Origin of the sequence: Sphingomonas larreae, from assembly GCF_051400595.1 — a bacterium.
Taxonomy (GTDB): Bacteria; Pseudomonadota; Alphaproteobacteria; order Sphingomonadales; family Sphingomonadaceae; genus Sphingomonas.
On record NZ_JBLFFI010000002.1, the window covers coordinates 336,451 to 449,808 of the forward strand.

104 protein-coding genes, 1 tRNA gene and 1 pseudogene (2 of these 106 cut by a window edge) are annotated in these 113,358 nt (G+C 68.3%); 55 read left to right on the top strand and 51 right to left on the bottom strand.

Going from position 1 to position 113,358, the window contains the following annotated elements; all coding sequences use genetic code 11:
• The 3 genes from ACMGDM_RS09795 to recF all read right to left on the bottom strand — a co-directional run.
• A protein-coding gene (locus ACMGDM_RS09795; RefSeq protein WP_436803947.1) for an MFS transporter crosses the window boundary here: on the bottom strand, positions 1-280 show its beginning. The gene continues 923 nt to the left of window position 1, outside the view; the window shows 280 of its 1,203 coding nt (coding positions 1-280); it begins with the start codon at positions 278-280; the stop codon falls past the left edge of the window.
• A 216-nt stretch (positions 281-496) separates the two neighbouring features.
• Positions 497-1,792 (bottom strand): MFS transporter, encoded by a 1,296-nt coding sequence (locus ACMGDM_RS09800; RefSeq protein WP_436803948.1) that lies wholly within the window; start codon positions 1,790-1,792, stop codon positions 497-499.
• A 67-nt stretch (positions 1,793-1,859) separates the two neighbouring features.
• Complete coding sequence (recF, locus tag ACMGDM_RS09805; protein WP_436803949.1) at positions 1,860-2,897, bottom strand: DNA replication/repair protein RecF; 1,038 nt, start codon at positions 2,895-2,897, stop codon at positions 1,860-1,862.
• A gap of 170 nt (positions 2,898-3,067) precedes the next feature.
• On the opposite strand from recF, the gene rarD reads away from it, so the two are divergent.
• Positions 3,068-3,964, top strand: a complete 897-nt coding sequence (gene rarD / locus ACMGDM_RS09810) for an EamA family transporter RarD (protein ID WP_436803950.1) — start codon at positions 3,068-3,070, stop codon at positions 3,962-3,964.
• Between the two features lie 31 nt (positions 3,965-3,995).
• Here rarD and ACMGDM_RS09815 read toward each other — a convergent pair whose 3' ends face one another.
• Entirely contained in the window at positions 3,996-4,757 is a 762-nt protein-coding gene (locus ACMGDM_RS09815) for a Coq4 family protein (RefSeq protein WP_436804259.1), read from the bottom strand.
• A 74-nt stretch (positions 4,758-4,831) separates the two neighbouring features.
• Positions 4,832-6,085, bottom strand: a complete 1,254-nt coding sequence (locus tag ACMGDM_RS09820) for a dicarboxylate/amino acid:cation symporter (RefSeq protein ID WP_436803951.1) — start codon at positions 6,083-6,085, stop codon at positions 4,832-4,834.
• Positions 6,086-6,154: 69 nt separating this feature from the next.
• Here ACMGDM_RS09820 and glmM point away from each other — a divergent pair, with 69 nt between their 5' ends.
• The 7 genes from glmM (at position 6,155) to ACMGDM_RS09855 (ending at position 13,322) form a co-directional block, all read left to right on the top strand.
• The gene (glmM, locus tag ACMGDM_RS09825; protein ID WP_436803952.1) at positions 6,155-7,492 is read left to right on the top strand and encodes a phosphoglucosamine mutase; all 1,338 of its coding nucleotides are present in this window, start codon (positions 6,155-6,157) and stop codon (positions 7,490-7,492) included.
• Between the two features lie 234 nt (positions 7,493-7,726).
• Positions 7,727-7,951, top strand: coding sequence for a DUF1272 domain-containing protein (locus ACMGDM_RS09830; RefSeq protein ID WP_436803953.1), 225 nt, complete (start codon positions 7,727-7,729; stop codon positions 7,949-7,951).
• Complete coding sequence (gene thiD / locus ACMGDM_RS09835) at positions 7,948-9,117, top strand: bifunctional hydroxymethylpyrimidine kinase/phosphomethylpyrimidine kinase (RefSeq protein ID WP_436803954.1); 1,170 nt, start codon at positions 7,948-7,950, stop codon at positions 9,115-9,117. The genes ACMGDM_RS09830 and thiD overlap by 4 nt, the downstream gene beginning before the upstream one ends.
• A complete protein-coding gene (gene rnhB, locus ACMGDM_RS09840; RefSeq protein WP_436803955.1) occupies positions 9,117-9,725 on the top strand; it encodes a ribonuclease HII in 609 nt (202 codons plus the stop codon). Before thiD ends, rnhB begins: the two co-directional genes overlap by 1 nt.
• 179 nt (positions 9,726-9,904) lie before the next feature.
• A complete protein-coding gene (locus tag ACMGDM_RS09845; RefSeq protein WP_436803956.1) occupies positions 9,905-11,035 on the top strand; it encodes a site-specific DNA-methyltransferase in 1,131 nt (376 codons plus the stop codon).
• Between the two features lie 219 nt (positions 11,036-11,254).
• A complete protein-coding gene (folP, locus tag ACMGDM_RS09850; RefSeq protein ID WP_436803957.1) occupies positions 11,255-12,301 on the top strand; it encodes a dihydropteroate synthase in 1,047 nt (348 codons plus the stop codon).
• A gap of 136 nt (positions 12,302-12,437) precedes the next feature.
• Entirely contained in the window at positions 12,438-13,322 is an 885-nt protein-coding gene (locus ACMGDM_RS09855; protein ID WP_436803958.1) for a bestrophin family protein, read from the top strand.
• Positions 13,323-13,341: 19 nt separating this feature from the next.
• On the opposite strand, the gene msrB is transcribed toward ACMGDM_RS09855, so the two are convergent.
• The 3 genes from msrB to ACMGDM_RS09870 are packed head-to-tail and all read right to left on the bottom strand — an operon-like array spanning position 13,342 to position 15,406.
• Positions 13,342-13,791, bottom strand: coding sequence for a peptide-methionine (R)-S-oxide reductase MsrB (gene msrB / locus ACMGDM_RS09860; RefSeq protein WP_436803959.1), 450 nt, complete (start codon positions 13,789-13,791; stop codon positions 13,342-13,344).
• Complete coding sequence (locus ACMGDM_RS09865) at positions 13,788-14,327, bottom strand: metallophosphoesterase (RefSeq protein WP_436803960.1); 540 nt, start codon at positions 14,325-14,327, stop codon at positions 13,788-13,790. The genes msrB and ACMGDM_RS09865 overlap by 4 nt, the downstream gene beginning before the upstream one ends.
• Positions 14,324-15,406, bottom strand: a complete 1,083-nt coding sequence (locus ACMGDM_RS09870; RefSeq protein ID WP_436803961.1) for an SPL family radical SAM protein — start codon at positions 15,404-15,406, stop codon at positions 14,324-14,326. Before ACMGDM_RS09870 ends, ACMGDM_RS09865 begins: the two co-directional genes overlap by 4 nt.
• 301 nt (positions 15,407-15,707) lie before the next feature.
• On the opposite strand from ACMGDM_RS09870, the gene ACMGDM_RS09875 reads away from it, so the two are divergent.
• From ACMGDM_RS09875 to ACMGDM_RS09910, 8 genes are all read left to right on the top strand, one after another.
• Complete coding sequence (locus tag ACMGDM_RS09875; RefSeq protein ID WP_436803962.1) at positions 15,708-18,077, top strand: TonB-dependent receptor; 2,370 nt, start codon at positions 15,708-15,710, stop codon at positions 18,075-18,077.
• A gap of 96 nt (positions 18,078-18,173) precedes the next feature.
• The gene (locus tag ACMGDM_RS09880; RefSeq protein ID WP_436803963.1) at positions 18,174-20,216 is read left to right on the top strand and encodes a M13 family metallopeptidase; all 2,043 of its coding nucleotides are present in this window, start codon (positions 18,174-18,176) and stop codon (positions 20,214-20,216) included.
• Between the two features lie 199 nt (positions 20,217-20,415).
• Positions 20,416-22,014 (top strand): cryptochrome/photolyase family protein, encoded by a 1,599-nt coding sequence (locus tag ACMGDM_RS09885; RefSeq protein ID WP_436803964.1) that lies wholly within the window; start codon positions 20,416-20,418, stop codon positions 22,012-22,014.
• 115 nt (positions 22,015-22,129) lie between these two features.
• The gene (locus tag ACMGDM_RS09890) at positions 22,130-22,609 is read left to right on the top strand and encodes a gluconokinase (RefSeq protein WP_436804260.1); all 480 of its coding nucleotides are present in this window, start codon (positions 22,130-22,132) and stop codon (positions 22,607-22,609) included.
• A 122-nt stretch (positions 22,610-22,731) separates the two neighbouring features.
• The gene (locus ACMGDM_RS09895) at positions 22,732-25,743 is read left to right on the top strand and encodes a glycosyl hydrolase family 28-related protein (RefSeq protein WP_436803965.1); all 3,012 of its coding nucleotides are present in this window, start codon (positions 22,732-22,734) and stop codon (positions 25,741-25,743) included.
• 81 nt (positions 25,744-25,824) lie between these two features.
• Positions 25,825-26,925, top strand: coding sequence for a GAF domain-containing protein (locus ACMGDM_RS09900; protein WP_436803966.1), 1,101 nt, complete (start codon positions 25,825-25,827; stop codon positions 26,923-26,925).
• Positions 26,915-27,343 (top strand): response regulator, encoded by a 429-nt coding sequence (locus ACMGDM_RS09905; protein ID WP_436803967.1) that lies wholly within the window; start codon positions 26,915-26,917, stop codon positions 27,341-27,343. The genes ACMGDM_RS09900 and ACMGDM_RS09905 overlap by 11 nt, the downstream gene beginning before the upstream one ends.
• 87 nt (positions 27,344-27,430) lie before the next feature.
• Positions 27,431-28,951: a hypothetical protein gene (locus tag ACMGDM_RS09910; RefSeq protein ID WP_436803968.1), complete on the top strand. Its 1,521-nt coding sequence runs from the start codon at positions 27,431-27,433 to the stop codon at positions 28,949-28,951.
• Positions 28,952-29,085: 134 nt separating this feature from the next.
• On the opposite strand, the gene ACMGDM_RS09915 is transcribed toward ACMGDM_RS09910, so the two are convergent.
• A complete protein-coding gene (locus ACMGDM_RS09915) occupies positions 29,086-31,623 on the bottom strand; it encodes a glycoside hydrolase family 9 protein (protein WP_436803969.1) in 2,538 nt (845 codons plus the stop codon).
• Positions 31,624-31,811: 188 nt separating this feature from the next.
• On the opposite strand from ACMGDM_RS09915, the gene ACMGDM_RS09920 reads away from it, so the two are divergent.
• Both ACMGDM_RS09920 and ACMGDM_RS09925 read left to right on the top strand, forming a co-directional pair.
• The gene (locus tag ACMGDM_RS09920) at positions 31,812-32,876 is read left to right on the top strand and encodes an alpha/beta hydrolase (protein ID WP_436803970.1); all 1,065 of its coding nucleotides are present in this window, start codon (positions 31,812-31,814) and stop codon (positions 32,874-32,876) included.
• The gene (locus tag ACMGDM_RS09925; protein WP_436803971.1) at positions 32,873-34,432 is read left to right on the top strand and encodes a glycoside hydrolase family 43 protein; all 1,560 of its coding nucleotides are present in this window, start codon (positions 32,873-32,875) and stop codon (positions 34,430-34,432) included. The genes ACMGDM_RS09920 and ACMGDM_RS09925 overlap by 4 nt, the downstream gene beginning before the upstream one ends.
• Before the next feature lie 135 nt (positions 34,433-34,567).
• Here ACMGDM_RS09925 and ACMGDM_RS09930 read toward each other — a convergent pair whose 3' ends face one another.
• The 3 genes from ACMGDM_RS09930 to ACMGDM_RS09940 are packed head-to-tail and all read right to left on the bottom strand — an operon-like array spanning position 34,568 to position 36,913.
• Positions 34,568-35,563 (bottom strand): SMP-30/gluconolactonase/LRE family protein, encoded by a 996-nt coding sequence (locus tag ACMGDM_RS09930; RefSeq protein WP_436804261.1) that lies wholly within the window; start codon positions 35,561-35,563, stop codon positions 34,568-34,570.
• Between the two features lie 5 nt (positions 35,564-35,568).
• A complete protein-coding gene (locus ACMGDM_RS09935) occupies positions 35,569-35,985 on the bottom strand; it encodes a hypothetical protein (RefSeq protein WP_436803972.1) in 417 nt (138 codons plus the stop codon).
• A 19-nt stretch (positions 35,986-36,004) separates the two neighbouring features.
• Positions 36,005-36,913 carry a cupin domain-containing protein gene (locus ACMGDM_RS09940; protein WP_436803973.1) on the bottom strand — a complete coding sequence of 303 codons (909 nt, stop codon included), beginning with the start codon at positions 36,911-36,913 and terminating at the stop codon, positions 36,005-36,007.
• Between the two features lie 115 nt (positions 36,914-37,028).
• On the opposite strand from ACMGDM_RS09940, the gene ACMGDM_RS09945 reads away from it, so the two are divergent.
• Together ACMGDM_RS09945 and ACMGDM_RS09950 are read left to right on the top strand one after the other, a co-directional pair.
• A complete protein-coding gene (locus ACMGDM_RS09945) occupies positions 37,029-38,345 on the top strand; it encodes an MFS transporter (RefSeq protein ID WP_436803974.1) in 1,317 nt (438 codons plus the stop codon).
• Positions 38,346-38,371: 26 nt separating this feature from the next.
• Positions 38,372-39,331, top strand: a complete 960-nt coding sequence (locus tag ACMGDM_RS09950; RefSeq protein ID WP_436803975.1) for a cupin domain-containing protein — start codon at positions 38,372-38,374, stop codon at positions 39,329-39,331.
• 1 nt (position 39,332) lies between these two features.
• Here ACMGDM_RS09950 and ACMGDM_RS09955 read toward each other — a convergent pair whose 3' ends face one another.
• Together ACMGDM_RS09955 and ACMGDM_RS09960 are read right to left on the bottom strand one after the other, a co-directional pair.
• On the bottom strand, positions 39,333-40,223 hold the full coding sequence (locus tag ACMGDM_RS09955) for an alpha/beta hydrolase (RefSeq protein WP_436803976.1): 891 nt from the start codon (positions 40,221-40,223) through the stop codon (positions 39,333-39,335).
• Between the two features lie 179 nt (positions 40,224-40,402).
• Positions 40,403-41,407: a LacI family DNA-binding transcriptional regulator gene (locus ACMGDM_RS09960; protein WP_436803977.1), complete on the bottom strand. Its 1,005-nt coding sequence runs from the start codon at positions 41,405-41,407 to the stop codon at positions 40,403-40,405.
• Positions 41,408-41,613: 206 nt separating this feature from the next.
• Between ACMGDM_RS09960 and ACMGDM_RS09965 the strand changes: the two genes are divergently transcribed.
• The 5 genes from ACMGDM_RS09965 (at position 41,614) to ACMGDM_RS09985 (ending at position 47,717) form a co-directional block, all read left to right on the top strand.
• Positions 41,614-42,855: an MFS transporter gene (locus tag ACMGDM_RS09965; RefSeq protein WP_436803978.1), complete on the top strand. Its 1,242-nt coding sequence runs from the start codon at positions 41,614-41,616 to the stop codon at positions 42,853-42,855.
• On the top strand, positions 42,852-44,456 hold the full coding sequence (locus tag ACMGDM_RS09970; RefSeq protein WP_436803979.1) for a glycoside hydrolase family 43 protein: 1,605 nt from the start codon (positions 42,852-42,854) through the stop codon (positions 44,454-44,456). Before ACMGDM_RS09965 ends, ACMGDM_RS09970 begins: the two co-directional genes overlap by 4 nt.
• A gap of 88 nt (positions 44,457-44,544) precedes the next feature.
• Positions 44,545-46,518 carry an ATP-binding protein gene (locus ACMGDM_RS09975; protein ID WP_436803980.1) on the top strand — a complete coding sequence of 658 codons (1,974 nt, stop codon included), beginning with the start codon at positions 44,545-44,547 and terminating at the stop codon, positions 46,516-46,518.
• 41 nt (positions 46,519-46,559) lie between these two features.
• Positions 46,560-47,006 carry a cupin domain-containing protein gene (locus ACMGDM_RS09980; RefSeq protein WP_436803981.1) on the top strand — a complete coding sequence of 149 codons (447 nt, stop codon included), beginning with the start codon at positions 46,560-46,562 and terminating at the stop codon, positions 47,004-47,006.
• A gap of 117 nt (positions 47,007-47,123) precedes the next feature.
• Entirely contained in the window at positions 47,124-47,717 is a 594-nt protein-coding gene (locus ACMGDM_RS09985) for an FKBP-type peptidyl-prolyl cis-trans isomerase (RefSeq protein ID WP_436803982.1), read from the top strand.
• A gap of 42 nt (positions 47,718-47,759) precedes the next feature.
• Here the strand turns inward: ACMGDM_RS09985 and ACMGDM_RS09990 are convergent, their stop codons facing one another.
• Entirely contained in the window at positions 47,760-50,162 is a 2,403-nt protein-coding gene (locus ACMGDM_RS09990) for a zinc-dependent metalloprotease (RefSeq protein ID WP_436803983.1), read from the bottom strand.
• Between the two features lie 174 nt (positions 50,163-50,336).
• On the opposite strand from ACMGDM_RS09990, the gene ACMGDM_RS09995 reads away from it, so the two are divergent.
• The 3 genes from ACMGDM_RS09995 to ACMGDM_RS10005 all read left to right on the top strand — a co-directional run bounded on the left by ACMGDM_RS09995 (position 50,337) and on the right by ACMGDM_RS10005 (position 55,531).
• Positions 50,337-51,128 (top strand): DeoR/GlpR family DNA-binding transcription regulator, encoded by a 792-nt coding sequence (locus tag ACMGDM_RS09995; RefSeq protein WP_436803984.1) that lies wholly within the window; start codon positions 50,337-50,339, stop codon positions 51,126-51,128.
• Between the two features lie 17 nt (positions 51,129-51,145).
• Positions 51,146-52,303 carry an MFS transporter gene (locus tag ACMGDM_RS10000; protein WP_436803985.1) on the top strand — a complete coding sequence of 386 codons (1,158 nt, stop codon included), beginning with the start codon at positions 51,146-51,148 and terminating at the stop codon, positions 52,301-52,303.
• A gap of 216 nt (positions 52,304-52,519) precedes the next feature.
• Complete coding sequence (locus tag ACMGDM_RS10005; protein ID WP_436803986.1) at positions 52,520-55,531, top strand: TonB-dependent receptor plug domain-containing protein; 3,012 nt, start codon at positions 52,520-52,522, stop codon at positions 55,529-55,531.
• Between the two features lie 111 nt (positions 55,532-55,642).
• Here ACMGDM_RS10005 and ACMGDM_RS10010 read toward each other — a convergent pair whose 3' ends face one another.
• The 3 genes from ACMGDM_RS10010 to ACMGDM_RS10020 all read right to left on the bottom strand — a co-directional run bounded on the left by ACMGDM_RS10010 (position 55,643) and on the right by ACMGDM_RS10020 (position 59,671).
• Positions 55,643-57,025 (bottom strand): methyl-accepting chemotaxis protein, encoded by a 1,383-nt coding sequence (locus ACMGDM_RS10010; RefSeq protein ID WP_436803987.1) that lies wholly within the window; start codon positions 57,023-57,025, stop codon positions 55,643-55,645.
• A 209-nt stretch (positions 57,026-57,234) separates the two neighbouring features.
• Positions 57,235-59,016, bottom strand: coding sequence for a M14 family metallopeptidase (locus ACMGDM_RS10015; protein WP_436803988.1), 1,782 nt, complete (start codon positions 59,014-59,016; stop codon positions 57,235-57,237).
• A 184-nt stretch (positions 59,017-59,200) separates the two neighbouring features.
• Positions 59,201-59,671, bottom strand: a complete 471-nt coding sequence (locus tag ACMGDM_RS10020) for a Fur family transcriptional regulator (RefSeq protein ID WP_436803989.1) — start codon at positions 59,669-59,671, stop codon at positions 59,201-59,203.
• 134 nt (positions 59,672-59,805) lie between these two features.
• Between ACMGDM_RS10020 and ACMGDM_RS10025 the strand changes: the two genes are divergently transcribed.
• Positions 59,806-61,998, top strand: coding sequence for a TonB-dependent receptor (locus tag ACMGDM_RS10025; protein ID WP_436803990.1), 2,193 nt, complete (start codon positions 59,806-59,808; stop codon positions 61,996-61,998).
• 94 nt (positions 61,999-62,092) lie between these two features.
• On the opposite strand, the gene ACMGDM_RS10030 is transcribed toward ACMGDM_RS10025, so the two are convergent.
• The 4 genes from ACMGDM_RS10030 to ACMGDM_RS10045 all read right to left on the bottom strand — a co-directional run bounded on the left by ACMGDM_RS10030 (position 62,093) and on the right by ACMGDM_RS10045 (position 67,683).
• Complete coding sequence (locus tag ACMGDM_RS10030) at positions 62,093-63,409, bottom strand: DUF3526 domain-containing protein (RefSeq protein ID WP_436803991.1); 1,317 nt, start codon at positions 63,407-63,409, stop codon at positions 62,093-62,095.
• On the bottom strand, positions 63,406-64,845 hold the full coding sequence (locus ACMGDM_RS10035; protein ID WP_436803992.1) for an ABC transporter permease: 1,440 nt from the start codon (positions 64,843-64,845) through the stop codon (positions 63,406-63,408). The genes ACMGDM_RS10030 and ACMGDM_RS10035 overlap by 4 nt, the downstream gene beginning before the upstream one ends.
• On the bottom strand, positions 64,842-65,582 hold the full coding sequence (locus tag ACMGDM_RS10040) for an ABC transporter ATP-binding protein (protein WP_436803993.1): 741 nt from the start codon (positions 65,580-65,582) through the stop codon (positions 64,842-64,844). The genes ACMGDM_RS10035 and ACMGDM_RS10040 overlap by 4 nt, the downstream gene beginning before the upstream one ends.
• Positions 65,583-65,649: 67 nt before the next feature.
• The gene (locus ACMGDM_RS10045) at positions 65,650-67,683 is read right to left on the bottom strand and encodes a TonB-dependent siderophore receptor (protein ID WP_436803994.1); all 2,034 of its coding nucleotides are present in this window, start codon (positions 67,681-67,683) and stop codon (positions 65,650-65,652) included.
• Positions 67,684-68,011: 328 nt separating this feature from the next.
• Between ACMGDM_RS10045 and ACMGDM_RS10050 the strand changes: the two genes are divergently transcribed.
• Positions 68,012-68,722: a ZIP family metal transporter gene (locus ACMGDM_RS10050; protein WP_436803995.1), complete on the top strand. Its 711-nt coding sequence runs from the start codon at positions 68,012-68,014 to the stop codon at positions 68,720-68,722.
• A gap of 77 nt (positions 68,723-68,799) precedes the next feature.
• On the opposite strand, the gene ACMGDM_RS10055 is transcribed toward ACMGDM_RS10050, so the two are convergent.
• The 7 genes from ACMGDM_RS10055 to ACMGDM_RS10085 all read right to left on the bottom strand — a co-directional run bounded on the left by ACMGDM_RS10055 (position 68,800) and on the right by ACMGDM_RS10085 (position 76,090).
• A tRNA-Glu gene (locus tag ACMGDM_RS10055) sits at positions 68,800-68,875 on the bottom strand.
• Between the two features lie 113 nt (positions 68,876-68,988).
• Positions 68,989-70,359, bottom strand: a complete 1,371-nt coding sequence (locus tag ACMGDM_RS10060; protein WP_436803996.1) for a class II 3-deoxy-7-phosphoheptulonate synthase — start codon at positions 70,357-70,359, stop codon at positions 68,989-68,991.
• Positions 70,360-70,445: 86 nt separating this feature from the next.
• The gene (locus ACMGDM_RS10065; protein WP_436803997.1) at positions 70,446-71,228 is read right to left on the bottom strand and encodes an SDR family oxidoreductase; all 783 of its coding nucleotides are present in this window, start codon (positions 71,226-71,228) and stop codon (positions 70,446-70,448) included.
• 154 nt (positions 71,229-71,382) lie between these two features.
• Positions 71,383-72,813 (bottom strand): cysteine--tRNA ligase, encoded by a 1,431-nt coding sequence (gene cysS, locus ACMGDM_RS10070; protein ID WP_436803998.1) that lies wholly within the window; start codon positions 72,811-72,813, stop codon positions 71,383-71,385.
• Positions 72,814-72,864: 51 nt separating this feature from the next.
• Complete coding sequence (locus ACMGDM_RS10075; protein ID WP_436803999.1) at positions 72,865-73,761, bottom strand: dioxygenase family protein; 897 nt, start codon at positions 73,759-73,761, stop codon at positions 72,865-72,867.
• A 219-nt stretch (positions 73,762-73,980) separates the two neighbouring features.
• Positions 73,981-75,318 (bottom strand): sensor histidine kinase, encoded by a 1,338-nt coding sequence (locus ACMGDM_RS10080; RefSeq protein WP_436804000.1) that lies wholly within the window; start codon positions 75,316-75,318, stop codon positions 73,981-73,983.
• Between the two features lie 10 nt (positions 75,319-75,328).
• The gene (locus tag ACMGDM_RS10085) at positions 75,329-76,090 is read right to left on the bottom strand and encodes a response regulator (RefSeq protein ID WP_436804001.1); all 762 of its coding nucleotides are present in this window, start codon (positions 76,088-76,090) and stop codon (positions 75,329-75,331) included.
• 138 nt (positions 76,091-76,228) lie between these two features.
• Between ACMGDM_RS10085 and ACMGDM_RS10090 the strand changes: the two genes are divergently transcribed.
• The 3 genes from ACMGDM_RS10090 to ACMGDM_RS10100 all read left to right on the top strand — a co-directional run bounded on the left by ACMGDM_RS10090 (position 76,229) and on the right by ACMGDM_RS10100 (position 78,039).
• Positions 76,229-77,056, top strand: a complete 828-nt coding sequence (locus ACMGDM_RS10090) for a carbon-nitrogen hydrolase family protein (RefSeq protein WP_436804002.1) — start codon at positions 76,229-76,231, stop codon at positions 77,054-77,056.
• 114 nt (positions 77,057-77,170) lie between these two features.
• Complete coding sequence (rpsU, locus tag ACMGDM_RS10095) at positions 77,171-77,377, top strand: 30S ribosomal protein S21 (RefSeq protein ID WP_007404630.1); 207 nt, start codon at positions 77,171-77,173, stop codon at positions 77,375-77,377.
• Positions 77,378-77,487: 110 nt separating this feature from the next.
• Positions 77,488-78,039, top strand: coding sequence for an FKBP-type peptidyl-prolyl cis-trans isomerase (locus ACMGDM_RS10100; RefSeq protein WP_436804003.1), 552 nt, complete (start codon positions 77,488-77,490; stop codon positions 78,037-78,039).
• Between the two features lie 424 nt (positions 78,040-78,463).
• Here ACMGDM_RS10100 and ACMGDM_RS10105 read toward each other — a convergent pair whose 3' ends face one another.
• Positions 78,464-78,709 carry a hypothetical protein gene (locus ACMGDM_RS10105; RefSeq protein WP_436804004.1) on the bottom strand — a complete coding sequence of 82 codons (246 nt, stop codon included), beginning with the start codon at positions 78,707-78,709 and terminating at the stop codon, positions 78,464-78,466.
• Positions 78,710-78,817: 108 nt separating this feature from the next.
• The gene (locus ACMGDM_RS10110; RefSeq protein ID WP_436804005.1) at positions 78,818-79,576 is read right to left on the bottom strand and encodes a metallophosphoesterase family protein; all 759 of its coding nucleotides are present in this window, start codon (positions 79,574-79,576) and stop codon (positions 78,818-78,820) included.
• A gap of 201 nt (positions 79,577-79,777) precedes the next feature.
• On the opposite strand from ACMGDM_RS10110, the gene galU reads away from it, so the two are divergent.
• Positions 79,778-80,647 carry a UTP--glucose-1-phosphate uridylyltransferase GalU gene (gene galU, locus ACMGDM_RS10115; RefSeq protein ID WP_436804006.1) on the top strand — a complete coding sequence of 290 codons (870 nt, stop codon included), beginning with the start codon at positions 79,778-79,780 and terminating at the stop codon, positions 80,645-80,647.
• 99 nt (positions 80,648-80,746) lie between these two features.
• On the opposite strand, the gene ACMGDM_RS10120 is transcribed toward galU, so the two are convergent.
• The 7 genes from ACMGDM_RS10120 to ACMGDM_RS10150 all read right to left on the bottom strand — a co-directional run bounded on the left by ACMGDM_RS10120 (position 80,747) and on the right by ACMGDM_RS10150 (position 87,051).
• Positions 80,747-81,508, bottom strand: a complete 762-nt coding sequence (locus ACMGDM_RS10120) for a HesA/MoeB/ThiF family protein (RefSeq protein ID WP_436804007.1) — start codon at positions 81,506-81,508, stop codon at positions 80,747-80,749.
• Positions 81,505-81,867 carry a hypothetical protein gene (locus ACMGDM_RS10125; RefSeq protein WP_436804008.1) on the bottom strand — a complete coding sequence of 121 codons (363 nt, stop codon included), beginning with the start codon at positions 81,865-81,867 and terminating at the stop codon, positions 81,505-81,507. The genes ACMGDM_RS10120 and ACMGDM_RS10125 overlap by 4 nt, the downstream gene beginning before the upstream one ends.
• Complete coding sequence (gene dut, locus ACMGDM_RS10130; RefSeq protein WP_436804009.1) at positions 81,864-82,310, bottom strand: dUTP diphosphatase; 447 nt, start codon at positions 82,308-82,310, stop codon at positions 81,864-81,866. The genes ACMGDM_RS10125 and dut overlap by 4 nt, the downstream gene beginning before the upstream one ends.
• Positions 82,311-82,527: 217 nt before the next feature.
• Positions 82,528-83,715, bottom strand: coding sequence for a bifunctional phosphopantothenoylcysteine decarboxylase/phosphopantothenate--cysteine ligase CoaBC (gene coaBC / locus ACMGDM_RS10135; protein WP_436804010.1), 1,188 nt, complete (start codon positions 83,713-83,715; stop codon positions 82,528-82,530).
• Entirely contained in the window at positions 83,712-84,761 is a 1,050-nt protein-coding gene (locus ACMGDM_RS10140) for a hypothetical protein (protein ID WP_436804011.1), read from the bottom strand. The genes coaBC and ACMGDM_RS10140 overlap by 4 nt, the downstream gene beginning before the upstream one ends.
• On the bottom strand, positions 84,758-86,296 hold the full coding sequence (gene ubiB, locus ACMGDM_RS10145; RefSeq protein WP_436804012.1) for a 2-polyprenylphenol 6-hydroxylase: 1,539 nt from the start codon (positions 86,294-86,296) through the stop codon (positions 84,758-84,760). Before ubiB ends, ACMGDM_RS10140 begins: the two co-directional genes overlap by 4 nt.
• The gene (locus ACMGDM_RS10150; protein WP_436804013.1) at positions 86,293-87,051 is read right to left on the bottom strand and encodes a class I SAM-dependent methyltransferase; all 759 of its coding nucleotides are present in this window, start codon (positions 87,049-87,051) and stop codon (positions 86,293-86,295) included. The genes ubiB and ACMGDM_RS10150 overlap by 4 nt, the downstream gene beginning before the upstream one ends.
• A gap of 184 nt (positions 87,052-87,235) precedes the next feature.
• Between ACMGDM_RS10150 and ACMGDM_RS10155 the strand changes: the two genes are divergently transcribed.
• From ACMGDM_RS10155 to dnaA, 4 genes are all read left to right on the top strand, one after another.
• Positions 87,236-87,538, top strand: a complete 303-nt coding sequence (locus ACMGDM_RS10155; protein ID WP_436804014.1) for a hypothetical protein — start codon at positions 87,236-87,238, stop codon at positions 87,536-87,538.
• Positions 87,539-87,664: 126 nt separating this feature from the next.
• A complete protein-coding gene (mutM, locus tag ACMGDM_RS10160) occupies positions 87,665-88,480 on the top strand; it encodes a bifunctional DNA-formamidopyrimidine glycosylase/DNA-(apurinic or apyrimidinic site) lyase (RefSeq protein WP_436804015.1) in 816 nt (271 codons plus the stop codon).
• Between the two features lie 97 nt (positions 88,481-88,577).
• Positions 88,578-88,841, top strand: coding sequence for a 30S ribosomal protein S20 (gene rpsT / locus ACMGDM_RS10165; protein WP_132909366.1), 264 nt, complete (start codon positions 88,578-88,580; stop codon positions 88,839-88,841).
• Between the two features lie 426 nt (positions 88,842-89,267).
• Positions 89,268-90,659 carry a chromosomal replication initiator protein DnaA gene (gene dnaA, locus ACMGDM_RS10170; protein WP_436804262.1) on the top strand — a complete coding sequence of 464 codons (1,392 nt, stop codon included), beginning with the start codon at positions 89,268-89,270 and terminating at the stop codon, positions 90,657-90,659.
• Positions 90,660-90,666: 7 nt separating this feature from the next.
• On the opposite strand, the gene ACMGDM_RS10175 is transcribed toward dnaA, so the two are convergent.
• The 4 genes from ACMGDM_RS10175 to secB all read right to left on the bottom strand — a co-directional run bounded on the left by ACMGDM_RS10175 (position 90,667) and on the right by secB (position 94,367).
• Positions 90,667-90,957, bottom strand: a complete 291-nt coding sequence (locus ACMGDM_RS10175; RefSeq protein ID WP_436804016.1) for a PspC domain-containing protein — start codon at positions 90,955-90,957, stop codon at positions 90,667-90,669.
• 202 nt (positions 90,958-91,159) lie between these two features.
• Positions 91,160-92,167: a tryptophan--tRNA ligase gene (gene trpS, locus ACMGDM_RS10180; RefSeq protein WP_436804263.1), complete on the bottom strand. Its 1,008-nt coding sequence runs from the start codon at positions 92,165-92,167 to the stop codon at positions 91,160-91,162.
• A 5-nt stretch (positions 92,168-92,172) separates the two neighbouring features.
• Positions 92,173-93,762: a murein biosynthesis integral membrane protein MurJ gene (gene murJ / locus ACMGDM_RS10185; protein ID WP_436804017.1), complete on the bottom strand. Its 1,590-nt coding sequence runs from the start codon at positions 93,760-93,762 to the stop codon at positions 92,173-92,175.
• A 104-nt stretch (positions 93,763-93,866) separates the two neighbouring features.
• Entirely contained in the window at positions 93,867-94,367 is a 501-nt protein-coding gene (secB, locus tag ACMGDM_RS10190) for a protein-export chaperone SecB (protein WP_436804018.1), read from the bottom strand.
• Positions 94,368-94,560: 193 nt separating this feature from the next.
• Here secB and ACMGDM_RS10195 point away from each other — a divergent pair, with 193 nt between their 5' ends.
• From ACMGDM_RS10195 to ACMGDM_RS10205, 3 genes are read left to right on the top strand one after another with little or no spacing between them, the layout of a single operon-like run.
• Entirely contained in the window at positions 94,561-95,205 is a 645-nt protein-coding gene (locus ACMGDM_RS10195) for a Tim44/TimA family putative adaptor protein (RefSeq protein ID WP_436804019.1), read from the top strand.
• A 47-nt stretch (positions 95,206-95,252) separates the two neighbouring features.
• Positions 95,253-96,584, top strand: a complete 1,332-nt coding sequence (gene mltA / locus ACMGDM_RS10200; RefSeq protein ID WP_436804020.1) for a murein transglycosylase A — start codon at positions 95,253-95,255, stop codon at positions 96,582-96,584.
• Positions 96,559-97,095 (top strand): Smr/MutS family protein, encoded by a 537-nt coding sequence (locus ACMGDM_RS10205; protein ID WP_436804021.1) that lies wholly within the window; start codon positions 96,559-96,561, stop codon positions 97,093-97,095. The genes mltA and ACMGDM_RS10205 overlap by 26 nt, the downstream gene beginning before the upstream one ends.
• 10 nt (positions 97,096-97,105) lie before the next feature.
• On the opposite strand, the gene dapE is transcribed toward ACMGDM_RS10205, so the two are convergent.
• Complete coding sequence (gene dapE, locus ACMGDM_RS10210) at positions 97,106-98,227, bottom strand: succinyl-diaminopimelate desuccinylase (RefSeq protein WP_436804022.1); 1,122 nt, start codon at positions 98,225-98,227, stop codon at positions 97,106-97,108.
• Between the two features lie 14 nt (positions 98,228-98,241).
• Between dapE and ACMGDM_RS10215 the strand changes: the two genes are divergently transcribed.
• On the top strand, positions 98,242-98,700 hold the full coding sequence (locus tag ACMGDM_RS10215; protein WP_436804023.1) for a cupin domain-containing protein: 459 nt from the start codon (positions 98,242-98,244) through the stop codon (positions 98,698-98,700).
• On the opposite strand, the gene ACMGDM_RS10220 is transcribed toward ACMGDM_RS10215, so the two are convergent.
• Complete coding sequence (locus ACMGDM_RS10220; RefSeq protein ID WP_436804024.1) at positions 98,697-99,365, bottom strand: glutathione S-transferase family protein; 669 nt, start codon at positions 99,363-99,365, stop codon at positions 98,697-98,699. The genes ACMGDM_RS10215 and ACMGDM_RS10220 overlap by 4 nt on opposite strands.
• Positions 99,366-99,513: 148 nt before the next feature.
• Here ACMGDM_RS10220 and ACMGDM_RS10225 point away from each other — a divergent pair, with 148 nt between their 5' ends.
• Complete coding sequence (locus tag ACMGDM_RS10225) at positions 99,514-99,687, top strand: hypothetical protein (RefSeq protein ID WP_436804025.1); 174 nt, start codon at positions 99,514-99,516, stop codon at positions 99,685-99,687.
• Positions 99,688-99,707: 20 nt separating this feature from the next.
• Here ACMGDM_RS10225 and yihA read toward each other — a convergent pair whose 3' ends face one another.
• Genes yihA through rpmH form a run of 5 tightly spaced genes read right to left on the bottom strand, consistent with a single transcriptional unit; the run spans position 99,708 to position 102,782 of the window.
• Positions 99,708-100,358: a ribosome biogenesis GTP-binding protein YihA/YsxC gene (gene yihA, locus ACMGDM_RS10230; RefSeq protein WP_436804026.1), complete on the bottom strand. Its 651-nt coding sequence runs from the start codon at positions 100,356-100,358 to the stop codon at positions 99,708-99,710.
• A complete protein-coding gene (yidC, locus tag ACMGDM_RS10235) occupies positions 100,355-102,058 on the bottom strand; it encodes a membrane protein insertase YidC (protein WP_436804027.1) in 1,704 nt (567 codons plus the stop codon). Before yidC ends, yihA begins: the two co-directional genes overlap by 4 nt.
• 18 nt (positions 102,059-102,076) lie before the next feature.
• Entirely contained in the window at positions 102,077-102,289 is a 213-nt protein-coding gene (yidD, locus tag ACMGDM_RS10240) for a membrane protein insertion efficiency factor YidD (protein ID WP_436804028.1), read from the bottom strand.
• Complete coding sequence (rnpA, locus tag ACMGDM_RS10245) at positions 102,286-102,603, bottom strand: ribonuclease P protein component (RefSeq protein ID WP_436804029.1); 318 nt, start codon at positions 102,601-102,603, stop codon at positions 102,286-102,288. The genes yidD and rnpA overlap by 4 nt, the downstream gene beginning before the upstream one ends.
• Positions 102,604-102,647: 44 nt before the next feature.
• Complete coding sequence (gene rpmH, locus ACMGDM_RS10250) at positions 102,648-102,782, bottom strand: 50S ribosomal protein L34 (RefSeq protein WP_076743215.1); 135 nt, start codon at positions 102,780-102,782, stop codon at positions 102,648-102,650.
• Positions 102,783-102,966: 184 nt separating this feature from the next.
• Between rpmH and ACMGDM_RS10255 the strand changes: the two are divergent.
• The 3 genes and pseudogenes from ACMGDM_RS10255 to ACMGDM_RS10265 form a co-directional block, all read left to right on the top strand.
• Positions 102,967-103,602, top strand: a pseudogene (locus ACMGDM_RS10255) (magnesium chelatase domain-containing protein); the annotation flags it as partial.
• Positions 103,603-103,735: 133 nt separating this feature from the next.
• On the top strand, positions 103,736-104,077 hold the full coding sequence (locus ACMGDM_RS10260; protein ID WP_436804030.1) for a hypothetical protein: 342 nt from the start codon (positions 103,736-103,738) through the stop codon (positions 104,075-104,077).
• A gap of 58 nt (positions 104,078-104,135) precedes the next feature.
• Positions 104,136-104,771, top strand: a complete 636-nt coding sequence (locus ACMGDM_RS10265) for a hypothetical protein (protein ID WP_436804031.1) — start codon at positions 104,136-104,138, stop codon at positions 104,769-104,771.
• A 96-nt stretch (positions 104,772-104,867) separates the two neighbouring features.
• Here ACMGDM_RS10265 and ACMGDM_RS10270 read toward each other — a convergent pair whose 3' ends face one another.
• Both ACMGDM_RS10270 and ACMGDM_RS10275 read right to left on the bottom strand, forming a co-directional pair.
• A complete protein-coding gene (locus tag ACMGDM_RS10270; RefSeq protein ID WP_436804032.1) occupies positions 104,868-105,608 on the bottom strand; it encodes a ParB N-terminal domain-containing protein in 741 nt (246 codons plus the stop codon).
• Positions 105,605-106,306, bottom strand: coding sequence for a recombinase family protein (locus tag ACMGDM_RS10275; protein ID WP_436804033.1), 702 nt, complete (start codon positions 106,304-106,306; stop codon positions 105,605-105,607). Before ACMGDM_RS10275 ends, ACMGDM_RS10270 begins: the two co-directional genes overlap by 4 nt.
• Before the next feature lie 505 nt (positions 106,307-106,811).
• Here ACMGDM_RS10275 and ACMGDM_RS10280 point away from each other — a divergent pair.
• The 9 genes from ACMGDM_RS10280 to ACMGDM_RS10320 form a co-directional block, all read left to right on the top strand.
• Positions 106,812-107,954 (top strand): hypothetical protein, encoded by a 1,143-nt coding sequence (locus tag ACMGDM_RS10280; RefSeq protein ID WP_436804034.1) that lies wholly within the window; start codon positions 106,812-106,814, stop codon positions 107,952-107,954.
• Between the two features lie 86 nt (positions 107,955-108,040).
• Positions 108,041-108,535, top strand: coding sequence for a hypothetical protein (locus ACMGDM_RS10285; protein ID WP_436804035.1), 495 nt, complete (start codon positions 108,041-108,043; stop codon positions 108,533-108,535).
• Positions 108,536-108,579: 44 nt separating this feature from the next.
• Positions 108,580-108,906 (top strand): hypothetical protein, encoded by a 327-nt coding sequence (locus ACMGDM_RS10290; protein WP_436804036.1) that lies wholly within the window; start codon positions 108,580-108,582, stop codon positions 108,904-108,906.
• A 366-nt stretch (positions 108,907-109,272) separates the two neighbouring features.
• Complete coding sequence (locus ACMGDM_RS10295; protein ID WP_436804037.1) at positions 109,273-109,791, top strand: PEPxxWA-CTERM sorting domain-containing protein; 519 nt, start codon at positions 109,273-109,275, stop codon at positions 109,789-109,791.
• A 422-nt stretch (positions 109,792-110,213) separates the two neighbouring features.
• Entirely contained in the window at positions 110,214-110,411 is a 198-nt protein-coding gene (locus ACMGDM_RS10300; protein ID WP_436804038.1) for a hypothetical protein, read from the top strand.
• 5 nt (positions 110,412-110,416) lie between these two features.
• On the top strand, positions 110,417-110,593 hold the full coding sequence (locus ACMGDM_RS10305) for a hypothetical protein (protein WP_436804039.1): 177 nt from the start codon (positions 110,417-110,419) through the stop codon (positions 110,591-110,593).
• Positions 110,594-111,411: 818 nt separating this feature from the next.
• Positions 111,412-112,059: a hypothetical protein gene (locus tag ACMGDM_RS10310; RefSeq protein WP_436804040.1), complete on the top strand. Its 648-nt coding sequence runs from the start codon at positions 111,412-111,414 to the stop codon at positions 112,057-112,059.
• A gap of 218 nt (positions 112,060-112,277) precedes the next feature.
• Positions 112,278-112,928, top strand: a complete 651-nt coding sequence (locus ACMGDM_RS10315; protein WP_436804041.1) for a hypothetical protein — start codon at positions 112,278-112,280, stop codon at positions 112,926-112,928.
• Positions 112,925-113,358: the 5' portion of a hypothetical protein gene (locus ACMGDM_RS10320; protein WP_436804042.1), read on the top strand. Its footprint extends 199 nt past the window's final position; the window shows 434 of its 633 coding nt (coding positions 1-434); it begins with the start codon at positions 112,925-112,927; its stop codon lies off the right edge, out of view. Before ACMGDM_RS10315 ends, ACMGDM_RS10320 begins: the two co-directional genes overlap by 4 nt.

The following is a 113,358-nucleotide window of genomic DNA, read 5'->3' on the forward strand; positions in this document are numbered from 1 at the left end:
CAAGCAGCAGCAGCGAGAAGGTGATCACCGGACGCGCGCCGGTTCGATCGACGAGGCGCCCGAAGAACGGAATGACGACGCAGCCGAGCAGCCCGATGCCGGCGGCGGTGGCGATCTCGCCGCGCGTCCAGCCGAACTCGGCGATCAGCCCCGGCACGAAGAGGCTGGAGAGGTTCTGGAACAGACCCGGCCCCGCGCCCATGCCGACCAGCCCGCCCAGCACGAGCGGCCAGCCGGCACGCCACTCGGCCCGCGCCGGTGAGTGATTCGCGTCCCCCATCGCGAGACGCACTAGGATGGTTGGGGCGAGCGGAGCCAGCGCGCGCGAGAGAAACCGGTTCGACTTGGGTCGAAATGGTGGCGGGCCGGAGGGAGGTGCCGCCGATCCGGGTAACCGCCTGGTCCGCGAGCGCCAGGCGCGGAAGAGAGGGCGTCAGTCTGCGCCCGCTCGCCTCAGCGAAAAAGCGCGGCGGGTCGAGCGTGGCAGGCGCCGCGGCTATTTCTCCGCCTTCGTCTCGCTGGCGGACAGTGCGCGGTCGGGCAACAAAAGGAAGCAGGTGCAGGCCAGCACCAGCGCGCCGGCGCCGCACGCCAGCGCCGGAGTATAGGTGCCGAACGCGTCGTGGAGTCGACCAAAGCCGATGATCCCGATCGCGGTGCCCGACAGCGCCAGCGGCATGGCGGTACCGTAGATCTCGGCATAGGCGCGCAAGCCGAAAAGCCGCGCCGCGAAGAAAGGCAGCAGATCATTCTCGGCGCCGTTCATCAGCCCGGCGAGGAAGACGAGCAGCAGCAGCGTCGGCTGACCGCTGGGGGCGAACGCCAGCGCGCCGAACGCCCCCGCGGACACCAGCGCGAACCCGGCCGCGACCGGCTGAGGCCTGAACCGATCGATCAGCACTCCGACGAACAGCCGACCCGCGATCGCGCTCGCCGCGAAGCTGGTGAGGAGCAACGCCGCCTGCGCGGAGCTCTGCCCGAATTCGATGCCGATGGGCACCAGCTGCGTCACCAGGCCGGTGGTCGCGCCGTTGATCAGCAGCGCCGAGGTGACGAGGATCCAGAAGCGGCGGTCGCGCCTGGCGTCGCGCGCGGACACGCCGGTCGTCTCGCTCGGGGGCAGGCGCGGAGCGATGATGGCGCGCGGCGCGCCGCGGATCGCGAGCAGGATCAATGGTAGGGCCAGCACCGCGCTGCCTGCGGCCAGCGCGACGAAGCCGCTCCGCCAGCCATAGCGTCCGATCACCCAGCCGAGCGCGGGCGCGGCGACGATCGTCGCCAACGCCAGCCCGGAGGTGCCGAGCCCCAGCGCGAGGCCGCGTCGCCGCTCGAACGATGCGGCGATCAATTTGCCATAGGCGAGGCTGCTGGTGCCCGGGATGGTGAGGACCAGCAGCAGCACGCCCAGCTGGTAATGCCAGATCGCACCACCGATCGCGGCAAGCCAGAGATAGGCCGCGCCAAGCAGCAGCATGGAGGCGGTGATCACCGGGCGCACCCCGAAGCGGTCGGCGGTGCGCCCAATCAGCGGGGCGGCGATGGCGCCGATCAGCGCCAGCCCCGCGGCGGTGGCGATCTCGCCACGCGACCAGCCGAAGCTGCGCTCGAGCCCCGGCGTGAAGAGGCTGGACAGATTCTGGTAAAGTCCCGGACCGAGCCCGGCGCCCAGCATCGCCGCGGCCACCAACGGCCAACCCCGCTGCCACTCGTTCGCGCTCGCGGCAGGGACGCGGTCGACGGCGGTGGGGGGAAGGGCGTCGGTCAGAGGCGTGGTCCTGCGATAAGCGGGCATGGCGCCACGCGGTCGATGCGGCGTGCGCCGATTCGATCGGTGGCGCAACCGCGTCGCGTCGACCGGTTCACAACGTCACCCGCGTTGCATCGCCAGCCGCGGCGAACAACGCCGGCTCGGTACCCGTCATCCAGACCTGCCCGAGCGAGGCGAGCCGCTCGAACAAGGCGGCGCGCCGCGCCGGATCGAGGTGGGCGGCGACCTCGTCGAGCAGCAGGAGCGGCGCCCGCCCGGTCGCGCGCGCCACCAGCTCGGCATGCGCGAGGACGATGCCGAGCAGCAGCGCTTTCTGCTCACCGGTCGAGGCACTCGCGGCGGAGCGGTTCTTGTCGAGGTGCGTGACGATCAGGTCGGCACGGTGCGGCCCTGCCAGGGTGCGCCCCGCGGCGCCGTCGCGCGAGCGGCCGGCGCGCAGCTCGGCGGCGAGCGACGCGGCGTCGCCCGACCAGCCCTCCAGCGCGAGCGCGGCGCGCGGCACCGCGCCCGGCGGCTGCGCCGCCAGCGCCTCGTCCAGCGCGGCAACGGTGTGACGGCGCGCGGCGTCGAGCGCCGCGCCGTGCTGCGCCATCTGCGTTTCCAGCGCGGCGAGCCAGTCGCGATCGGGCGTCGGTTCGGCGAGCAGGCGGTTGCGGTCGCGCATTGCCGCCTCGTACCGCGTGCCGTGACGCGCATGCGCCGGATCGAGCGCGAGCGTCAGCCGGTCGAGAAAGCGGCGTCGCTCCCCCGCGGGATCGGTGAACAGCCGGTCCATCGCGGGCGTGAGCCACAGCACCGCGATGCGCTCGGCCAGCGCGCCTGCCCCCGCCGCGGCGCCGTTGACCCGCACCACGCGACGATCGGGCGCGGCGGCGAGCGCCCCGGTGGCGAGCTCGACCCCGTCGACGAGCGAGGCGGCGACGCCGAACCCGCCCGCACCATCGCTGCGCGCGATTGACGACAACGGCGCCCGGCGCAGCCCGCGGCCGGGCGCGAGCAGCGACACCGCTTCCAGCACGTTGGTCTTGCCCGCGCCGTTCGCGCCGGTGAGGATCACGAAACCGGGCGCGGGAGCGAGCGTCAGCGCGGCGTGGTTACGGACATCGGTAAGGACCAGGCGCACGAGCATTGTCCCGGCTCTAGGCTGCAGCTGCGTTCGCTTCAACGCGGGCGTATCGGGCAAGCGCTTGATCCACCGCCAGTCGCGCCGTCTGCCGCGGCGTCGAAGCGCGCCGGGACGGGTCGTCACTGTCGCGCAACGACTTGCACGCGCGTGCGGCGCGGGCGATGGCGCACGCTATGACCGACCCCGCCGCCCGCTCGCTCCGCACCGGCCTCCTGCTCGGCGTTGGCGCCTTTGTGTGCTGGGGCCTCCTGCCGTTCTACCTTCACCTTCTCGACTCGGTGCCGCCGTTGCAGGTGCTGGCCTGCCGCGTGATCTTCTCGTTGGTGCTGCTGATCGTGATCGTCGTCGTGCTCGGGCGGACGCGCGCAGTGCTCGCCGCGGCGCGCGGACGAACCCTGGCGCTGCTCTCCGTTACCGCGCTGCTGATCGCGATCAACTGGTTCGTCTACATATGGTCGGTCCACAATCAGCACGTGCTGGAGGCGAGCCTCGGCTATTTCATCAATCCGCTGCTCAACGTGCTGCTTGGCGTCGTGGTGCTGCGCGAGCGCATCACCCGGGTTCAGGCGGGTGCGGTGGCGATCGCCGGCCTGGGCGTGCTGCTGCTCGCGCTCGACGGCGTGGGTGCGCTGTGGATCTCGCTCGCGCTGGCGGTGAGCTTCGGGCTGTATGGCCTGATCCGGAAGGTGGTGGCGATCGACGCGCTGGGTGGCCTGCTGGTCGAAACCGCGCTGTTGCTGGTGCCCGCGGTGGCGATCCTGGGCTGGGCGCACGCGCATGGTGAGGGGGCGTTGGGACAGGATAGCCGCATCGACGGGCTGCTGGTGCTCGCCGGCGCGGTCACCGCGGCGCCGCTGCTGATGTTCGCGGCGGCGGCGCGACGCCTGCGCTACGCGACGCTGGGGCTGCTGCAATATATCGGCCCGACGCTCCAGTTCGCGGAGGCGGTGCTGGTCTTCGGCGAGCCGCTGCGGCCGATCCAGCTGGCGAGCTTCGCGCTGATCTGGGCCGCGTGCGCGCTCTACGCCTGGGCGGGCTGGCGCTCCGCGGCGAGGGCGGCGCGGACCTGATCGCACACCGGCTCTGCGGGCCGCATAGAAATCACGCCGCGGCGCGCTCGGTGCCGCCGAACGAGTCGATCATCGCGCCCAGTTCGCGCCGTGCGTGACGATAAGCGCGCGGTTCGCGGATGCCGAGGCGTGCGCGGGCGCGGTCGAGCGGCTCGTCGAGCAGCGCGACCGGATCCTCGCCGACCAGCCAGGCGGCGCTTCGGCCATGCCGATAGCCCTCCCACACCGCGCGCGCGAACAGGCCATTGCGCGCCACGACGAAGCTCTTTGCCGCCGCCGCGGCGGCGATCAGCGCCCAGCCAAGCCCGCCAACCTGCGCGAAGCTGAAGGCGACCAGCGCTGCCTCGCCGAGCGGGTCATCCGTCTCGTAGCCGGTGAGCACGTGCCACAGATCGTGCAGGTCGCGGATACGGCGCCCCATCCAGCCATAAGGGTGAAGCGCGCCCCAAGCGGACTCATGCTCGCTCTCGCTCACCGCGACGAGCCCGTCGGCGGTGTAGCCGGTGGTCGCCAGAAAGTCGCGGTAGGCCGCGCCGACCGTCCCGGGCGCGAAGCGCTCGACGGCGGCGCGATCGGACAGCAGTTCGGAAAGCTCCACCCGGTCATAGGCGAGTCGCCCGCCCTCTGCGGAAGCGATCAGCCGCGCATAATTGGCCGGCGCGTTGCCCACGTTGAGCGCGCGCATGATACGGAACACCTGGCGCGTGTCGTCGGCGTCGCGCATCAGCCGGCGCACCGCATCGAGAGCGGCGGGCCAGTCGCGGCGCCCGCTCGTGCCGGGGTAGGGAGGCATGCGGGTCACGGGAACGACTCCTTATTGACAGGGGTGTCAGTAAAGGATGCGGTCCGCTGACGTCAAGATCGGCGTCACTCGCGCGGGGGGCGGGGGCGGTCCGCCGTGCCGTCACCGTGACCGAGCAGCGCGGTGGTGGCGATGTCCATGGTGACGTTGCCGACGGTGCGGATGATGTCGGGGATCGTCTCCACCGCCACCAGCAGCCCGAGCGGGGCGATCGGGGCGCCAATCGTTCCCGCGATCGGCGCGATCGCGCTGACGTAGCTCACCGTACCGGGCAGGCTGACCGAGCCGAGCGAGGTCAGCGTCGCCACTACCACGCCGATCGCGAGCGTTGCGGGCGACAGCGACACGCCGAACCACGTCGCGACGTAGATCGCCACCGCGAGGTTCATCGCCGGCCCGGTGGCGCGGAAGATCGCGACCGCCAGCGGCAAGGTGACGCCCGCGATCCGCACCTCGACGCCGAGCTCGCGCGCACCTTCGATCATCGCGGGCATCGACGCGAGCGAACTCTGCGTGCTGATCGCCACCGCCTGCGCCGGAAAGGTGGCGCGGGTGAAGCGGCCCAGCGGCACGCGCGCGCCGAACCGCGCGATCGGGTAAGCGAGCAGCATCATCGCCACGCCCGAGGCGCTGACGATGAGGATATAGTGGATCAGCGCGCCGAATGCGCCGGTGCCCGCGCGCGCACCCACCACCAGCGCGAGCGCGAACACGCCCGCGGGCGCGATCCACAGCACCCAGTCGATCACCACCAGCATCGCGTCACGCAGCGCGGTGAACAGCCGCACCAGCAGGTCGCGCTGGTCGCGCTCGATCCGCGCGATCGCAAAAGCGAACACGAGCGTGAAGATGATCAGCGACAGGAAGGCGTCGCTTGCCGCCGCCTGGATCACGTTGGTGGGCACGATGCCGGCGAAGAACTCACCCAGCGGCGGCACGGCCGGCACCGCGGTGGCGTTCGACAGCGCATGGCGCAGCGCGGCGGCGGAGGCCGTCGGCAGCGGTACCAGCGCGAGCAACAGCGGCGTCAGCAGCGCCGCGATCGTCGCAGAGGTGGCGAGCAGTGCGACGTAGAGCGCGATCGCACGCGCCGCGAGCCGTCCCGCGCGTGCCGCCTCCGCGGTGGCGGCCACCCCCGTGACCAGCAGCGACACCACCAGCGGCACGATCGTCATCTGCAGCGCGTGGAGCCAGGCGGTGCCGAGCGGCTCGGCCACCGCGACGACGCCGGGCACCGCGCCGGGCGCCACGCGCCCCAGCACGATCCCGCCGGCGAGACCCGCGACCAGCGCGAGGAGAATACGGGTAGCCTGCGACATCAGCGCGCTCTTCGCCCTTCGTTCGTCATCGTTTATGGGAGCCGCCCAGCGGAGCGAACGGACGAGGCGATGGCAAGGAAATATTTCGGAACCGACGGTATACGCGGCCTCACCAATACCGGCGCAATGACCGCCGAGATGGCGATGAAGGTCGGCATGGCAGCGGGTCGTCACTTCCTGCGCGGCGATCACCGCCACCGTGTGGTGATCGGCAAGGACACACGGCTGTCCGGCTATATGCTCGAGAGCGCGCTTCAGGCGGGCTTCACCAGCGTCGGCATGGACGTGACGCTCGTCGGACCGATGCCAACCCCGGCGGTGGCGATGCTGACCAAATCGATGCGCGCCGACATGGGCGTGATGATCTCGGCCAGCCACAATCCCTTCGCGGACAACGGGATCAAATTGTTCGGTCCGGACGGCTACAAGCTGTCCGACGCCGACGAGGAGGCGATTGAGGCGGCGATCGACCGCGAGGTGACGCTGGCGCCGGCGGGCGAGATCGGGCGCGCCAAGCGAATCGACGACGCACGCGGGCGTTACATCCATTTCGCGAAGTCGACCTTCCCCTCCGACCTGCGGCTCGACTCGCTCAAGGTGGTGATCGATTGCGCCAACGGCGCGGCCTATCAGGTCGCACCCGAGGCGCTGTGGGAACTCGGCGCAGATCTCGTCCAGATCGGCGTCCAGCCCAACGGGCTCAACATCAACGACAGGATCGGGTCGACCCATCCCGAGGCGCTGTCCGCCGCGGTGGTGGCGCATGGCGCAGCGATCGGCATCGCGCTCGACGGCGACGCCGACCGGTTGATCGTGGTGGACGAGCGCGGTCGCGTGATCGACGGCGACCAGCTGATGGCGACGATCGCGGCGAGCTGGGCGCGCGCCGGACGGCTTGTCGGTGGCGGGCTGGTCGCGACCGTGATGTCCAATCTCGGGCTCGAGCGGCATCTGTCCGCGCAGGGGCTGGGACTGATCCGGACGAAGGTGGGGGACCGCTACGTGCTCGAGGCGATGCGGCGGCGCGGCTACAATGTCGGCGGCGAGCAGTCGGGGCATATCATCCTATCGGATTATGCCACCACGGGCGACGGACTCGTCGCCGCGCTGCAGGTGCTGGCGGAGGTGTGCCGCGCCGGCGCGCCCGCGAGCGAGGTGCTTCACCGCTTCGAGCCGCTGCCGCAGTTGCTCAAGAACGTCCGCTTCGCTGGCGGACGACCGCTCGAGCAGGAATCAGTACAGGCGGTGATCGCCGAGGCGGAAGCGGAGCTGGCGGGCAGCGGCCGCCTCGTGATCCGGCCCTCCGGCACCGAGCCGGTGATCCGCGTGATGGCCGAGGGCGACGACCCGCAGCAGGTGGAGCGGGTGGTCGACCGCATTTGCGACGCGGTGCGCGCCGCGGCGTGAGCGAGGGGGTGGCGCTTTTTCTCGCTATCGCGGCGCCATCCTGAACCCGTTTCAGGATCTACTCTCCCGCACACTTCGATGCCGAGGTGCGCGCGGGACGGTGGATCCTGAATCAAGTTCGGGATGCAGCGGGGCTTCACGATGACGCCGCGGAAGAGCCATTCTCTTTTCCACACGCCGCCCCCAACCACCATCGCCCGTGACCTTGCGTCGCACAGCCGCTACAGCGCGCGCATGCTGGAGATGCGACCCGATTGCGAGCGCTGCGGCGTCGACTTGCCCGCCGACGAGGGCGGCGCGTTCATCTGCTCGCTCGAATGTACCTATTGCGCCGATTGTGCCGACGCGCTCGACGAGCGCTGCCCCGGCTGCGGGGGCGAGCTGCTCGACCGCCCTGCGCGAGTCGGCGCGACGCTGCGTAAACATCCGGCCGCGACCGAGCGGCGCCACGGCGCATGACCCCGCGCGTGCTGATCGTCGCCGGCTCCGATTCGGGCGGTGGCGCGGGGGTCCAGGCCGACATCAAGACCGTCACGATGCTGGGCGGCCATGCAATGACCGCGATCACCGCGATCACCGCGCAGAACACCTTGGGCGTCCAGGCCGTCGCGGCGCTGTCGCCCGCGCTGGTGCGGCAGCAAATGGCGAGCGTGGTCGATGACCTCGGCGTCGACGCGGTCAAGATCGGAATGCTGGGCAGCGCCGCCATCGCCGCCGCGGTCGCCGACGAACTCGAAGACACGCGCTATGGCGGCGCAGTCGTGCTCGACCCGGTGATGGTGGCGAGCAGCGGGGCGGTGCTCGCCGACGCCGCCACGATTGCGGCGTTCGAGCGGCTCGCGCGGATGAGCGCGCTGGTCACCCCCAATCTGCCCGAACTCGCCGCGCTGTGCGGGCGTGACACGCTGCACGCCGACGAGGTGGAGGCGGCCGCGCGCGATTACGCCGCCGCGATCGGTACGCCGCTGCTGGTCAAGGGCGGGCATGCGGAGGGCGCAGTGGTGGTCGACCGCCTGATCGCCGCACATGGCGAGATCGTGCGCTGGGAAGCGGCGCGGATCGATACGCGTCACAGCCATGGTACCGGCTGCACGCTGGCGAGCGCGATCGCGGAGGGACTCGCGCGCGGACTGACGCCGGTCGATGCGATCCAGCGCGCGCGCGCGTTCGTCCGCGTCGCGCTCCACGAGGCGCCGGGACTGGGCGCGGGGCACGGACCGATGGGCCATGCACGCGTACGCTTCGACTCGGCGGAAGCGATGCCGATGCTCAACCATGTGACCCTTCCCGCCAACGACCCGATCGCTGCGCTCGCTTTCTACCGCGGGCTCGGGCTCACCCCGATCGTGGCAAGCGGCACGCGCTACGTTCGGTTCGAGACCGCGGGCGGCACGACGCTGTCGATCGAAGCAGCGCATGAGATCGCGGGGGCGCCATTGATCTTCCTCGAGGTGGCGGACGTCGACACCGTGGTGGCACAGGCGCGCGCCGCCGGCGTGTCTATCGAGGCGCCGGTTGATCGTGCCTGGGGCTGGCGCGAGGCGCGGCTGCGCGATCCCTCGGGCAATGCTCTGTGCCTCTACCAGGCGGGCGAGAACCGCCGCTTCCCGCCATGGCGGCTTTGATGCCGGGGCTGCTTCACGAGAAGCGCTGCCTCCCGCCGGTCGCGGGGGTGGACGAGGCCGGGCGGGGGCCGCTGGCAGGACCGGTGGTCGCTGCGGCCGTCGTGTTGCCGGCCAAAGGCGTGCCGCGGGGGATCGACGACTCGAAAAAGGTCCCGGCCGCCGAGCGCGCGCGGCTGTACGCGCGGCTGCGCGACTGTGCGATGGTCGGGGTCGGCATCGTCGAGCCCGCCGAGATCGACACGCTCAACATCTACTGGGCGACCATGAAGGCGATGACGCTCGCGGTGGACGAGCTCGCGCAGGCGCTGGGCTGTCCGCCCGGCCATGTCCTGGTCGACGGCAACCGGCTGCCGCGCTGGGGCTATGCCGCCACGGCAATCGTCGGCGGCGATGCCGCGAGCCGCTCGATCGCGGCGGCGTCGATCGTCGCCAAGCACACGCGCGACCAGATCATGATCGCTGCCGCCGAATCGCACCCGCATTACGGATGGCACTCGAACAAGGGCTATGGCTGCCCCGCGCATCTGCGCGCGCTGCGCGAACATGGGCCGTCGCCGCTCCATCGCCGCAGTTTCGCACCGGTCGCGCAGGCGGTTCTGCCATTCTGAGTCTTTTGCGTCACACTACCACATATCGAGTCTCCACCCGCTCAATCGACTCAACATGTGGGCGCGGACTCGTCCTGTTCCGCTGACGACTCGCGTCGAATCCGCGAGTCGTCAGCGAAAGTCCGCTTGACGGAGTCGTTGTTTGACGGCCTTTTGCGCGGGCAAAGGGGAGCTGATCGATGGGGGTGATGGAGAAGGTCGCGCGGTCGCGACGCGCGGCGGAACCGGCGACGCCGCCGCTGCCGCTCGACCAGATCGTGATGGGCGATTGCATCGCGGCGATGCGCGCGCTGCCGGCCCGATCGGTCGACATGATCTTCGCCGATCCGCCCTACAACCTGCAACTCGGCGGCGAGCTGTTCCGTCCCGACGGCAGCCATGTCGACGCGGTGACGGACGAGTGGGACAAGTTCGACACGTTCGCACATTATGACGCGTTCACCCGCGCCTGGCTTGCCGAGGCGCACCGGATCCTCAAGGACGACGGCACGATCTGGGTGATCGGCAGCTACCACAACATCTTCCGCGTGGGTGTCGCGGTACAGGACCTGGGCTATTGGATCCTCAACGACATCGTGTGGCGCAAGGCCAACCCGATGCCGAACTTCCGCGGCACGCGCTTCACCAATGCGCATGAAACGCTGATCTGGGCGTCCAAGGGCGAAAAGGCCAAATACACCTTCAACTACCGCAGCATGAAGACGCTCAACGACGAGCTGCAGATGCGCTCGGACTGGGAGTTCCCGATCTGCGGCGGGCAGGAGCGGCTCAAGAAAGGCGGGGTGAAGGTGCACCCGACGCAGAAGCCCGAGGCGCTGATCTACCGCATCCTGCTCGCCTGCACCAAGCCGGGCGACGTCGTGCTCGATCCGTTCTTCGGCACCGGCACGACCGGCGCGGTGGCGAAGCGGCTGGGGCGGCGCTGGATCGGGATCGAGCGCGAGCTATCGTATGTCGATGCCGCGGCCGAGCGGATCGCGGCGGCGCTGCCGCTCGACGAATCAGCGCTGGCGACGATGCAGAGTCCGCGCGCGCAGCCCAAGGTGGCGTTCGGCGTGCTTGTCGAGAACGGCTATCTGACGCCCGGCACGCTGCTGGTCGACGCCAAGCGGCGCTATGCCGCGTCGGTCCGCGCGGATGGGTCGCTGGCGAGCGCCTGCGGCACGACCGGCTCGATCCACAAGGTGGGCGCGGCGTTGCAGCAGGCGCCCGCGTGCAACGGCTGGACCTTCTGGCACCGCGAGGTGGACGGCGCCCTCGAGCCGATCGACCGCGTGCGGCAGACGTATCTGCTCGCAACCCAGCCCTGAGCGGGTGCGCGTCCTCCTGCTTCCCCTGCAAAGGGAGGGGCGGGCAGGATCGGGAGCGACTAACACGGTCGCCGGCGTGAGCCGTCCTCGCCGCATCACGAGGTCGCGACTTACCCCGCCTCCACCCTTGCAGGAAGGGGATGTCAGGCCGACTCCCTTCAGCAGCACGAACCGATCCCCCCCCTTTCCTCAGCCGCAGGCGAGACTAGAGAAACTCACATGCGCCTTCGCCCGATCCACTTCGTCGACGCGCCGTTCGCCTATCCGGAGGGTCATGTCGGGCGGCTCGCCGGCGGGATGCAATGGTTCGCCGCCTATGAGGTCAGCGCACAGGGCGGGCGTCGCATCATCCCCGTTGCCGATGTGGCGACGCTCGGTCCACGCGCCGCGCTGCTCCACGCCCGCATCACCGCGCCGCGCGCGCCGCTCACGCTCGGCGAGCGCACGTTGCGGCTCGATCAGCCGCAGGTCGCCGCGATCCTCAACGTCACGCCGGACAGCTTCTCCGACGGCGGCGCGCACGTCGACGATCCCGTTGCCGCTGCCGCCGCGGGCATGGCGATGGCAGCGGGCGGCGCCGCGCTGATCGACGTCGGCGGCGAGTCGACCCGTCCCGGCGCCGCGCTGGTGTGGGAGGAGGACGAGGCGCGCCGCGTCGCTCCCGTGGTCGAGCGGCTCGCGCGTGCCGGAGCGCTGGTGTCGGTCGACACGCGCAAGGCGCCGGTGATGGAGGCCGCACTCGCCGCGGGCGCCGCGATCGTCAACGACGTGTCCGCATTATTGTGGGACGCGCGCGCGCTTGAAGTGGTGGTGCGCAGCCGCGCGCCCGTGATCCTGATGCACTCGCCCGACCCCGCCGCGGGCGGGCACGGCCGGCGCGCCTATGCGGATGTGGTCGGCGAAGTGTTCGACTGGCTCGAGGCGCGTGTCGATACGGTGGTCGCGGCCGGAGTGGAGCGCGCGCGCGTGATCGTCGACCCGGGCATCGGCTTCGGCAAGTCGCTGGCGGACAATCTCGCGCTGCTCAATGGGTTGGCGACCTTCCACGGGCTCGGCTGCGCGATCATGCTGGGCGCCAGCCGCAAGCGGCTGATCGGCGCCTTGAGCAACGAAGCCGCGGTGGGCGAGCGGCTTGGCGGTTCGGTCGCGCTTGCATTGAAAGGGGCGGAGGCGGGCGTGCAATTGCTGCGCGTGCATGACGTTGCCGAGACGGTACAGGCGCTGCGCGTGTGGCGCGGGCTGCGCGACCGCGCGCTGGTGGGGTGAGGTGTGGCGGCGCGGTCGCGCGCTCCATCGCCACTTCAGTGAATGCAACTCCGAACCCCGACAAGCTCCGCATGTACGATGTGTGACGATTGGTGTCGCACGTGCAACGACCGGGTATAATGTGCGTTAGCCGAGCATGATCGTCACCGCCGTTCCCCGTCTGACCCAGATCGTCCGCGAAGTCTGGAAGCCGTTGCTGCTGCTCTTCATCTGGGACGTGGTCGTCACGGTCACTTACTATATTTTGCCGTTCAAGGCGCCCGAGCTGCCGCTGACGCTGTTCGGCTCTGCGCTCGCGCTCTTCCTCGGCTTCCGCAGCAACTCGGCGTATCAGCGCTGGTGGGAGGGGCGGTCACTGTGGGGGCTGATGATCAACGCCAGCCGCAATCTGGCACGCGCCGCGCGCAACTTCCTCCCCGATCCGGAGGCACGCGACATGAAGCGCACGATCGTGTTGCGCCAGATCGCCTATGTGAACGCGCTGCGCTGTCAGCTCCGCAAGCAGAAGGCAGACGACGAGGTGTTGCGCTTCCTCTCCAAAGGGGAGGCGGACTTCGCTTTGTCGCGCACGAACATCGCCAACGGGATCGTCGACGGCACCGGGCGGCGCGTGAATCTCGCACGCGAGAACGGCTGGATCGACACGATCCAGCAGACGTCGATCGAGCGCGTGCTCATCGATATCGCCAACGCGCAAGGCGGTATGGAGCGGCTCAAGAACACGCCGCTTCCCAATCAATATCGCTTTTTCCCGATGATCTTCACGCATCTGTTCTGCGTGCTGCTGCCGATCGGGCTGGTCGAGACACTGGGCTTCGCCACCCCGCTAGGCTCGACCGTGGCAGGGCTGATGTTCCTCGCGGTGCTGGCGATCGGTGACGATCTCGTCGATCCGTTCGCCAACACTGTCCACGATCTTCCGCTCACCGCGATGTGTCGGACGATCGAGATAGATCTGCTCCAGTCGATCGGCGAGGAAGCGCCCGACCCGATCGCGCCCGAGAACGGCGTGCTGTGGTGAGCACGCCGCGCGTGGTGATTTAGCCGACGTCCTCGACCTGCGGCAGATAGGCGCCATAGCCTTCGGCCACCATGTCGTCGCGATGGACGAAACGGAGCGAGGCGGAGTTGATGCAATAGCGTAGCCCGCCGCGATCGCGCGGGCCATCGTCGAAGACATGGCCGAGATGGCTGTCGCCATGTGTCGAGCGTACCTCGGTACGCGTCATGAAGTGCGAGCGGTCAACCAGCTCGCTGACGTTGGCGGGTTCGATCGGCTTGGTGAAGCTGGGCCAGCCGCAGCCCGACTCATATTTGTCCGCGCTGGCGAACAGTGGCTCGCCCGAGACCACATCGACGTAGATGCCGGGCTCCTTGTTGTTGAGCAGCGCGCCGGTTCCCGGCCGCTCGGTGCCGTTCTGCTGGGTGACGCGATATTGCTCCGGCGTGAGCCGCGCGATCGCCTCGTCGGTCTTGCGATAATCGGTCATGACACCTCCGTTGGCGCCGTAGATAAGGAGCGCGCCCGCGCTTTGCGAGGCGACGCCGCGAGCAGCTGCGCGAGCGTGACGGGCGCGAAGCCGCGCGCGTCGACGCCGACGTCGAACTGGCGTGGCAGCGGCGCCAGACGCCCGTGGCTGTGTCCGTGGAGGTTGATCGCGCCGCGGTGCTGCCCGTTCCAGCTGCGATAGGGATAATGGCCGAGCACCAGCCGCCGGCCTTCGTGCTCCAGCTCGACATAGTCGTCAACGCTTGCCCAGCCCGCGGCGGTGAGCGTCCCGTCGGGGTCGTTGTTGCCGCGCAGCAGATGCTTCGTCCCGTTTAGCTCGCGCAGCAGCGCCGCCACCGCCTCGCTGCGGCGCGCCACGTCACCGAGATGCCAGACCGTGTCGCCGGGCGCGACCACGGCATTCCACCCGGCGACCAGCGCTGCGTCCATCGTCGCCACGTCCGGGAAGGGACGGCGCCAAATGTTGATCGTACGGTGATCGCCGAAATGGGTGTCGGCGGTGAACCAGATCGTCATGTCCAGTAGAGGATCGTGGCGGCGGGCAGCGCTTGGCCGATCCGGCCCTCGAAGAAGCTGCGTAGTGCGCGCATCGTCGCGGCGTCATAGACCTGCTTTTCTCCGCCGAACTTGGTGCGCTTGGTGGCGCGGTCCTGCCCGCTCATGTCGAGCGACGAACCCGGATACCAGCTGTCGAGCACCGCGCGCGACGTGGCGGTGTAGCGATGGGTGATGAGCTCGACCGTGAGATCCAGCCGTGGCGCATCGGCGAGCGCCGCCGCGGCGTGATCGATCAGTCCGCCATAGGCGTCTTCCCAGCCCGGCGCGGCGATGATCGGCGCGATCGTCAGCCCGACCGGATAGCCCGCGTCCGCCATCCGTCGCAGTGCTGCGAGCCGCGCCGCGACGGGCGCCGTGCCGCCCTCGAATTGCGCGAACGCGCGCGGGTTGATCGAGGCGCGCATCCGCGTCCGTCCGCCGTGATCGAGCGCGAGCAGCGGGGTCACGTCGGCGAACTTTGTGGTGAAGCGCAGCTGTGCATCCGCCTGCCAGCGCCCGAACCATGCGATCGCGGCGGACAGCGACCCGGTCAGCGGCTCGATCGCGAGCGGGTCGGTGTAGCAAGACGCCTCAAAGGTGGTCCCCTCGCCGGCACGCGCACGCTGGCGCGAGGTGACGGTGCCGCGGCCGAGATGCTCCGGCAGCGCGGCAAGGATCTCGTCGAGATTGGCGTAGACGCGCGTGATCGGCGGTCCGGACAGTGAACCGGCGAGATAGCAATAGCTGCAGTGGGCTGGGCAACCCTCGGCTAGGTCGACACGCCAGTCCGCGCTCGGCGCGATCGGCTGGAGCCGGCGCTTCGACGGCGGCGCCACCGTGACCGCCAAGGTGGACTTGGCGGCGGCATAGGCACGGCGGGGATCGTCCGGCAGGTCGAGCGTCAGGCGGTCGCCCGCGAGATCGACCACGTCCACGCCCGCGGCGGCGGCGCGCTCGGCGATAGCGCGCCCGTGCGCGAAGCTGCGCGCCGCCCGGGTAATGAGGAGGCGACGCGGACGCCAGGCCGCACGCGGGGAGGGATCGTGCGCGGTGGTCACCTCGCTCGAACGATCGATTCACGCAGGGGTTCATGGGTTGACCTGCTGAAGATCCTGTCCCCACATCGGGTCAAGTGGTGATAAGCCTCTGTTTCGAGGAAGCAAAGTTCAAGCTAGCGTAAATTACTGAAAGCTAAAGTGTAAAAACGTTAACCTTTTGTGGAATAGCGGTGTGCCGGCACCAAGAACCATAAAAGGGAAAGTTGAAGTGTTTTCCTTGATCTTAGCAGCGGCGCTCTCGTCTACCGCCTTGGCTTCGGCTGCTGATCCCGTCTCCGATGATGCTGCTGCTGGGCAGGATATGTCACCCGACACCGTCACCACCGGCGTTGCGAAAGGGCGCGACCGGCTCGATAGTGCGACATCGACCAGCAATCTCAGGGAAGCCGACATCGAGAAGCTGGCGCCGCGCTCGACCGGTGACCTGCTGCGCGACATTCCCGGGCTGCGTTCGGAACCGTCGAACGGCGAGGGATTGGCCAACGTCTCGATCCGCGGTCTGCCGCTCGCCTCGTCCGGCGTGAAGTTCGTTCAGATGCAGGAGGACGGGCTGCCGGTGCTCGAGTTCGGCGACATCCAGGGCATGGGACCTGACAATCTGATCCGCGCCGACCTCAGCCTGGCGCAGGTCGAGGTGATCCGCGGCGGCTCGGCCTCTACCTTCGCGTCCAACTCGCCCGGCGGGCTGATCAATTTCATCTCGAAGACGGGCGAGAAGGAGGGCGGCGCGGCGGCGCTGACGGCGGGGCTCGACTATGCGCAATACCGTTTTGACGCCGATCTTGGCGGTGGGCTCAGCGACACGCTGCGCTATCATGTGGGTGGCTTCTTCCGCCAGGGCGAGGGGCCGCGTCGCACCGGTTACGACGCACAGCGTGGCGGACAAGTGAAGCTGAACCTCACCAAGACCTTCGAGCGTGGTTATGTGCGGCTGTACGGCAAGTACCTCGACGATCGCACGCCCTTCTATGATACCGTGCCGGTGCGCGCGACCGGCAACGACGCCCATCCCCGCGCGCGCAATGTCGCCGGGCTCGAAGCCAACCACGACGTGCTGCTCTCGCGGTACATCCGGGACGTGCTGTTGCTCGACCAGACCAACAATCCGGTCCACGACGATGTCGCGGACGGCCAGCGGACCAAGGCCGCGTCGATCGGGCTCGAAACGCAGATCGATCTCGCCGGCTGGACGATCATGGAGCGGTTCCGCCTCGCAGACATCTCGGGCGGGCTGACGACGCCTTTCACGACCACCTATGCTCCTGCCACCGCGGCGCTCACGAAGATCGGTGGCGCCGGCGCGCGGCTCTCCTACGCCAACGGCCCGCGCGCCGGCGCGGCGATCGCGGATCCGGCCGCGCTCAACGGCAACGGTCTGATCGCCGGGCTCAACATCCTCGACCTGCCGATCAATTCATACCGTAACGTCACCAACGACGTGCGCGCCAGCCGCGTGTGGAACCTCGGTACGGGTGAACTCACCACCACCGCGGGCTTCTACGCCGCGCGACAGGCGTTGGATCGCGCGGCTCTGTGGGCGACATTCCTCTCCGACGTGCGCGGCGACGGCAGCGCGGCGCTGCTCGACGTCGCCGCCGCGGATGGCCGCGCCCTGACCAAGAACGGCGTCTATTCCTACAATCTCGCGATCGCGCGCGGGACGCGGCGGCGCAGCGTCGACGTGGATTACGCCGTCAACGCGCCGTTCGCGTCGGTCAATTACCACATCGGCCGCGTCGCGATCGGCGGCAGCCTGCGCTACGACATCGGCTCCGCCAAGGGACGCATGTTCGGCTCGGACCTGGGCGGCGGCCGGATCGGCGTGGTGACGCGCGATATCGACGGCGATGGCGAGATTTCCGCACCCGAGACCCGGGTTGGCGTCACTCCGCTCGGCTCGCCGGCGCCGGTGGACTATGACTATCACTATCTGTCCTATTCGACCGGGATCAACTTCCGCGTCGCCGAGCCGCTGGCGGTGTTTGCGCGCTATAGCCGCGGCGCACGCGCCAATGCGGATCGCCTGCTCTTCAGCCCGATCGTCAATACTCTTGACGGCAGCCTCGCGCTGCCTCGCGCCGCTTTCGACCCTGTCAAGCAGGCCGAGGCGGGCGTGAAATATCGCAGCTCCGCGCTGACGCTCAATCTCACTGGTTTCTGGGCCAAGGCGCAGGATACCAACTTCGATCCGGTGTCGAGCCAGATCATCGAGCGCGACTATCGCGCCGCCGGACTCGAGTTCGAGGGGGGCGTGCATCGCGGTGTTTTCGCGCTGACAACGGGCGCGACGTACACCGATGCCGAGATCACGCGTGACGCGGTCAACTCGGCGGTGGTTGGCAACACGCCGCGGCATCAGGCCAAATGGGTGTTCCAGGCGACGCCGCAGCTCGCCACCGAGCGCTTCAGCCTGGGTGCTGTCTTCATCGGCACAACCGGGAGCTACTCGCAGGACGTCGATCTGCTCAGAACGCCGGGCTATGTCACCACCAACGCGTTCGTACAGGTGCGTCCTGCCGAGCGACTGCTGCTCAGCGTCAATGCCAACAACCTGTTCGACGCTCGTGCGATCGCCGCGTTCGACGAAGCCACCGTCCCCACGAACGGCATCCTCCGGCCGCGTCTTCTCAACGGCCGAACCATCTCGACCACGTTGCGCGTGGACTTCTGATCGGGGCCACGGCCGCCCGCGGCAGCGCGCGATTGCGCCCGTTGCCGCGGTGCCATAATCGAGCGATACAGTGAAGGTATGAGGATGCAGCACGCGATGACGTCGAAGATACTTCTGGGACTGTCGCTGGTGGCCTCGCTCGGGGCGGTGTCGGCGACGGCGCAGACCGCGCGCGCGGCGGCCGGCGCGCGCTATGGCGCGTTCGGCGTCGACCTCACCGCGCGCGATACCGCGGTGAAGCCCGGCGACGACTTCTGGACCTATGCCAACGGGCATTGGGACAAGACCACCGCGATCGCGGCGGATCGCCAGTCGGCGGGGCCGGCGGTCGTGCTGAGCGACGAGGCCGAGCTCCAGGTGCGCCGCATCCTGGAGGAAGCGACCAGCAACCCCGCCGCGATCGGCCCGGCGGCGGTGCAGATCGGTGCGCTCTACGCCAGCTTCATGGACCAGGCCGCGATCGAGCGCGCCGGCATCGCGCCGCTGAAGCCCTATTTCGCGCGGATCGATGCCGCGACCGACCGCGCCAAGCTGCAACAGCTGTTCGCCACCGTCGGCTATGCCACGCCGGTCGAACTCGGCCAGCTGCCCGATCCCTCAAACCCGTCGCGCTATGTCGCTGGCTGGGGCCAGGGCTCGCTCGGCATGGGCGGGCGCGACTATTATCTGCTGCCGGGCGCCAAATATGACGCCTATCGCGCGGCCTATCGCCGCTACGTCGAGCAGGTGCTGACGCTCGCCGGCGTCGGCGAGGCCGCGGCACGGGCCGATCGCATCGTCGCGCTCGAGACCGCGATGGCCAAGGTGCAATGGTCGCCGGTCGAGCAGCGCGATCTCGCCAAGATGCTCAAGCCGATGACGGTGGCGCAGCGCCGCACGCTCGCGCCCGAGTTCGACTTCATCGCGATGGAGAAGACCGCCGGCTATGGCGCGCAGCCGGTGCTGATCGTCAGCGACGACACTGCACTGACCGCGCTCGGCAAGATCTTCGCGGCGACCCCGGTCGGCACCTGGCAGGACTGGATGAAGTTCCGCTTCGCCTCGGCGCAGGCGGCGGTGCTGCCCAAGGCGTTCGACGACGCCAGCTTTGCCTTCTACGGCAAGACGCTGGCCGATCAGCCCGAGCAGCGCGCGCGGTGGAAGCGCGGCGTCGCGCTGGTGAACGGCGCGATGGGCGAGGCGGTCGGGCAAGTCTATGTCGCCCGCTTCTACCCGCCCGAGAGCGAGGCCAAGATGGCCGAGCTGATTCAGAACCTGCGCGCCGCCTATCGCGATCGGATCGAGCATAACGGCTGGATGGACGCGGCGACCAAGCAGGCGGCGCTCGCCAAGCTGGCCGCGTTCGAGCCGCGTACGGGCCATCCGGCACATTATGTCGATTATTCGACGCTCAAGGTGGTGCGCGGCGATCCGGTCGGGAATAACGTGCGGGCGGGCGAGTTCGAGCACCAGCTCGACCTCAGCCGCTTCCCCAAGCCGGTCGACCGCACCTTGTGGGAGATGACGCCGCAAACGGTGAACGCTTACTACGACCCGCTCGCCAACCAGATCACCTTCCCCGCGGCGATCCTCCAGCCGCCCTTCTTCGATCCTAAGGCCGACGTGGCGGTGAACTACGGGGCGATTGGCGCGGTGATCGGCCATGAGATGGGGCATGGCTTCGACGATCAGGGCAGCCAGTTCTCGGCCTCGGGCAAGTTCGAGAATTGGTGGACGCCCGCGACGCGCGCCGCTTTCGCGCAGCGCACCGGCGTGCTGGTCGGTCAGTACGACCAATATGAGCCGATACCCGGCACCAAGGTGAAGGGCGCGTTGACGCTGGGCGAGAACATCGGCGACCTCGGCGGGGTCGAGGCGGCCTATTCGGCATACCAGCATTATCAGGCCGAACATGGCAAGGCGCCGGTGATCGACGGGCTGACCGGCGATCAACGCTTCTTCCTTGCTTATGCGCAGGCCTGGCGGAGCAAGATACGCGAGGGGGCGCTGCGTGCGCGGCTGCTCACCGATCCGCACTCGCCCGCTTTCTATCGGGTCAACGGCATCGTTCGCAACGTCGACGCATGGTATGATGCATTCGGTGTAAAGCCGGGCGACAAACTGTACCTCGCGCCCAAGGATCGCGTGAAAATCTGGTAAGGCGGCGGCCTCGACTTCTGTTCGACGTCGGCCCGGTCCTTCCCTCCGTCATCCCGTAGCCAGTCCGGGATGACGGAGCGAGCGGCGCGCGAAAGTCCTGCGATCGCTCTCCGCGGGCAAGCCGGTCGACAACCGGTGGCAGCCTGCGGTCGCCGCGATAACCCACGTTGCTTTTGCGCTGCCCGCGCGTTGCGAAGGCATGACGCTGCTGATCCCGGTGCTGGGCGACCAGCTCTCCCACACCCTTGCCAGCCTGCGTGAGGTCGACCGTGCCGACGCCGTCGTCCTGATGATGGAGGTATGGGACGAGGCGACCTACGTCCGTCATCACAAGAAGAAGATCGCTCTGATCTTCTCGGCAATGCGCCACTTCGCGGCGGCGTTGCGCGACGACGGCTGGACCGTCGACTATGTCACGCTTGACGCGGAGGGGAGCACGCGGAGCTTCAGCGGCGAGGTCGCACGGGCCGCGACACGCCATTGCGCTGACGCGATCCGTACTGTCGCGGCCGGTGAATATCGCGTGCGCCAGCACCAGGACGAATGGGCCGGGCAGACCGGTCTGCCGGTCGAGATCCTAGAGGATGATCGCTTCGTCTGCCCGCTACCGGATTTCTATGCCTGGGCGCAGCGCGCCGGCGAGAAGCGGATGGAGTTCTTCTACCGCGAGATGCGCCGTCGCACCGGCTTGCTGATGACCGCCGACGGCAAGCCCGAGGGCGGCCAGTGGAACTTCGATCACGATAACCGCGCTGCGCCGACCAAGGGGCGCAACTATCCCGCGCCGCTGCGCTTCGCGCCCGATGAGACAACGCGCGCGGTGCTCGCGCTGGTGGCGGAACGGTTCGGCGGGCATTTCGGCGCGCTCGAGCCCTTCGCCTTGCCGGTCACGCGCGCGCAGGCGCTCGCCGCGCTCGACCAGTTTGTCGAGGAGGCGCTGCCCGACTTCGGTCGCTACCAGGACGCGATGGTAGCCGGGCAGGATTATCTGTTTCACAGCAGCCTTTCGCTCTGCCTCAACCTCGGGCTGCTCGATCCCGTCGAGGTCTGCACCGCGGCGGTGCGCGCCTATGAGCGGGGCAACGTGCCGATCAACTCGGCGGAGGGGTTCGTCCGCCAGATCATCGGCTGGCGCGAATATATGCGCGGCATGTATTGGTGGGACATGCCGCGCTTCGCCGAACGCAACGCGCTGGCGGCGACGCGGCCGCTGCCGGATTTCTACTGGACCGGCGCGACCGACATGCGCTGCCTCGCCGAGGCGGTCGATCAGACCCGGCGCGAAGCCTATGCGCATCATATCCAGCGACTGATGGTGCTGGGCAATTTCGCGCTGCTCGCCGGCGTCGACCCCGCCGCCGTCTCCGACTGGTTTCTCGTCGTCTATTTCGACGCCTATGAGTGGGTCGAGCTTCCGAACGTGATCGGTATGAGCCAGTTCGCCGATGGCGGGGTGATCGCATCCAAGCCCTATGTCGCGAGCGGCGCTTACATCGATCGCATGTCCGATTATTGCGGTCGCTGCCGCTATGACGTCAAGCGCAAGACCGGGGAGGGTGCGTGCCCGTTCAATGCGCTCTACTGGGATTTCGTCGCGCGCCATGAAGAGCGGTTCGCGCGCAACCAGCGGATGCGGAACGTCTATGCGACGTGGCGGCGGTTCGACGACGCGCGCCGTGGTGAGTATCGCGAGAGCGCGCGGCAATTCCTGGAGACGCTCACACCCGCACGGCCCGGCTGGGCACGCGCCGTGACGCCCGCTGTGGAGCCCGCTGGGCAGAACGGCTCAAAAGCATGATAATGCAGGCAGTCCGCCCTCGCCAGGGCACGAGCAAGGGGAGCCAGTAGTGACGGCGATCGAACAGCGAGGCAGCGAGGGGCGGGTGGTCGATGCGGCGGTGGCGATCGTGGTGATGGGAGTCAGCGGCACGGGCAAGACCACGCTGGCAACGGCGCTCGCCGCGGCGCTCGACTGCCCCATGCTGGAGGGGGACAGCTTTCACTCCCCCGCGAACGTCGCGAAGATGCACGCCGGTCACCCGCTCACCGATGCCGATCGCTGGCCGTGGCTCGATCACCTTGGTACCGCGCTGGGCGAGGCGGCGCGGACGCACGGCCGCGCGGTGGCCGCCTGTTCGGCGCTGCGGCGCGTCTATCGCGAGCGGCTCGCCACCGCCGCCGCGCTCGCGCCCGCCTTTGTGCTGCTCGACCTCGACCCCGCGGCGATCGCGCGGCGGATGACGACGCGCCCGCATCATTACATGCCCGTGACGCTGCTCGACAGCCAGTTGGCGACGCTCGAGCGGCCAGGGCCGGATGAGCGCGCGCTAACGCTCGACGCGACGCGACCGCCCGCGGACCTGGTCGCCGCGGTACGGACGTGGATCGGCTGACCCACACGGGAGTGGCGGGCCGCTCCGCGTGAGATGCCGATGCGGCCTCGGCGATGCGGGCTGGCGTCGGCCCGGCTTTGCTGTTTAAGCTGCTATAAGAAATGACAAAAGGGGCGGGACGGATGCGGGCGAGTTGGTGGCTGGGCACGGCGACGGCGGCACTCTTGGTGGCATCGGCGACGCCGGCGTCGGCGCGCTCGACCTCGGTCTATCTCACCCCGCCAGACGACCCGCGCGCGATCACGGTGCGCGGGGTGGGCGACGGTCGCGCCGACGACAGCGCCGCGATCCAGCAGGCAATCGACGCCGCGGCGGCGAGCGGTAACGGCGGGATCGTCTTCCTTCCATCGGGGCGCTATCGCGTCACGCGCACGATCCTGGTCCGTCCCGCGGTGCGGATCTTCGGCGTCGGCAAGACTAGGCCCGAGATCGTGCTCGCCGACTCCACCCCGGGTTTCGGCAGCGGCGTGGCGGCGATGCTCGCCTTCACCGGCGAGGACCAGTATCGCGTCGGCAAGGTGGCGGTGCCCCCGCCGACGACGGTGCCGTTCGACGCCAACGTGTACGACGCCACGTCGAGCACCTTCTATTCCGCGATCGCCAATATCGATTTTCGCATCGGCGAGGGCAATGCCGGCGCGGTGGCGGTCCGCTTCCGGGTCGCGCAGCACGGCTATATCCGCCATGCCGACTTTCATCTCGGCTCGGCGCTCGCCGGCGTGTACCAGGCGGGCAACGAGTTCGAGGATCTCCGCTTCTACGGCGGACGCTATGGTATTTTGAGCGAGAAGACCTCGCCGGCGTGGCAGTTCACGCTGATCGACTCCGCCTTCGAGGGCCAGCGCGACGCCGCGATCCGTGAGCATGAGGTCGACCTCACGCTGGTCAACGTCGCCATCCGCAACACGCCGGTCGGCATCGACATCGATCGCGGCTGGTCCGATTCGCTGTGGGGCAAGCAGGTCCGCTTCGAAAACGTCCGCGACGCTGCGGTGGTGATCTCGGAGGAGAACAGCGTTTTCACCCAGATCGGCTTCGATCAAGCGGTGGCGACCAACACGCCGGTGTTCGCGCGCTTCCGCGACAGCGGCCGAACGATCGCGGGCACCGGCGCGCGCTACCGGGTGGCCGACTTCTCGCACGGTCTCGCGCTCGCCGGCTTGGGCGCGATCGGCAAAACCGCGACGACCGCCGATATCGCGCCGCTCGCGCGCGCCCCGCGGCCGCTGGCGCCGGCGATCGCCGCGCTGCCGCCGGTCAGCCAATGGGTGAACGTGCGGACGCTCGGGGTGAAGGGCGACGACGCCACCGACGACACCGCGGCGCTGCAGCGTGCGATCGACACGCACCGGGTGTTGTACCTGCCGACGGGCCGCTACCGCGTCTCGAACACGCTCCGGATGCGTCCCGACAGCGTGTTGATCGCACTCCATCCCAATCTCACTCAGCTCTACCTGCCCGACGAGCTCCCCGCCTTCGCCGGCGTGGGCGGCGCGCGGGCGCTGCTGGAGAGCGCGCGTGGCGGGCGCGCGATCGTCCACGGGCTGGGATTGTGGACCGGCAGCGTCAACCCGCGCGCTACCGCCTTGCTGTGGCGCGCTGGCGCAGCGTCGATGGTCAACGACGTCAAGATCCAGGGCGGCGGTGGCACATTGCTCACCGCGGGCAGCGCGATCAAACCCAACGATCCGCGCGCGCGGCAGGACGGGCAATATCCCAGCATCTGGGTCACTGACGGCGGCGGCGGCACCTTCGCCGCGATCTGGTCACCGAACACGTTGGCATCGTCGGGCTTCCTCGTCTCGAACACCGACACGCCGGGGCACGTCTATGAGCTGTCGGCAGAGCATCATTATCGCGCCGAGATCGTGCTCGACCACGTGGCCAACTGGGAGTTCCTCGCGCCCCAGACCGAGCAGGAGGTGCGCGACGGCGTCAATGCGATCTCGACCGAGATCCACCATTCGCGCAACATTCTGTTCGCGAACTATCACGGCTATCGCGTCACCCGCACGATCAAGCCGATGGACGCCGCGGTGAAGCTGTATGACTCGGGTGACATCCGCTTCCGCAACGTCCACGTCAACGCCGAGAGCGGTTTCGCCAGCTGCGATGCCAAGGGTTGCGGCACCTATTTGCGCGCAAGCAAATTTCCGTTCGAGAACGCGATCAAGGACATGACGCGGCAGCAGGAGGTGCGCGAGCGCGAGTTCGCGCGGCTTGACGTGCCCGCCGCACCGGCGACCGCCGCGACCGCGTCGGCGGTGCCGGTGTCCGCCGGCGTGGAGAAATTGGCGGAAGGCTTCTACTCGATTGCCGGCGGCGCGGTGGACAAGGCGGGCAAGCTCTACTTCATCGACCGCTTCTTTCATCGTATCCATGGCTGGTCCCGGAACGAGGGCCTGTCGATCGTGGCGCAGGCGCCGCTCGATCCCGTCAACCTCGCCGTCGCTCGCTCGGGCGACCTGCTCGTCCAGTCGTCGGCCGGACGCGACGGCACCGTCTACAGCATCAATCCGGCCAAGCCCGACGACGTCCGCGTGATCGCGCCAACCGCGGCACGCGCGCATCCGGGCGCGGCGACGTTGCTGCCGGTCAACGTCTGGGCCAATGGCGAGTTCGCGGATCGTATCGATCCGACCACCTACCAATTCCCGCCGATCGCTGCCTTTTTCACCGGCACGTTGGGCGAGGCCAAGCCGCAGGAATATGTCTCTCCCGACGGCTCGCTGGTGCTGCCGGCCTTCCGCGTCTGGAACCAGGGCCCGGATGATCATAACGGCTGGCGCTGGTCTGACACGCTCGATGCCTACGGGCTCGTCGGCGCGGCGCCGGGCAGCCGCGTCACGCTCACCAACGCCTCGGAAAACCGCACCTACAGCGGGCTGGTCGGCGAGCGCGGGCAGGTAACCGATCTCAAGGTGGTGGCCGAACGCGGGGGCGAGAGTGTCGCGCGCGATGCGGCGGGCAACCTCTATGTCGCCAACGGGCAGGTGTTCGTCTATGCCCCGGATGGGCGCGAGACACGCCGCATCGACGTGCCCGAGCGTCCGCTTCAATTGCTGATCGGGGGCGCGCAGCAACGCACCTTGTTCATCCTGACGCACCACGCCCTTTATGCAGCGCCATTGTAAGTCACTGCGGTCCCTCCGATTCACTTAGACGAGTGGATTCGTGCTGTGAAAAAACGCGGTCGCGGGGTATCCAGCAGGCGCATGTCGGAGGTTGAGCGCGAACTCCCGCAATCCGTCGCAGGCGCGAGCGCGACGCCCGATCTGTCGCGCCGCTACCTTGCCTTGGTGGCGGAGGCGGCGGATCGACTGCTCGCCGCGACCGATCCGGCGCGCATGGTCGACGAGCTGTTCGCGCTGATCCGGAATGAGCTGAGCCTCGACGTCTTCTTCAACTATCGCCACGATGCCGGCGTACTGCGGCTGGAAGCTTATGCCGGCCTCACCGACGCACAGGCGAGGGATGGCGCCGAGTTGCAGCTCGGCCAGGCGGTGTGCGGCTGCGCCGCACTCGAGCGCCGGCGCGTCCATGCCGCCGGGGTGCAGCGATCGGAGGATCCGCAACTCGCCTTCGTCAAGGCGGTGGGGCTCGACTGCTACGCCTGTATGCCGCTGCTCGACGGCGAGCGGCTGCTCGGCACGCTCGGCTTCGGTCGGCGTGACAGCACCTGTTTCAGCGCGCAGGAGCTGCAAACGCTGCACACGCTGTCGCACTATGTCGCGCTTGCCAAGGTGCGGCTGCGCCACGAGGAGGAGCTGTGCCGCAACATCGCCGAGCGTGACCGGCTGCTGGCGGAGCTCAATCATCGCGTCCGTAACAACCTCCAGTTGGCGGTGGGGGTGGTGCGCAACGAGCTCCGCGGTGCCGAAACGCCGCCGCCCGCGCTCACCATGGTGGCCGAGCGGCTCGAGCTGATCGCGCTGGCGCACCGCCCGCTATATCAGAGCGACGGCGCGTCGCTCGCGGTCGACGCAGCGGACATTCTGAACGGCGCCGTGGAGTTGACCACTGCAGGCGAGGGACGGGTCGAGGCCGACGAGCGCGTGATGATCCCGATCGAGCAGGCGGTTGCCTTCTCGCTGCTCGTGCACGCCCTGCTCGGCCCGATTGATCGTGGCACCGCGCGCGTGGCGGTGGCGCGGCGTGCGGGGCTGCTGGAGACACGGATCACGGTGGAGCAGGACGCGGTTGCCACCCCCGCGCTCGATCGTCTCGCCAGTTCGCTGCTGCGCCAGCTCAATGCCAGCCTCTATGAAGAGGCCGGTGCGATCCATCTGAGGTTCCCGCTGTCCTATGCAGGCTGACACCGAACTGCGCTCGCTCCGTCTGCTGGTGGTCGAGGACGAGGCGATTATTGCGATGCTGGTGGAGGATGCGTTGACCATGGCGGGGCATGTGGTCGTCGGCGTCGCCGAGAGCGCAGCCGAGGCGCTGGCAATCGCCGCGCGCGAGCCGATTGACCTGGCGCTGTGCGATGTTCGCCTCGCCGAGAACGACAGCGGCATCACGGTGGCGCGCGAACTCTCGTCGCGTGGCGTGCCGTGCCTCTACGTCAGCGGCAATTGCCCGGCGGCCGCCGAGCACCCGCTGATCGTCGGCTGCGTCGGCAAGCCCTTTGCCACCGCGGCGCTGAGCCGCGCGGTAGAGGCAGCCTATCGGCTCGCCCACGGGGAGAACGAGGTGATGATCCCGAAGAGCATGCACGTGTTCGCCCGCGACTGACCTGTCCGTCCCGCTTCGGCGGCGATCGCCGCTGGACCCCACCGCCGCGGTCGAGCTAAGCGAAGCCTTGGGCAACCAGGGGGTTATATGCAGGGTCGGGGCGTTTTCGCCGGCCTCATCGCGGTGTTGACGCTGCTGCTGCTGCTACCTGCGGTGGTGAATCGCGGGGCACTGCAATTTCCCGATACCACCACGTACATCCGCGGCGTCGACGCCGCGGTGGTGGCGGCGACCGGATATGAGTCGAGCTGGTCGGACGACGCGAAGCGCGCGCTGGCCCATCGCCAGGCCAGCGTCGCACCGATCCCGAGTTCCGCAGGGGCTGCGGGCGCGCGACCGTCGCTCGCCGAAGCGTCGGCCCCGCGCGCACCGGCACACAGTTTCCAGGTCGTGCTGTCCGGGCGGTCGGTCTATTATGGCGCGCTGCTCTACCTCGGCGACTGGCTCGGCAGCTTCTGGTGGGTGGCGATGATCCAGGCGCTCGTCACCGCCGCAGCGATGCTGCTGGCGGCACGCCGCATGGCGGATCGGATCGCCGCGCCTGATCGGCTGTGGCCCGTGCTGGTCGTCGCGCTGGTGACCAGCGTCGGGTTGCAGGTGGCGCTGCTGATGCCGGACGTCTTCGCTCCGCTCGCGATCATCGCGACTGCGCAGATCGCCTTGTTCTGGCGCGCAATGGGGCGCGCGGAGCGCGCCTTCTGGTTTCTGCTGCTCGCCGCCGCCGCGCTGTTCCACAGCGGCAACCTGCTCGTCATCGGCCTGCTCGCCGCCGGCTTGCTGCTCTGGCGGGTGGCGCGGCGCGCGCCGTTGCGCGTCGCGCCCATCGTGCTCGCGCTCCTCGTCGGCATGGCGGGGGAAGCGGCGTTCGGCACCGCGGTGCGGAAGATGACGGGCTACCCGCCGGTGCGGCCGCCGTTTGTCGCTGCCCGGCTGATCGCGGACGGTCCGGGGCGCGCCTATCTCGCGCGCGCCTGCGCGCAGGGCGCCACACTCACGCTCTGTCGTTACCGCGCCGACATACCGGACGACAGCGATTCCTTCCTCTGGGCGAGCGGTCGCGGCAGCTTCATGGGTATGCCGCCGGAGGATCGTCGGCGCGTGGCCGCGGAGGAGCGCGGCTTCGTCCTCGCGGTGCTCGCGGACCAGCCAATGGCGGTGGTCGGCACGTCGCTGCGCAACATCGCGGGGCAGCTGCTGCGCTGGCATGTCGACGACATCGCCGACGCGCGGCTGGGGGGGATCAACCGGGCTAAGCTGCCACCGGCAATACGCGCAGAGTTCGACGCGACCCGCGCCGCGCAGGGCACCTTTCCCATCGCTTACTATAATCTGCTCGCCACGCCCGTGACGCTCCTGGCGATGGCGGCGTTGCTCGCGCTCGGCATTCTCCGTCGCGACGCCATGCCGCCTTCACGGCGCGGCTATGTTGCAATCGTGCTCGCGGGTATCCTGCTGAATGCGGCGGTCTGCGGCGCCTTCTCCAAGCCGCACGACCGCTACCAGAGCCGCGTGATCTGGCTGCTGCCGCTGCTCGCCAGCGCCGCGCTGGTGGCTGCGCGGCGACCTGTGGTGGTCGGCGGACCTGCGGTGCAGGGGAGGGTGGCCTAAGCGGCTCCGCCATGTCGGCGTGGGGTGCCGATGAGCGTCCAGGAGCTCAGGATCGCCTGGCCCGGGCCTGGTCGCCCTGCGATCTCGGCTAAGCCGGCGCACCGCCCGCCGGGTGGACGGTCAGCCTCCCCATGTTACTTCCGCTCGCGCGCGAGTTCGTCGATCGCCTGCGCCAGCTCGATCCACATGGCGCCCTCCGGGATGACATATTCGTTCTCGCCCCAGAAGAACGGCCAATCCTCATGGTTCTCGGGAAAGTCTGGCTTGATCACGAGCACGCCCGGCACCACGCCGCCCGCGATGAAGGAGAAGTCGGCGCGGTTGTTCCCATAGGCGACCTCCTTCGAAAGCGTTCCCACGCCCGAGATGAACGACCGGTCCGAACCGGGGTGATGGCCGAGCAGGAATTCGGCGCCGCGGAACACCGCGTCCGCGGACACGATCTCCGGAAACGCCTTGTGCAGCGCGTAAGCGTTGAGCGCATAGCCCATCACCGTGCCGCTGCCGGCCCAGCCGCCGGTGGTGATCGGCACGCCGAACGGGTTGGCGTTCGCCGCTTTGTCGGCCGTGGCGGCATAAGCGCGCACCGCGGGCACCAGCCGTTCGCGATAGCTGGCCGGCATGAACGGGATCGCCGCGACCGCGTCGCGCAGGCTCGGCGCGAACGCTTTCTCCACCGAGGGCCAGAGCGACTCGACCGCGGTGACGTACCGCGGGTCGCGCGTCGTGCGCAGCAGCTCGACGGCGGCGGAGAAGCGCTCCATGTCGAGCGGCCCCCCGGTGGTGTTGCCGTGCTGGAACAGATCGGGCGGATGCGACTGCTCCTCCGCCCAGGTCGCGGTGGCGAGCGCGAGCGCGCGCTTGGCCAGCGCCGGGTCCGAGCTTTGCAGCGCGCGTGACGCCGCGGCCAGCCCGGCGATCGATCCATAGTTGAGCGCAGACGCCTTGGTGGTGAACGCCCAGCGATCGTCCGGCATGCCGCTGCGCCCGTTCTTCTCCTCGCCGGTCTTGAGCGACGGATCGTAGACCAGTCCGTCGGTCTTAGTCGAGGCATCCCCCAGATGCGTGTATTGGGCGACATCCGGCTCGACGATGCCGTGGATCGCGTGCCCGACCGCGTCGAATTGCGCCACGAGCTGGCGGGTGCCGTGCGCGATCTGCTGGAGCAGGTCGGGCGTGCCGTCGGGCACGTGCATTTCGGTGCGGCGGCGCGTCTCGTCCACCGCGGTGGTGTCGCGCGTCGGGCGCCAACGCTCCCAGCTGTCCACCATCGAGCGGATCACCTGATATTGCGACTGCGTGCGGATGTCGAAGTCACCCGCGTCGAACCAGCCGCCGACGTTGAGTCCGGGGATATGCTCGCCGGGCTTGTACTTGCTGTCGGTGGTCGGGCCCTGCGCATACAGGTCGATATGCTCGTGGTTGACCGGCGCCTGGCGCGCGTCGTCGCGATGCGCCTCGCCGTGCCACACGCGATAGCCCTCGTTGACGAACATATGGTCCATCGCGACCGGGAAGTAGACGTCCAGCGTCGGGTGCCACGCGCCGGCATAGACGTCGTCGGCGATGCGGAACGGCGCGGTACGGGTGCCGCCATATTCGAGCACGTAGAGGCCCGGTTGACGCACCGCGCTGAAGTCGACCCGCAGGTAGGAATAGCGCAGATAGTCGCCCCAGCGCGTGGCGGCGGGGATCTTCACCGGGGTCATCGCGCCGTTCGCGCCGACACGCAGCAGCCGCGGGGCGAGCGTACGCGCATCGCCGCGATCAAGCTCGATCGTCGCGACCTTCTGCGCGCCCGGCGTGTAGCCGAGCTGCGAGTGCGCGATCACCGGGGCGCGGCGCCAGCCGGGTACGCTGGTCGGCCGGATCGTCCACTCGAGCACCGCGCCGGTCTTCCCTGTCGGCAGCAGCGAGCGCAGCACGAACCAGCCGTTCTGCGCCTGATTGCGGCCGTCGTAGAGCTCCACGGGTGCGCTCGACTCAACCGTCACCCGCCGCGCGGCGTCCTCCGGTGCGAGCACGAAGCGGCGAGCAGTGGCGATCGGCTGCGGCTCGGCGCCCGGACCCTCGGCGCGCCCGCTCGCCGGATTGCGCTCGGGCGTGCGCGTCATCGCGTCGGCGGGATAGAGCGGGAAGGTGCCGGTGCGGTCGTCGGCGAGATAGCCGTGGTGGAAGTAAGCGGCGGGGAGGAACTCGAGGTTGAACCCGGCACGTCCCGCCAGCGCGGCAGGCACCGGCCGGTCGAGCAGCACCGACACCTTCACCGCGCCGCCCTGCTTCTCGGAGCGGATGCGGTAGCGCCAATGCTGGTCGGGATATTCGAGCGTGACCGTGATCGTGCCGGTGCGCTGGTCGACCTGGCGGTCGACGAAGCGCGCGGTCGGGTCCCACTGGCCCGGCGTGGCGGCGAGGCGGACGTCGCCATTGGTGGCGATGCGTTCACCCTGCTGGATGATCTCGACGCCGCTGATCTTCGAGTCCGCGAACAGTCCGTCGTACCAGTTGGAGAACACCAGCACGTTGGCGGCCGGCGCCTCGTAATAGCCGCTCGCGCCCAGCGTCAGTTCGCCCGACCTCGTGGCGTTCGTGCGCCGCTGCGCGGTCGCCGGCGCTGCGCTCGCCAGCAGCGCCGCGACGACCGATATGCCGATGGCCTTGCCCGCGTTCATCACCCTCATCCTCTCCGACGCTGCGTTCTGGCGCGGCGTTTACGCGGGCATGTATAGCGCTAACAATGACTTACGCCAGCTGCCTCGTGCGGCGGACGAACGATTGACGGTTGTGCCCTCAACTACTTAGTCTGGCGGCGACAGAACCGCCGCACGCTTGCCGGCGATAGCGGTAACAGGAGAGGGCGATGAGGCTCGGCTTTTTGCACATGGGTATAGGGGCACTCGCCGCCGCGCTGTTCGCCGCGGCCGCGCCGGCGCAAGTGGCGACGCCGGGTCCGCCCGCGGTCGCCGGCGCGCGACCGACCACGGTGGAGCGGATCACGGTTCACTCGCGCGCGCTCGAAGGCAGCCTGGAAGGGGACAGCGCCGACCGCGCGGTGCTCGTCGTGCTGCCGCCGAGCTATCGTACCAGTCCGAAGCGCCGTTATCCCGTGGTGTACGCCCTCCACGGCTATTCGATCGGCGCGGAGCAATGGACTCGCGAGATCCACGTGCCGCAGACGATCGAGGGCGCCTTCGCCAAGGGCGCGCGCGAGATGATCGTGGTGCTGCCCGACAGCAAGACCGCGCATAACGGCTCGATGTACTCGTCCTCGGTAACCACGGGCGACTTCGAGACGTTCGTGTCGCGCGATCTGGTCGCTTACGTCGACTCGCATTATCGCACCGTCGCCGATCGCAAGAGCCGCGGGCTCGCCGGCCATTCCATGGGCGGCTATGGCACCGCGCGGATCGGGATGAAGCATCCGGACGTGTTCGGCGCGCTGTACATGATGAGCCCGTGCTGCCTCTCCGCGCGCACGCCCGGCGGCGATGCCGCGGCCGACGAGAAAGTGGTAAGCGCGCTGCGCTCGCCCGCCGACTCCGCCACGCTCAACTGGGGCCAGCGCGCGCAGCTCGCCGCCGCGGCGGCCTGGTCGCCCAATCCGGCCAAGCCGCCGCTCTTCCTCGATCTGCCGACCGAGAACGGACAGCCGCGCGCGGACGTGATGGCACGCTGGGCCGCCAACGCCCCGCTGGCGATGCTCGACCAATATGTCGGCAACCTGCGGCAGTATCGCGCGATCGGGCTCGACGTCGGCGACCGCGACGGGCTGCGCGAGGACGCGCAAACGCTTCACGCCGCACTCGATCGCTACGGCATCGCGCATCGCTTCGCGGTGTACCCGGGCGACCATGTCAGCGGCGTCGCGACCCGGGTGCAGGAAGAGGTGATCCCCTTCTTCGCGCGGTCGCTGGTGTTCCCGTGAGGCGCCTGGCCGCGGCGGCACTGCTGCTCGCCGCCCCAAGCGCGGCTGCCGCGCAGGTATGGCAGGCTGACCAGCGCGACGGCACGTATCGCAATCCCGTGCTGTACGCCGACTATCCCGATCCGGACGTAATCCGCGTCGGGCGCGACTATTATTTCGTCTCGACCACTTTCGTGAACGTGCCGGGGATCACAATCCTGCACAGCCGCGACCTGATCAACTGGACGATCGCGACCCATGTCGCGACGCGGCTCGACGGCGACCCGCGCTACGATCTCAGCGGCGGCAATGCCTATCGCAAGGGGCTGTACGCGGCGAGCCTGCGGCACCACCGCGGCACCTTCTATCTCGCGATCACCCCTGTCGGACAGAAGACGCGGATCTATTACGCCAAATCGATCCGCGGCCCGTGGCGTTACCACCAGCTTGATCGCGAGGCGTTCGATCCGGGGCTGTTCATCGAGCCCGACGGCCGCGCCTATCTCGCCACCGCCAGCACCGCAGACGGCACGATCACGCTGCTGACGCTGGATCGCGCGCTGTCCAAGGTGACCGAATCGCGCAAGATCCACTACATCAAAGGCGCCGAGGGTTCGAAGCTGATCCGGCGCGGCGGCTATTACTATCTCTTCAACGCGCTGCCGCCGCGGCTGGCGCTCAGCGTGTCGCGGTCGCGCAGCCTCTTCGGCCCGTGGGAAACGCGCGATCAGATCGATGATCATAGCGGCGGTCACCAGGGCGCGCTGGTCGATCTGCCCGGCGGCGACTGGTTCGGCTTCGTGATGGAGGATAGCGGCGCGGTCGGGCGGATGACCAACTTCAGCCCGGTGTTCTGGCGCGACGACTGGCCGGTCTGGGGTACGCCCGATGCACCTGGCCGCGTGCCGGCACGCGCGCGCAAGCCGATCGCGGGTGGCGCGCTGGCGCAGCCGCCGTCGTCGGACACGTTCGGCCGCGCAGCGCTGGGGGTGCAGTGGCAGTGGAACCACAATCCCGACGATCGCCGCTGGTCCCTTGCCGAGCGGCCGGGCTGGCTGCGGCTCCGCCCGACCCGCGCAACGCGCTTCTGGGATGCGCGCAACACGCTGACGCAGAAGGGGCAGGGGCCGGCGAGCCGGGGCGAGGTGGCGCTTGATCTGACGCATCTCGCGCCCGGCGATCGCTGCGGCTTCGGCACGCTCGGCCAGGTGAGTGGCAATATCACCGCGACCCGTGGCGCCGACGGACGCGCGTCGGTGGCGATGGAGGTGACCGAGGATCAGGTCGACGGCGCGCGGACCGCAGTGCGCGCCACAGCGCCCGTGACAGGCGACAAGCTGTGGCTGCGCACCGAGATGGACTTCACCGCATCCAAGGGGCGGGTGGCGTATAGCGAAGACGGTCGGCGATGGCGGCCGTTCGGGGGTGACTTCCCGCTCGCCTTCGCCTGGCGCACGGGCACCTTCCAGGGCGAGCAGTTCGCCTTGTTCTGCTACGCGCCAAGCGAGAGCAAGGGGTGGCTCGACGTCGACTCGTTCACGCTGTCGCCGGTGCCGGCGGCGGCGGGCGACGGATAGGAGAGCGCGTCTGCCTGGCTCGCAAGGGCAGCGTTGTCTCAGGAATGTCCACGAGTCCGGAGCTAAATCCCTCTCCCTTTGGGGGGAGAGGGCTTCTTGCGTCACGCGACTAGCTCCCGGAACAAGGTCCGGTACCTAGCGCGCATACCGTGGCAGCACCCCTGCGACGCTCGTGTGCAGCCGGTACACGCTGGTTGACGCGGTGATATAGAGCGTGTGCCCGTCGCCGGCGAAGGCGAGGTTGGCGGCGACCTCGGGCAGCACGATCTGCCCCAGCACCTTGCCCGAGGGCGAGATGACGCGGATCCCGCCCGGGCCCGTCGCCCAGATATTACCGCGACGGTCGACCTTGAGCCCATCGGCGCCGCCGGGGCCGCCCGCGGGGAAGCTGATCAGCACGCGCCGCCCCGACAGGCTGCCCCCGCGTCCAACACGATAGGCGTAGATCGTGCCCGGTGGGCCATAATCGGTGACGTAGAGCGTGCGTCCGTCGGGCGAGAAGCCGATGCCATTGGGCAGCTTGAGATCCGTGATCACCGGGGTCAGCGCGCCGCCGGCGTAGCGGAACACCGCATTGTACGGCAGCTGCTTGGCGGGATCGCGATCCATCCCGTTAAACAGCCCGAACGGCGGGTCGGTGAACCACAAGGCGCCGTCCGCGGCGAAGACGAGATCATTGGGGCTGTTGAGCCGCTTGCCGCGATAATCGGCGATCACCGGCGTGAGCTGCCGGTCCTTGCCGACGCGCACGATCCGGCGCGCGCCCATCTGCGCCATCAGCACGCTGCCGTCGCGATCGGGCACCAGCCCATTGGGGCCGATGCTTTTGCCTGGCGGCGGGTTGGGCAGTCCGCCCGCATTGGCGATCAGTTCCTCCACACGACCGGACGGGTCGACCGCGCGCAGCACGTCGCCGCTTACGTCGGAGAACCACAGCCGGCCATCGTGCCACAAAGGTCCCTCGGTGAAGGTAAAGCCGGTGGCGACCCGCTCCACCGTCGCTCCGGGCGCGATCAGCGCGTCGAGCGCGGGGTCGAGCCGCTCGATCCGGGTCGCGCTCTGCTGTGCAGGCGCCGCGGCGTGGAGGGCGAGCGGCGCGAGCAGCGCCGCCGCGTAATAAAGGGCGCGCATGCTCGTCACACCGCGTCGGTCAGGAGGACGAGATAGTCGCGGTTGAGCACGGTGCGCTCGATCAGCGGCCAGTTCTGCTGGTGCACGTCCGAGCGGATCCAGACCTGGCGCTGCTCCTCGCTCTCATAGGTCAGCTGGAACCGATAGTTGACCCCGGCGGGTGGCGCCGGCTGGCCCTGGATCACGCTGCGCAGCTTGAGCATCTTGAGGTCAATGAAACCGCGCCCACGGAAGCTCTGCGCGGCCGGGAGGAAATGCTGGTGGAAGGCGTCCAGCATCTCCTGCTCGCGCGCGGGGTCCACTGCGAGGTCGCAATAGAGCACGATCGGCTTGCGCGCAGGCGCGGCGGCGCGCGCGGCGGCGGGCAGCGCCGAGCCGGCGCCCAGCGCGGCGATCAGTTGCAGGAGCGAGCGGCGTTGCATCGGCAGGTCCTTTCCGAGGTCAGCGAGGGGGAAGCGTGGCCGCGTAGGCGGCTTTGGCGGCGAGATCGCGCGCGACCCCGATCACCATCAGTTCGAGCGGGGCGTCACGACCCGCGCGCAGCGTGCGTTGCGCGCCGACCTCGACCGGGAGGGCGTCGCCCGTCTGCAGCGGCGCCTTCTCGCCGGCGAGCGTCGCTTCGCCCGCGCCGCTAACGACATAGACCATCTCGCTGATCCCGGGCGCGGCGGCGCCGTCGAGCGCGGCGCCCGGGGGGATCAGCACATGGTCGACAAACGTCCAGGGTGTGGCGAACACCTCCGGGCGCAACAGCCGGCGCGTCCGCACCCCGGCGCCGGCGGGTAGCTTGGCGCGATCGAGCCGCACGGCGGCGAACTGCGGGATTGCGTCCAACGCGACTCCCTCACGCGGGTCGCCGAGGTCGAAATTGTCGTAGCGCTTGGTCTGGCCGACGTTGATGTTGAGCCACTGCACCGGGCGGTCGCTGGCATTGTAGAGCGCGTGCGCGTGGCCCATCCGGTCGGGCACCGCGGCTGGCCCCTTGATCGTCGACGTACGCCCGTCGACCGTGAACTGCGCCTCGCCGTCGAGGATGACGAACATTTCTTCGCATTGATGATGGAAGTGCTGCCCGATGCCGCTGTGCGGCGCGATCACGCCGCGGTGAACGAAGACCAGATTGGTGGAGATCGCGTCGGCGCCCAGCAGCGGCGCGAACGCCATGGTACCGGCACCGTCGTGCACCTTGGCGAGCTGGCGATAGCGCGACGGATCGGTATGGCCGATCCGCTCCGCGAGCGGGCGCGCGGCAGCGCTCGCGGGCGCCGGCTGCTGCTGCGCGTCGGCCGCTGCCGCCATCAAGATCAGCGATGCCACGCCGCGTGCGCCCAGTCGGACCGCCTGCCTCACCCGCCCTCTCCCATGCTCATCCCGTTTCGTCGGGCTTTACGCACGCTTACAACGGCTCTACACAGAATCATATAGGATATAATGCGGCAAGCAGCCGCGATCCGGGAGAGGTGCGATGGCGGCGAACGCGGGGCGGACGAGTGTCCGGGTGCGGCTGGTGGCGATGCTGTTCGTCATCAGCGCGATCGCCTTCCTCGATCGCACCAACATTTCTGTCGCCGGCGTGCAGATGCGCCAGGATTACGCGATCGACCAGATCCGGCTGGGCTGGATCTTCAGTGCCTTTCTGATCGGATATGCCGCCTTCCAGGTGCCTGCTGGCTGGCTTGCGGCGCGGATCGGACCGCGCCGGCTGTTGACCATCGCGCTGCTGTGGTGGGGCGTGTTCAGCGTCGCCACCGCCTGGGTGCCGACCGGCAGCGCGCACGCGATCACGCTGCTGATCCTCGTGCGCTTCGGGCTCGGCATCGGCGAGGCGGCGGTCTATCCCTCCGGCAATCAGTTCGTTTCGCGCTGGGTGCCGGCGCAGGAGCGCGGCAAGGCCAACGGCTTGATCTTTGCGGGCGTCGGCGCCGGATCGGGGCTGACGCCGCCGCTGATCAGCGCGGTGGTGGCCTATGGCGGCTGGCGCGCGTCCTTTTACGTCTGCGCCGCGATCGGGCTCATTGCCGCCGCGATCTGGTATGCGATCGCGCGAGACCGGCCGCAGGACCATCCCGCGGTGGATGCCGCCGAGCTGGCGCATATCGAGGCCGGGCTCCCGGCGATCGACGACAGCGCGGCGGGGCCGATCCCGTGGCGCGCGATCCTGACGAGCCGCAACGTATGGGGCCTGTTCCTCAGCTATTTCGCGTTCGGTTACGTCATCTGGATCTTCTTCAGCTGGTTCTTCATCTATCTGGCCGAGGCGCGTGGGCTCGATCTCAAGTCGAGCGCCCTGTTCGGCATGGCACCCTTTCTGGCGATGACCTTGGGCTGCCTCGCCGGCGGTGTGATCAACGACGCGGTGTCGCGCCGGCACGGCCTTTATTGGGGTCGGTCGGGGCTGGCGATGGTGTCGTTCGCGCTTACCGCGGTGTTCCTGGTGATCGGCTCGCAGGTCGATAATGCGCCGCTTGCGGTGCTCACGCTCGCACTGGGCGGGGGTGCGATCTATCTGTCGCAGAGCTCGTTCTGGTCGGTCACCGCGGACATCGCCGGGCGCCACACGGGGGTGGTGTCAGGGCTGATGAACGTCGGTTGCCAGATCGGTGGCGCGCTGACCGCCTCGCTGACGCCGTGGATCGCCGCACGTTATGGCTGGGCGGCGGCGTTCGGCACCGGCGGCGGGGTGGTGCTGGTCGGTATCGCTGCCTGGGCCGTGGTCGATCCGCGCCGCCTGATCGGGCGCGAGAGCGAGCGGACCCACGACACCGCCGCGGCAGTCGCGTGACAAGACGAGAGAGAAGGGGAGGACCGATGATCCATGACCGAGCGCGCCGTGCGCGCACCGCCGCGCTGGCGCTCGCCGCACTCACGCTGACCGCGCAAGCGCCGCGACCGGCGCCGCCCGCGCCGGTCGAGATGTGGGTGCCCAAGAAGACGCCCTATGCCGCCTATGACGCGCCCAATCGTCCGTGGTGGAAGCTCGCCGACGTGCTCGCGCTGCACAAGGGCGCGACCGACTGGTCGCAGCCGATCGTGCGCAATCGCGACATCGTGGCCGACTGGCACCAGCAGGCGCCCGGCAAGCGCACCACCGAGGTCGCCTATTCGGACAATCGCACCGCGATCATCGTTTGGGGCGGGCAGCTCCGCGTTGCGATTGCGGGTCAGCCGCCGTTCGTCGCGGGCAAGGGGTTCGAGATTGACGTGCCGCTGCGCGTGCCTTTCACGCTGGAGACGGTCGGTGACCAGCCTGCGCTATGGTTCGAGATCCACGCCGCTACCGACATGCCGCTCTACCCGGTGACGAGTACGACGGAGCGGCCGCGCGACGCTGCCGGCTTCCGCTACGACCGCCGGCTCGTCTCGGGTGGCTCAGGCGCGCCCGACGCGGAAAACCCGCTCTATCTCGATTACTATAAGGACGTGGTGCAGGCGAACACGCGCCCGGGTGCCTTCATCGCCGCACAGCATTTGTTCGTGAACAACATTCGCGGCCGCGCGACGCCGACCCCGCCCGCCTCCAATCTCGGCCACTTCCACGTCGGCTACGACGAATTCTGGTTCGTGATGGAGGGCAACATCGACCTCCAGATCGAGGGCGAGCCGCTGATCAAGGCGGCGGCGCCGGGCGACGTGCTGATCGCCAAACAGGGGCGTTGGCATCGCGCCAGTTTCGGCGGCCCGGAAGGGCAGATGGGCACGCGCGTCGCGGTGAACCCCTATCCGCAGGGGCTGCACGGCTACAGCGTGGAGTCGCGCGGGCGGCAGTAGCTCAGTCGAGCGCCTTGCGCTCGATCGTCAGCCGCGTGTCGGTGCAATAGCCGCAGCGCGCGCCGGTGAACCAGCCGGCGGCGCGGCGGTCGCCCTTGAGCTTCCAGTCGAGCCAGTGCGTCACCACCTCGGCGCCCAGCCCGCCGTGCGGTTGCATATAGGTGCCGCCATGCCCGACCGGTATGTTGACGAGCGCGGCAGGCAGGGCCGGCAGGCGGCGATAATCGTCGGTGCCGTTCGCCACGGCGATGTCGGTCGGTCCGCCGAGCACGTACAGGACCGAGCCGTGGAGCGTCGCGAGCAGCGCCTTGTCCGACACGACGCCTGCGATCGGATTGGCACCCGGCGCGAAGAAGCCGCTGTTCATGATGACGGCGGTGGTGACGCGCGGATCCTGCGCCGCGGACAGCGCCTGCAAGCCGCCGCAGCTATAGCCCGACACTGCGATCCGGTCGGCTGCGAGGCGGCCCGCGAGCGGGCTACCGGCGCGGCGGTTCTCGCGCTGCGCCCAGTCGATCGCGTCGGTGAGCGCGCGGGTCTCGGTCGGCGCGCTCAGTCGCGCGCCCGGCTCGGGCGCGGGGGCAGGCGCGGCCGTGCCGCGCGGGATCGTGCCCGAGGCGATCGCGATGTAACCGTGCGAGGCGATCTCGAGCAGGTGGTTGCGCGAGCTGGTGCCGTCCGCGCTACACCCGCCATTGCCGAAGACGTAGATGCCGAGCGCGCCGCGGCCGACGCGACTGAGGTCGGCGGGGCGATACACGACATGGCCGGGGAGATCGGCGCGCTCCTCGAACAGCGCAGGATAGCGGCCGGTGCCATGCTCCTCCGGCGCTGCCGCCGGTGCAGCTGCGGTCGCGAGCAAGAGCATCGTCATCGCTGTCATCGTCCGCATCGCTGCCACTCCCCTGTTTCCGGCGCGATCCTGCCGAGGCGAGTGGCGCGCGGCAATGGCTTTGCGGAAGCAGAGGACGCCGCAGCGCGGGGTCATGCCGAGCTCAACCGATCCGGCACGATACGCCTGAAGGGAGGTGCGCACCGCAGTGGTGCGGAGCGTCGTTCGGCGCCGGGGCCTTAATCGCGCACCGCGGGCGACGCGGTCGACTCGCGCTCGACCAGCACGTGGTCGAGCACGCGCGAGACCGATGGCGCGCTCTTGCCCTGCGCGGCGCGCATCTCGTCGATCAGCAGCCGCAATGCCTCGCCCGCCAGTTCCTGAACCGGCTGGCGGATCGTCGTCAGCGGCGGCCAAAGGGTGGTCGCGGCGATACTGTCGTCGATCCCGGTGACGGTCAGGTCGCGCGGCACGTCGAGGTGGCGGCGGTGTGCCACCGAGACGACCGCCGCGGCCATGTCGTCGTTGCTGGCGAAAATCGCGGTGGGCGGCGCCGCGGCGTCGAGCAGTTGCTCGCCTGCGACCAGCCCTGAGGCGTAGCTGTAATCGCCTTGTGCGACGCAGGTCTCGATCCCGGCCTCGTGCGCCGCCGCGGTGAAGCCGGCGAGGCGCTCGGCGCTAGCGGACTGGTCGCGGTTGCCGACGATGAAGCCGATGCGGCGATGCCCGAGCGCGATCAGGTGGCGCGTCATGTCGTGTGCCGCCTGACGATCGTCGATCCCCACCGAGATCGCATCGGGCACGCGCCCCGCCACTACCGCCGTCGGCAGACCGGCATCGCGCAGGATGTCGCGCACTGCCGCCGATTCGCCGAGCGGCGGGGTGAGGATCACGCCGCCGATGCCCGAGGCGATCAGCTGAGAGATCTCCGCCGTCGTCGGCGGCCTGCCGTGCTTGCCCTTCAGCAGGATCAGCTGCGCCGCGCGCGCCGAGGCTTCCTCGAACACGCCCGCGAGAAAGCCGCTCATGAAGGCGGCGCTGGGATTGGCGTAGATCACGCCGATGCGGATCTCGCGCGAGGTGACCAGGCTGCGCGCGGACAGATTGGGCGTATAGTTGAGCTCACGGATCGTCGCGTTGACGATCGCCCGGGTCTCGTCGCGCACGCCAGGGTCACCGTTGATGACGCGCGACACCGTCATCGGCGACACGCCCGCCTTCTTGGCGACGTCGATGATCGTCACCCCGCGGCGACGTCCTTTCGGCTGGGGCAAGCTGGTCCCTGTCGCTGCACCGGCGAACCGCCGCCGGTACGTGTCGATCGAGGACGTGCATCGCGGCGGCAGGTCTCGTCAATGGGCGCGCGTGTGGCTAGGCGGATCACGAGACGCTTGTCATCGCCGGGCGCACGCGGGTACGACGGGTCTGGTAACGTTACCGAGGAGGTTGGGTGGCGCGTTTCGCTCATGTGCGCTGGACGATCATCGCGCTGTTCGTGCTGGCGATGGTGATCAACTATCTGGCGCGCAGCGTCCTCGGTGTCGCCGCGCCAGCGATCATGGCGGAACAGGCGATCTCGTCGGCGCAATATTCGTGGATCACCGGCGCGTTCCAGCTCGGCATCATGTTCCAGCCCGCGGCGGGCTATCTGCTCGACGTGATCGGGCTCAAGCTCGGCTTCACGCTCTTCGTGGCGGTCTGGTCGCTGATCACGGTGGGGCACGGGCTGGCGAGCGGGTGGCTCGGCTTCGCCGGGCTGCGCGGCGCGCTGGGGCTGGTCGAGGGCTCGGCGCAGCCCGCCGGCATGAAGCTGGTGGCGGAGTGGTTCCCGGCGCGCGAGCGCGGGGTAGCGGGCGGGATCTACCAGATCGGCGCGTCGTTCGGCGCGGTGTTCGCTCCGCCGCTGGTCGCATGGGCGATCCTCAACCACAGCTGGCGGGCCGCCTTCTTCGTCGCGGGCGGACTGGGGCTGCTGTGGGTGGTGGCGTGGCTGCTGTGGTATGCGCCGCCGGCGCGGCATCGCTTTATCTCGACGGGCGAGCAGCGGCTGATCGTAGAGGGGCAGGAAGCCGCGCTGGCGAAGCATCGTCGGCGCCCGCCGCTCAAGGAACTGCTGCGCCGCCGCAACCTCTGGGCGATCGCGGGCGCGCGCTTCCTCGCCGATCCGGTGTGGGGCATGCTGTCGCTGTGGATGCCGCTGTACCTCGTCCAGGCACGCCATTTCGATCTCAAGCAGATCGCGCTGTTCGCCTGGCTGCCGTTCCTCGCCGCCGATCTCGGCTGCCTGTTCGGCCCGGCGGTGGTGGCGTGGCTGCAGCGCCGCGGCATCGGCCTGATCGACGCACGACGCGGCGCCTTCACGCTGGGCGCGGTGCTGATGACCGGCATGATCTTCGTCGGCACGGTGACCAGCCCGGTCGCGGCGGTGGCGCTGCTGTGCCTCGGCGGGTTCGCGCACCAGACGCTGTCGGTCACGGTGATCACCATGGTGTCCGACTTGTTCCCGCAGGACCAGGTGGCGACCGCGACCGGAATCTCCGGCACCGCTGCCAATCTCGGCGTGCTGATCTTCACGCTGGTGCTGGGATCGCTGGTCGATCAGGTCGGCTACCAGCCCTTCTTCATCCTGCTCGGTCTGCTCGACCTCGTCGGCGCCGTGCTGCTCTGGACGAACATCCGAAAGCCGACATGACCATCCGCAATCCTATCCTGCGCGGGTTCAATCCCGATCCCTCGATCGTGCGCGTCGGCGACGATTATTATGTTGCCACCTCGACCTTCGAGTGGTTCCCCGGCGTGCAGATCCACCATTCGCGCGACCTGGCGGACTGGCGGCTCGTGGCACGGCCGCTGTGTCGCGCCAGCCAGCTCGACCTGCGCGGCGATCCGGACTCGTGCGGCGTGTGGGCCGCCGATCTCAGCTATGCGGACGGCCGCTTCCACCTCGTCTACACCGACGTGAAGCGCTACGGGCGCACGACCGTGGACGGTGCCGCGGGCGCCTCGCTGCGCGACTTCCACAATTACTGGGTGTCATGCGACCGGATCGACGGCGACTGGTCCGACCCGGTGCATCTCAACAGCAGCGGCTTCGACCCCGCGCTGTTCCACGACGACGACGGGCGCAGCTGGCTGCTCAACATGCTGTGGGACCATCGCCCTGGCCGCGGCCGCTTCGGCGGCATCGTCGCGCAGGAACTGGAGCTCGCCACGGGGCGACTGCTGGGCGAGCGCCGCGTGATCTTCGACGGCACGCCGCTCGGCTTCACCGAGGGACCGCACCTCTACAAGCGCGACGGCTGGTACCACCTGCTCGTCGCGGAGGGCGGCACCGAGCGCAACCATGCGGTGGTGATGGCGCGATCGCGTACGCTGTTCGGGCCGTATGAGGCGCATCCGGACGGGCCGGTGCTTACCGCCAAGGGGCGCCCCGACGCACCGCTCCAGCGCACCGGCCACGGCGATCTCGTCGAGGCGCCGGACGGCACCACCTGGCTCGCTTATCTCTGCGGCCGTCCGCTGCCGGCGAGCGATCGCTGCGTGCTGGGTCGCGAGACCGCGATCCAGCCGATGCGCTGGGGCGAGGATGGCTGGTTGCGGACGCTCGACGCCGACGCCATGCCGCTGCTCGAGGCGCTTGCCGCGGGCGAGAGCGGCCGGGCGCCGGTGCAGGACCTGGCCAATTTCGACGGTGCCGACCTTCCCGCGGCGTTCCAATGGCTGCGTACCCCCTATCCCGAGCAGATTTTCAGCCTCTCAGCGCGACTGGGCTGGCTCCGGCTGCACGGCCGCGAGACGATCGGCAGCCAGTTCACCCAATCGCTCGTCGCGCGACGTCCCGAGGCGTTCCGTTACGCGGTCGAGACGTTGATCGACTATGAGCCCGCCAATTTCCAGCAAGCCGCAGGGCTGATCTGTTACTACAATTCGACCAAGTTCCACTTCCTGCATCTCACCGCCGCAGATGACGGCACGCGGCAGCTGCAGGTGCTGTCCGCGCTGCCGATCGGCGAGGGCAAGACCATGGTGAGCGAGCCGATCGCAATGGACGACGGTCCGCTCGCGTTGCGCGCCGAAGTGGACCACGAGACCATCCGGTTCGCCTACCGCGCTGCCGAGGCAACCGCATGGACGTGGTTGCCGCAGCCGTTCGCGGCCGACCTGCTGTCCGACGAGGCGACGCTGCCGGGCCTGCCCAACTTCACCGGCACGTTCGTGGGCATGGCATGCCACGACATGTCGGGGGCGGGGCTCCCAGCCGATTTCCGCTACTGCCACTATGTCGAACGCTGAGGCGATCGCCGGTCGCGCCGCTAAGTCCTCAACAATGCTTGGCAATTTGACCTAAAGCAGGCATTCTTCGGCCGGGAGCGCGACCTGGTTGAGACGGTCACTTATTCTTCTGGTCCTCGCGGGAGCGATCCCGATCGTGGCGCTCGGCGGCACGTTCGGGGCGCTGACGCTGACGAGCGAGCGGCGCGGGGTCGAGGAACGGTCGCGCGCGCACGCCAAATATATCGCGGCACTCGTCGGCATGACGCTGCGCAGTCATGTCGAGGCGGTGACGATGGTGGCGCAGTCGCCCGCATTTGACGGGGATCGGCCCGATGTTGCGCGGTTCAACACGTTGGTCATACGGATCCTGCGCGGTCGCCCCGAGTGGCAGACGGTGTCGGTGGCGGATGCAGCGGGCAACCGGCTGCTGCGAGCGACCGCGCGGGGAGCCGTCGTCGCGGACGGCCGCGTCACCGACATCGACAGCTTGCACCATGTCGTGGAGACCGGACGCGCGCAGATCGGCCGTATGGCGCCCGCGCCCGACGGCGGCGAGGCGTTCGCGGTTCGCGCGCCGGTAGGTGACGCGGGACACGTACGCTTCATCGTAACGGCGCTCGTTCCCGTGTCGCAATTGAGCCAGCTGCTCGCGATCGAGCGGCTGCCGGCCGGGTGGAGTGCGTCCGTGGTCGACTCAGCGGGGCAGTCGCTCACCGTCCCGGCGCTGCGCGCACCTGACACGACGCAACCCAGCCCCGTGGAAATCTGGGCGCCGGTGAACGGCGCGCACTGGTCTATCCGGATCACCACGCCGGCGCAGGCCTTCACCCAGCCGATGCGTCGCGCGATGGTGCTGATGGCGGTCGCCGCGCTGATCTGCCTGATGCTGGTCGCACTGCTGGCGCGAATGCTCACCAGCGAGCTCCGGCAATTGCGCGGTCGCGAGGCGGCCGAGTTGCAGAGCCAGCGGATGGAAGCCTTGGGGCGGCTCACTGGCGGGGTGGCGCACGACTTCAACAATCTGCTCACGCCGATCATCATCGGTCTCGAGATGATCGGGCGTCGCGCGGTGGACGAGCGCATGGCGCGGCAGGTCGAGGCCGCCGCGGCCAGCGCGGAGCGCGCGCGGCTGCTGGTGAGCCGGCTGCTGTCCTTCTCGCGCCAGCAGACGCTGTCACCCACTGCGATCAACCTCGACCGGCTGCTGCGCGACATGGCGGACCTGATCGAAAAGTCGCTCACCCCGTCGATCGCGCTGGAGATCGCGGTCGATCCGGCGGTCCCGCCGGCGAAGGCGGATCAGGCGCAACTCGAACTCGCCATCCTCAACCTCATCATCAATGCGCGCGACGCCATGCCACGCGGCGGGCAGCTGCGGATCAGCGTGGCAGCCGCGCCGGAAGCGCAGATCGTCGACCTCACCGGCACCTGCTACGTCAGCATCGCGGTCGCCGACACCGGGACCGGCATGGATTCCGGGACCATGGCCAAGGCGACCGATCCGTTCTTCACGACCAAGCCGGTGGATCAAGGCACCGGGCTCGGGCTCTCCATGGTGCATGGCTTTGCCGCCCAGTCCGGCGGCGCGCTGCGGCTGGAGAGCGTACCAGGCCTGGGTACCACCGCCACGATCCTGCTGCCCTGCGGCGCCGGTGACGTCGCCGCGGCGCCTCCGACGCAACACGCCGGCGCGGTGGCCGCGGGCGCGCGCCTGCTGCTGGTCGACGACGACGACCGCGTGCGGCGCGCCGGCGCGGAGGTGCTGGCGGAGGCGGGCTATGCGGTCGTGGAAGCGCGTTCGGTCGACGAGGCGCTCGCCGCGCTGCGCGACGATGCGGCGATCGGCGGCGTGGTGACCGACTTGGTCATGCCCGGTCGATCCGGCGCCGAGCTGATCGATGACCTTCGCCGCGCGCTTCCGCACCTGCCCGTGCTGCTCGTCACCGGCCATGTCGCGGCCGACGAGCGTCTGCCGGCCGAGGTTCGCGTTCTCCGCAAGCCGTTCCGACCCGCCGATCTGCTCGCGGCGGTCGGCGCGATGACGATGCGCGCGCCCGAGGCGGGCGCCGGCCCGTCGTGATCGACGGCGGCATCGTTCGAGGTCCGTTGCAGGAGAGAAAAGTGGCAGGAAGAGCAAAAGAGGTCGCGCTGCTGGTCGCCGGTGTCGCGCTCGGCGCGACCGGCGTCGCAGTGGCGCAGGCGAGCGGCGACGCGCTCGGTCCGGCGGTGTTCGCGTGGAACTCGCTCGTTCCGAAGAGAACCGACGTCGGCGAGGTGCGCTCGGTGGTCCGCCGACCGACCGAAACACTCCGCGAGCTCGAGATCCATGTGACGACCCTGAACCCCGGCTTTGCTTCGCATCCGCCGCATCGTCACCCCAATGAGGAGTTGATCATCGTCGACCAGGGCGAGGTGGAGACGTTGAGCGCCGGGACGTGGCGCCGGGTCGGTGCCGGATCGATCATCTTCAACGCCTCGGATGCGCTGCACGCGCTCCGCAACGTCGGGTCGGCGCCCGCGCGCTATCACGTCGTCAACTGGACCAGCGCGGCCACGCCGCGCGCCTGAACGGCTCGCGGGAGCAGGGGCGCCGCCAAGGGGCGCGGATCGATCCTGCGGGACGACGACACACTCGACCTCGCCGCTTATTGTAAGGTCGCGCGGGAGCGGAGTAAGGCCGGCGACATGAGCCTCATCATCCGAACAGCCGCCGTTCTGGCCTGTGTCGCGGTCGCGCCGCTTCTCGCAACACCGGCAGGAGCGACCGCGCAGGCTGCGACCGCGCCGACGCCATCGCCGACGGGCGTCCGCTCCGGCGCGAGCGACGCCATCATCCCGCTGCCGCTCAACCCGGTGATCCCCGCGGCGCAACGATCGTGCACGATGAAGACGCCGTCGGGTCTCGGTTACACGATCCTGCGGTCCGCCGCCGGCGCGAAGCCGACGGCGGATACCACGGTGCTGGTCGATTATATCGGCTATCTGACCGCGACCGGGGCAGTGTTCGATCAGGGCATGCAGTCGCCGCTGCCGGTCGCGCAGGTCATATCGGGCTTCGGTGAGGGATTGCAGCTGGTCGGTCGCACCGGCGTGGTGCGTCTCTGCATCCCGGCGGCGCTCGGCTATGGCGCGCGCGAGTCCGGCCCGATCCCGGCGAACTCGGACCTCGTCTTCCAGGTCGAGGTGCTCGACTTCAAGACCGCGGCGGAGCTGGACGAGATGCGCAAGGCGCAGGGCGCCGCGCCGGCCGAGGCGCCGAGCACGGTGCCCGGCTCCTAAGCGCGCGCGGGCGCGGTATACTGCGCGCGTTTACCGCATCGCTCATCCGCCGATCGGCATGCCGGGCGGGATCGTCGGGACCTTCCGCGACGCCGACGCGAGCAGCCGGTCGAGCGCGTCCTTGTCGTCGAGAATTCGGGCCACGCTCTGAGCCCAGGCGTCGCGCTTGGTGTGCGCCAGCCGTTGCCCAATGGTATGCAGCGCGGCGTCGAGCCGTAGCGCGACGTCGGCCGACACCCCCGGCGCGCGCGCAGCGGCGGCAAGCGCCAGCAGCGTGCGCAGCGCGATCCGCTGCGCCACCGCACCGTCGTGCCGCGCGATCACATCGCGATCGAGCCGGTCGAGCAGCGTATCGACGCCGGGCAGGGTCGGATCGGCGGCGTGTTGTAGATGGAGCCGGGTCAGCCGCGACGGCGCGAGCAGTGTCTCGAGTGTCACCTGCGCGGCGACGTCGGTCGCGACCAGCGGATCGAACACCGCGCCGCCCGCGGTGTCGAACACTTCCGTGTCATATTGCGGGTCGGCGTTGCCGTTGACCCCCGACGACAGCGTCAGCGCCAGCGCGGGCGGCACCGTCAGCGTCTCGGGCGCGAGCGTCGCCATCAGCGCATCGAGCGCGCCGTTCTGCTCCGCCGCATCGGCGCGGCGCGGTGCGGCAGCGGTGTCGCCCGCCACCGCGTAGCTGTAGTGGACGCCGCCGAGCGATTTGCCGATCGCCGCCACGGCATAGCGGTGGAACAGCCAGATCGGCACGAAGCTGCGGCGCAGGTCGGCGAGCGGCGCGCCGGCGTGGAGCACGCCGGGGCCGAACCGCGCCAGCGCGACGCGGCGCACCGCCATGACGTGCGCGAGGTCGGCGGGCGTGTCGGTGCCCTCGGCCCACATGCTGTCGCCCGGCACCGCCAGGCTCGGGTCGCGCCCGTCGATGTCGGTGAGGTAGCGCATCCCCGCGCGTTGCGCCGCGTCGGCCTTGGCCGCGGCGGCGACCTCGGGGTCGGTGCCCGCGGCGGGCTGGCCGTAGAGCCAGTCGACCGTGAACTTGTCCCACGCGCCGATGCCGCTGGCATAGGCGTCGGATAGGTCGATCGCGTCGCCGTTGAGCGCGATCTTGGCGAAGGGATAGTCCATCACCGAGGCGCGATCCTGCGTGCTCGCGGCGAAATTGTGCGCGAAGCCGAGCGCATGGCCCACCTCGTGCGCGCCGAGCTGGCGGATCCGCGCCAGCGCGACGCGGATCGGATCGTTGGCGGTGCCCTTGTTCTCCTCGGCGGTGCCGACCAGCCCCTCGAAGATCCAGATGTCCTGGCGCAGCCGCAGCCCCTCTAGCACGACATTGCCCTTGATGATCTCGCCGGTGCGCGGATCGGTGACGCCGCCGCCATAGGACCAGCTGCGCGTCTGCCGCTCGTTCCAATTGACCATATTGTAGCGCACGTCCTGCGGGTCGGCGTCGGCAGGCAGCACGCGCACCTGGAAGGCGTCGACATAACCGGCGGCGTCGAACGCCTGGTTCCACCATGCAACACCCTCGGCCAGCGCGGTGCGGATCGGCTCAGGCGCCTTGTTGTCGATGTAGAAGACGATCGGCTTGCGCACGCGCGAGCGGGGCGCGCCCGGGTCGAGCTTCTCCAGCCGGAAGTGATTGGCATATTGCTGCAGCACGGGCGCGCCCAGCGGCGTATTGAACTCGTACACCGGCGTCGCGAAGGTGCCGGAGCGAATGTCGAAGCGGCGCGGCACGAAGCCGGGTGCGGGCAGCCGCACCAGCGAGTGGTGGATGGTGAAGCTCACCTGCCGCCCGTCGGGCGCGATCGTGTCGATCTCCTCCCCGGGCGTGTCCGAGGCGAAGGTCTGGACCGCGTCGACCTCAATGTTGTCGGGGAAGGCCTTCACCGAAGCGGGATCGACCGCGCTGAGCGGCTCGACCAGCTTGAAGCCCTTCGCGCCGGCGTTGAGCGCTTCGGCGAGCCGCATCGTGTCGCGCAGCAGGAAGCCGGTGAGGTCGACCGTCACCGCATCGTCCGCCGCGCTCGACACCACGTCGAGCATGGTCACCGTGCTGAACGGGAAATCGGCGGCCGCGCCGCGCTGCTCAAGCGCGCTGCCGGATGAGCGGAAGCGCGGGTTCTCGAATATCACTGCCACCTTCTTGCCGAGCCGGCGAAAGGCGAGCAGCCGCGTCTCGCCCACCATGCCCTTATCGATCCGGATCGGAGCCGACCCGAGTCCCGTCTTGAGCGCGGTGGCATAGAGGAAGCGCCCGGACATGCCGTCGGCATCGGGGGCGGGCAGGGTGACCAGCACCTTGCCGGTGTCGCGCTCGACGGCGACAGGCAGCAGCGTGGGCGTGCGCACCGCCGGCGCAGCGGTCGCGCTCGAGGTGAGCGAGGCGGCAATCAGGATCGCGGCGCCGGCGTGGCGCCGGAGATGAGAAATCCTGATCATGCCAATTCCCATGCTGTGCGAACTCCGGCCGACGCTAACACAGCCATGAGCCGGGCGGGCTCTTTTCCATGGCAACGTGAGCGATCGTGAGAGTTGAAGATCCCGTATTCACGATCGTTCATGATTGCGTAGATATTTCTTGATTATGCACGATATGGCGAATAGCTGAAGCGCATGACCACGGACATTCCCTCCAGCCGCCGCGACGCCATTCTGGTGCGTCTCGCCGCTGGCCAGCCGGTCCGCTCCGGCGCGCTCGCGGCGGAGTTCGGCCTGTCGGAAGATGCGATCCGTCGCGACCTGCGCGGACTGGCCGCGGAAGGACTGTGCCGCCGCGTCTACGGTGGCGCGCTTCCCCTCATCGGTGACGCCAGTCCGATGGCGGTCCGCGCCGAGCAGGGCGTCGACGACAAGCGCGCGCTGGCCGCCGCCGCGATCCCCCTGATCATGCCCGGCAGCTTTCTCTTTCTCGACAGCGGCAGCACCAATCTTGCCCTCGCCGCCGCGCTGCCGCGCGATCTGGAGGTGACGGTCGCCACCAACTCGGTCGCGATCGCGGCGGCGCTCGCGGCGCGTGAGGAAATTGATCTGATGTGGGTGGGTGGCGCGCTCGACCGGATGGTCGGCGGCACCGTTGACGGGTCAGCGCTTGAGGCGGTCTCACGCCTCAATGTCGATCTGTGCTTCCTGGGCGCGTGCGCGCTCTCCAGCGCGGGTGGCGTGAGTGCGGTCGAGCCGGCGGACGCCACCTTCAAGCGCGCGCTGACCCGGCGCAGCCGCGAGGCGAGCGTCCTCGTCACCACCGACAAGCTCGGCCAGACCGCACCGCACCGGATCGTCGGGGTCGAGGCGCTCGCGCGCGTGATCGTCGAAGCCGACGCGCCGGCCGAGATCGCGCAAGAACTGGAAGCGGCGGGGGCGATGCTGGTCCGCGCTGCTCCTCCCACCACAGGCCGCACTGGCTGAAGTCGGACGCGCCACCCATGTCAAACGCGATTGCGGGCGCACGCCTCGCCACCCGACTGGCTTTTCTCGTCTCCGGCTTCGGCCTGGCATGCTGGGCGCCGCTGGTGCCGTTCGCGAAGACGCGAATGGCGATCGACGATGCCGGGCTTGGTCTGCTGCTGCTGTGCTTGGGCCTCGGCTCGGTGGCGGCGATGCAGCTGGCCGGGCCGCTGATCGCGCGGCACGGCGCGCGGCCGGCGGTGTTGATCGGCGGCGCCGGCGAGGCGCTGCTGCTGCCGCTGCTCGCGGTGGCGCCTGGCACGGCGACGATGGCGGTGGCGCTGCTGCTGTTCGGCGCCTCGCTCGGCGTGATCGAAGTCGGCATGAACGTGCATGCGGTCGAGGTCGAGCGACGGGCCGCACGACCGTTGATGTCGGGCTTCCACGCCCTGTTCAGCGTGGGCGGCTTTGCGGGCGCGACGCTGCTCACCGCCTGCCTGTCCGCGGCAGTCGATCCGCTGCTGGGCGCCGTCGCGGCCGCGGCGCTGATGATCGCGGCGTTGCTGTTCGCCGCGCCGCGCTTGATCGTGACGCCGACCGCGCAGTCCACGCCTTTGTTCGTGTTCCCGCGCGGCATCGTCACCGTGCTCGCGATCCTGGCCGCGATCACCTTTCTGACCGAGGGGGCGATCCTCGACTGGGGAGCCCTGTTGCTGAGCGATCGGGGTCTGCTGCCGGTCGCGCAGGCCGGTCTGGGTTACAGCGTCTTCGCGGTGGCGATGACCGCGGGTCGGCTGACGGGCGACGCCATCGTCGCGCGCGCCGGCGATCGGCGCACGATGCTGTGGGGCGGCGTGATCGCGATCGGCGGCTATGCGACATTGCTGCTCGCCCCTGCCGCGCCGTTGGCGTTGTTCGGAATGCTGCTGATCGGGCTGGGCGCGTCGAACACCGTGCCGATCATCTTTCGACAGGCGGGGCGGCAGCGCGTCATGCCGGCTGGATTGGCGATCGCCTCGGTCACTACCATCGGCTACGCCGGCGTCCTTGCCGCGCCGGCGGGCATCGGCTTCGTCGCGCATGTCACCGGACTGAGGGCCGCCTTCTGGGCGCTGACCGCCTTGCTCTGCCTCGTGCCGCTCGGCGCCCGCCGCGCAACCGCGGCTGAAACGCTTCGATCGGGCGCCGCGGCCTGAGCCCGGGCGCTCCTGGCCCCGAGAGACGGTCTGATCACCCCGTCGCGGAGCCGGTCCCGGCGCGTCCTCCTGAAGCGTTACTGATTTGCCACAGTTCGGCAGAAATCAACGTCTGTTCCGCTTTGCGGTTGAGCGGGAACGGCGACGTGCCTAACGCGCCGTCGCCAAAGGTCAGCACACGTGACCCATCAGCTGAGTTGTAGGAATTTGCCGCATATGAACAGCACGTTGCGTTGTCACCTGATCGGTACCACCTTGCTCGCAGGCTCGCTCGCCGCCGCTTCGCCGGTGCGGGCGCAACAGGCCGAGGCGGCACAGGGCACGCCGGCCGAGACGACGCTCGACCGGGCGGCGGGCCCGTCCGCGACCGGCGTCACGCCCGCGGGCGACAACGCCACCGCCGTCGACCAGCCTGCGCCCGGCGGCGACATCGTCGTCACCGGCTCGCGCATCGCCTCGCCCGCGGCTGCCTCCGCATCGCCGCTCCAGGTGATCGGCGCCGAGCAGATTCAGCAGCAGGGCGCGATCAACGTGCAGGAAGTGCTGCTGCAGAACCCCGCCTTCGGTACGCCGGGGATCAGCCGCACCAACTCCAGCTTCGCCACCCAGGGCGCGGGCGCGGCCACCGTCAACCTGCGCAACCTCGGCGAGGACCGTACGCTCGTGCTGGTCAACGGCCGGCGCTTCGTGTCGGGTCAGCCGGGCAGCCAGGCGGTCGACCTCAACGTCATCCCGACGCAGTTCATCGAGCGCGTCGACGTGCTCACCGGCGGCGCCTCGGCGGTCTACGGTTCGGACGCGGTCGCAGGCGTCGTGAACATCATCTACAAGAACAATTTCGAAGGGCTGCAGGCCGACGGTCAGCTCGGCATCTCGCAGGAGGGCGACGGCTTCGATCGTCAGATCAGCCTGCTGGGCGGCAAGAACTTCGCCGACGGCCGCGGCAACATCATGCTGTTCGGGAGCTATTCCAAGGAAGGCACCGTGCTGAAGCGCGATCGCTCGACCGAAGCGGGCTCGAGCGCGGTCGACTCGACCAGCAACGATGTCTTCCCCAACGATCCGTTCCGACCGTATCTCTCGACCTATGCGCCGGGCGGCCGGGTCTACGCGGGCGATCAGGTATACAGCTACAATTCGGGCGCCCTGGCGAATTGCACGGAGGGCGACTGCGGCGGGTTCAACCGTTCCGACTATCGTTATCTCGCCGTGCCGGTGGAGCGCTATGTCGCGGCGGGGCGCGCGACCTTCGAGGTGTCGCCGGCCGCCAAGCTGTGGCTCGAGGGCAATTACGCGCGCACTCAGGTCGACACCGTGATCGAGCCCTTCCCGCTCGATTCGACGTTCGGCGTGGTCGGCGCCAGCGGGCAGATCCCGATCCAGTCGGTCGTCGGCGGCGTCACCTACCGCAACCCCTATGTGCCCGACGCGATCTTCGACTCGGCCACCGACACCGATGGCGACGGGCTCAAGGACGTGTCGTTCGATCGCCGTCTGGCCGACTTCGGCAATCGTACCAGCTCGGCCAAGCGCGATCTCTTCCGCGTCGCGGGCGGGCTGAGCGGTTCGTTCGGCGGCGATCGCTGGAGCTACGAGGCCTATGGCATCTACGGCCAGAGCAAGGAGCATCAGACCGGCTCCGGCCAGTTCGACACCCGCCGCTTCCAGCAGGCGCTCAACGCCTACACCGACCCCGCGACCGGCCAGGCGGTGTGCGCCGACGCCGCCGCGCGCGCGGCCGGTTGTGTGCCCGCCAACATCTACGGCATCGGCACGCTGGCCCCGGCCGCGGACTATCTTGCGGTGCCGACGACGCTGGACGCGAAGGTGACGCAGGTGGTGGCGGGCGCCAATCTCACCGGCAAGCTGTTCTCGCTGTTCGGCGCAGACCCGATCGGGGTCAACATCGGTACCGAGTATCGTCGCGAGACCAGCAGCAACACGTTCGACCTGCTGACCCAGCAGGGCCTGAATGGCAACAACGCGCTGCCCGCGACCAGCGGCCGCTTCCACGTCTGGGAAGGCTTCGGCGAGGCGATCGTCCCGCTGATCCAGGACAAGCCCTTCTTCCACTCGCTGAGCCTGCGCGGCGCGGTGCGCGTGTCCGATTACTCGACGGTCGGCACGACGTTCAGCTACAATTATGGCGGCGAGTGGGCGCCGACCTCGGACATCCGCTTCCGCGTCATCAAGGCGCGTTCGGTGCGCGCGCCCAACATCAACGAGCTGTTCCAGCCGGCGCAGCAGGACTTTCCGAGCGGGCTGATCGATCCCTGCGCCGGCGTGACGCTGGCGGATTCCAGCCGCACCGCGGTGAACTGCCGCGCCGCGACGGGGGTGCTCGCCAACATCGCCGCGAACAACGGTGCCTTCGCGGTAAGCCAGTCCGACAAGCAGGGCATCACCAGCTTCGGCGGCGGCAATCTCGGCCTGCAGGAAGAGAAGGGTGAATCCTTCACCGCCGGGGTGGTGCTCACGCCACGCGCGATCAGCGCGCTGCGCAACTTCGTGGTGACGGTGGATTACTTCAACGTCAGCATCAAGGACGCGATCGTCTTCACGCCGCTGCAATTCACGTTGGCGCAATGCTATGTGCAGGGCAATTCGGACTATTGCAGCCAGGTCGTGCGTCGCGCTGCGGCGCAGGGCGGCAACAGCGTCGGCTCGATCGACCAGGTCAATACCACCTACCGCAACAGCGGCGGCATCAAGACCTCGGGTATCGACACCACCGTCACGTGGCGGCAGAACCTCAGCAATTGGGGGCTCGCGGGCACCCTGGGATTGCGCGGCTCGTACACGCATCTGATCAGCGGCTATACGGTGCCGGTCCCCGGTTCGGCCCGCGATTACTTCGCGGGGGAGGCCAATGATCTCGGCGGATCGCCGCGGGATCGGTTCACGATCAACGGCTCGTACGACGTGAATGGCGTGGGGCTGACGATGACGGGCACCTGGCTCGGCCAGGCCAGCATCGACGACCAGCTGACCGGCGTGCGCCCGGGAAGCGATCCGGCCTATCGCGTGCGCCCGCAATTCTACCTCGACTCACAGCTCCGCTTCCGTGCGGGCGAGGGCTATGAGTTCTTCGTGGGCGGCGACAATCTGCTCAACAACAAGCCGCCCTACCTTGCCGACATCGGGTCGTCGGCCGGGCAGGATACCGCGGCGGGTCTCTATGATCCGCTGGGCCGGCGCTACTACGCAGGCGTACGCCTCAGCTTCTGATCCGCGCGATCGGGCAGGAGGGGAAGGGAGTCGCGCGAGCGGCTCTCTTTCGCGTCTGTTCGTGGGTGCGATCGAAAAGCTCGCACAGCGCTGCTCACGCGGCGGTGATCGTCACCCCTGATTCTCGTACGCGAGCTGCAGCACGCCCCAGTGTGCGCCGTCGACGCTGATCGACGCGATCACCTGCTTGAGCAGCACCACCCCGCCGCCGGCGAGCGGGCGGCGGTAGGCTTTCAGGCAGAAAGGCTTGGTGATCTTCACCTGCACAGCGGTTTCGGGCAGGTGGAAGAACACGCCCGCGCGCGAATGCTCGCTGTTCCATGCGGGGTCGCCACGACGCTGCGGCTGCGAGCGCTCGGGCATCGCGACCGCACCGAAACAGTTGCGGTCGGTGAAGCTCATGCCGAAGAAACCGGCCAAGCCGCGTGCGGCCTCCTGGTGCGGGCGCGCCAGGGCGGTGATCAGCGCCATCGCCGGATGGGTGAACAGCGCCGGGTCGGTATCCGGCACGGGTTCGTAGCGCTCGCTCAGAATTGCCTCGCGGCTCAGCTCGCCGTTCGCGACCGCGCGGGCGAGTCCGGCCGAAACCTGTCGCGCGGCGTCCAGGGCGAAGCGGATGTAAGGACGGTCGGGCATTTCCGCATCGCTCTCGGCAAGACGCTGGAGAAGGTCGTTGGTGTCGTCGCTGACGCTGGTGACCCGATCGGACAGGCGCCGCAGCCCCTCCGCATTGTCGGACGAGGTGCGCGCCAGCTCGCCAAGACCACCCTCGACTTCGCCGACCGCGCGCACCATCGAGCCGACGCGGTCGGCGACACCGTCGCTTGAGCGCGTGAGACCGTCCATGAGGCCGCGCAGGCGTGCGACCAGAGCGTCGATGTCCTTGGTTCCGCGATGCGCCGAGCGCGCGGTGGCGACGCCGCTGTCGACGCGGCCCAGCATCGCGTCGGCCTGCGCCGTCAGCGTATCGATCGAGCCGGTGATGCGCGCGGTGGCGACCGCGGTCTCCGAGGCGAGCTTCTTCACCTCGCCGGCGACCACCGCGAAGCCGCGTCCGGCCTCGCCCGCGCGCGCGGCCTCGATCGTGGCATTGAGCGCGAGCAGGTTGGTCTGTTTTGCAATCGCATCGATCGACGCGGTGACGCGCGCCACGTCCTCCAGCGCCGAGGTGAATCCACCGATGCTCTCGTGGATGCGGCTGACCTGCGTGATCAGTTCGACCACGTCGCTGGTCGCCGCCGCGATCTGGATATGCGAGTCGGCCAGCACGGCATGGGCGCCCTGCGTATGTTCACGGGCGCTGCGGGCCGCGGTGGCGACCTCGTCGACGTCGCCGGCGAGGCGACTTGTCTGCTGACCGATCTGCTCGATCGTGCCGGCCTGCGCGGTGACCCGCGTCGACAGCTCGGCGATATCGGCCTGGAGGCCAAGTGTGCGCAGCCCTAATTCGCCCGATCGGCGGGCCGCCTCGGCAATCGTCTGATCGAGCGTCAACGCCCCGCTCCTCCTGTTCCCGCTCCTCGCTAACGGCTTGTGGTTAAGGACTTTCTACCATCGCGGTGAAGCCGGCGGGGTTTGGGCGCGCGCCCTATGAGCTCCTGCTTGGCTGCCGGGCTATCGCCTCCTTCGCTGGTGCCGTTCCATCCGAACGGGTGAAGGAGTGAGCCTGGTCGACCATCTGCCGCAGCCACGATCGCAGGCGTTCACTCCGCCACCTCGCGCGCGATCGGGTATCGAAGCGGATAAGGATGTCCCGGACCGGCCTGAGCATAGAGCCATGCCAGACGTTCCTCGGGATCGGCCGCGAAGGCTGGCTCCGCGCGGAGCTTGGCGCGAAACCTCGCTTTGAGCGTCGGGTCAGACGCGAGCATCCGGTCGCCGAGCGCCGCCAGGATGAACGCGTCGGTGCTCGGAGCGGACGACAGCATCTCCGGGAAAAACCCCCAGGCGAGAAACGAATCCTGGCTCTCCGGCTCCAGCAGCGCCGCCGCCAACAGCCCCAGCGGCTGATCGGCGGGAACCCGCACGCTACGCGCCGGCATGACCTCATCGGCGGGCTCATGCACGAAGCGCGCCGTGATCGGGTAACGTCCCTCGCTCGGCTGCAGGATCTTCGGATCAACGAGGCGAACGCGGTCGAGCGTCAGGCGGCGGGGCGCCTGGATCGTCTCGAAGCTGATGCCATGCACCCGCAATCGATCGATCACCTCGGCCTGCGCTGCCGGTATCCACCAGGCCCGCGGAAGGCGGACCGTCTCCGTGGCTTGCTGTCCGATGATCGGCATGCGGAACGTGACCGGGCGGCCGAGCCATCGCTGCTCCGTCCGGCCGGACGCCGGCGACAAATAGGTGTCGAATGCCACGCCCTTGAACTGCTCGACCCATCCGATCGGTCGCGGTGCGGGCGCCCAGCGGGTGAGAAGCGTGCGTGGGCGGCTGGCGCGATCCTGCGCCTTCGCGGCGGTGATGCGGGCGGCATCGCCTGCGGCGACCTTCAGCGCCGCTTCCAGCAGCACATAGGTGCCGAGCACGCGCTGACGATAGGGTTTGAGCATGTGGTTCTCGACCAGCACGGTCGGTACGCTGATGAAGTCGCCATAGCCGGTTGAATAGCGCGGACCTTCCGGGCTCTGACGAATGCCCTTGGTCGGTTCGCGCGTATCGACCGGGCTGGGATAAAGGGTTGGCAGATGCCCCGCCTCGGTGAGCGCGCGAGAGACCGACGGACCGAAACGGCTTTCCAACCAGGTCGCGGTGGCACGGTGCCGCGCATAAATCCCCCACCCGGCGTAAGTGAAGGTAATGTCATACTGCATGTCGAAGCCTTCGCTGACATGACAATCAATATAGAGGATCGGATCGAGCGACCTGATCAAGCCGATCATCGCCCGCGATTCCGGCGCATCGACCTTCGCGTAATCACGGTTCAGGTCGATGTTGCGGGCGTTGGCGTCGCGCCCCTTTTCCGCGGGGCCGCGCAGATGCACGAAATTATACGCGCTCATCTGCTCGTGCCCATCGATGTTGTAGATCGGCACGAAAACCAGATCGACCTCGTTGAGGAGGTCGGCCTTGCCACGCATCGCGATGTCGCGCAGCAGCATCAGCCCCGCGTCCTTGCCATCGATCTCACCCGAATGGATGCCGCCCTGAACGAGAACGACGGGCTTACCGGCGCCGCCCTTGCTCGCTCGGACGTAGATCATGTCCCGCCCCTCGGCCGTGCGGCCAAACGTCTTCACGCTGATCAGCGAGGATGCGGCGGCGAGGCGCTCCAACCATCGCCGGACGTCGGCATAGCGCGGGGTCGTCCTGAACTCCGATGATTCTGCCGGCGTGATCCAGGGATCGTTCGATGTGGCGATCAGTGCTTCGCTCTTGCCTGACCACGGCAGGGCAGGGGGGAGAGGGGCGGGGCCTTGTGCCTGGATCGGCGTAGCGACCAGCGTGAGGGCAAGGGCAAGCGGAGTTGCGCGTGACGACAAGAGTGACTTCCCGAAGTAGTTGGGATCGATCGGGTGAGCCTCAAGAAGGCGATACGATCCGTGGCCGCGCCTTGCAGAACGATCACCATCAATCGTCTTTTCGCTGCCGGCGCAGCAGGCGCCTACCTATGAGACGTTGCAACATGCCGCAAGCCGGACACGCCGATGTCGGCCTTCCCGCCGCTCAGTTGCTCCGCGCGCACCGCTTGCAGATTCCATGCACCTCGAGAACGGGGCGGCGGGCAGTGAATCCGGAGACGGACGCAGCATGGCGGACGCCCTCCGCTGCATCCTCATCGTCCACGTGCTGTGTATCGCCACACTCGCCGCAGATGAGAAAGATGCAGTCGTGCCGGCAGCCCGGGTGGGCGTTCGCTACATAAGCGTTCACGCTCTCGATACGCTGCGCGACGTTCGCTGCGACGAAAAGGTCCAGGATGCGGTAAACGCTGTTCGCGGCGATCCGACGCCCCTCCGTCTTCGAGAGCGCCTCGGCAATGTCGTACGCCGATGCCGGCTTGTCGAAGCTCGTCAGCGCAATAAAGACCTTCTCGCGCATGGACGTCCATTGCTGGCCTGCGCTCTCCGTCGCGCCGGCGGCCGCAGTCAATAAGGCGTCGCCGCTAAGGTCCTCATGCTGGTGCGTGATAGCCATGCACCTCATGTATTCACCACCGTCGCCGTCCGCAATCGTCGCGCGGGGCACATAGCAATATATCGTCACACAGGGGTTGATATAACGGTACATCGCGCATACCGGCGGGCGGACAGGGGATCGGGGAATCGAGAATGAAGATGGCACTAAAAACGTCCGCCAGCATTGCCGCGCTCGTGCTTGCTACGCCAGTGATGGCCCAGTCGGGCGCAGGCGGCACCGGCGCGACCATCATGGACCAGGGCGGCAGCGCAGCGGGCGTCAGCACGTCGGTCCGGCAAGCTGCCGTCGGCCGTGATGTGATCGTCACCGCGCCGGTGCAACGCAGCGAGCGCGATGTTCTACAGGGCACGTCCGTGCTGACCGGCGAGGCGCTGACGCGGGACTTGCGCCCGACAATCGGCGAAACGCTGTCTCGGCTTCCGGGTGTGTCGGCGACGTCATTTGGCCCAAGTGCGTCGCGCCCGATCCTGCGCGGCTTCCAGGGCGAGCGCATCCGGGTTCTCACCGATGGCATCGGCTCGATCGACGTCAGCAACACCTCGGTGGATCACGCCGTCATCCTCGACCCGCTGCTCGCCGAGCGCGTCGAGGTGCTGCGCGGCCCCAGCGCCTTGCTGTTCGGCTCATCGGCGGTCGGCGGCGTCGTCAACGTCATCGACTTGCGGATTCCTCGCAGCGTGCCCGAAAACGGCTACCGGCTGAACGGCATCGCCACCTATGGGTCCGCCGCGAACGAGCGATCGGGCGAGATGGCGGGTGACGTTGCGGTCGGGCAGCACCTCGTGCTCCATGCCGACGGGTCGTACCTCAAGACCGACAATCTGCGCATCGGCGGTTACGCGCTGTCGCCGACGGCGCGCGCGGCGGCGCTCAGCCAGGTGGGCCTGCCGCAGGACACCGACGAGCCGATCGACTTCGCCGCGAGTGCCGCGATCCGCAACCGGCTGCCGAACAGCTTCTCCGAAACCTGGACGGCGGGCGTCGGCGCCAGCATCATCACCGACACCGGGCAGCTCGGCGTCAGCTACAGCCACTACGACAGCTTCTACGGCATTCCGATCCGTTACGCGACCGAGGTGGGCCAGGAGCAGGAGGCGCCGCGGCTCGATGTCGTACAGAACCGCGTCGATCTGCGCGGTGAGGTAGAAACGGGAGGCGGCTTCCTCGATCGCATCCGCATCCGCGCCGGCCACGCGACCTATCGCCACTTCGAGCTGGAAGAGGACGGTAGCGTCGGCACCGCATTCTACAACAATGGGTTGGAGGGGCGGCTCGAGCTCGTACAAGCGCGCAAGGGGGCGTGGTCCGGCGCTTCCGGCATTCAATATTTCAACCGCCAGTTCAACGTGGTCGGGGACGAAGCTTTCCTGCCGCGTAACGAGACCAACCAGACCGGCGTGTTCACGCTGCAGCAGCTCGATTTCGGCGCGCTGAAGGCGGAGGCCGGCGCGCGGTACGAGTGGAGCGATCTTACCGCAAAGAATGACGCCGACCAGCGCTTCTTCGCCGGTCGCCGCAACTATGGCGCCTTCTCCGGCTCGCTGGGTGCCTCGTACGGCGTCTCCGACGCGATCCGTGTGGGTCTGAATGGCTCCTACACCGAGCGCGCCCCGTCCGCCGAGGAGCTGTTCGCGAACGGCGGCCATGCCGGTACTCAAGCCTATGAGCTGGGCAGCGCCGACTTCCGGCTCGAGCGGAGCTGGGGTATCGAGGCCACGCTTCACGCGCATACGGAGCGGGTGAGCTTCGATGCGTCAGCCTATTACAACTGGTTCTCCAACTACATTTCCGAAAACCAGACCGACCAGTCGGTATGCCAGGCCGCCGCGGTTCGCTTCGGCGCGGTCGATCGCGAGGTTGATCTGCCGTGCTTCCAATACCAGCAGGCCGATGCGCGCTACTACGGCTTCGAGGCCGATCTCTCCGCCAACCTCTTCACCGTTGGAACGACCAAGATCAACGCCGATGTGCTCGGCGACTATGTACACGCCAATATTGTCGACCAGGGGCCGGTGCCGCGCATTCCTGCACCGCGCGTCCTCGGCGGGCTCGAGGCGCAGGGAGAGATGTTCACCGCACGTGCGGAGGTGGAGCACGTCTTCGATCAGAACCGCACCGCTGCGTTCGAGACGCGGACAGACGATTACACGATGGTCAACGCCAGCGTCAGCCTCTCGCCATTCGGTCGGGACAGCAAGACTCAGCTTGTCCTGAGCGCGAACAACATCTTTGATGTGACGGCGCGTCGAGCTGCCAGCTTCCTGAAGGACTTCGCGCCTCTTGCCGGCCGCGACATGCGTGCCACACTACGCTTCGGCTTTTAATTGACGGAACGCCGCCCGCTGAACGGATGTTCACGGGCGGCGTCGACTTCAATCTACGGGCGTGGAGGGCTGAAGCTTCAGTCGATCGCGAGCTTCAGGACCGGCCATTGCCCCGGCAGCACGGCGCGACGAAGCGCGCGGCAACGCCTTTGGGCGTCATCACATTCTCGAACTTGGGAGAGAGGTCGAAGTCGGCCTTTCCGAACGGACGGTCGCGGAAGAGATAGCTGTAATAGAACTCGCGTAGCTGACGGTGGAAGCCTCTGATGCGATCCTGATAGGCGAGCTGAGCCTGAAGATCGGTTGCTGCGAGCCGTGTCAGCAGGATCTGCACGCCCACTGACGGCAGCGCCCAGCCGATCGCACGAGCCGCAGCGTCGCGTCGCTCTAGCCCCGCTCGATACGCCTGAACCTTATCTGCGACACTATCGTCGCCCACCTGGTGGAAGGCGAAATACCATTTGTAGTGGAATGCTGTTCCGAGCGGCGGCGAGTTGGCCCAGCGCGGATGGCGCGCGTAGAACCGCCTCATGGTCTCCTCGCGCGGTATGTCCCAGGCGTGATTGACGTGCTCTCGCTGGGCGAGTGCGATTTCGGCTCCCTCATGGACCGGAACCGCACGATTGATGGCCACATTCGCTAGAGTGGGTACGATCAGCACCAGGATGAGCCAGCAGGCGGCGAGCGCCGCCGCGTTCGCGACCGAGCTCCAGCGCAGCCTGCCAATCAGAGCGGCGAGGCCGATCCAGAAAGACAGATAAGCCGCGATGACGATCAACACGAGGAGGATTGGTCCGGCGGCGGCTCCGGACCAGGCCGCGGCGAGAGCGAACGGCAGGGCGAGCGTGAGCCAAAGGATCGCCAAGCGCAGCCATGTGCGACGCCATGTCAGCCCGGCGCCGCCGCGCGGCAGCGCCGCCAGCATACGCCAGCGGCCTGCCTCTCGCTCGCCTGACGTCAAATCGTGGAAGAGCGCAATGACGAAGAGGGGTGCCAGGAACACCAGCACGAAGACGAAGTCGAAGCGGCCGGGCAGCGCCAGCTCGGGATTGAACGTGTCGCCATCGTAGATTTGCGCCTCCAGCCCGAGCGCCCGGACGCGCAATATGTACGGTGACACGTCGCGCATGCCGATCGCCGCGAAGGCGAGCGGGGCTGGTGGATCCCAAGTAGGATGGAAGCTGTAGTAAGCCGCGCTGCCTGCGTCTCTGCTGCGATCGACATAGTCGGCCACCGCGGCGATATCCTCCGCCTGCGCCACGGGAATAGCCGCGATCGCCGCGCGTTGACGCGACATCTCCGCCGTCCCGGCGGCGAGCGCGGCTACAGTAAGCGCTGCGAGCAGCGCAAAGGCCACCAGCGTCAGCTTCGCGCGCAGCAGCAGCCGCGCCTCATGAAGCCACAGGTTCATCGCCGCTCTCCCAGGCGCCCGGCCGCCACGAACAGGGCGCCGCCGGCAGCCGCGAGCCAGGCGAGCATCACCGCGAGGCCGTGCAGGGCGCCGGTCGCCAGGGCCTGCCCCGTCGGCGGGCGATAGTGGAAGTTGGGCAGCCGGCGCCAATGGCTTCCGGCGACGCGCTTGCGCCGATCGGCGCCCGCGTCCTCGGCGACGTCGTCGGCGTAGCTGACCGCCTCGGCCTCCATCCGGTTGAGCCGCTGCACGAGGTCGTAGCGGTACGCCTCCGCCTGCTCGAGGAAGCGGCGATGGCCGGCGAAATCGGTGCCGGCCGCAGCCATGGAGAGCGATCGAAGCGCAATCGCCGGGCTCAGCACGCCAACAGCGGCGACAAGCTTATTCTGCTGTTGCTGCGCTGCATAGCTAGCGTCGGCGTAGCGATCGAACAGCGCCGACGTGAGCCGTTCGCCCTCCACCGCCAGCAATCCCTTGTAGTTGACGGGGAGATCCTCGATCCGCAGCACTCCGTAGCGTGCCAGGACGGAGCGCTTGAACGCGGCGAAATGTGCGTCGTCGGGATTATGGCTGTCACCCAACCGACGCAGGTCGCGCGCGATGGCGACGTCGGTTTGCAGTCGATTGCTCAGGGGGACAGAGGCGCTCGCCATGTCCGGAGCCACGCGCGGGAGAAGCACCACGGACACCGTCCACAGCGCCACGAGCGCCAGCAAGGCGTCTCGGGTGTGGCGCGCAAGTGCCGACACCAGCACGATCAGCACAACCCAGAGGCAAAGATAAGCAGCATAGCCCGTCGCCACGACGAGCATCGGGAGCGCCATGGCACCCGGCTGCGCCGCAATGGCGACGAAGCCGATCATCGCCGGCAGGCCCGCTGCCAGCGCGACGGCGCCGAGCGCCAGGAGCTTGCCTGCCACCAATCGCGACCGGCTGACGCCTTGCAGGAACAGCAGGCGGAGCGTGCCGCGCTCGGTCTCGCGCGCGAGCGCTCCATAACCGAGGAAAATGAGCAGAAGCGGGGCGACCGCCTGGAGCACGTAAGCCGGTGTCAGCTGACCGAAGCGGACCAGCACCGAGCTCTGCCGCACGTCGCCGAAATTGGCCGTGTTCTGGCGATGCCCCTCAAGGAACATGCTGCTGCCGGTGAAAGCGTCGACGCCCGGCTCGAAGGCTGCAAGCGGTCCGAGCGGACGGAAGATGAAGTGGCCGTAATGTACCACGCGGTGCGGGTGGCGATCAGGCTGTGCGTCGAAGGCGTGCTCCGCTTCGTGCTGGTGACGGAGGCGCAGGTCCATGTTCGCGCGGTGGTGCGACCACGAACTGAGCGTGGCGACGAGCGACAGCAACACCAATAGCACGACCGCGACCACCGCGACCCGGTTGCGACGCATCAGGCGCAACTCATCGCGGGTGACGAGGGACAGCACGCTCATGCCGCGTCGCGCTCGCCGGCCACAGCGAAGCGGGCGTGCAACGCGCGCACGTCGAACCGCTCCGTTCCAGTCGCGGCGACCTCCTGAACGATCCTGCCGCCCTCGAGAAAGCCGATACGATCGGCCACGTCGGCAGCGGATAGCAGATCGTGCGTCACCATCAGCACCGCGGTGCCGCGATCGCGCACCTCGACCAGCAGATTGTTGAAGTCAGCTGTCGCACGCGGATCGAGCCCGGAAGTCGGCTCATCCAGCAAGAGGACGGGTACCTCGCGCAGCAGCGCCACGGCTATCGCGACCTTCTGCCGCATGCCCTTGGAGAAGCCGCCAAGCCGCTGGTCCCACGCGTGGCGCTGCAACCCTGCGGCAGAAAGCGCCGACGTGATCGCGGCCCGGCCATGCCGCTCGTCCGCCAGGGCGAGCAGATAGTCGGCGTTCTCGACGGCGGTCAGATGCTCGTAAAGCGCGACATTCTCGGGCAGATAAGCGACACGCCGCCGCACGGCATCAGGCGCCGCGCCCGGATCGATGCCGTCGACCATGATCGTGCCCGAGCGGGCTCGCGCGAACCCCAGCAGCGCCGACAACGTGGTGGACTTGCCCGCGCCATTGCCGCCGAGAAGCGCCGTGATGCTGCGCGCCGGCACGCTGAGCGACAGGCCGTCGAGGATCCGGCGTGATCCGTAGGCCAGCACAAGGTCTTCGATCACTATCCGGGCGGTGTCGTCGATCGGCATATCGCTGTTCCCATCTGGCATCGGCGTGTCACTCTCGGATGTTACATCATCTCGACGATGACGACAGTCATATGTCGAGCCGCAGCGACGCGCGCACGATGCGAGGTGCCCCCGGGAAGACCCAGAAACGGCTGTAGGAACTGGCGGCGTAATGGGCGTCGAACAGATTGTCTGCCTCAAGCCGGAAGCGCAGCCCGGTTGCGACGGGCGCCTCCAACGCTGCCTTGGCCTTCACATAGCCGGGGAGCACCAGCGGCGCGGCATCCAGCGAACCCGCGCGATCGCCGACATAGGCGAGCCCGCCGCTGAGCTGCCACTCGCCGGTCCCGACCGGCAGGCGGTGAACGACCAGCAGCGTGCCGGCATGTTCGGGTACGCCGAGCACCGCCGGCGTCGCGAAGCTGCTGTCGTCGTTTCGTGCATCGACCCAGCTGTAGTTGGCGACGACCTGCCAACGGCGACCAAGCCGCAGCGACACGTCCGCTTCCACACCGCGGCTGGTGAGTTCACCCACCGGCGCATTGAAGCCGGCGTCGAGCGGGTCGGTCGTGAGAATATTCGTCTTGGCGATGTCGAACCAGGTGACGCCGACGTCCACTCCAGCCCAGCGACCAGCGATGCCGATCTCGTAGCCGCGCGCCTCCTCGGGTGCGAACCCCTCGCCGGTGCGGCCCGTGCCCGAGTTGAGCAAGAAGGACTCACCCCAATTGGCGTGGACGGACACCTGGTCATCAACCGCGTAGCGCGCCCCCGCCCGAAATTTGACGGGCTCGTCGACGATACGCCCGACGCCGCCCGTGTTGTTGTTGACGATCTTCTGCCGGTAGGGATCGATCCTGGCGCCGCCGACCAGGGTGAGGCGATCGGTGAGGCTCCACATGTCCTGGACGTAGATCGTGCCCGCCCAGCGGCGCTCATCGTTGTTGGTGAAGGGCAAGAGCGGTGCTGCGACAGCGCCGTAGCTGGACGCCGGGTCGTAGAGGTCGACCGCGTAGGGCATTTCGGCCGTGGGATTGCGACGCATCCAGCGCTCGCCATAGGTCAGCCGATAGCCTTTCAGCCCGGCGCTCAGTTGGTGTCGCCCGATCTCCCCTGCGAGCTCGACCCGCGCCGACAGGTCGTCCACCGCAAAGTCACGCGAGCGTCGCTGGCGCCACACCCGGGTCCCGACGATACGAGATTGATCGGCGGAGAACCCCTTCAACGAGCCGGTCCGCCAGACGACGCCGCCGTTCAGCGTCCAGCCCGCGCCGAGCTGGGCTAGGCCGGTGAGCTGGTGCCGCTCGTTGCGGAAGAGGGTCAGGCCATTGGCGGGCTCGCCATAATAATTCGAGCGACTCACGGCGTTCGCATCATCGCCCACCGCCGGTACGCCGCGGTCGAACGGCGTATCGAACTGCATGAACTCGCTCAGGTAAGTCAGGCGCAGCGTATCGCTTGGCCGCCACGTCAAAGAGGGCGAGACAATGCGGCGGCGGAGCGTCACCGTATCGCGCCAGCCGTTGCTGTCCTCTGCCGCGACGACGATGCGAGCTGCCACATCGGTGGTGAGCGGTCCGGTGGCGTCCAGCTCCACCCGCCGTGTGTCGAAGGAGCCGTACAGCGCGGTCGCGCTGGCGCGCGGTGCGAAGCTCGGCACCTTGCTGACGATGTTGACGCGCCCGCCGGGATCGACGTCACCAAACACCGCCCCGGCGGGGCCTTTCAGCACTTCGATCCGCTCGACCGTCGCCGGGTCGCGCGGCGGCGCCATGCCGCGGTTGGCGACGAAGCCGTCGACGTAGAACTCCGCACCGCCGTCCGGCGTGCCCAGAAAGCCGCGGATCGCGAAATTGTCGAGGACGCCGCCGCGATTGTTCTGTTGGCTGAAGCCGCTCACCAGCTCCAGTGCATCGCTCAGTCGGTAGGTACCGGCAGCCTCAAGCACATCACGTTCGAGGGAGCGGCTCGACTGTGACATGCGCTCGGTGGCTGGATCCGAGGAGAGCGTCCGGTCGACGGTGCGTCGCGTGCCGAGGACGACGATGTCTGTCCGCTCTTCGTCCAGCTCCTGTGCCTCTGCGGCGACGGGGGCTGCGCCCAAGGCAAGAAGAAGCCCCATCGCAGACGAGCCACGGCGAGACGGAGTACGGATGGCGGTGCGAAGGACGAGGGACATGCAGGCTCCTGTCACGCGGGCGGCTTGCAGCCCAGCCCGCTACGGTATGTTGCAACATCCCATAATGAGCGTGCGCTACAAGGCAATATCGCTCGCTCTCGAGGTTGCCTGTGAACCCGCGTGCAGCGAGGCTAAGGGGTTAACGTTGTCGTGCCGCCGTGCGGTAGCGCGGCATCCGTGAGGCGAGTTGAAACGCGATGTATACTGGTCAGGGTGGACAGCGGCAGATGGGGCGAGCGCTTGGCGCGCCCAAGAGCAGCGGGCACCGTTGATGAGCGGCTGGCTTCTGCCGATCGCGTTCGGGATCGTTGCCAGCCTGACCACCCTGGCTGGTGGTCTGTTGGCGTTCCGACTAGCCGACAGGATGACGGCGGTTCTCGCGATCGCAGCGGGCGTCGTTCTCGGCGTGGCGTTCTTCGACCTTCTTCCCGAAGCGCTGAAGTTTGCCGAAGGCCATTATACGCACCGGACCACGATCGCCTTGTCCGCGCTGGGCTTCGGCGGGTATTTGTTGCTCAACCGCCTTCTCGCCACGGCGGAGGAGCGGATTCGCTGGCAAGCGCATCTCGGGCCGGCTAGCCTGACGTTGCACAGCTTCCTTGATGGGCTGCTCATGGGCATGGCCTTTCAGATCGCGCCCGAGATCGGCTGGGCCGTCGCTTTCGCGGTGCTGACCCACGATCTGGCCGACGGAGTCAACACGGTCAGTCTCGCCTTATCAATCTCGCATCGCGGCATGGCCGTACGCTGGCTCGTTGCAAATGGTCTGGCCCCGCTCGGCGGGGTCGTAGTCGGATTGCTCATACGGCTTGACGATGCGGTGTTTGCGCCGCTCCTGGCGATCTTTGCCGGTGTCTTCCTGTTTATCGGGGCCTGTGAGCTCATTCCGAGAAGCTTGGCTCGAGACGGTCGCCTGCGCACCACTTGGGCGGTCTTGGCCGGCATCGCGATGATGATGATCGCGACGATGTTGGCAGAATAAGGACGGCCCGTTAGTCCGCAATGGAAGAGCGACACCGCTGCGCTTTAGCAGAAGAGGCCGGCTTGAGCCTTCTTCGCTGGTGACCCCTACGGGACTCGAACCCGTGTTTTCGCCGTGAGAGGGCGACGTCCTAGACCGCTAGACGAAGGGGCCGTGCGCGGTGTGGAGGCGCGCTGTTAGGAGGCGCTGAACGTGTCGTCAAGCGACTTTCGCGGTGCAGCACTGGGGGCCTGTGCTTTTCTCGCATGACCCCGTCGCGCTGCCGGTCACGCCGCCTTGCGCCGCTCCGCCATCTCGGCGTTGAGCATCTCCGCCAGCAGGAAGGCCAGCTCGAGGCTCTGCCCGGCGTTGAGCCGCGGGTCGCAATGCGTGTGGTAGCGATCCGCCAGGCTCTGCTCGGTGACGTCGATCGCGCCGCCGGTGCATTCCGTCACATTCTGCCCGGTCATCTCGGCGTGAATGCCGCCCGCATGCGTCCCTTCGGCGCGATGGACCGCGAAGAAGCCGCGCACCTCGGCGAGGATACGGTCGAACGGACGGGTCTTGTAGCCGGTCGCTGCCTTCACGGTGTTGCCGTGCATGGGATCGCAACTCCACACCACCGGATGACCTTCGCGCGTCACCGCGCGCACCAGCCGCGGCAGATGCGCCTCGATCTTGTCATAGCCGTAGCGCGTGATCAGCGTCATCCGCCCGGGCACCCGGCCCGGGTTGAGCGTGTCGAGCATGCGCAGCAGCGCGTCGGGCTCAAGCGAGGGGCCACATTTTACGCCGATCGGATTGCCGATCCCGCGCAGGAACTCGACGTGCGCCGAGCCCTCGAAGCGTGTGCGATCACCAATCCAGAGGAAATGCGCCGAGGTGTCGTACCAATCGCCGGTCAGCGAATCCTGTCGTGCCAGCGCCTGCTCGAACTGGAGCAGCAACGCCTCGTGACTGGTGTAGAAGGTGGTCTGCGACAATTGCGGCACCGTGTCGGGGCTGATCCCGCAGGCCTCCATGAAGTCGAGCGCCTCGCCGATGCGATCGGCAGTTTCGGCATATTTCTTCGCCCAGGGGCTGCGGCCCATGAAGTCGTGCGTCCAGCGATGCACCTGGTGAAGGTTGGCATAGCCGCCCTGCGCGAAGGCGCGCAGCAGGTTGAGCGTCGCGGCGGACTGCGCATAGGCGCGCACCATCCGCTCGGGGTCGGGCAGCCGAGACTCCGGGGTGAACGCGATGTCGTTGACGTTGTCACCGCGATAGCTCGGCAACTCGACCCCGTCGATCACCTCGGTCGGCGCCGAGCGCGGCTTGGCGAACTGGCCTGCCATGCGGCCGACCTTCACCACCGGCAGCTTCGACGCGAAGGTGAGAACAACCGCCATCTGCAGGATGACGCGGAAGGTGTCGCGAATGTTGTTGGGGTGGAATTCGGCAAAGCTCTCCGCGCAGTCGCCGCCTTGCAACAGGAAGGCCTTGCCCTCCGCCACCTTGGCGAGATCGGCGGTGAGGTTGCGCGCCTCGCCGGCGAACACGAGCGGCGGGAAGGTGGCGAGGCGGCGGGTCGCTCCGTCGAGCGTGGCCGCGTCGGGATAGTCGGGAAGCTGGCGGGCCTCGGCCGTAGTCCAGCTATCGGGGGCCCATGACGTGGCCATCGGTCATCTTCCTTCCAATTCGTCGCGCTCTTTGAACGAATGTTGCGCGACTCGCAATGCGCCTAGATCGCCAGGACAGTTCGGCGTCACAGAATACCAGGATAGGCTCCGCCGTCGATCAAGAGGCTCTGCCCGGTGATATAGCCGGATTTGGCGGAGCAGAGGAAGGCGCAGGCCTGGCCGAACTCGTCGGGCTCGCCGAAGCGCTGCGCAGGGATGCGCTCCGCGCCGCGTCGTGCCGCCTCGGCGATGTCGATGCCCTGCGACGACGCGGCGGCGCGATGCACGCTGTCCAGGCGGCGCGTCGCGAACTGACCGGGCAACAGGAAGTTGATCGTGACATTGGCATGCGCGACCTGGCGCGCGACCCCGGCGAGAAAGCCGGTAAGCCCGGCGCGTGCGCCGCTCGACAGGTCGAGCCCGGGCAACGGCGCCTTCACCGAGGCGGAGGTGATGCAGACGATCCGGCCGAACCCGCGCTCGACCATGCCGTCGATCACGCGCTGGGTGAGCCGGATCGGCGTGACCATGTTCGCCTCGACGCCGGCGCGCAGCGCGTCGCCGTCGATCGCGCGGAAGTCGCGCAGCGGCGGGCCGCCGTTGTTGTTGACGAGGATGTCGGGGGCCCCGCCCGCGGCCTCTACCAGCGCGGCCTGGACCTGCTCATCGGCGATGTCGCCCGCCACGCTCTTAACCGTGACGCCGTGCGCCGTGCGGATGGCGGCCGCGGTGGCCTCGAGTGCCGCCGGGGCACGCCCGTTGAGCACCAGTTCGCAACCGGCCGCGGCGAGCGCCTCGGCGCAGGCCCGGCCAAGGCCCTGACTCGACGCGCAGACGATCGCGCGTCGTCCCTCGATCCCGAGCTGCATAGCTGTACCCTCCTTTGTACATCGCTGATGTCTTCGCCTGACCAGCTGTCGCGCGGCGAAGGCCCGGCGCGGCCGGAACGGCGGTAGCGACCCTGACCTGCGTACCCGACTGGACCCCGGCTTCTGCCGGGGAGCAAGGCCGAGCCGGAGCCGATTAGATCGCGATCTTCCAGTCCCAGCCCAGCGGGTCACCGTCCATCACCTCCACGCCCTCGGCGGCGAGTGCGTCGCGGATCGCATCCGATCGCGCGAAGTCCTTCTCCGCCCGCGCCGCACGGCGCTCGTCCAGCGCGGCGACGATGTCGCGCTCGTCGATCGTGGCAGCGGCAGGGCGGACACGCAGCGCCTCGCGCGTCAGCGTCGACAGATCGAGCCCGAGCAGATCGTCCATCTCGGCGAGCAGCGCCAGCCGGTCCGCCGCGGGGAGACGCTTGTCCGCCAGCAGTGCGTCGAGCAGGGGCAGGGCGCGAGGCGTGTTGAGATCGTCGCTCAACGCGGCATCGATCTGGTCGCGGTAGATCGATGGCGTTCCCTTGGCGACGCCGGGTTCACGCGCGCGCAATGCCACCACCGCATGTACCCACCGCTTGAGCCGCACCTGCGCGGCAGCGAGACCCTCCCATGAAAAGTCGAGCTCGCTGCGATAGTGCGCCTGAAGGCACATCAGGCGATAGGCGAGCGGATGAAAGCCGCGCTCCACCAGGCGGTCGAGCGTCATGAACTCGCCCGACGACTTGCTCATCTTTCCGCCGCGATCGACGACGAAATTGTTGTGCATCCAAATCTGCGCGCCGGTGTCGGCGCACTCGCAATATGCCTGGTTCTGCGCAATTTCGTTCGGGTGGTGGATCTCGCGGTGATCGATCCCGCCGGTATGGATGTCGAACGCGGCGCCGAGATAGCGCCGGCTCATTACCGAGCATTCGAGGTGCCAGCCGGGCGCGCCGCGGCCCCAGGGCGAGTCCCACTCCATCTGGCGCGTCTCGCCCGGCGGTGTGGTGCGCCAGATCGCGAAGTCCTGCGGGTGGCGCTTGCCTTCCACCGCCTCGATGCGCGCGTGCGCGGCATCGTCCTGCCCGCCCGCGAGCCGGCCGTAATCGGGCACCGTGCTGGTGTCGAAATAGAGGCCGTCAGCGAGCTGATAGCAGTGGCGCGGCGCGATCTTCTCGCCCCAGGCGATCATCTCGGCGACGTGATCGGTGGCGCGCGGCAGATGCGTCGGCCGCAGGATGTTGAGCTCGGCGAGATTGCGCTCGAACGCCTCGGTATAATGTTGCGCCACGGCCCAGATGTCCCGTCCCGATGCGCGTGCGGCCGCCTCCATCTTGTCGTCGCCCGCATCCGCGTCCGACGTAAGGTGGCCGACGTCGGTGATGTTGATCACATGGGTGAGCGGCCAGCCCTTGGCGCGGATCACGCGCGCGAGCGTGTCGGTGAAGACATAGGCGCGCAGGTTGCCGATGTGCGCATAGTGATAAACCGTCGGGCCGCACGAATAGACGCGCACATGCTCGGGATCGAGCGGGCGGAAAATCTCCGCCTGTCGGGTCAGGCTATTATAGAGGGTGAGAGGCGCGCCGGTCATGACGCGCCTCTTAGCCAGCGGCATGCCTCCCGCCAACCGTGACGCTCGATGCTAGCGCGCGATCCCGATCACCGCCGTGGCGGTGAAGCCAGCGGTCGGCGTGCCGCTGAAGCTGGGGGTCATTTGCGCGTTCTGCGCCGCGGTGTTGTCGCCGAAGACATTGTCGCTGGAGAGTGCGACCCGTCTGAAGTTGGACGCACTCGACGGGTAGGTGGCGCTGTCGGCGTAAACGATCGAACAGGTCGAACTGGGCAGTGCCAGCTGCGAGGTCAGTATCGCGTACCGGCCACCCAAGGCGTTCGCCAGGCTGGAGAACACTTCGAAGTGGATGTGCGGCCAGCGACCGTCGTAGCAGCCCGGGAAGATCGTGATGAAGGTAACCTGGCCGTTGGCATCGGTGACCTGGACCCCGCGCAAGTAGCTTTCCGCGGGTACGGTGTAGAGCGAGTAGAGGCCCTGGCGGTCGCAATGCCACAGGTAAAGGGCATAGCCCGCAAGCGGCGCGCAGGCTTGATTGACGTCCACCAAGGTCAGCGTAAGCGTCACCGGTACGCCGGTCGCGATCGTCGTCGTGCCGAGGAAGCTCGCGCGAACGTCGCCGCGCACGATCCCTGCGGCGGTGAGCACGTTCGCGGTGGAGCCGCTCGACAAATTGGTGCCGTCGGCGGGGTAGGGGCCGCCGGTTTCGCTGGCATCGAGCACGCAGGTCGCCGTGCCGCTGTCATTCGTGGCGGTAGGACTAGGGGTCGGCGAGGGCGTGGGGGTGGGGCTGGCGCTCGCCGTGTCAGAAGCAGCGTCGCCCGAGCCGCTGCCGCAGCCGGCCACCAGCGCCAGCGTCCCCGCGCCGGCAAACCATCGCAGCGCGTGTCGGCGCTCGATGGTTCGCTTCATCATCCGCAGGTCGTGCGCGAGGCCGAGGTCGTGATTGTGTTGGTCATGGTCGTGCATCGGGGTCCCTTTCACCGCCGGGTCCCGCGCCGCGCCGTGTCATCCCCCGAGCGTCGATAGGCGATCCGCTACGGGTGGCCAGTCGCCGACGACGCAGGTCCCTCGGAGACGCTTCGGGTGACGAGGAGAAAGCGGCGCGGGACCCGCGCTGTCCCGCTCTTCTGCTGCCCCCACCGCATGCGGCGATGTCGTCGTCCGACCGCGACGTTGCGGATTGTGTCAGCGAGCGAGCGGCAGGGAGACGGTCGCCACCGCGCCTGGGGCGTCTTCGCAGTTGGCGAGCGTGGCGGTGCCACCGTGGCGGGTCGCGATCGAGCGGACGATTGCCAGTCCCAGCCCAGTGCCGCCGGTCGAGCGATTGCGCGACGGGTCGCCGCGGACGAATGGCTCGAACAGGCGCTCGGCCTGCCCCGGATCGATCCCCGGGCCGCGGTCCGCAATCGTCACGAGCACGCTGCTCTCGGCGATCTGCCACGCCACTTCGGCGTGATCGCCATAGCGCAGCGCATTGTCGATGAGATTGGTGAAGAGGCGGCGCAGTCCGCTGGGATCGCCGCTCACCACCGCACGCGGCCCCGCCGCCACCGACACCGCCGCGCCGCCCACCGCCATGTCCTCGGCCAGACTGTCGAGCAGGCTCGACAGCTCGACCAGCGTCTCCTCGCGCCGACCGACATCGTGGCGGGCGAAACGCAGCGTCTCCGCGATCATCGCGCGCATCTCGTCGATGTCGGCGACGGCGCGGTCACGCGCGGCCTCGGGCAATTGTTCGACCCAGAAGGCGAGCCGCGACAAGGGTGTGCCCAGATCGTGCGCGATCGCGGCGAGCATGGCGGTGCGCGACTCGGCATGGCCGGCGAGGCGCGCGTGCATGGTCGAGACAGCGTGCGCCAATTCCCGCACCTCACGCCCGCCACCCGTCAGGGTCGGCAGCGGTGCGCCCGTGCCGGCGCGGTCGGCCGCGGCGGCGAGCCGCGCCAATGGCCGCGAGATCGCGCGCGCGAGCATCCAGGCGGGGATCGACAGCGCCAGGATCGCCACCAGCATCGCGATCAGCGTGTTGACGTGCCAGCGCGTAAACAGCGGCAGGCGCGGGCTGCGCACCACGCGCCAGCCCTGCGGTACGTGCCACGCGACCGTAAACGAACCGAACAGCTCGCGCCCGCCACCGCGCGGGCTCAGCTCGGTAAAGGCAAGCACCGAGTGCGGATCGGCGTGGAGCAATGCGGCGATGCGCGACTGAGTCAGCGGATCGGGCTTCTCGCGCCAGCGCGGCGTCGGCGCGGTGGCGCTTGCGGCGGTCACGAGCGGCTCGATGCGCCACTCGCGCAGCCCGCCGCGGCGCAGGATGAAGCGGCGGAACTCAGGCGGGAGCGGAGGCGGCGGCAGCCCGCGCAACGCCGCGGTGATCGCCTCGAGCGGTCGCGGCGGCATGCGCGGCGGCGGCCCGCTGAACGTGACGAAGAAGAGGATCGCGGTGGCGGCGATCACCGAGGCGATCACCAGCGCGAAGATCGGCTGCGTGATCGAGCGCGCGCGGCGGGTGGAGCGCGTCATTGCCGGCGCCTCAGCGCCGCTCGACGTCGCTGGTGAACATATAGCCCTCGTTGCGCACCGTGCGGATCAGCTCGTCACCGCCGCTCGCCTCGTCACGCGTCAGCTTGCGGCGCAGCCGGCTGACCTGAACGTCGATGGCGCGATCGAAATGCTCGGCGTTCATCCCGCGCGACAGGTCGAGCAGCTGATCGCGCGTCAGGACGCGGCGCGGGTGTTCGGCGAAGGCGAGCAGGAGGCGGAACTCGCCGTCCGACAGGTTGATCACGATCTGGTCGGGATCGAACAGCTGGCGGCCGACCGGGTCGAGCCGCCAGCCCGCGAAGCGCAGATAGGGGCGACCTGTCGCCGCCGGCGCGCTGGCGGCGGCTTGGCGGCGCAGTACCGAGCGGATCCGCGCGAGCAATTCGCGGGGGTTCGCCGGCTTGGCGACATAGTCATCCGCCCCCATCTCGAGCCCGACGATCCGGTCGACCTCCTCGCTGATCACCGACATGATGATCACTGCCGGGCTAGTGGAGCGGTCGAGCGAGCGCAGGATCGACAGCCCGTCCTCGCCCGGCATCATCACGTCCAGGACGATCAGTGCGTAGCGCTCCTGCTCGAGGCGCGCGCGCATCTCCGTGCCGTCGGCGGCGACATCGACGACAAAACCGTGGCTCACGAGAAAGGCGGCGGTCAACTCGCGGATGCCGGGATCGTCGTCGACGATGAGGATGCGGGTGGCGAGGTCCACGGCGGGGTCCGGAGCGAAAGCGAGCAGGGCGTCGGGCATGTCCACCCGACTGGCGACCACGCGTATCGCGCGGATGACGGCCCTGCAACAAAGCGCTTTCCCGCTTCGCTTGTGGCAGCGGTGCAACACTTGCGCGACAATGGACGTTGCCGCTGGAGAACGCGCGAGGAGTCAGGTTTGAGCAGGATCGCCATTATCCAGACCAGCAGCGGGATCGATCCTGCGCGCAATGCCGCGGCGCTGGCTGTCGCAATCGGGGAGGCCGGGGCGGGCGGCGCGACGATGGTGTTCACCCCCGAGATGTCGGGCGTGCTCGACCGTGACCGTGCGCGCGCGGCGCAGACGATCGTGCGCGAGGGCGAGGATAAGGTGCTGGTGGCGGTGCGCGAGGCGGCGGCGCGCGCTGGCGTGTGGGTGCAACTCGGCTCGCTGGCACTGCGTCGTCACGACGGGCGTTACGCCAACCGGAGCTTCGTGATCGATTCCGACGGCAATATTCGCGCGCGCTACGACAAGATGCACCTATTCGACGTCGATCTGCCCAGCGGCGAGAGCTGGCGCGAGTCGGCGGCCTATGCGCCCGGTGACCGCCCCGTGCTGGCGATGACACCGCTCGGGCGGATGGGACTGTCGATCTGCTATGACATGCGCTTCCCCGACCTGTACCGCGCGCTGTCGGACGAGGGCGCTACCGTGCTGAGCGTTCCCGCCTCGTTCACGCGACCGACCGGCGCGGCGCATTGGCACGTGCTGCTGCGTGCCCGCGCGATCGAGGCCGCCTGCTATGTCGTCGCCGCGGCGCAGAGCGGGGTGCATGAGGACGGACGCGCCACCTATGGCCACTCGCTGGTGGTCGATCCCTGGGGCGAGGTGCTGCTCGACATGGGTGAGGCGCCCGGGATCGGCTATGCCGGGATCGATCCCGCGCGGCAGCGCGAGGTGCGCGCGCGCGTGCCGGCATTGCAGCACCGCCGCGTCATCCCCGCTCCGATGGTGATCGGTTGAATCGCCGGCGCCGCGGTGCTTGCGAGGCCGGTTGCATGCTGCTAGAGGCGGTGTGTTCGGCGCGGGCCCCGTCCGCTGCCGCTTTAGCCGTTTGATCCGGAGTTTATCGGTTTTATGCAGATCATCGTTCGCGACAATAACGTCGACCAGGCCCTTCGCGCGCTCAAGAAGAAGCTGCAGCGCGAGGGTGTGTATCGCGAGATGAAGCTGCGTCGTCACTACGAGAAGCCCTCGGAGAAGCGGGCGCGTGAGCGCGCCGCCGCGGTTCGCCGCGCGCGCAAGCTGGAGCGCAAGCGCGCCGAGCGCGACGGCGCCCGGTAAGTGGCACCGCCCCGCGCATCGCGCGCGGGGTAAGCGCCGCGCTGAGGCGCGGCGCCTGCTGCTCGAAGTGATGGCCGCCGGTGGCGGCGCAACAAGGGGCTCTTGAGCCGATGTCGACCGTCACTGCCGTCCCGCTTCAGCCGGTCAAGCGCGCTTATGTGCTGTGGCTGATCGCTGGCCTGCTGATCGCGCTGGTGGTCGGCATCGCACTGGCGCGCGCGGGTGACACCGGGATCGTGACGACCTCTTCCGGCCTGCGCTACAAGGTGATCAAGGCCGGTGACTCCAAGGGCGCGAGCCCGACCAATGCCGATGTGTCGCTGGTGAACTACGAGGGCCGGCTGCTCGACGGCACGGTCTTCGACAAGTCGCAGCAGCCGACCCCGCTGCCGGTCTCGGGCGTGGTGCCGGGCTTCTCCGAAGGGCTGAAGCTGATGCACAAGGGCGCCAAGTACCGGTTCTGGATCAAGCCGGAGCTCGGCTATGGCGAGCGCGCCGCGGGGCCGATCCCGCCCAACTCGACCCTGGTGTTCGATGTCGAGCTACAGGACTTCATCTCTGAGGCGACGCTGCGCCAGCTGCAGATGCAGCAGCAGATGATGGGCGGGATGCCGGGTGGCGGCATGCCGGGGATGCCGGGCGCCGCGCCGGGCGGGCGCTGACGCCTCTCGGACGAATCCGATCGATGATGCAGAGGGCGGCCGGAAGGTCGCCCTTTCTCGTTGGGTCGGTGGTCCGGAACGGAATTGGTGTGACCTGCCGGCCGTCAGTCTGGTCTGAGCCGCGGTGACTTGACGCCGCCTGCGCCATTATGCCGACATGAGCCGGCGTCGCCATGCACCTAGGGCCGAGCTGTTGAATCAGATGGTGATCACGGACGTGCGGCTCGACCGGGCGTGTGCCGGCCACGGAGATCTCCAAGGGGGGGGGGCTGACCATGGATGTTCGACGTGGAGGAGCGCCGGGCTTCGCGCTCCTCGTCCTGCGTTCTCGGCACGGGGCGTCAGCAGGGCAAGGCGTCGATCCGGAGCAAAAAAATAGCGGCCCGAAGGCCGCTATTCCCACTCCCAAAGGAGTTCGATCAGCTTAGTTGCTGTCCGAGTCGTCGTCCTCGCTGGCCACCACGACGATGCCCGCGACCACCGCCGCAGCCGCCAGAACCGCGACGATCACGCCGCCACCGGCGACCTCGTTCTTGTTGGCCGACACCGAGCCGGCGCGCGCCGACTTGGCAACCGACAGGCTCGCCGCCGGGTTGGCCGGAGCCGCAACCGCCGGAGCAACCGCCATCGTGGCGGCGGCAGCAGCGAGCATGTACTTAGCAAGACGCATGTCAAACTCCCTTTGCATTCGACCATCTGCCTTACCGAGGCAGTGGCGAAATGCAAGGGGTGGACGTACGATTAATGATCCATTCTTGGCGAAGTCGCCGCGATCGTGTCAGGTCTGCAACACCCAGCTCTCGCGACCTTCGATGCCGAGCGCGGTGAGCCGTCCGCTGGCATAAGCGCCGGTATCGATGCCGATCCGGTTGGACTGACGGTCAACATCCTCGGTGATCGTATGACCGTGGACGATCATCTTGGAGTGCGGTCGCCGATAATCGAGGAAGCTGCCGCGGATCCAGCGCAGGTCGGCGGGCAGCTGATCCTCCAATGTCACCTCCGGCCGGATGCCGGCATGGACGAAGGCATAATCGCCCGAGACCACGAGATCTTCGAAGCCGTCGAGGAAGTCGCGGTGCGCCGCCGGGATGAGCGTGGGCAGCAGATCCGACAGCTCAGCAAAGTCGAGCCGATCATAATCGTCGCGCGAAAGGCCGTAGCTCATCAACGTCTCGCGACCTCCCACGCGGCAGAACAGCCGCAGCGCCTCGACGTCGCCATCGATCGCGCGCAGAAACACTTCCTCGTGGTTGCCCTTCAGGAAGCGCGTTTGCGGGCGCTCCTGCGACAGCGCGAGCAGCCGCGCTACGACGGCGGCCGAACTTGGGCCGCGGTCGATCAGGTCGCCGAGAAACACGAGGCTGGTGCGTGCCGGCGCGCGCGCCGCATCATCCGCCTCGATCAGGGCGAGCAGCCGCTCCAGCTCGTCGTCACAGCCATGGACGTCGCCGATCGCATATAGCCGTACGCCCGGCGCAGCGGAGTGGCTCGCGGCGGGTGCTGATCGGGACGGGCGGAAGAGTTTGGCGAGCATGGTGGTGGAAGCGTACGAACCGGACAGAAGCGCGTCGCTGTAGGCGCGCCCTCGATATGGGGCAACCGCGACCCTTCGCGCCTTGCGCGCTAATTTGGTGCAGTGCAACACGAATCGCCTCGCGGCATCGTTAGGCGCGCGCTAACGGTTTGCCGCGAGACCATGTGCCCGATAGAAAGCGGGCGCCATCAGGAGGACCGAATGACCATCAAGCCCGTGCGCAAGGCTATTTTTCCCGTCGCCGGCCTGGGAACGCGCTTCCTGCCCGCGACCAAGGCGATGCCGAAGGAGATGTTGACGGTCGTTGACAAGCCGCTGATCCAATATGCCGTCGAGGAAGCGCTCGAGGCCGGCATCGAGCAGCTCATCTTCGTCACCGGGCGCGGCAAGGGCGCGCTGGAAGATCATTTCGACGTGTCGTTCGAGCTCGAGACGACGATGCGCGCGCGCGGCAAGAGCCTGGCAGTCATCGAGCACATCCGCCAGCAGCCGGGCTCGCCGGTCTATGTCCGCCAGCAGGAGCCGCTCGGGCTGGGTCACGCGGTGTGGTGCGCGCGCGAGATCGTCGGCGACGAGCCTTTTGCGGTGCTGCTGCCCGACGAGCTGATGGTCGGCTCGCCCAACTTCCTGAAGCAGATGGTCGACGCCTACCAGCAGGTCGGCGGCAATGTCATCGGCGCGCTCGAGGTCGCGCCGGAGGAGACCAACAAATATGGCATCATCTCGCCGGGGCAGCGTGACGGCGCGCTGACCGAGGTGACGGCATTGGTGGAGAAGCCCGCTTCAGGATCGGCTCCGTCCAACCTGATGATCCCGGGCCGATACATCCTCCAGCCCGAGGTGATGCAGATCCTCGACGCCAAGGAGACGGGTGCGGGCGGCGAAATCCAGCTGACCGACGCCATGGCCAAGCTGATCGGCAACCAGCCGTTCCACGGCTTCACCTTCAACGGGGAGCGCTTCGACTGCGGCGACAAGACCGGCTTCATCATGGCCAATCTCGCGCTGGCGCTGGCGCGCGACGATATCGGCCCCGCGGTGCGCGCCTTCGCGCAGCAGCGCCTCGGGTAAGCGGCGCGCCGGGGCTCGACCGTTGGTGCGAGCCCCGGTGACTCCGTTGCGTCCGCGCGCCGCACGTCCGGACCGCGGAGGCGCGACCGGTGTCGGCGATCAGTGCTCCGCGCTTCCGCAGGCCGGGCAGCCCGGGTCTTTCGGAAGCGCTAGCGTGCGGAAGCGGAGCGCGAGCAGGTCGATGAGCACCAGCTTGCCCGCGCTGTCGTCGCCGAACGGCGCGACCTGCCGGATCACTTCGAGCGCGGCGAGGCTGCCGACGATGCCGGTGACGGGGCCGAGCACGCCTTCCTCCGCGCAGGTGAGGCCATCGCGTTGCGGCGATCCGCCGACGAAGCAGCGATAACAGGGACGATCGAGCTCCCAACCACGGAATACGCCGAGCTGTCCCTCGAACCGTCCCACCGCGGCGGAGACGAGCGGTATGCGCAGCGCGAGCGCAGTATCCGCAACGGTCAGACGGGTGTCGAAATTGTCGCTGCCGTCGATCACCGCGTCGGCGCCGTCGAGCAGCGCGGCGGCATTGTCGCGTCCGATCCGGGCGACGTGCGGCGTCAGCGCGACATGCGGGTTGAGGCGCTCCACCGCCATCGCCGCCGCCTCTGCCTTGGCGTGGCCCAGATCGGCGGTGGTGTAGAGCGTCTGGCGCTGCAGGTTGCTCGCGTCCACGCGGTCGTCGTCGATCACGTCAAGGCGCCCGACTCCCGCGGCGCCGAGATAATGCAACACGGGCGAGCCGATCCCGCCTGCGCCGATCACGACCACGCGCGCCCGGCGCAGCCGCAATTGTCCGGCGCCCCCGATCTCGGGCAGTACGATATGCCGCGCGTAGCGCGCGAGTTCGTCAGCGTTGAGCGTCACGGCCAATCGAATCCGATCGTAATCCGATACCAGCCCGCCGCGGGAACGTCGGCGACGTTGCCGCGCACCGCGCGGAGCGTCAGCCCGGAGGCATATTGCTCCACCGTCGGGCAATCGATGGCGCGCGGGACGATCCGCCGCACTTGCCCCTCACCGGTGACGAAGACGACAAAGTCGACCGTGACGTGGCGTGTGTCGGGGGTGGCACAGCGGCCGGCGCGCACCTCGTCGCGCACGAAGGCGGTCACCTGTTCGTTCGGTTCCCAGCGGTGCAGCAGCGGAAGCGGCTGCAGCGTGGTCCAGTCGGTCGGCGGAGCCAGCGGTGAGGCCTGGAGCAACAAGGCTAGCACCACGCTCACCGCCCGGTCGACCCGAACCCGCCCGTGCCGCGCGACGTCTCGTCGAGCGTCGCCACCTCGACCAGCAGCGCGGGGGTGAGCGCGGCGGGGACCAGCTGCGCGATCCGCTCGCCGCGTTTCACCTTGAACGGTTCGCTGCCGAGATTGGCGAGGATCACCTTCACCTCGCCGCGATAGTCGCAGTCGATCGTGCCGGGGGTGTTGAGGCAGGTAATGCCATGCTGGAGCGCGAGCCCGGAGCGCGGCCGCACCTGCACCTCATATCCGGACGGGATCGCGAGCGCGAAGCCCGTCGCCACGGCATGGCGAGCGCCAGGGGCAAGCGTGACATCTTCCGCCGCAACCACGTCCATCCCCGCCGCGCCGGTGGTGGCATAAGCGGGGAGGGGCAGATCGCCGCCATGCGGCAACCGGCGCAGCTCGATGGTGATCTGCTGATTCATCGCGACGGTCTTAGCCGATGCGGCGGGCGCGTTGAAGCGCCGGGCATCGCGTGCGCCGACGAAGGCATCGTTTCGGATGCAAGTGTTGCCAACGCCGAGGGCCGCACACGACCTTCGTGCATACAACGCATGATCAAACCGTGACCCGGCCATCGTAAGCAACAGGGAGCCGGTTCAGCCTACGGCGCCGATCGCGCCAAAGACGAAGGTGCGCGGTCTAATCTGTGAGCGCCCCCGCGATCCGCTGCGCCAGCCGGGTCGCCACGGCGTCCTTGGGCAGCCGCTCCCACGTTTCCGTGCCGGTCGCGGTGACGAGGTGGACCGCATTGGCATCACCACCCATGACATCGCCCGATACGTCGTTGGCAACGATCCAGTCGGCGCCTTTACGCGCGCGCTTGGCGGTAGCGTGCGCGACCACTTGCTCGGTCTCTGCGGCGAACCCAATCAGCAGGCGCGGTCGGCGCGGGTCGCGCCCAAGCGCCGCAAGGATGTCGGGGTTGGCGACGAGCGGCAACGGCGCGGGCGCGTCATCGCCCCTCTTCAGCTTCTGCGCGGCGGCCTGCGCCACGCGCCAGTCGGCCACAGCGGCGACCATTACTGCAACGTCGGCGGGCAGCGCGGTGTCCACCGCTGCGGCCATCTCAGCGGCGGTCTCGACATCGACTCGGTCGACCCCCGCTGGTGTCTTCAACGTCACCGGCCCCGCGACCAGTGTCACGCGGGCACCGAGCGACGCCAGCGCCCCCGCTATCGCAAAGCCCTGCTTCCCCGACGAGCGATTGGCGATGTAGCGCACCGGATCGATCGGCTCATGCGTCGGCCCGGCAGTGACGAGCGCGTGGCGACCTGTCAGCGGGCCGCTCGCCCGCGGCGCGAGCGCCTGCTCGATCCGCGTGACGATCGCGGCGGGCTCGGGCAGGCGACCGGGGCCGAACTCGCCGCACGCCATCGCGCCCTCGTCGGGCTCCATCACCGTCACCCCGTCGGCGCGGAGCTGCGCGACGTTGCGCTGGGTCGCCGGGTGGAGCCACATGCGGACGTTCATCGCCGGCGCGGCGAGCACGGGTTTGTCGGTGGCGAGCAGCAATGTGGTGGCAAGATCGTTCGCCAGCCCCGCCGCCATGCGCGCGAGCAGGTCGGCGGTGGCGGGTACCACCACCACCAGATCGGCCTCGCGGCTGAGCTGGATATGCCCCATCTCGGCCTCGTCCTTGAGATCCCAGAGATCGGTATAGACCTTGTCCTCGCTGAGCGCGGCCAGGGTCATCGCGGTGACGAAATGCGCGCCGCCTTCGGTCAGCACACAGCGCACGCGATACCCGTGGCGACGCAGTTCGCGCACCAGCTCACACGCTTTGTACGCCGCGATACCGCCCCCGACGATCAGCAGGATCCGGCTCATCGTACCACCCTGGTCACGGTGATGCGGCGGCGCCCGGGCAAGCCGCGCGCGAGATCCGCGAGCGCGTCGGGCACGAAGGTGAGCCCCGGCGCCACCAGTGCGGTAGCGAGCGTCGCCGTGTGCAGCCCGGCGATACGGCCGTCGGCGGCAAGCCCGGCGGCGAGCAGTGCCACCACACGCGGACCGATCGCGCGCGGCAACACCGCCCAGCCGAGCGCGCTGAGCAGCAGCACCGGCGCCGCCAACCCTGCCGGCACGCCGGGCAGCGCCGCGCCGAGCAGCCGCGCCATCGCGCTGGCGGACGCGGGCAGCGGCTCGGGCACGGGCTCGAGCGGCGCCGGCATCACCGCCGCGAGCGTCCACACATGACAGCCGAGCACCGCCAACGCGACCGCCAGCGCGGCGAGCCAGCCGAGCGCCTCGCGTGGCGTACCGTCGCGCAGCACCAGCAACGCCATGACGAGTGGCACGAGCAGCGCGGCTGGGTCGATCACCGCCGCAGCGCAGCCGAGCGCCGCGGCGGTACCCCAGCGGTCGGCGCGGCGCAGCAGCAGCGCATAGGCCGCGAGCAGCGCCGCCCATCCCGCATGCGGTGCCTGCTCCCACAGCAGCGCCGTGGCGGCGGTACCGGCGACGAGGAACAGTGCGGCGAGCACCTGGCCGGGCGCGCCCGCGAACAAGGCCGCGAGCCGCTGCACGCCGACCGCGACGAGGCCGGCGAGGGCGGCGCCCACCAGCAGCAGCACCGCCACATGCGGCATCGCCGCGCTGACCGCCGCGAGCGCGGGCGGCAGCGCGCGCGCGTCGGCGGCGTCGGGCGCGGTTCGCGCGAGATCGCGGAACGTGTCGTAGTAACGCCCGCCGTGCCGCATCGCCGCCACGATCGAATCTTGGAGCAGCTCCGCGACCGGCGGCGCGCTCGCATCGGTGAGCGCGCTCGCCGCGGGCAGGGCGAGCAGCAGCGCCGCGAGCCACCACCGCGCCGCGCCGCGCGCCGTCGCGGCGAGGCGCGTCGGGGCGGTCAGCAGCAGCGGCCCGCGGTTCACCACGGCGCCGCCAGCAGCATCGCGCCGACGCCCGCCGCGGCGCCGAGCGCGGCGACCAGCGCGTACCGCCACCCGCCGCCGACGCGCACCACCTGAATCTCCCTAAGCGGCGGCCGCGGCGGCGCGCCACCGGGAGCGGGGAAGCGCGCTTCGATCCGCCGCACCAGATCGGGCAGCCGCGCCAGCGTGCGGACGTCGGCGACGAGCCGGTCGGCGATCGCGGCCTCGGGCCCCAGCTCGGTGCGGATCCAGTCCTCGACCAGCGGCGCGGCGGTGACCCAGAGGTTGATGTCGGGATCGAGCGCGGTCGCCACTCCCTCCACCATCACCATCGTCTTCTGCAGCAGCAGCAAGTGCGGCTGGGTGACCATGTCGAAGTCGCGCGTGATGCCGAACAGCCCGTCGAGCATCATCCCGATCGACATGTCCTTGACCGGCAGCCCACGCATCGGTTCGCCCACCGCCCGCAGCGCGGTGGCGAACTCCTCGACGCTGTGGTGCGCGGGGACATATTGCGCCTCGCAGTGGATCTCGGCGACGCGGCGGTAATTGCCGGTGATCAGTCCGTAGAGGATCTCGGCCAGCCAGATGCGCGCGCGCCGGTCGATCCGCCCCATGATGCCGAAGTCGATCGCGGCGACGCAGTCGCCCGGCAGCGCGAACAGATTGCCCTGGTGCAGGTCGGCGTGGAAAAAGCCGTCAGCGATGGCCTGCCGCAGAAAGGCATGGACCAGCACACGCGCCAATTCGGGGAGATCATAGCCCGCCTCGATCAGCGCGGCGCGGTTCGACAGCTTGATGCCGTCGATCCACTCGATCGTCAGCACCTTGCCGGTGGTGCGCGCCCAGTCGACCGCAGGAACGACGAACTTGGGCTCGGCGGTCATACTCTCCGCCAGCTCCGATGCGGATGCCGCTTCGCGCGTGAAGTTGAGCTCACGCGCGGTCCAGCGCTTGAAGGTCTCGATTACCAGCCGCGGCTGAAGTCGCGCGATCTCGCCGCCCATCGGCTCGATCTGCGCCGCGGCCCATTCATAGGTGTCGATCGCGCGGCTGAAATCCTCCTCCACGCCGGGGCGCAGCACCTTAACCGCGACGCGTCGGCCGTCCGTGGTGATCGCGCGGTGCACCTGCGCGATCGAGGCGGAGCCGACCGGCACTTCCTCGATCTGCTGGAACAAGGTGTCGAGTGGACGGCCGAAGCTGGCGCGCATGACGTCACGTATCGCCGCAAACGGTACCGGCGGGATCGCGTCCTGGAGCCGCAGCAGGTCGGCCGCGGCCTCCTCGCCGACGAGGTCCGGACGGGTGGCGAGGGTTTGGCCGAACTTGATCGCCGCGGGCCCGAGCGCCTCGAACGCATCCGCGTACCGCGGCGTGCTCGGTACGCGCGCGCCGAAGCGCGCGAGCCGGAGCAGCCGCCGCAGCCGCGGCGGCGTATGCGGATCGCGCTCAAGCCCGCGCAGCGCGCCATGGCGTGCCAGGGTTCGCCCCCAGCTGAGCAATCGCCAGGTGTGAACGAGCGGGGTGGTCACATCTTCCAGCCGCTGTGGATCGCCACCAGCCCGCCCAGCATTGGCTCCACGCGCGTCTGCACGAAGCCGGCGTCGGCGATCATCCGCTCGAAGGCGGGCATGTCGGGGAAGCGGCGGATCGACTCGATCAGATAGCGGTAGCTGTCCGAATCACCCGCGAGCAGCTGGCCCAGCTTGGGCACCATGCGATGCGAGTAGGCGTCATACACCTCGGCGAAGCCGGGCCATTGCGTCGTGGAGAACTCGAGGCAGTAGAACCGTCCGCCGCGGCGCAGGACACGGTGCGCCTCGCGCAACGCGGCGGGGATGTCGGTGACGTTGCGGATGCCGAAGGCAATCGTATAGGCGTCGAAGAAGCGGTCGGGGAAGGTCAGCGTCTCGGCGTTCGCCTCGGTCCACACCAGCCCGTCGATGCCGCGCTGCTGCGCGCGCCGCATGCCGACCTCGAGCATCTCCGGATTGATGTCGGCGACGGTCACCGCCGCACCATGCGCGGCGAGGCGGAACGCGATGTCGCCGGTGCCGCCGGCCATGTCGAGGATCTGCTCGCCCGCGCGCGGCTTCACGCGACGCACGAAGCGATCCTTCCACAAACGGTGCATGCCGCCGGACATGGCGTCGTTCATCAGGTCGTAGCGGCTCGCCACGTTCGAGAAGACGCCGCGCACCCGCGCGGTCTTTTCGACCGGGGTGACGTCCTCATAACCGAAGGAAACCACGCGCTCGCTGGCGGCGCTGCCGGAGGTATCGCTCATGCCGGACGCTCTAGGGCGTGCGCGGGGGGGAGGGAAGGGGGCGGCGACGTAGATCGCACCGCCCGATGTCATCCGACGATACGATCTCCTGGTCGAGACCGCCGTAGAGGATAGCCACGATCGAGATCGTTGTTCCCTGCCCGCGCTATGGATGATGCCGGCATGGGTCTTAGAGTTGCGGAGCTTGATCAGCGATGTGCTTTCATTCCGCATCATCGCGCGGCTGACTGGAGTTGATCCGGCGAGCACGCGGCTGCGTCTCGACGAGGTGGACGTGCGGCCGGGGCAGGCTGGCACTCCTGTAGGTTGGGGGTGCGTGGTCGCTGCGATGGCGCCAGGGGCCGTGAGCGCCGCCCCCGATCGGGAAAGCGCCGGCAGCTGGCGCAGAGCGATCGTGCTGGGGGTGATCGGCGGGGGCATTCTGGTCTTTTGCTGGTGGCTCGGCCGGGCGCCGGGTACCGGGGCCACGTTGGTCGCCGCCAGCTGAGGTCGCGCACGTCGGTGACTGCGAGCGTCATCAAACGAGTCAGGCAATGGTCCGCGGGACGCCCGCCGGTCTCGATCTGGCGACCGCGGCCTAGCCTCGTCGTCGCCCTCCGGCTAAGCCGCCGGCATGCCCGAACTTCCCGAGGTCGAGACCACCGTGCGCGGGCTCACGCCGGTGCTGCTCGACGCCACGCTCGCGCGCGTCGAGCCGCGCCGCGGTGACCTGCGCCGGCCGTTCCCGCCCGAGCTGCGCCAGCGGCTCACCGGCGCACGAGTCACGCGGCTGGGTCGCCGCGCCAAATATGGGCTGATCGACACCGATCGCGGCGACACGCTGATCTTTCATCTCGGCATGTCGGGGCGGTGGCGCGTCGATCCTGCCGAACTGCTGGCGCACGACCATCTGCTGATCGAAACGGGAGCCGGGCGACGGCTCGCCCTCAACGATCCGCGCCGGTTCGGCTCGGTCGACCTGTGGCCCACCGCCGAGCTCGCCGGCTTTCCGGCATTCGGCGCGCTCGGCCCCGAGCCGCTGGGCGAGGCGTTCACCGCGGACTATCTGCGCGCCGCGCTGCTCGGCAAGACGACATCGATCAAGCTTGCCCTGCTCGATCAGCGCGTCGTCGCGGGGCTGGGCAACATCTACGTGTGCGAGGCGCTGTATCACGCTCGCATCAATCCGCGGCGCGCGGCAGGGAGGATCGCACGATCGCGACTGGAGCGCTTGATCGCCGCGGTGCACGAGGTGCTCGAGGCGGCGATCGCGGCGGGCGGCTCGTCGCTGCGCGATTACGCCCGGCCGGACGGCGAGCTGGGCTACTTCTCCAAGCAGTTCGCCGTCTATGGGCGCGAGGGAGAGCCATGTGGCTGCGGCGGTACGGTGCAGCGTTATGCGGCGGGCGGACGCTCTACCTTCTGGTGTCCGGCCTGTCAGCGCGGTTGACGCTGCGGTGCTCTCGCGCTATGGGCCGCGCCTTCGAGGACGACGGCGCCGCCGACCGCCCTGCTTTTCATCGATTCGAAACAATTAGAGGACGTTCATGGCGAACACGCCGCAAGCCAAGAAGCGCATCCGCCGCAACGAGCGTCGGGCCGAGGTCAATGGTAACCGCGTCGGCCGGATCCGTACCTTCGTGAAGAAGGTCGAGGCGGCGTTGGCGGCTGGCGACAAGGCCGGAGCGGCCACCGCGCTTCAGGCGGCGCAGCCTGAGATCGCGCGCGGCGTTGCCAAGGGCGTTCTCCATAAGAACACCGCGGCGCGGAAGTTCTCGCGGCTGACCAAGCGGGTCGCCGGCTTGGCCTAACGCCGACGCACTAAGTGCTTCAGAACGCCCGTCGGGTTGTACCCGGCGGGCGTTTTCGCGTGCGCGTGCGGCGCTCGCCGAAGCGGGTCGGCGCTTCTTTCCAAAAGGCTCGGAAATCCTGCGATTCGCACCCGTTACGTTTGCAGTTGCGGCGAGAAAATGCAGCAATAACAACGGGTTGTGAGAAATTTGACGCATTTGCGTGGCTGTCGGCGAGTCAACCTTCTTTATTTCGATTTTGTGTCCGCGCCCGGTCTTGATCGACTCAGCCGGCTGTTCCTAATCCTGTCGCACCGCACCGGCGATCGTTCGGCGCGGCACAGAGACACCGTCTGATAGCCGACGCGCGAGGGGCCGCGGGCAGGGGGACGTTTGACTTTGCGAATGGGACAACCGCGAACGCCTGCGTTCGCGGCAACGGGAGAGCTGTGCGTGGCGCAAGTGGCGGATCGATTGGACGGGAAGAGCGACGTGGCGCGGGCCTGGACCCGGGTGCGTGCCAACCTGCGCCAGTCCGCCGGCGCGCGGCTGTTCGACCAGTGGCTCGCGCCGATCGCTCTGGCGGATACGACCGATCCGCTGGACGTCCGGCTGACACTGCCCTCGCCCTTCATGACAAACTGGGTGCGCAGCCACTATGCCGAGCGGCTGGTGCACGAGTTCCGCGCTGTGCTGCCAGGCGTGCGCAGCGTCGAGGTGGAGACCGCGGCGCGTGCGCCCGTGGCCGCGATCCTATCGGCACCCAGCACGGGTGAGCCCGCGTCTGCCGCTGTCGAGCCGGCCACGTCCGTCGAGCAACCGACGCTCGATCCTCGGCTGACCTTCGACCGCTTCGTGGTGGACGGTTCGAATATGGTGGCGGTCAATGCGGCACGCGCGCTCGCCGAGCCTGGTCCGGTGCGGTTCAGCCCGTTGTTCCTTCACGGCGCGACGGGGCAGGGCAAGACCCATCTGATGAACGCGGTGGCGCACGCTTTCCTTGCCGCGCATCCAGGCGCGCGCGTGCTGCTGATGTCGGCCGAGCGGTTCATGTTCGAGTTCGTCGCCGCGGTGCGCGCGCGAGACACGTTCGCGTTCAAGATCAAGCTGCGCGGCCTCGATCTGCTGCTGATCGACGACCTCCAGTTCATCGCGGGCAAGGATTCCACCCAGGAGGAGTTCTTCCACACCGTCAACGAGATCATGGCGGCGGGCAAACGACTGGTGATCGCCGCAGACCGCGCGCCGCAGGCGCTGGACGGAATCGAGCCGCGCATCCTCGGCCGGCTCACCGGCGGGCTGGTGACCGACATCCGCCCCTCGTCGCTGGCGCTGCGCCGCGAGGTGCTTGAGCGCCGGGTCGCCGACATGCCTGATGTGCGCGTGCCCGCCGCAGTGCTCGATCTGCTCGCCGCGCGGATCACCACCAGCATTCGCGAGCTCGAGGGAGCGCTGACCCGTGTCACGGCCTATGCGATGCTGACCGGCGCGACGATCGACCTCGACTTCGCGACGCAGACGCTCGGCGACATGCTGCGCGGCCATCAGCGTCGCGTAACGATCGACCAAATCCAGAAGCTGGTCTCGGACCATTTCGAGCTCAAGCCGCTCGACCTGATCTCGGCGCGCCGTGCTCGCGCGATCGCCCGGCCGCGACAGATCGCGATGTACCTCGCCAAGCGGCTGACCACGCGCTCGCTGCCCGAGATCGGCCGCAAGTTCGGCGGCCGTGATCACTCCACCGTGATTCACGCGGTGAAGCGGATCGAAGCGCTGCGCGAGAGCGACCGTGAGGTGGATGGCGCAGTGCAACTACTGCTGGGCCAACTTGGCGGCTGAGCAGCGCTCACGCCGCGCGGCGCAGCGGCTCTTCCTGGCGCGCTTCGGATACGACGGGAAGCTGGGTGGGCTCGGCTTTCGGCGTAGCGCGTTTGCGGTCTGGGAAAAGCAGCCGGCTGGCGAGCACGACCATGCCCAAGGCAGCGTAGGTCGCGAGCACCGCCTCCAGGCTGAACAGCAGCGCGCCCGCGAAAGCGGCGCGAAGCCACAGCGGATTGAAGCCCAGGTCCTCACCGACGGCGGCGCAGACGCCGCAGAGGTTGTCGCGCGGGGCGGGAGGGGTAGTGGTCTCGGTCATGCGCTCTCTCGCTGTTCTGGCGGCGGTCGCCGCGCTTCAAGAGATGCTCAGCAAGAGCGATGCCAGAACGGGATTTCCGCCCTTTCAGGAGGAATTGGCGCCTGACCGCGCGGTTTTCGCGAAGGTGCCGGCCCACAGCCTCTGCCGGCCGGGAGGAGAGCGCGCCATCACTTGGTGCGGCGCGCCATCAATCCGTGGCAGCTTACGCCAACAATCCCATCGCCTGCTGCGCCGCCCGCAGCGTCGGCGCTGCCAGCGCGCGCGCCTTCTCCGCGCCTCGCTCCAGGATGGCGGCGATCGCGCCGCGGTCGTCGAGCAGGCGCACCATCTCGTCACGGATCGGTCCGAGCTTCGCTACCGCCAGGTCGGCGAGCGCCGGCTTGAACGCGCCGAAGCCCTTGCCCGCAAATTCGCTCAGCACGTCCTGCGGCGCGCGATCGGCGAGCGCGGCGAAGATCGTCAGCAGGTTGCGCGCCTCAGGCCGCCCTTCCAGCTCCTCCACGGTCTCCGGGAGCAGGTCCGGGTCGGTCTTGGCCTTGCGGAACTTGTCCGCGATCACCTCGTCAGCGTCGACCAGCTTGACGAGCGATTGTTCGGACGGGTTCGACTTGCTCATCTTCGCTAAGGCATCGCGCAGCGACATGATCCGCGGCGCCGCCGCGCTGATCAGCGGCTCGGGCAAGGTGAACAGCTCGCTGGCATAATCCGTGTTGAACTTGGTCGCGATGTCGCGCGCCAGCTCGAGATGCTGCTTCTGGTCCTCGCCGACGGGAACGTGCGTGCCATGGTAAAGCAGCACGTCCGCCGCCATCAGTACCGGATAATCGTACAGCCCCACGCTGGCGCCCTCGCGGTTCTTCCCCGCTTTGTCCTTGAATTGCGTCATGCGGTTGAGCCAGCCGACCCGGGCGACATTGTTGAGCAGCCAGCCCATCTCGCTGTGCGCGGGCACACGCGCCTGGTTGAACAGGATCGAGCGCTCGGGATCGATCCCCGCCGCCACCAGCGTGGCCGTCATCTCGATCGTGTTGGCGGTCAGCTCGGCGGGCGCGATGAACTCGGTCAGTCCGTGAAGATCGGCGATGAAATACATCGTCTCGCCGCCCTGTGCCTGGATCTGGTCCTGCATCGCCACCCATTGCTTCACCGCCCCCAGGTAATTGCCGAGGTGGAGGTTGCCGGTGGGCTTGATACCGGACACGACACGCATTTGGGTCATCGGGACGAGGCTCTGCGACGGAGGAGGGAGCGAAGGTCGGACATGCGGAACGCGCCCGTGGCGAAACAGGCGAGCACGTAGATCGCCACGCCGGCGCCGACCAGTACCGTCAAAGCGGCGCCACGCACCGCGAGGTTGCCGGTGAGATAGGGATCGACCAGCGGGGTCACCAGCAGCAGCGCGCCGCCCATCAGCAGCGCGGCGAGCGCGAGCCGCGGCACCTTGCGCCTGAGCTGCGGATCGAGCGCGAAATGGCCGCGCCGCGCCAGCACGACGTACAGCGAGACGACGTTGACCGTCGACGCCAGCGCGGTGGCAAGCGGCGGGCCGATCTGGCCGATGTTCCAATGCGCCAGCGTCGGGATCAGGATGAGGTTGCCGACGAGGTTGAGCGCGACCGAGTAGAGCGCCAGCCGCACCGGCGTGCGCGTGTCGGCGCGCGCGTAAAAGCCGGGGGTGAGCACCTTTACCAACACGTAGCTGGGCAGGCCGAGTGAGAAGGCGGCGAGCGCCTGCGCTGCGCGGACGCTGTCCCGCGCGTCGAAGGCGCCATGTTGGAACAGGCCACGGACAATCGGCTCGGCAGCGAAGACGAAGGCGGCGGTCGCGGGGAGGGTAAGGAACAAGGCGAGCTCAAGCCCGCGGTTCTGCATCTCCATCGCTTCGGCGTCGCGGCCCTCGCTGAGCAAGCGCGAGACCACCGGCAGCAGGATGGTGCCGAGTCCGATGCCAATCATGCCGAGCGGCAGCTGGTTGAGCCGGTCGGCATAATAAATCGCCGAGATCGAGCCGGCGGAGAGCAGGCCTCCGGCCAGCGCGGTGGAGATCGCGAGATTGACCTGCGCCGCGCCCGCGCCCGCGGCGGCGGGAACGATCAGCTTGAGCAGCCGCTTGACGTCATCGTCGATGCGCGGTCGGCGCATACGCAGCGACACGCCCGCCCGGCGGCACGCCCACCACAGCCAGGCGAGCTGGAGCGCGCCACCGACGGTGACCGAGATCGCCTGGACGCGCGCGGTCGCATAGGAGTCCTCGCCGTGGAAGAAGATCAGCGCGCCGACCATCGCCACGTTGAGCAGGATCGGCGCCGCGGCGTTGACCCAGAAACGGTTGAGCGAGTTGAGGATGCCGCCCAGCAGCGAGACCAGCGAGATCAGCATGAGATAGGGGATGGTGAAGCGCGACAGCATCACCGCGAAGGCGAACTGGTCGGCAGTCGGCTGTTGCCGGTCGAACCCACCAGACAGCGCCCAGGTGATCGGCCAGGCGGCCGCCAGCATCGCGGCGGTAAAGACCAGCAGCACCGGGAACAGCACCGCCAGCGCGCGCTCGGCGAAGTCGACCCCCGCCGGCGTTCCGCCGCCCTCCGCCACCTTGCGGTTGAACAGCGGGATGAATGCGGCGGAGAAAGCACCCTCGGCGAACAGGGCGCGGAACATGTTCGGAAGGCGAAAGGCGACGAAAAAGGCGTCGGACGCGAAGCCTGCGCCGACATAGCTCGCCTGCAGTGTGTCGCGCACCAACGCGAGCACGCGGCTGGCGAGCGTCAGCCCACCGACCGATCCGAGCGCTTTGGCGAGGTTCATAGCGTCAGCAGCCGCTCTTACTTCCGGCGACGCGAGAGCCCAGGATGTCGGGAACCGCGCTCACCGACCCGGGCTCCTGCGCGCACAGGAGCATCGCTACGGCCTCAAGCCTGACCCACCTCGCCGCTGAACGACACGCCCTGCGCCTGCGCCTGCTGAAGGAACAAGGCATTGAAGTCGATCGGCTCCAGCAGCAGCGGCGGGAAGCCGCCGTCGCGGATCGCGTCGGCGATGACACGGCGGGCGAACGGGAAGAGCAGCCGCGGCCCTTCGCCGAGCAGGAACGGCTGGACGTGCTCTGCCGGCACGTTGCGCAGCCCGAACAATCCGGCATAGGACAGTTCGGCGATAAAGGCGGTCTTGCCCGCGGTGGTCGCGCGCACTTCGATCTTGAGCGTCACTTCATGGACTTCCTCGCCCACCTGCGCCGCGCCGATGTCGAACTGCACGTTGATCTCGGGCGGGTTCGGCTCCTGGTAGATCGCCGGCGCGCTCGGGTTCTCGAACGAGAGATCCTTGACATATTGCGAGATCAGGCCCGCCGCCGGGCCGTTGTCGGCGCCATTGGCGAGCGGCTCGCCGCCGATATTGTCCTGTTGATCCATCGTCCGTCCCTTCACAAACCTGGCCGCGCGCGCGCCGCTGTGAGGCCGGGCGCGAGTGTCAGCGGCGGTTAGCAGCGCGGTTCACGGGATACAATCGCCGCTCTGGCGATTTGACAGAGGGCAGTTTGATGTTCGGCGCCGTCATGCCTATGTACGATGTCGAGTTTTCGCAGACCAGCCGTCTGGAGTTGCCGTGTTCTACGTAGTCCTGCTCGCCATGGTCGCCGGCTTTCTGGCGCTGCGCCTCTATTCGGTGCTTGGCAAACGCTCGGGTCACGAGCAGCCCTTGCCAAAGCCGGCGGAGGAACGAGTCGGCACCGCTGCGCTGCCGCGTACCGTCGACATCACGCCGGAGGTGCGCGAGCCGGTATCGCGCCCGTTCGACAGCGGCACCGAGCCGGGGCTGCGCGCGCTGGTCGCGGCGGAACCGCAGTTCGACGTGAACCGCTTCCTGGAGGGCGCCAAGTCGGCCTACCGGATGGTCCTGGAAGCCTATTGGCGCGGCGACGTCGAGGCACTGCGCGGGCTGGTGAGCGCCGACGTGCTCGGCGCGTTCCAGGAGGCGATCGAGCTGCGCCAGTCGGCGGGTCACGTGCTCGACAATCGGCTGATCTCGATCGAGCGTGCCAGCATCGCCTCCGCCGGGGTTGCCGGCGGCGAGGCACGCGTGGCCGTGCGATTCGATGCCGATATTGCGGCGGTCACCCGCGACGCAGAGGGCAATGTTGTCGCCGGTTCGACCAGCGACGCGGTTGAGACCCACGACGTATGGACGTTCGTGCGCACAGTGAAGAACGCGGATCCGAACTGGATCCTGGCGGACACCGACGAGGCGTGAGCCCGGCCTCACGGCAAGCGTGACGGGACGTTAGGGGAAGGGGCGTAATGCGGATACGGGGAGCGCTCGCGCTGGCGAGCGCGATGGCGGTGGCGGCGTGCGTTGGCCCGGGCGAGCGACCGGCCCCCCCGCGAACGAGCGCCAGCCGCCCCGCCGTTGCGCCTTCCAGGCCTGCTTCGCAGCGTCCTGCACCGCGGGTGTCGTATCCGACCGATCGTCCCGCACGCGCGCCCGTTGCCGCAACGCCGCTTGCGGGGGTACCGGGGATCACCGTGCCGGGCGCCGTGAGCGCCTCCGCCAACGGCATCGTCCGCGGGCCGGCGGTCAGCACGTTGCCGCTCGAGCGCGAGCAGGCGGCGGCGGCGCTCGCCGCGTTCCGGTTGAGCTGCCCGAGCCTGGTGCGGCGCACCGACGCGAGCGGGCTGACGATCGGCGCGGACTGGCAACCTGCCTGCGATGCCGCCGGCACAGTAGCGGACCGCGAGGCGGTCACGTTCTTCCAGCGCTGGTTCGAAGCGGTGCAGGTCGGCGACGGCCGTGCCTTCGCCACCGGCTATTTCATTCCGGAGATCGCGGGCGCGCGCGAGCCGCGTCCCGGCTATGCCCCGATCTACGCGCGCCCCAACGATCTCATCGACGTCGACCTCGGCGCCTTCGTCGACACACTCGCGGGCAAGAAGATCCGCGGACGGGTCGATGGTAGCAAGCTGGTCCCGTATTACGATCGCGCCGCGATCGAGCAGGGCGCGATCGAGGGGCGCGCGCGCGTGCTTGGTTACGCGGTCGACCCGGTGGAACTGTTCTTCCTCCAAGTGCAGGGATCGGGGCTGGTCCGCATGCGCGATGGCTCGCTGCTGCGGATCGGCTATGACACGCAGAACGGCCGCGGCTACACCGGCATCGGCGCGCTGATGAAGAGTCGCGGACTGCTCGGGCCAGGGCAGTCGTCGATGCAGGGCATCGTCGCCTGGCTTCACGCGCACCCCGAAGAAGGCCGCGCGATCATGCGCGAGAACAAGAGCTACGTGTTCTTCCGCGAGCTCGATGACCCGCCGCTCGGCGCCCTGGGGCTGCCGGTGACCGGCGGCGTCACTGTCGCGGCGGATCCGCGCTTCATCCCGCTGGGCGCGCCCATCTTTCTGTCGATGGATCGCACCGATGCGAACGGGGTGTGGGTGGCGCAGGATACCGGCGGCGCGATCAAGGGCGCCAATCGCGTCGATACCTTCTGGGGAGCGGGCGAAGAGGCGCGCGCGACTGCCGGCGGGATGAGCGCGCGGGGGACCGCCTTCCTCCTGCTACCGGTCGGCAGCTATGATCGCTGGGTGGCGCGCCGCGCCGCAGGAGGCGCCGGTGGCGGGACGACGCCTCGGCGCTGACGAAGAGGCGTTGTGGGCGCGGGTGCGCGCCACGGTGCGCGCGCTGCCCGGCCGGCAGAGCGCGCCTGCGGTCAAGACGCCGCTACCGGCCGAGCCACAGGCGCCCGCGCGCGCCCCTGCCGCTGCGCCGCTGAGCCCTACGTCGCGGCCGCCGGCGCGGGGGCCGGGCGACACGCTCGACCGCGGCTGGGACCGCCGGCTCGCCACGGGTCATGTCGCACCCGAGCGCACGATCGACCTGCACGGCCATACGCTCGCTTCGGCACATGCTGCGCTGGACGCCGGGCTGGGGCAGGCGATCGCGCGCGGCGAGCGCGTGGTGCTGCTGGTGACGGGCAAGCCGCCCCGTCCCGAGAGCCAGCGCCCGCACGCGCGCGGGGCGATCCGCGCAGCGGTGTTCGACTGGCTCCAGCTGTCACGCCATGCCGCGGCGATCGCCGCGGTCCGCAACGCGCACCCGCGCCATGGCGGGGCAGGTGCGCTCTACGTGATCCTGCGGCGCAAGCGCTGACTATTGTGGATCACGCCGCCAGCGCGCGGCGGATCACGCGTTCATAGATCGAGACGAGCTGGCGAAGGTCGTCGAGAGCCACCGCCTCATCGGCCTTGTGCATCGTGGCGTTCAGCAGGCCGAACTCGACCACTGGGCATAGCGCACGCAGAAAGCGCGCGTCGGAGGTGCCGCCGGTGGTAGAGAGCTCGGGCGTGCGGCCGGTCACCTCCGCGATCGCGTCCGACACGAGCGCGGAGAGCGCGCCCGGCTCGGTGAGGAACGCCTCGCCCGAAATGCGGGCGGTTACGACTGCCTCCGGCGCGTGCGTGCGCACGATCGCCTCGACCCGCGCGACGAGGTCAGCGCCGCGGTGGAGATCGTTGAAGCGGATGCTCAGCCGCGCATGTGCGCGCGCCGGGATCACGTTGGTCGCGGTGTTGCCGACGGACAAATCGGTGATCTCGAGGTTGGACGGCTGGAACCAGGCGCTGCCCTCATCGAGCACCAAGGCGTCGAGGTCGGCGAGCGCGGCCACGAGCCGGGGGATCGGGTTGTCCGCCAGATGCGGATAAGCGACATGCCCCTGCCGGCCGGGGACCTCGATCCAGATGTTGACCGAGCCGCGCCGTCCGATCTTCACCATGTCCCCCAGCGCCGCGACCGAGGTGGGCTCGCCGACGAGGCACAGATCGGGCAGCAGGGCGCGCGCGCGCATCCGCTCGATCAGCGCAACGGTGCCGAAGGTGGCGGGCCCTTCCTCGTCGCCGGTGATGATCAGCGTGAGCTGTCCGGCATCCGCCGGTACGCGTGCCGCGGCGGCGACGAAGGCGGCGACCGCGCCCTTCATGTCGACAGCGCCGCGGCCATGTAGCGCACCGTCGACGATGATCGGCTCGAACGGACCCGCGCTCCAGCCTTCGCCGGGTGGAACGACGTCGACGTGTCCGGCGAAGCCGAGATGCCGGCCAGCACCACGGGTGGCGAGCAAATTCTCCACCGGACCGTCCGGCGCCTCGCCCGACACGAGCCGCTCCACCGCGAAGCCGAGCGGCAGCAATGCCGCCTCAAGGACGTCGAACACCGCGCCGCGCGCGGGCGTGATGCTGTCGGCAGCGATCAGCGCACTGGCGAGTTCCACCACATCGGTCACGCGAGGAACTCCTTATGCCCAAAATCGACATCGAGCACGCGCCCGTGAAACGTGGCAGCGACTATCCGCCGGCCGTCGCGGCGAGCACCGCCGATCGAGTGGCGCGCCTTGTGTCGGAAGCGGGCGGACTGTCCGACTTCGTCGCGACGCACGTCACCGTGCCGCCGGGCGGCTGCTCGTCGCTGCGGCACTGGCACGAGCGCGAGGACGAAGTGGTGGTGGTGCTCGCGGGCGAGGCGGTGCTGATCGACGACGACGGGTGCCATCCGATGCGTGCAGGTGATGTCGCGACCTTCCGCAAGGGCCAGGCGAACGCGCATCACATGCGCAACGAGAGCGACTCGCCCTGCGTGCTGTTTGCGGTCAGCCTGCCTGAGCGCTCGCCGGTCCATTATCCCGATGTGGCGATGCGGTGGCATCCGGAGCGCGGCTACGAGACGGCGCCGCAGCCGGACGAGGACCGCGCACACTAGGCGGCCGGCTGCTCGAAGCGCTCGATCACCCATTCCTCTTCCTGCGCCGCGGCGATCCAGTCCTGCAGGAAGGGATGGCGCAAAACCGCTTCTATGTAGGCGACGGCGAAGCGGGGCGCGGGCAGCGCGTAGGTGACGATCCGCGTACACACGGGCGCAAACATGATGTCTGCCGCGCCAAACTGGCCGAACAGGAAGTCGCCGTCGCCGCTGCCGCCGAATCGTGCACGCGCCTGGGCCCATAGTTCGAACAGCCGCATCAGGTCGGCAGCCACATCGGCATCAGGGGCGATCGGCGGGTAGGTCTGGCGGACGTTCATGCTGTGCTTGCGGCGCAGCGCGACGAAGCTGGAGTGCATCTCGGCCGCCATTGACCGCGCCATCGCGCGCGCGGCCTCGTCTTCGGGCCAGAAGCGTGCGCGACCGATCTTGTCCGCGAGATAGTCGACGATCGCGAGACTGTCCCACACCACGGCCTCGCCGTCCCACAGGATCGGTACCTTGCCCGAGGAGGGCGCGAACTCGGCACCTTCGCGGCGCTTGTCCCAGGCGTCGTCGTACAGCGGGACGACCACCTCCTCGAACGGCAGCCCCGACTGGCGACACGCCAGCCAGCCGCGCAACGACCAGGACGAATAGGCTTTGTTGCCGATGATCAGCTTCATGCCACCGGGTTAGAGGCGAGCGGCGGGTAGGGCAATCGCGCGCGGCGCATCGTCGGGTGAGCGGCCAATTAACCGAGCTCGTAGAGCGGGCGGCAGCGACAGCGGAAGTAGGACGGGCGCGGCCGCATCCGGCCGGAGGTTACCATCGATGATGTACGACCCACTCGCCTCGCTGCCCTGCACCGCCGATTTGGCCGCGCGCGTGCCCGCCTTCGTGTCGGCGCCACGGCTGGTGTTCGGCTCGCCCGCGCCGGTGCCGAGTCGTTCCGAGCTGCTGCGGCGCCAGATCGCAGCCGCGCTGGAGCGCGCGCGGACGCACTGAGGCACCGGCCGCAGCGCCGATCAGCCGAGCGACTCGATCACCGCGGCGCGCAGCTCGGCCATGCCGAGCCCGGTCTCGCTCGAGGTCGTCAGGATCTGCGGGTGCGCGGCCGGTCGCTTGCGCGCTTCCTCCTCGGTGCGCGTGGTGACCTCGGCGAGATCGGTCGCCTTGACCTTGTCCGCCTTGGTCAGCACCAGCCGGTAGCTCACCGCCGCCTTGTCGAGCATCGCGAGCACCTCGCGGTCGACCTCCTTGATGCCGTGGCGGCTGTCGATCAACACCAGCGCGCGCTTGAGCGCCTGCCGCCCGCGCAAATAGTCGTTCACCAGGAAGCGCCACTTCTTGACGACGTCCTTGGGCGCCTTGGCGAAGCCGTAGCCGGGCATGTCGACCAGCCGGAACACCGCCGGCTCGCCGACGTCGAAGAAGTTCAGCTCCTGCGTCCGACCCGGCGTGACCGAGGTGCGCGCCAGCGCCTTGCGGCCGACCAGCGCGTTGAGCAGCGATGACTTGCCGACGTTCGAGCGCCCGGCGAATGCCACCTCGGGCATCTCCGCCGGCGGGAGGTACTCGAGCGCGGGCGCCGACTTCAGGAACTCCACCGGGCCGGCGAAGCGCTTACGCGCCGCCTCGATCAGCTCCTCGTCGAAGGTGGCGCCGTGCTCGCTCACTTGGCCGGCGCCTGCTTGAGCTGCGGGTGGCGGCTGTAGAGCCACTTCTGCTGCAGGATGGAGATACAGTTGGTGGTGATCCAGTAGATCTGCAGCCCGACCGCGAACGGCGCCATCACGAACATCAGCACCCACGGCAGGATCGCGAACACCTGCTTCTGCGCGTCGTCCATCGGCGCCGGGTTGAGCCGGAACTGGAAGAACATCGAGATGCCCAGCAGCACGGGCACCACGCCGATGGCGAGGAAATGGGGCAGCGTGATCGGGATATAGCCAAACAGGTTGAGGATCGTCGCCGGATCGGGCGCGGAAAGGTCCTTGATCCACAGCGCGAACGGCTGGTGACGCATCTCGATCGTCAGCAGCAGCGCCTTGTAGAGCGCATAGAAGATCGGGATCTGGATCAGCGTCGGCAGGCAGCCCGCCAGCGGGTTGACCTTCTCCGCCTTGTACAGCGCCATGATCTCCTGCTGCTGGCGCTGCTTGTCGTCCTTGTAGCGCTCCTGGATCGCCTTCATCTTGGGCTGGAGCGCGCGCATCGCCGCCATGCTGGCGAACTGGCGCTGCGCGATCGGGAAGACGAGCAGCCGGATCGTCAGCGTCAGGAGGATGATCGCGACGCCGAAATTGCCGACGAGGCGGAAGAGCAGGTCGAGGTAGTAGAAGATCGGCTTCTCGACGAGCCGGAACCAGCCCCAGTCGATCGCATAGTCCAGCTTCGTCACCGCGCCGGTGTCGGTGTAGCGGTCGAGCAGCTTCACTTCCTTGGCGCCGGCGAACAGCTTGGCGGTCTGGCTCAGCTGGCGGCCGGGCGGCAGCAGCTGCGGCGCGGTGGTGAAATCGGCCTGGTAGCTCTGGTTCGGCCCGGCGCGGAACTGGCCGTCGAACGCGCGGCCCTGGTCGGGCACCATCGCGGCAAGCCAATATTTGTCGGTAAAGCCGAGCCAGCCGCCGTTGCTGGTGAAGCGCGCAGGCCCCGAGGCGAGGTCCTTGAAGTTGGGGTTATAGTGTGCGGCGCCGTTGTTGACGGACATCGGACCGGTGTGGATCGTCCAGCTGTCCGGGTCCTTGGACACGCCGATGCGGTTGACGAGACCATAGGCCGCGACTGGCACCGCGCCGCTGCCGGCGTTGGCGACGGTCTGCTTGACCGTGAAAAGATAGTCGTTGTCGACCGCCAGTTCGATTGCGAAGCGCTGGCCCTGCGCGTTGCTGGCGGTGAGCGTCACCGGCGTTCCTGGGGTGAGCACGGGCGCGGAGGCCGTCCACACCGCGTCAGCGGCGGGGGGACGCAGCCCCTCGTCGCGCCAGCCGAAAGCGGCAAAATAGGCGTCCTGCGTGCCCGCGGGTGAGAACAGGCGGATCGGCGGCGAGTCCTTCGCGACCGTCTCGTTGTAGCGCGTCAGCACCAGATCATCGATCCGCGCGCCCTTGAGGTTGATCGAGCCCTTGAGCGCGGGCGTCTCGATGCGGACGCGCGGGCTCTCCGCCAGCACCTGCTGACGGTCGCGCAGCGCCGCGGGCGAGTCGGCGGTGGGGTCGGCGCCGGGTTGCGGCAAGGCGCGCGACTTGCCCTGCTCGACCTTGGTCGCAGGCGGGTTCGCCGTCGGGAAGAAGCGGTTCTGCACCAGCGGCCATCCGAACAGGATGAGCGCGGCGATCACCGCGAACAGCACGAAGTTCTTGCTCTCGTCCTTCACAGGCGTCCCAAGCTTTCCTTATGGCACCGGATCATGGCCGTGCCCGCCCCAGGGGTGACAGCGCGCGATCCGCCGCATCGCCAGCCACCCGCCCTTGACCGCGCCATAGCGGCCAAGCGCCTCGATTGCATAGGCGGAACATGATGGTTGGAAGCGGCACGAGGGCGGCAGCACCAGCGACGGCCCCAGCTGCCAGGCGCGCGCAGCGAGGATCAGCGCGCGCGCGATCACTTGCGTGTCTTCGCCAGCGCCCGGGTGAGGTCGGCGCCGAGCTGCGCCCAGTCGCGGTCCTTCGCGGCGAGTCGGCCGATCAGGACGTGGTCGGCGCCTGCCGTCCCGTGCTGGGGCAGGACCTCGCGCGCCAGGGCACGGAAGCGCCGCTTGATGCGGTTGCGCACCACCGCATTGCCCACCTTCTTGGTGACGGTGATGCCGAGCCGCATGCTGGTGTCGCCATCGTCGCGCGGTTTTACCAGCAGCACGAAGCCGGGCATCGGCGCACGACGCCCGGCATTGGCGGCCAGATAGTCCGACCGCTTCGTCATCCGGCCCACAGCCATTGTTGGCTCCGGGCCGGCAGAGCGCTCGATTACGCCGACAGCTTCTTGCGGCCGCGCGCGCGACGCGCCCGGATCACCGACCGGCCGCCGACCGTGGCCATCCGCGCGCGGAAGCCGTGACGGCGGGCGCGCACCAGATTGCTCGGCTGAAAGGTCCGCTTCATGTGTCATTTCCCGAATTCGAATGGCAAAGGGCCGCCACGTGGACGGCCCGGATGATCGTGGCCGCTAAGCGAATGACGTACGAAAGTCAACGCGGGCGGCGACACCTGGGGCATCGGCCACGGTGGGTCAGCGAGGCGGCGGCGCCGCGTTGACAGAGCGGTGCGTGGCGCGGTCTCGCGGGTCATGGTCGCGATCGTTTCCACCCTGGCCTATCTCGGGCTCGAGGCGCGCGGGGTGGAGGTGCAGGTGCAGCTCATTCCCGGGCTGCCCGCGTTCAACCTCGTCGGGCTCGCCGACAAGGCAGTGGGGGAGAGCCGCGAGCGTGTGCGCGGCGCGATCGCTGCGATGGGCCTGTCGATGCCGCCCAAAAGGATCGCGGTAAACCTGTCGCCGGCGGATCTGCCCAAGGAAGGCTCGCACTTCGATCTGCCGATCGCGTTGGCCCTGCTCGCCGCGATGGAGGTGATCGATGCGGAGGCGCTGGCGAATTACGTGGTTGTCGGCGAACTCGGGCTGGACGGACGGCTGGCGCCGTCCCCGGGCGTCCTGCTCGCCGCGCTTCACGCCGGCGCGATGGGGAAGGGCCTGATCTGTCCGGCGGCGCAGGGCAGCGAGGCGGCCTGGGGCGGGCAGCTCGAGGTGCTCGCCGCGCCCGACCTGCTCGCGCTGCTCAGCCACCTACGCGGACGACAGCTGCTGGCGATGCCGCGACCGGGCGAGGTGATAGAGCATCGCGACGGACCCGACCTGCGCCAGGTGCGTGGGCAGGAGACCGCCAAGCGCGCGCTCGAGATCGCCGCGGCCGGCGCGCACAACCTGTTCAGGTTGTGTACGCAAGACCCTCGTGTGATGTCTCGACGATCAGCGTGTGTAGACCGTCGACAGATCGGGGATGCCGTTGTGGCCTGGCCTGCGACGCCGGTAGCGTGACGGCGGGCACTTGGGGGAAACAATGGACACGGACGAAGCAGCGATGCTCCTGCGGCGGCAGCTACGCGCTCTTGAGGCCGCGGCGGAGTACCTGGGTCCTCGGTACCCCGCGCGGCGCTTGCAGGTCCTGTTCTACATCGCCGAGCACGAGCCCGTGACATACAAGCGCCTCTGGATCGGCGTGGACTCCGAGGACGGCACGGTCCGGCGAGACATCGATGCGCTCGCGGGGGACCAGCATGGGCCGGCGCTGGTGATCGAGCGCCCCGACGACGGCTCCGGGTACGGCGTGACCCTTTGGGTGTCGCAGCGAGGACGCGAGGCCGTCGAGAGGATCGGGCTGGTGACGGACGGAGGAGCGTAGCTCAACTATCCCAATTCGCTATGCGGCCGTGTACCCCTTGAGGAGCATAGGGGGGCAAGTGAGTACTAAGCACAGCACGCACGCGAAGGACGACGCCGAGGACGTTCGCCGTGGCTTCATCCGTACCTTGCTGATGGACGTATCGGCAGCTCAGGAGCGGATCGCAGGGGAAAATAGCGAGCAGCACCGAAGGGAGACGGTCCGCACGGTCTTCGCAGCACTAGAAGGGGTCTCGTGGGTGTTCCGGGAGCACGTTCGAACGGCGCTCGAAGACTTCGAAGCTTTAACTGCGCTGGAGGACGCCGCGCTTCGAGAGGAGAGCTACACCGTGTCCTCGACCGGAGTCATACGCACCCAATTGAGATACTTGCCTCTGAGCACCTCCCTCCGTTTGGCGGTCCGCTCGCTCCAGAAGATCGCTCCCGAGTACACACCGGATTTCACGGAGGCGGGGTGGACGCTTCTTCTCGCGGCAGTCGAGACCCGGAACCGGCTCATGCACCCGAAGGTGAGCGATGACCTAGATGTGACTCCACGCGATGTCCGAACCGCCCTCATGGGCTTCTTCTGGGTCCTGGCCCAGGTCATTGACGGAATGGATGCGGCGAACCGGGCATTGGCCTCGTTCTCGGCCGCCGCTCGCGAGTTTATCGATGAGGTGCGCTCCGACCTCGATCGCGCCGGGAACGAGTAGGCGCATCGCTGTCTCGATCGGCGGGAGTTAGCTACTCCCCGCATGGCAAACTTGTCACCCTTCGGAGGCCCTCGCCGGCCCGCCAAGCACTCCAAGCTACTCGATCCCGAGCTGGGCCGCGTAGGTGGCCGACAGGTCCTGAAGAGCGGCAGGGACCTCGCCGGCCTCAACGGCACCCACGATCCCCCGCAGGGCCTCCAGCACCTCCCGCCGGTCCTCGCCGTCACCCATAGCCACCAGTAGGCCCCCGAGGCGCAGGACGAGGTCATCCGCCTCCTCGCGTCGCTCCGCGGCCAGCGCAGCCGCGTCGGGCTCCGCAGGGCCCCAAGCCTTTACGGGCTCCAGCTCGGCCTCCAGTCCCATCTCCCTCAAGCGCTGGCGGATGGTCTCCCGGCTGAGGATGTTGTGCAGCTCTGCCGCGAGAGCCCGCGGGGACTTGAGGACCCCGTCAGGCCCTCGGTGTTCCCCCGCGGCAACATGCGCCTCCCAGATGGCGTTGCGATCGGCCCGCGAGAGCGGCTTGCCGTGGCCGGTGTTCGCGAGCCGCGCTTCCTGAAGGGCCTGCTTCAGGTCCATGTGCGCCACGAGGGCATCGATGTGCTGCTCCTGGTTCCGCTTGTGCGCTTCCAGGCGGTGGAAACCGTCAACGAGGAAGTGGCCGCCGTTTACGAGAGCAACCTTCACCGCGGGCAGCTTCTGGCCGGCTTGCATCTCGCGCATGAGCTTGGTGACGTGCTGCGGGCTGGTGCCGTTCACGCGCAACTGGAAGTCCCGCCGTTTCTCAATCTTGGCGATCGGCAGGACACGCTTGGTCCACTTGAGAGCCGCAGAGGTCACTGGCGGCCCTCGCTGGCGCCTTGAAGGCGTCCCAGGAGGTTCCGCACGGATGAGGCGTGCCACTTGCCCCCACGAGCCGTCACGATCCCTTGCGAGTTGAGGGCCGCTGCGATGCCGCCCATGGACGTCACCCCGTCCGCCTTGAGGGCCTCGACAGTCCCGCGGAGGCTCTCGGCGCGATCGGAGGCGCCCGCCCGGACGGCGTCGAGGGCCGCTGTGTTGCCCTTGGCGGCCCGGCGGAAGGCCGCGGCACCGTTGGGGTTGCCCAGGCGCTGCCCGCGGGCCTTGGCGGCCGTAAGGGCCTCTTTGGTCCTGCGGGAGATCGCCTGCCGCTCTTGCTGGGCCACGAGGGCCATGATGCCCACGGTGAGGTCGTTGGCGTCCGGCATGTCTGCTGCCACGAAGCGAACACCGCTGTTCTGGAGCGTGAGCAGGAAGGCCGCGTCACGGGAGAGTCGGTCCAGCTTTGCGATGACCAGCCGGGCGCCGGTGAGCTTGGCTCGGTCCAGCGCCTTCAGCAATTCCGGCCGATCGTCGCGCTTGCCGCTCTCAACCTCCTGGAAGGGAGGAGCGATCAGGTCCCACCCTCGTGCGGCACACAGCGCCTCAACGGCAACCCGCTGGGCGTCCAGGCCAAGCCCTGACGCACCCTGGCGGGCGGTGCTGACGCGGTAATAGGCAACGGCTCGATCGGTCATTTCAGCGCCTGTTCAAAACTCTCTGACGAGCGTTAGGCGGTTATGTATGAGCCTGTCAAGAGCCATCGGCTGGGATTGAAGGGACCTAATGTCTCCCGTGAGGAGCAGGCGGGTGCAGGCCGGACCCCAATGGCGCCTAGAGGAGCGAGTGGGCTCCCACACCAGGACCAGTGCTCCACGGCTCGGCCACTTCGACCCTCCGAGCCATCGCCCCGCCTGGGTCCCCTTCGGGTCCCCCTGGGTCCCCCGCGGGTCCCCTTCCGCCGGCCGGGGGGAGCCCATTGGCATCTCGGCGGATCGCGTTCGCAACTGGCGGTTTCGCTGCGGACTGCCTGTGCCGGTCTGACCCTGTAACACCCAAAGCGCTCATAGGCGCCACCGCGTACCTTTGGAGCGCAATGGATCGGATATTCCGCGACTCTTTGAGGTAGCCTGTGCAACATGATCGTGTGGCGCTCATGCCCCCTTGCGCCGGGTCAGATACGTGGGGTAGCGATTGAAAACGATGAAGAAAACAGCGTCCGGGCGGGGTGAACCCGTAGAGATCGACATCGTTACGCGCGTCGTGGAGGACGGCGAGCGGATATATGTCGTTCAACCCGGACGAGACTATCGTCTGTACGATCAGTTTTTGGATCGAAGTTCGGTTTTCCTCGACTTTCCTGATCTGAGCCTCGACTTCCGCAAGTTGCCGCAGCGTCAGGCGTTGAGGGAGGAGATCGTCAAGTCCATCGCTGTTCGCGAGTGGCTTGATCGAAGATCAATAGGTCCATCACCAAGCAGGCATGCAGGGGACTATTCTACCAAGACCCACGGTCGACGCCTTGGCCGGTACGCTGGCGCCATCGAAGCCCTGTACTACACCCTTCAGCCCGGAACCTTAATCGTTGTTCCAGGCCGCGGTTTTGATGATCAAGTGCTCTTCGGAGAGTTAGTGGGGCCGCCCACCTATGTGGCTTGGAAAAGCTGCTATGATGGTGAGCGTCTGCCTGTCCGTCGTGTCAACTGGATCGCGAAGCGAACGCGGGGCTCTCTACCGGCAGAATTGCGCGCGCGCTTAGGCACACCAAACCCGATTGCGGCTCTAGAGCAGAGTTTACGTGAGCAGGTCGTCCGCGCCGCGTATGATCAATACATATTTCAAGGAGAGTATGCGGCGAGGTTGAAGACAACAAAAGACGACTTCAGCACTCTCGATGATTTCAACATTCAAACCTTCGTGAACTACGTTGCCGGAGTCCTTGCTTTATACGAGGAGGGGCGGCGAGAAGGGGGTGTGACTTTCGATGAGGCATTGGCCGCCTTGGAGAAGCACCGAGACTTGGTTCCTGACCTTGCGCAGAATATAAATTCGGCCGGCTTTCAGCGTCTGTACAGCTCTACGATCGCGCCTCTTGCCATTGCTGCTCTCTTGACATTGGGAACTGATCCGGCGACGGCCGAGACGCCCCATCGACCGGCGCCCATAGTGGTGAACTCGGCCGCAAAGCCGAACGATGCCTGTACCATCGAGGTCAAGAAGCGAGTCGAGGGGGCCATGTCGCTGATGGACGCGGATACCTGGAAACGCGTATGTACGGCTGTGCGTAATGCGAAAAGTCACACGGGATTGTCCACGTCCATGCAGGTGCGGCCGAGAGAGGAATGAACGCTTTGGCACAAAACGGGCCACATGCGTCGACACCTCAAGGCGGTGGTAACCCGCAGAGAGGTGTCAGTCGCACGTGGGCGACCATGGCGTTCATCGCATCGTCTATCTTTACGGCGGCCCTCACTGTGGGGGGCGGCTACGGCGCGCACGTACTTGAGACACGGCAGGAGCAGCGGAAGGGGGACCTTACGGTGTTCCGCGAGGCGGCGGCCAAATTGGATCCGTTAGTAGGGGCGTTCATCCGAGTGTACGTGCGAACCGCTTCAGTTGATGTTGATGGAAGGCCAACCGGGCCAATCTCCGTTGACAGCCCGGAGGTGCGTAAGCGTGTGCTGGCTATACGGGCCAACATACAGGAGCAGAACGAAGCGCTTGAAGGAATAAAACTACGTCTTTCGGGGCGTGAAGCTGAAGTCGTTCAGGGCTACCAGGACGACATCGTCAAAGTGGCTTCATTGCTTCAAACGCTGCCACCTGTTGAAGATGGTAAGCCGATACTAGATGCTGTCGCAAGTGCGCGAGACGCTCGCGTCGATGTCCTGCGTGTTCTGCAAGAGCGCGCGGACCGATTGCTTTAGCTTGCCCGCTCGCGGATTACACGCCAATGTGTGATGATATTCCGATGAGCGCACTAGCTCAAGTGCGCACCGCCCAGCAGCACATCCGTCCCACCGGGCCCTCTGAGGCCACCTGGAGCCAGAACCTCGCGATGCTGTGCCGCCGGGAGATCGATGCGGGCCGGCTGGTCCGTGTGGTACTTCCAAGCGCTTCCACGCCCATCCTGGTCGAGGATGCGTACGACTGGGCCCGGATGCTCGTGATCGTCGACCCGCAGGGCCGAGCCTACCATGTTGCTCATCCAGCCGGCGTGGTCGTCCTCTGTGATCCCGCGACGCAGCCGAAGCCCGGCGAGAAGCCCTACTGGATGAAGGTCGATGGGGACGATTGACCCGCAGCTTTAACGCCAAAAACCGCGGGAACTGAGGACCTTACGGGTGAGTTGTTAGGCCGAGACTGAGGCCTATGTAGCCCGACCCTACGCACCAGACGGCGTAGGTCTCAGATGCTCGCCGAGGATGCGGCATCCCCCTGCGTCGTCCTCGGCGGGCACTCACCGGGCCAGGCGCTCTCCCACAACGCTGCACAGCGCTGCATAGGCACGTTCGACGCCATGCCGCGGGCATCGAGGCCGAGGGTGCCTAGCTGCCACGGCCGCTTTCCCGAAATTGGACGTTTTAGCGCTGGTCGTTTCGATAACGTGTGTTAGCCACGTCCGCCGCGCGGACGCATTGTGCGCGGGGCACCGGGGGACACCATGACACGTTTGATTGCAGCCGCGCTTCTCGCGGGCACCGCCATCGCGACACCAGCCACCGCCGCACCGCTCTTTTTCGACTTCGTGGCAAATGACGGATCGCAAAGCGTGTCATTCACCCTTGACAGCAATCCCGTGGCGAACTTCGTTGGGTCGACCGGCTTAACTTTTAACACGATTCCCTTGACGACTTCGACCGGGATCGTTGTCGGTGACGTTTCATTCTTTACCACGAATGCCTTAGGTGGTTTCCTAGCTCAGGGCGCCGGCCGCTACTATACGTCAACGACCGGAAGCCAGCTATTCTCTGGAACTATGCGCAACCCGATATTTACTCCAAGCACGTTCGCGTTGAAGGGATACTTCGGTGACTCAGGCGGCGTTCTGACTATTAGTGCCGCGACTCCCGCCGCCGTCCCCGAGCCGGCCACCTGGGCCATGATGATCCTTGGTATGGGCGCAGTCGGTTACGCCATGCGTCGCCGCCAGAAGGTCACCGCGAAGGTGCGCTTCGCCTAATACTGCCTTATCGAACGATGATGCGGGGGTCGCTGGTCTACCGACTGGCGGCCCTAACTTCGTTGTGGGCCATCGTAGCGCCCCGCACAGCCTCGTAGGCCCTCTCGACGCCATGCCGGCGCCCTATGTCCACCTCGGCGCTCAAGGCCTCCCAGAAGGCTCGGAGAAGCGCCTTGTCGACCCCGAGGCCCAGCAGGCACCTGAGGGCTAGCCGCAGCGCCGCGTCCTCGCTGTCCGGCCTATGGGGCTGCTCAGCGGCCTCCCGCAGGATGGCGAGGGACAGCTCGGCGACGACTCGGCGATACTTCGGGGACATCGTGGGGCGTGAGAACACATGAGGAACATGTAGGAAAGCTAAGTTGTGTTTGACCGAGGATAGACTAGTAGGATCAACAGCCTAGGTGACCCGTTGAGGCTTCGTGGTGACCAAGGAGGCCATGATGAAGGCCGATGTGACAGCGAGTAACGGCGTGATCCTGATGGACGTGGGACGCCCTGAGCCGTGCCGGCTTACTCTCGAAGCGGAAGAGGCGATCGACCTGGCCCAGCAACTCCTTGCGGCGGCCGTTGAGGTCAGCAAGCCCGCTCGGTTCGACCCGAGGATCGTGAGGCCTTGGTAGTGCCTGTGAGTGACATCGAGTTCCGTATGGCTTGGGCGCAGGGAGAGGCAGCAGGCGCCGATCCGACCTCAAGTGACTTCGAGTGCCCGCACGATGACAACGAGACCGAGCTGCGGTTCGCGTGGCTGGAAGGCTTCGATGCCGGCCGGGCCCAAGCGGCCTGCGAGAACACACGACTTTAAGGGCGCAGCAAGGGCCTACGGCTAGAGCAGCCCGCATGGAAGATGACGACAATGCCAAGCCGACCCTGCTCAATCTAGCAATCGGATGGACGATATTGGCTCTCGTCCTGGCTCGTTTCGTCTTTCACCTCTGGTAAGGGCCGGTCCCTCTGAGGTCGGTCACTAAAGGTAACCTCACCCTGGCCCTGTCCACTGGGTCTAATGTCCCCGAGGATGGCACGTCAGACCCGCTCGATCGGCCGCAATGTCATGGCCTGGCGAGGGGGAGCGGGGGACGCATCGGCATCTGCATCCAGTGCCAGGCCTAGGACTTCTGCGGGTTTCGGGCATGGTGGGGGACGACGCAGAGGGGGAATAGCCACCGCGGGTCCCCTGGTGGGGGCGGACGGGAGCCCACCGGGATCGGGGCAAATCGGGCTCGAAATCGACGGCTTCGCTCAGCGGCGATAACGCCGGTCCGAGCCTGCTCAACACCGCGGTTTCCCTGGAGTTTTCGCCGCCTCGCCGGACCCTAGAGCCCCTCGTCGGCACCACCCGATTATTTTCCGGGTCCCATTCGGGTCCCATGCGGCGCCTGGCTGGCCCTGATAGGCACCACCGCGGCCCTTTCTGAGGACCCGGTGCCTTCGCCGCTCAGGGGACCCCTAGGGGACTCCCCGGCCACCCCGAGGCACCCAGAGACCCTCCTCGCGGCATTAGTCCGCCCGTTTGACAGGCCGTCCTCGCCCGCTCTGGCGCGACCTGCCGGCCTTTAGTCCCACCGTCTGTATGTTCGTCGTCTTTTTCGAGGCGGCGACAACCCGCCTCACGAGACCCTCTTGCCCCCTCCGATCACACTCACCTTCAAGCGTGAAGCCGTTCGCGTCCTTATCGAACCCAGCGGCATCTGGCTCCCCGCCGCGGACCTGTTCGCCCTCTTTGAGCGGCGGACCAACCGCAGAGCACTTTCCCGGTTTTCGCCGGATCACCTGGCCCTCAAAGCCTTCGACGGCCCTGCCGGTCCCCATCGGCTAACGTCCGTCTCTCCCCTCGGCGCCGTCACGATCGCGAAGCTCGCCGCGCCGCCTGTCGACCGCATGCTCGACGGTTGGGCTCGCCGGAACCTCAACGAGATCGCTGAGCAGCACGGACTGGCACCGCTCTCCCTGACGCTCTTGGCGGACAACACGATGCCGGTGAAGCCGCCTGCCTACTATGACAGCTTCGATACCTGGGGCGCGCTCCGCCTGGAGAACTTCGATGCCCGGCAGAACCCGCCTGACCCGCATGCACCGGCACTCTTCGACGACGATCCCGTGCTGGGCCCGTATCATCCGGCCTCCGCCATCTCACCAACCCTGGAAGACCTCTCGCGCACGGTACCGACTGCGATCGACTACGCCGTCAACCCGGACCGTGCCGTCGAGGCCGCCGCTCTTCTCGCCCGCATGGGCATCCACCGTCCCCAACTGAACACTCAACCATGAACCCACCACCATTACCATCTGCCCCGTTCCCAGGGGCACCAAACGGCCTTCCGCCAACCCCATTCGACGCTGAGCGGCCCTCGCCAACCCTGAAAGCGCCTCTGCCGAAGGCACCGATCAAGCGCCGCTCTCCCGGCCTCTGGAACGAGGGCAACCGCAGCCAGACGCTCCTCGCGATCGGCGCCGGACTCCTGTCGGGCCACAACTTCTCGGACGGGATGGCGAACGCCTCCAGGAACCTCATGGGCCTCCGAGACCGCCTCGACACCCAGAACCGCCAGCTCCACGAGTACGGAGGGCCGGACGGGGCCTTCGAGATCACGACGGACCCGAGGACCGGCGAGCAGTCGGTGCAGGAGGTGCCGCAGTTCCGCGACTACCTCGACCAAAGGCGGAGGAAGCCGAAAGACACCGCGGACCTTAACGGCCGAGCGATGTACGCGCTTCAGCAGCTCCCCGAGGCAGACCGGCCGGCGGCCTATGCGGCCATGCGGGCGAACCCTGAGCAGTTCGGCGTCGATCCGTCCAACATGCCCGAGGCGTACGACCGCTCCTACGTGGGCCTCACGGCCAACATGGGGATGACGGTGGCGCAGGCGACCCACCGCGACCAGGCGTCGATCGAAGGCGAGAGCCGCGACATGGGACGTCGGGCCGCCGCGGAGGATCGAGCGGAGCGGACGGACATTTACCGCACCCGGTCCGAAGCCGCAATGGCGCAGGGCGAAGCCCGTGTGGGCATCGCTCGCACTAGGGCACTCCCGAAGGCGCCACCATCAAGGCAGGGGAAGGCTCCCGCCGACCTCGACCCCCGCTACGAGTACCGCGTGCTCCCCGGCGGCCGTTATCAGCGGAGGCTGAAGCGATGAATGCATCTGACAACGACGGCTGGGAAGACGTCACCGACGTTCGGGCCATCAAGGCCATCGCAGGCACCAAAGGGGTCGCCGCCGCGGCGAAGGCCCAGCCGGTAGTCAAGGGCGCCGATGAGGCGGCCAAGAGCGTAGGCGGTCTCCTGGAGACGCCGACCCGGCGCGACATGGCACGCGGGTCTCTCCTGTTGATCAACCGGCTTCAGCCTGCCTTGGACGAGGTTCGGCGCCTCCAGAAGAAGACCCTGGGCGCCACCGGCATCACCGCGGTCGGAGAGTACAACCCTTTCAGCTCGGCCAACCAGGAGTATGACGCCGCGGTAGCGGGCCTCACCGCGCTCGCACGGCCAGCAACCCGGACGACGGGCGAGGGCAGCATGTCGGACTTCGAGTCCCGCTTGGCGGTGGCGGCCCTGCCCAACAGGTG

Bases quoted from the DNA above. Each gene is read 5' to 3' on its own strand.
- ACMGDM_RS09800 (WP_436803948.1), bottom strand. From the start codon at position 1,792: ATGCCCGCTTATCGCAGGACCACGCCTCTGACCGACGCCCTTCCCCCC.
- recF (WP_436803949.1), bottom strand. From the start codon at position 2,897: ATGCTCGTGCGCCTGGTCCTTACCGATGTCCGTAACCACGCCGCGCTG.
- rarD (WP_436803950.1), top strand. From the start codon at position 3,068: ATGACCGACCCCGCCGCCCGCTCGCTCCGCACCGGCCTCCTGCTCGGC.
- ACMGDM_RS09815 (WP_436804259.1), bottom strand. From the start codon at position 4,757: ATGCCTCCCTACCCCGGCACGAGCGGGCGCCGCGACTGGCCCGCCGCT.
- ACMGDM_RS09820 (WP_436803951.1), bottom strand. From the start codon at position 6,085: ATGTCGCAGGCTACCCGTATTCTCCTCGCGCTGGTCGCGGGTCTCGCC.
- glmM (WP_436803952.1), top strand. From the start codon at position 6,155: ATGGCAAGGAAATATTTCGGAACCGACGGTATACGCGGCCTCACCAAT.
- ACMGDM_RS09830 (WP_436803953.1), top strand. From the start codon at position 7,727: ATGCTGGAGATGCGACCCGATTGCGAGCGCTGCGGCGTCGACTTGCCC.
- thiD (WP_436803954.1), top strand. From the start codon at position 7,948: ATGACCCCGCGCGTGCTGATCGTCGCCGGCTCCGATTCGGGCGGTGGC.
- rnhB (WP_436803955.1), top strand. From the start codon at position 9,117: ATGCCGGGGCTGCTTCACGAGAAGCGCTGCCTCCCGCCGGTCGCGGGG.
- ACMGDM_RS09845 (WP_436803956.1), top strand. From the start codon at position 9,905: ATGGGGGTGATGGAGAAGGTCGCGCGGTCGCGACGCGCGGCGGAACCG.
- folP (WP_436803957.1), top strand. From the start codon at position 11,255: ATGCGCCTTCGCCCGATCCACTTCGTCGACGCGCCGTTCGCCTATCCG.
- ACMGDM_RS09855 (WP_436803958.1), top strand. From the start codon at position 12,438: ATGATCGTCACCGCCGTTCCCCGTCTGACCCAGATCGTCCGCGAAGTC.
- msrB (WP_436803959.1), bottom strand. From the start codon at position 13,791: ATGACCGATTATCGCAAGACCGACGAGGCGATCGCGCGGCTCACGCCG.
- ACMGDM_RS09865 (WP_436803960.1), bottom strand. From the start codon at position 14,327: ATGACGATCTGGTTCACCGCCGACACCCATTTCGGCGATCACCGTACG.
- ACMGDM_RS09875 (WP_436803962.1), top strand. From the start codon at position 15,708: ATGTCACCCGACACCGTCACCACCGGCGTTGCGAAAGGGCGCGACCGG.
- ACMGDM_RS09880 (WP_436803963.1), top strand. From the start codon at position 18,174: ATGACGTCGAAGATACTTCTGGGACTGTCGCTGGTGGCCTCGCTCGGG.
- ACMGDM_RS09885 (WP_436803964.1), top strand. From the start codon at position 20,416: ATGACGCTGCTGATCCCGGTGCTGGGCGACCAGCTCTCCCACACCCTT.
- ACMGDM_RS09890 (WP_436804260.1), top strand. From the start codon at position 22,130: ATGGGAGTCAGCGGCACGGGCAAGACCACGCTGGCAACGGCGCTCGCC.
- ACMGDM_RS09895 (WP_436803965.1), top strand. From the start codon at position 22,732: ATGCGGGCGAGTTGGTGGCTGGGCACGGCGACGGCGGCACTCTTGGTG.
- ACMGDM_RS09900 (WP_436803966.1), top strand. From the start codon at position 25,825: ATGTCGGAGGTTGAGCGCGAACTCCCGCAATCCGTCGCAGGCGCGAGC.
- ACMGDM_RS09905 (WP_436803967.1), top strand. From the start codon at position 26,915: ATGCAGGCTGACACCGAACTGCGCTCGCTCCGTCTGCTGGTGGTCGAG.
- ACMGDM_RS09910 (WP_436803968.1), top strand. From the start codon at position 27,431: ATGCAGGGTCGGGGCGTTTTCGCCGGCCTCATCGCGGTGTTGACGCTG.
- ACMGDM_RS09915 (WP_436803969.1), bottom strand. From the start codon at position 31,623: ATGAACGCGGGCAAGGCCATCGGCATATCGGTCGTCGCGGCGCTGCTG.
- ACMGDM_RS09920 (WP_436803970.1), top strand. From the start codon at position 31,812: ATGAGGCTCGGCTTTTTGCACATGGGTATAGGGGCACTCGCCGCCGCG.
- ACMGDM_RS09930 (WP_436804261.1), bottom strand. From the start codon at position 35,563: ATGCGCGCCCTTTATTACGCGGCGGCGCTGCTCGCGCCGCTCGCCCTC.
- ACMGDM_RS09935 (WP_436803972.1), bottom strand. From the start codon at position 35,985: ATGCAACGCCGCTCGCTCCTGCAACTGATCGCCGCGCTGGGCGCCGGC.
- ACMGDM_RS09945 (WP_436803974.1), top strand. From the start codon at position 37,029: ATGGCGGCGAACGCGGGGCGGACGAGTGTCCGGGTGCGGCTGGTGGCG.
- ACMGDM_RS09950 (WP_436803975.1), top strand. From the start codon at position 38,372: ATGATCCATGACCGAGCGCGCCGTGCGCGCACCGCCGCGCTGGCGCTC.
- ACMGDM_RS09955 (WP_436803976.1), bottom strand. From the start codon at position 40,223: ATGCGGACGATGACAGCGATGACGATGCTCTTGCTCGCGACCGCAGCT.
- ACMGDM_RS09970 (WP_436803979.1), top strand. From the start codon at position 42,852: ATGACCATCCGCAATCCTATCCTGCGCGGGTTCAATCCCGATCCCTCG.
- ACMGDM_RS09985 (WP_436803982.1), top strand. From the start codon at position 47,124: ATGAGCCTCATCATCCGAACAGCCGCCGTTCTGGCCTGTGTCGCGGTC.
- ACMGDM_RS09990 (WP_436803983.1), bottom strand. From the start codon at position 50,162: ATGATCAGGATTTCTCATCTCCGGCGCCACGCCGGCGCCGCGATCCTG.
- ACMGDM_RS09995 (WP_436803984.1), top strand. From the start codon at position 50,337: ATGACCACGGACATTCCCTCCAGCCGCCGCGACGCCATTCTGGTGCGT.
- ACMGDM_RS10000 (WP_436803985.1), top strand. From the start codon at position 51,146: ATGTCAAACGCGATTGCGGGCGCACGCCTCGCCACCCGACTGGCTTTT.
- ACMGDM_RS10005 (WP_436803986.1), top strand. From the start codon at position 52,520: ATGAACAGCACGTTGCGTTGTCACCTGATCGGTACCACCTTGCTCGCA.
- ACMGDM_RS10020 (WP_436803989.1), bottom strand. From the start codon at position 59,671: ATGGCTATCACGCACCAGCATGAGGACCTTAGCGGCGACGCCTTATTG.
- ACMGDM_RS10025 (WP_436803990.1), top strand. From the start codon at position 59,806: ATGAAGATGGCACTAAAAACGTCCGCCAGCATTGCCGCGCTCGTGCTT.
- ACMGDM_RS10030 (WP_436803991.1), bottom strand. From the start codon at position 63,409: ATGAACCTGTGGCTTCATGAGGCGCGGCTGCTGCTGCGCGCGAAGCTG.
- ACMGDM_RS10035 (WP_436803992.1), bottom strand. From the start codon at position 64,845: ATGAGCGTGCTGTCCCTCGTCACCCGCGATGAGTTGCGCCTGATGCGT.
- ACMGDM_RS10040 (WP_436803993.1), bottom strand. From the start codon at position 65,582: ATGCCGATCGACGACACCGCCCGGATAGTGATCGAAGACCTTGTGCTG.
- ACMGDM_RS10045 (WP_436803994.1), bottom strand. From the start codon at position 67,683: ATGGGGCTTCTTCTTGCCTTGGGCGCAGCCCCCGTCGCCGCAGAGGCA.
- ACMGDM_RS10050 (WP_436803995.1), top strand. From the start codon at position 68,012: ATGAGCGGCTGGCTTCTGCCGATCGCGTTCGGGATCGTTGCCAGCCTG.
- ACMGDM_RS10060 (WP_436803996.1), bottom strand. From the start codon at position 70,359: ATGGCCACGTCATGGGCCCCCGATAGCTGGACTACGGCCGAGGCCCGC.
- ACMGDM_RS10065 (WP_436803997.1), bottom strand. From the start codon at position 71,228: ATGCAGCTCGGGATCGAGGGACGACGCGCGATCGTCTGCGCGTCGAGT.
- cysS (WP_436803998.1), bottom strand. From the start codon at position 72,813: ATGACCGGCGCGCCTCTCACCCTCTATAATAGCCTGACCCGACAGGCG.
- ACMGDM_RS10075 (WP_436803999.1), bottom strand. From the start codon at position 73,761: ATGCACGACCATGACCAACACAATCACGACCTCGGCCTCGCGCACGAC.
- ACMGDM_RS10080 (WP_436804000.1), bottom strand. From the start codon at position 75,318: ATGACGCGCTCCACCCGCCGCGCGCGCTCGATCACGCAGCCGATCTTC.
- ACMGDM_RS10085 (WP_436804001.1), bottom strand. From the start codon at position 76,090: ATGCCCGACGCCCTGCTCGCTTTCGCTCCGGACCCCGCCGTGGACCTC.
- rpsU (WP_007404630.1), top strand. From the start codon at position 77,171: ATGCAGATCATCGTTCGCGACAATAACGTCGACCAGGCCCTTCGCGCG.
- ACMGDM_RS10100 (WP_436804003.1), top strand. From the start codon at position 77,488: ATGTCGACCGTCACTGCCGTCCCGCTTCAGCCGGTCAAGCGCGCTTAT.
- ACMGDM_RS10105 (WP_436804004.1), bottom strand. From the start codon at position 78,709: ATGCGTCTTGCTAAGTACATGCTCGCTGCTGCCGCCGCCACGATGGCG.
- ACMGDM_RS10110 (WP_436804005.1), bottom strand. From the start codon at position 79,576: ATGCTCGCCAAACTCTTCCGCCCGTCCCGATCAGCACCCGCCGCGAGC.
- galU (WP_436804006.1), top strand. From the start codon at position 79,778: ATGACCATCAAGCCCGTGCGCAAGGCTATTTTTCCCGTCGCCGGCCTG.
- dut (WP_436804009.1), bottom strand. From the start codon at position 82,310: ATGAATCAGCAGATCACCATCGAGCTGCGCCGGTTGCCGCATGGCGGC.
- coaBC (WP_436804010.1), bottom strand. From the start codon at position 83,715: ATGAGCCGGATCCTGCTGATCGTCGGGGGCGGTATCGCGGCGTACAAA.
- ACMGDM_RS10150 (WP_436804013.1), bottom strand. From the start codon at position 87,051: ATGAGCGATACCTCCGGCAGCGCCGCCAGCGAGCGCGTGGTTTCCTTC.
- mutM (WP_436804015.1), top strand. From the start codon at position 87,665: ATGCCCGAACTTCCCGAGGTCGAGACCACCGTGCGCGGGCTCACGCCG.
- rpsT (WP_132909366.1), top strand. From the start codon at position 88,578: ATGGCGAACACGCCGCAAGCCAAGAAGCGCATCCGCCGCAACGAGCGT.
- ACMGDM_RS10175 (WP_436804016.1), bottom strand. From the start codon at position 90,957: ATGACCGAGACCACTACCCCTCCCGCCCCGCGCGACAACCTCTGCGGC.
- trpS (WP_436804263.1), bottom strand. From the start codon at position 92,167: ATGCGTGTCGTGTCCGGTATCAAGCCCACCGGCAACCTCCACCTCGGC.
- murJ (WP_436804017.1), bottom strand. From the start codon at position 93,762: ATGAACCTCGCCAAAGCGCTCGGATCGGTCGGTGGGCTGACGCTCGCC.
- secB (WP_436804018.1), bottom strand. From the start codon at position 94,367: ATGGATCAACAGGACAATATCGGCGGCGAGCCGCTCGCCAATGGCGCC.
- mltA (WP_436804020.1), top strand. From the start codon at position 95,253: ATGCGGATACGGGGAGCGCTCGCGCTGGCGAGCGCGATGGCGGTGGCG.
- ACMGDM_RS10215 (WP_436804023.1), top strand. From the start codon at position 98,242: ATGCCCAAAATCGACATCGAGCACGCGCCCGTGAAACGTGGCAGCGAC.
- ACMGDM_RS10220 (WP_436804024.1), bottom strand. From the start codon at position 99,365: ATGAAGCTGATCATCGGCAACAAAGCCTATTCGTCCTGGTCGTTGCGC.
- ACMGDM_RS10225 (WP_436804025.1), top strand. From the start codon at position 99,514: ATGATGTACGACCCACTCGCCTCGCTGCCCTGCACCGCCGATTTGGCC.
- rnpA (WP_436804029.1), bottom strand. From the start codon at position 102,603: ATGACGAAGCGGTCGGACTATCTGGCCGCCAATGCCGGGCGTCGTGCG.
- rpmH (WP_076743215.1), bottom strand. From the start codon at position 102,782: ATGAAGCGGACCTTTCAGCCGAGCAATCTGGTGCGCGCCCGCCGTCAC.
- ACMGDM_RS10260 (WP_436804030.1), top strand. From the start codon at position 103,736: ATGGACACGGACGAAGCAGCGATGCTCCTGCGGCGGCAGCTACGCGCT.
- ACMGDM_RS10275 (WP_436804033.1), bottom strand. From the start codon at position 106,306: ATGACCGATCGAGCCGTTGCCTATTACCGCGTCAGCACCGCCCGCCAG.
- ACMGDM_RS10280 (WP_436804034.1), top strand. From the start codon at position 106,812: ATGAAGAAAACAGCGTCCGGGCGGGGTGAACCCGTAGAGATCGACATC.
- ACMGDM_RS10285 (WP_436804035.1), top strand. From the start codon at position 108,041: ATGGCGTTCATCGCATCGTCTATCTTTACGGCGGCCCTCACTGTGGGG.
- ACMGDM_RS10290 (WP_436804036.1), top strand. From the start codon at position 108,580: ATGAGCGCACTAGCTCAAGTGCGCACCGCCCAGCAGCACATCCGTCCC.
- ACMGDM_RS10295 (WP_436804037.1), top strand. From the start codon at position 109,273: ATGACACGTTTGATTGCAGCCGCGCTTCTCGCGGGCACCGCCATCGCG.
- ACMGDM_RS10315 (WP_436804041.1), top strand. From the start codon at position 112,278: ATGGCGAACGCCTCCAGGAACCTCATGGGCCTCCGAGACCGCCTCGAC.